Annotated in this window: 102 protein-coding genes, 2 tRNA genes and 3 pseudogenes (1 of these 107 running past the window's edge); 45 read left to right on the top strand and 62 right to left on the bottom strand. The window is 72.3% G+C overall.

The window, feature by feature from the left end:
* Window positions 1-13: 13 nt before the first annotated feature.
* Complete coding sequence (locus tag ACFYUS_RS24350; RefSeq protein WP_388855738.1) at window positions 14-1,819, bottom strand: ABC-F family ATP-binding cassette domain-containing protein; 1,806 nt, start codon at window positions 1,817-1,819, stop codon at window positions 14-16.
* 693 nt (window positions 1,820-2,512) lie between these two features.
* Here ACFYUS_RS24350 and ACFYUS_RS24345 point away from each other — a divergent pair.
* Window positions 2,513-3,484 (top strand): hypothetical protein, encoded by a 972-nt coding sequence (locus ACFYUS_RS24345; protein ID WP_388855735.1) that lies wholly within the window; start codon window positions 2,513-2,515, stop codon window positions 3,482-3,484.
* A gap of 4 nt (window positions 3,485-3,488) precedes the next feature.
* Here ACFYUS_RS24345 and ACFYUS_RS24340 read toward each other — a convergent pair whose 3' ends face one another.
* The 6 genes from ACFYUS_RS24340 to rsmI all read right to left on the bottom strand — a co-directional run bounded on the left by ACFYUS_RS24340 (window position 3,489) and on the right by rsmI (window position 9,094).
* Complete coding sequence (locus tag ACFYUS_RS24340) at window positions 3,489-4,382, bottom strand: 4-(cytidine 5'-diphospho)-2-C-methyl-D-erythritol kinase (RefSeq protein WP_388855732.1); 894 nt, start codon at window positions 4,380-4,382, stop codon at window positions 3,489-3,491.
* Window positions 4,379-5,266 (bottom strand): 16S rRNA (adenine(1518)-N(6)/adenine(1519)-N(6))-dimethyltransferase RsmA, encoded by an 888-nt coding sequence (gene rsmA, locus ACFYUS_RS24335; protein WP_388855729.1) that lies wholly within the window; start codon window positions 5,264-5,266, stop codon window positions 4,379-4,381. Before rsmA ends, ACFYUS_RS24340 begins: the two co-directional genes overlap by 4 nt.
* Window positions 5,267-5,382: 116 nt before the next feature.
* Window positions 5,383-6,666, bottom strand: a complete 1,284-nt coding sequence (locus ACFYUS_RS24330; protein WP_388855726.1) for a ubiquitin-like domain-containing protein — start codon at window positions 6,664-6,666, stop codon at window positions 5,383-5,385.
* A 72-nt stretch (window positions 6,667-6,738) separates the two neighbouring features.
* A complete protein-coding gene (locus tag ACFYUS_RS24325; protein ID WP_388855723.1) occupies window positions 6,739-7,608 on the bottom strand; it encodes a TatD family hydrolase in 870 nt (289 codons plus the stop codon).
* Between the two features lie 40 nt (window positions 7,609-7,648).
* Complete coding sequence (locus tag ACFYUS_RS24320) at window positions 7,649-8,068, bottom strand: hypothetical protein (RefSeq protein ID WP_388855720.1); 420 nt, start codon at window positions 8,066-8,068, stop codon at window positions 7,649-7,651.
* Window positions 8,069-8,206: 138 nt separating this feature from the next.
* The gene (rsmI, locus tag ACFYUS_RS24315; protein WP_388855717.1) at window positions 8,207-9,094 is read right to left on the bottom strand and encodes a 16S rRNA (cytidine(1402)-2'-O)-methyltransferase; all 888 of its coding nucleotides are present in this window, start codon (window positions 9,092-9,094) and stop codon (window positions 8,207-8,209) included.
* A gap of 52 nt (window positions 9,095-9,146) precedes the next feature.
* Here rsmI and ACFYUS_RS24310 point away from each other — a divergent pair, with 52 nt between their 5' ends.
* Complete coding sequence (locus ACFYUS_RS24310; RefSeq protein ID WP_388855714.1) at window positions 9,147-10,895, top strand: dolichyl-phosphate-mannose--protein mannosyltransferase; 1,749 nt, start codon at window positions 9,147-9,149, stop codon at window positions 10,893-10,895.
* 62 nt (window positions 10,896-10,957) lie between these two features.
* Here the strand turns inward: ACFYUS_RS24310 and ACFYUS_RS24305 are convergent, their stop codons facing one another.
* The gene (locus ACFYUS_RS24305) at window positions 10,958-13,168 is read right to left on the bottom strand and encodes an FG-GAP repeat domain-containing protein (protein WP_388855711.1); all 2,211 of its coding nucleotides are present in this window, start codon (window positions 13,166-13,168) and stop codon (window positions 10,958-10,960) included.
* A 929-nt stretch (window positions 13,169-14,097) separates the two neighbouring features.
* On the opposite strand from ACFYUS_RS24305, the gene ACFYUS_RS24300 reads away from it, so the two are divergent.
* From ACFYUS_RS24300 to ACFYUS_RS24290, 3 genes are all read left to right on the top strand, one after another.
* Complete coding sequence (locus ACFYUS_RS24300) at window positions 14,098-15,741, top strand: penicillin-binding transpeptidase domain-containing protein (protein WP_388855708.1); 1,644 nt, start codon at window positions 14,098-14,100, stop codon at window positions 15,739-15,741.
* Window positions 15,742-15,847: 106 nt separating this feature from the next.
* Window positions 15,848-16,345: a YbaK/EbsC family protein gene (locus ACFYUS_RS24295; protein WP_388855705.1), complete on the top strand. Its 498-nt coding sequence runs from the start codon at window positions 15,848-15,850 to the stop codon at window positions 16,343-16,345.
* Window positions 16,342-17,193 (top strand): EamA family transporter, encoded by an 852-nt coding sequence (locus ACFYUS_RS24290; RefSeq protein WP_388855702.1) that lies wholly within the window; start codon window positions 16,342-16,344, stop codon window positions 17,191-17,193. Before ACFYUS_RS24295 ends, ACFYUS_RS24290 begins: the two co-directional genes overlap by 4 nt.
* 10 nt (window positions 17,194-17,203) lie before the next feature.
* Here ACFYUS_RS24290 and ACFYUS_RS24285 read toward each other — a convergent pair.
* From ACFYUS_RS24285 to ACFYUS_RS24275, 3 genes and pseudogenes are all read right to left on the bottom strand, one after another.
* A pseudogene (locus ACFYUS_RS24285) lies at window positions 17,204-18,232 on the bottom strand (S66 peptidase family protein).
* 61 nt (window positions 18,233-18,293) lie between these two features.
* Complete coding sequence (locus ACFYUS_RS24280) at window positions 18,294-19,166, bottom strand: helix-turn-helix domain-containing protein (RefSeq protein WP_388855699.1); 873 nt, start codon at window positions 19,164-19,166, stop codon at window positions 18,294-18,296.
* Window positions 19,167-19,273: 107 nt separating this feature from the next.
* Window positions 19,274-20,056, bottom strand: a complete 783-nt coding sequence (locus ACFYUS_RS24275) for an SDR family NAD(P)-dependent oxidoreductase (RefSeq protein WP_388855888.1) — start codon at window positions 20,054-20,056, stop codon at window positions 19,274-19,276.
* A 131-nt stretch (window positions 20,057-20,187) separates the two neighbouring features.
* On the opposite strand from ACFYUS_RS24275, the gene ACFYUS_RS24270 reads away from it, so the two are divergent.
* Entirely contained in the window at window positions 20,188-20,808 is a 621-nt protein-coding gene (locus ACFYUS_RS24270; protein ID WP_388855696.1) for a LysE family translocator, read from the top strand.
* Window positions 20,809-20,812: 4 nt separating this feature from the next.
* On the opposite strand, the gene ACFYUS_RS24265 is transcribed toward ACFYUS_RS24270, so the two are convergent.
* From ACFYUS_RS24265 to ACFYUS_RS24245, 5 genes are all read right to left on the bottom strand, one after another.
* Entirely contained in the window at window positions 20,813-21,979 is a 1,167-nt protein-coding gene (locus ACFYUS_RS24265) for a serine hydrolase domain-containing protein (protein WP_388855885.1), read from the bottom strand.
* A gap of 92 nt (window positions 21,980-22,071) precedes the next feature.
* On the bottom strand, window positions 22,072-22,575 hold the full coding sequence (locus tag ACFYUS_RS24260) for a hypothetical protein (protein ID WP_388855693.1): 504 nt from the start codon (window positions 22,573-22,575) through the stop codon (window positions 22,072-22,074).
* A gap of 159 nt (window positions 22,576-22,734) precedes the next feature.
* Window positions 22,735-23,484: an energy-coupling factor ABC transporter ATP-binding protein gene (locus ACFYUS_RS24255; protein WP_388855690.1), complete on the bottom strand. Its 750-nt coding sequence runs from the start codon at window positions 23,482-23,484 to the stop codon at window positions 22,735-22,737.
* The gene (gene cbiQ / locus ACFYUS_RS24250) at window positions 23,481-24,242 is read right to left on the bottom strand and encodes a cobalt ECF transporter T component CbiQ (protein WP_388855687.1); all 762 of its coding nucleotides are present in this window, start codon (window positions 24,240-24,242) and stop codon (window positions 23,481-23,483) included. The genes ACFYUS_RS24255 and cbiQ overlap by 4 nt, the downstream gene beginning before the upstream one ends.
* A gap of 1 nt (window position 24,243) precedes the next feature.
* The gene (locus ACFYUS_RS24245) at window positions 24,244-25,263 is read right to left on the bottom strand and encodes an energy-coupling factor ABC transporter permease (RefSeq protein WP_388855684.1); all 1,020 of its coding nucleotides are present in this window, start codon (window positions 25,261-25,263) and stop codon (window positions 24,244-24,246) included.
* 167 nt (window positions 25,264-25,430) lie between these two features.
* On the opposite strand from ACFYUS_RS24245, the gene ACFYUS_RS24240 reads away from it, so the two are divergent.
* The gene (locus tag ACFYUS_RS24240; protein WP_388855682.1) at window positions 25,431-25,790 is read left to right on the top strand and encodes an SsgA family sporulation/cell division regulator; all 360 of its coding nucleotides are present in this window, start codon (window positions 25,431-25,433) and stop codon (window positions 25,788-25,790) included.
* A 25-nt stretch (window positions 25,791-25,815) separates the two neighbouring features.
* Here the strand turns inward: ACFYUS_RS24240 and ACFYUS_RS24235 are convergent, their stop codons facing one another.
* A complete protein-coding gene (locus tag ACFYUS_RS24235) occupies window positions 25,816-27,984 on the bottom strand; it encodes an MMPL family transporter (protein WP_388855679.1) in 2,169 nt (722 codons plus the stop codon).
* A 114-nt stretch (window positions 27,985-28,098) separates the two neighbouring features.
* Complete coding sequence (locus ACFYUS_RS24230) at window positions 28,099-28,671, bottom strand: TetR/AcrR family transcriptional regulator (protein WP_388855676.1); 573 nt, start codon at window positions 28,669-28,671, stop codon at window positions 28,099-28,101.
* A 185-nt stretch (window positions 28,672-28,856) separates the two neighbouring features.
* On the opposite strand from ACFYUS_RS24230, the gene ACFYUS_RS24225 reads away from it, so the two are divergent.
* Window positions 28,857-32,183, top strand: a complete 3,327-nt coding sequence (locus ACFYUS_RS24225) for a S41 family peptidase (RefSeq protein WP_388855673.1) — start codon at window positions 28,857-28,859, stop codon at window positions 32,181-32,183.
* Here ACFYUS_RS24225 and ACFYUS_RS24220 read toward each other — a convergent pair.
* The 5 genes from ACFYUS_RS24220 to ACFYUS_RS24200 all read right to left on the bottom strand — a co-directional run bounded on the left by ACFYUS_RS24220 (window position 32,180) and on the right by ACFYUS_RS24200 (window position 36,401).
* Complete coding sequence (locus ACFYUS_RS24220) at window positions 32,180-32,677, bottom strand: GNAT family N-acetyltransferase (RefSeq protein ID WP_388855670.1); 498 nt, start codon at window positions 32,675-32,677, stop codon at window positions 32,180-32,182. The genes ACFYUS_RS24225 and ACFYUS_RS24220 overlap by 4 nt on opposite strands.
* Window positions 32,678-32,781: 104 nt before the next feature.
* Window positions 32,782-32,967: a hypothetical protein gene (locus ACFYUS_RS24215; protein ID WP_388855667.1), complete on the bottom strand. Its 186-nt coding sequence runs from the start codon at window positions 32,965-32,967 to the stop codon at window positions 32,782-32,784.
* 109 nt (window positions 32,968-33,076) lie between these two features.
* Window positions 33,077-33,967, bottom strand: a complete 891-nt coding sequence (locus ACFYUS_RS24210) for an SDR family oxidoreductase (protein WP_388855664.1) — start codon at window positions 33,965-33,967, stop codon at window positions 33,077-33,079.
* A complete protein-coding gene (locus tag ACFYUS_RS24205) occupies window positions 33,964-34,881 on the bottom strand; it encodes an alpha/beta fold hydrolase (RefSeq protein WP_388855661.1) in 918 nt (305 codons plus the stop codon). The genes ACFYUS_RS24210 and ACFYUS_RS24205 overlap by 4 nt, the downstream gene beginning before the upstream one ends.
* Window positions 34,878-36,401, bottom strand: coding sequence for a flavin-containing monooxygenase (locus ACFYUS_RS24200; RefSeq protein WP_388855658.1), 1,524 nt, complete (start codon window positions 36,399-36,401; stop codon window positions 34,878-34,880). Before ACFYUS_RS24200 ends, ACFYUS_RS24205 begins: the two co-directional genes overlap by 4 nt.
* 197 nt (window positions 36,402-36,598) lie before the next feature.
* Between ACFYUS_RS24200 and ACFYUS_RS24195 the strand changes: the two genes are divergently transcribed.
* On the top strand, window positions 36,599-37,234 hold the full coding sequence (locus ACFYUS_RS24195) for a MerR family transcriptional regulator (RefSeq protein WP_388855882.1): 636 nt from the start codon (window positions 36,599-36,601) through the stop codon (window positions 37,232-37,234).
* Window positions 37,235-37,237: 3 nt separating this feature from the next.
* Here ACFYUS_RS24195 and ACFYUS_RS24190 read toward each other — a convergent pair.
* A pseudogene (locus tag ACFYUS_RS24190) lies at window positions 37,238-37,373 on the bottom strand (exodeoxyribonuclease III); the annotation flags it as partial.
* 43 nt (window positions 37,374-37,416) lie between these two features.
* Here ACFYUS_RS24190 and ACFYUS_RS24185 point away from each other — a divergent pair.
* Entirely contained in the window at window positions 37,417-38,952 is a 1,536-nt protein-coding gene (locus ACFYUS_RS24185) for a recombinase family protein (protein WP_388855656.1), read from the top strand.
* Between the two features lie 252 nt (window positions 38,953-39,204).
* Window positions 39,205-39,441, top strand: a complete 237-nt coding sequence (locus ACFYUS_RS24180; protein WP_388855653.1) for a hypothetical protein — start codon at window positions 39,205-39,207, stop codon at window positions 39,439-39,441.
* Between the two features lie 61 nt (window positions 39,442-39,502).
* Here ACFYUS_RS24180 and ACFYUS_RS24175 read toward each other — a convergent pair whose 3' ends face one another.
* Together ACFYUS_RS24175 and ACFYUS_RS24170 are read right to left on the bottom strand one after the other, a co-directional pair.
* Window positions 39,503-39,973, bottom strand: a complete 471-nt coding sequence (locus ACFYUS_RS24175; protein WP_388855650.1) for an NUDIX hydrolase — start codon at window positions 39,971-39,973, stop codon at window positions 39,503-39,505.
* A gap of 5 nt (window positions 39,974-39,978) precedes the next feature.
* The gene (locus tag ACFYUS_RS24170) at window positions 39,979-40,719 is read right to left on the bottom strand and encodes a helix-turn-helix domain-containing protein (protein ID WP_388855647.1); all 741 of its coding nucleotides are present in this window, start codon (window positions 40,717-40,719) and stop codon (window positions 39,979-39,981) included.
* 118 nt (window positions 40,720-40,837) lie between these two features.
* On the opposite strand from ACFYUS_RS24170, the gene ACFYUS_RS24165 reads away from it, so the two are divergent.
* Both ACFYUS_RS24165 and ACFYUS_RS24160 read left to right on the top strand, forming a co-directional pair.
* Window positions 40,838-41,032 carry a hypothetical protein gene (locus tag ACFYUS_RS24165; RefSeq protein WP_388855644.1) on the top strand — a complete coding sequence of 65 codons (195 nt, stop codon included), beginning with the start codon at window positions 40,838-40,840 and terminating at the stop codon, window positions 41,030-41,032.
* Window positions 41,032-41,229, top strand: a complete 198-nt coding sequence (locus ACFYUS_RS24160; RefSeq protein ID WP_388855641.1) for a hypothetical protein — start codon at window positions 41,032-41,034, stop codon at window positions 41,227-41,229. Before ACFYUS_RS24165 ends, ACFYUS_RS24160 begins: the two co-directional genes overlap by 1 nt.
* Before the next feature lie 69 nt (window positions 41,230-41,298).
* Here ACFYUS_RS24160 and ACFYUS_RS24155 read toward each other — a convergent pair whose 3' ends face one another.
* Entirely contained in the window at window positions 41,299-42,102 is an 804-nt protein-coding gene (locus tag ACFYUS_RS24155; RefSeq protein ID WP_388855639.1) for an exodeoxyribonuclease III, read from the bottom strand.
* A 49-nt stretch (window positions 42,103-42,151) separates the two neighbouring features.
* Here ACFYUS_RS24155 and ACFYUS_RS24150 point away from each other — a divergent pair, with 49 nt between their 5' ends.
* From ACFYUS_RS24150 to ACFYUS_RS24130, 5 genes are all read left to right on the top strand, one after another.
* Window positions 42,152-42,634 carry a GNAT family N-acetyltransferase gene (locus tag ACFYUS_RS24150; RefSeq protein ID WP_388855636.1) on the top strand — a complete coding sequence of 161 codons (483 nt, stop codon included), beginning with the start codon at window positions 42,152-42,154 and terminating at the stop codon, window positions 42,632-42,634.
* 293 nt (window positions 42,635-42,927) lie between these two features.
* The gene (locus tag ACFYUS_RS24145) at window positions 42,928-43,527 is read left to right on the top strand and encodes a hypothetical protein (protein WP_388855633.1); all 600 of its coding nucleotides are present in this window, start codon (window positions 42,928-42,930) and stop codon (window positions 43,525-43,527) included.
* Between the two features lie 2 nt (window positions 43,528-43,529).
* Window positions 43,530-44,810 carry a peptidoglycan-binding protein gene (locus ACFYUS_RS24140; RefSeq protein ID WP_388855630.1) on the top strand — a complete coding sequence of 427 codons (1,281 nt, stop codon included), beginning with the start codon at window positions 43,530-43,532 and terminating at the stop codon, window positions 44,808-44,810.
* Window positions 44,807-45,517, top strand: coding sequence for an ABC transporter ATP-binding protein (locus tag ACFYUS_RS24135; RefSeq protein ID WP_388855628.1), 711 nt, complete (start codon window positions 44,807-44,809; stop codon window positions 45,515-45,517). The genes ACFYUS_RS24140 and ACFYUS_RS24135 overlap by 4 nt, the downstream gene beginning before the upstream one ends.
* 71 nt (window positions 45,518-45,588) lie before the next feature.
* Window positions 45,589-46,827 carry an ABC transporter permease gene (locus ACFYUS_RS24130; protein WP_388855879.1) on the top strand — a complete coding sequence of 413 codons (1,239 nt, stop codon included), beginning with the start codon at window positions 45,589-45,591 and terminating at the stop codon, window positions 46,825-46,827.
* 143 nt (window positions 46,828-46,970) lie between these two features.
* Here the strand turns inward: ACFYUS_RS24130 and ACFYUS_RS24125 are convergent, their stop codons facing one another.
* The gene (locus ACFYUS_RS24125; protein ID WP_388855625.1) at window positions 46,971-47,324 is read right to left on the bottom strand and encodes an SH3 domain-containing protein; all 354 of its coding nucleotides are present in this window, start codon (window positions 47,322-47,324) and stop codon (window positions 46,971-46,973) included.
* A 344-nt stretch (window positions 47,325-47,668) separates the two neighbouring features.
* Here ACFYUS_RS24125 and ACFYUS_RS24120 point away from each other — a divergent pair, with 344 nt between their 5' ends.
* Complete coding sequence (locus ACFYUS_RS24120) at window positions 47,669-49,297, top strand: sensor histidine kinase (protein ID WP_388855622.1); 1,629 nt, start codon at window positions 47,669-47,671, stop codon at window positions 49,295-49,297.
* Between the two features lie 5 nt (window positions 49,298-49,302).
* On the opposite strand, the gene ACFYUS_RS24115 is transcribed toward ACFYUS_RS24120, so the two are convergent.
* Entirely contained in the window at window positions 49,303-49,998 is a 696-nt protein-coding gene (locus ACFYUS_RS24115) for a response regulator transcription factor (RefSeq protein WP_388855876.1), read from the bottom strand.
* Between the two features lie 636 nt (window positions 49,999-50,634).
* Here ACFYUS_RS24115 and ACFYUS_RS24110 point away from each other — a divergent pair.
* Entirely contained in the window at window positions 50,635-51,069 is a 435-nt protein-coding gene (locus ACFYUS_RS24110) for a hypothetical protein (RefSeq protein ID WP_388855618.1), read from the top strand.
* A gap of 359 nt (window positions 51,070-51,428) precedes the next feature.
* Here ACFYUS_RS24110 and ACFYUS_RS24105 read toward each other — a convergent pair.
* From ACFYUS_RS24105 to galU, 7 genes are all read right to left on the bottom strand, one after another.
* Window positions 51,429-51,502, bottom strand: a tRNA-Ala gene (locus ACFYUS_RS24105).
* Window positions 51,503-51,598: 96 nt separating this feature from the next.
* The gene (gene glpR / locus ACFYUS_RS24100) at window positions 51,599-52,624 is read right to left on the bottom strand and encodes a gephyrin-like molybdotransferase receptor GlpR (protein ID WP_388855615.1); all 1,026 of its coding nucleotides are present in this window, start codon (window positions 52,622-52,624) and stop codon (window positions 51,599-51,601) included.
* 137 nt (window positions 52,625-52,761) lie between these two features.
* A complete protein-coding gene (locus ACFYUS_RS24095) occupies window positions 52,762-53,355 on the bottom strand; it encodes a GNAT family N-acetyltransferase (protein WP_388855873.1) in 594 nt (197 codons plus the stop codon).
* A gap of 14 nt (window positions 53,356-53,369) precedes the next feature.
* Window positions 53,370-53,966, bottom strand: coding sequence for a molybdenum cofactor biosynthesis protein B (locus tag ACFYUS_RS24090; protein ID WP_388855613.1), 597 nt, complete (start codon window positions 53,964-53,966; stop codon window positions 53,370-53,372).
* Window positions 53,963-54,448: a cyclic pyranopterin monophosphate synthase MoaC gene (gene moaC / locus ACFYUS_RS24085; protein WP_189806409.1), complete on the bottom strand. Its 486-nt coding sequence runs from the start codon at window positions 54,446-54,448 to the stop codon at window positions 53,963-53,965. Before moaC ends, ACFYUS_RS24090 begins: the two co-directional genes overlap by 4 nt.
* A 59-nt stretch (window positions 54,449-54,507) precedes the next feature.
* Entirely contained in the window at window positions 54,508-55,857 is a 1,350-nt protein-coding gene (gene glp / locus ACFYUS_RS24080; protein WP_388855610.1) for a gephyrin-like molybdotransferase Glp, read from the bottom strand.
* A 4-nt stretch (window positions 55,858-55,861) separates the two neighbouring features.
* Window positions 55,862-56,773 (bottom strand): UTP--glucose-1-phosphate uridylyltransferase GalU, encoded by a 912-nt coding sequence (gene galU / locus ACFYUS_RS24075; RefSeq protein WP_388855607.1) that lies wholly within the window; start codon window positions 56,771-56,773, stop codon window positions 55,862-55,864.
* 104 nt (window positions 56,774-56,877) lie between these two features.
* On the opposite strand from galU, the gene ACFYUS_RS24070 reads away from it, so the two are divergent.
* Entirely contained in the window at window positions 56,878-57,471 is a 594-nt protein-coding gene (locus tag ACFYUS_RS24070; RefSeq protein ID WP_388855604.1) for a 5-formyltetrahydrofolate cyclo-ligase, read from the top strand.
* 24 nt (window positions 57,472-57,495) lie between these two features.
* Here the strand turns inward: ACFYUS_RS24070 and ACFYUS_RS24065 are convergent, their stop codons facing one another.
* Window positions 57,496-60,246, bottom strand: a complete 2,751-nt coding sequence (locus ACFYUS_RS24065) for a penicillin acylase family protein (RefSeq protein WP_388855602.1) — start codon at window positions 60,244-60,246, stop codon at window positions 57,496-57,498.
* Window positions 60,247-60,461: 215 nt separating this feature from the next.
* Between ACFYUS_RS24065 and ACFYUS_RS24060 the strand changes: the two genes are divergently transcribed.
* The 6 genes from ACFYUS_RS24060 (at window position 60,462) to mscL (ending at window position 66,325) form a co-directional block, all read left to right on the top strand.
* Window positions 60,462-62,030 carry a potassium/proton antiporter gene (locus ACFYUS_RS24060; RefSeq protein ID WP_388855870.1) on the top strand — a complete coding sequence of 523 codons (1,569 nt, stop codon included), beginning with the start codon at window positions 60,462-60,464 and terminating at the stop codon, window positions 62,028-62,030.
* A 252-nt stretch (window positions 62,031-62,282) separates the two neighbouring features.
* Window positions 62,283-63,554 (top strand): MFS transporter, encoded by a 1,272-nt coding sequence (locus ACFYUS_RS24055; protein WP_388855599.1) that lies wholly within the window; start codon window positions 62,283-62,285, stop codon window positions 63,552-63,554.
* Window positions 63,555-63,622: 68 nt separating this feature from the next.
* Window positions 63,623-63,958: an FmdB family zinc ribbon protein gene (locus ACFYUS_RS24050; RefSeq protein WP_388855597.1), complete on the top strand. Its 336-nt coding sequence runs from the start codon at window positions 63,623-63,625 to the stop codon at window positions 63,956-63,958.
* 80 nt (window positions 63,959-64,038) lie between these two features.
* The gene (locus tag ACFYUS_RS24045; RefSeq protein ID WP_388855595.1) at window positions 64,039-64,884 is read left to right on the top strand and encodes an S-methyl-5'-thioadenosine phosphorylase; all 846 of its coding nucleotides are present in this window, start codon (window positions 64,039-64,041) and stop codon (window positions 64,882-64,884) included.
* A gap of 247 nt (window positions 64,885-65,131) precedes the next feature.
* Window positions 65,132-65,641 carry a hypothetical protein gene (locus ACFYUS_RS24040; protein WP_388855593.1) on the top strand — a complete coding sequence of 170 codons (510 nt, stop codon included), beginning with the start codon at window positions 65,132-65,134 and terminating at the stop codon, window positions 65,639-65,641.
* A 162-nt stretch (window positions 65,642-65,803) separates the two neighbouring features.
* Window positions 65,804-66,325, top strand: a complete 522-nt coding sequence (mscL, locus tag ACFYUS_RS24035) for a large conductance mechanosensitive channel protein MscL (protein WP_388855590.1) — start codon at window positions 65,804-65,806, stop codon at window positions 66,323-66,325.
* Between the two features lie 19 nt (window positions 66,326-66,344).
* Here mscL and ACFYUS_RS24030 read toward each other — a convergent pair whose 3' ends face one another.
* The 8 genes and pseudogenes from ACFYUS_RS24030 to ACFYUS_RS23995 form a co-directional block, all read right to left on the bottom strand.
* Window positions 66,345-66,566: a hypothetical protein gene (locus tag ACFYUS_RS24030; protein ID WP_388855588.1), complete on the bottom strand. Its 222-nt coding sequence runs from the start codon at window positions 66,564-66,566 to the stop codon at window positions 66,345-66,347.
* Window positions 66,567-66,608: 42 nt separating this feature from the next.
* A pseudogene (locus ACFYUS_RS24025) lies at window positions 66,609-66,950 on the bottom strand (hypothetical protein); the annotation flags it as partial.
* Window positions 66,951-67,195: 245 nt separating this feature from the next.
* Window positions 67,196-67,951 carry a Rieske 2Fe-2S domain-containing protein gene (locus ACFYUS_RS24020; RefSeq protein ID WP_388855586.1) on the bottom strand — a complete coding sequence of 252 codons (756 nt, stop codon included), beginning with the start codon at window positions 67,949-67,951 and terminating at the stop codon, window positions 67,196-67,198.
* The gene (locus tag ACFYUS_RS24015) at window positions 67,948-68,547 is read right to left on the bottom strand and encodes a 4Fe-4S dicluster domain-containing protein (RefSeq protein WP_388855583.1); all 600 of its coding nucleotides are present in this window, start codon (window positions 68,545-68,547) and stop codon (window positions 67,948-67,950) included. Before ACFYUS_RS24015 ends, ACFYUS_RS24020 begins: the two co-directional genes overlap by 4 nt.
* Before the next feature lie 7 nt (window positions 68,548-68,554).
* On the bottom strand, window positions 68,555-70,879 hold the full coding sequence (locus ACFYUS_RS24010; RefSeq protein WP_388855580.1) for a molybdopterin oxidoreductase family protein: 2,325 nt from the start codon (window positions 70,877-70,879) through the stop codon (window positions 68,555-68,557).
* Window positions 70,876-72,021, bottom strand: a complete 1,146-nt coding sequence (locus ACFYUS_RS24005) for an MFS transporter (RefSeq protein WP_388855576.1) — start codon at window positions 72,019-72,021, stop codon at window positions 70,876-70,878. Before ACFYUS_RS24005 ends, ACFYUS_RS24010 begins: the two co-directional genes overlap by 4 nt.
* Before the next feature lie 67 nt (window positions 72,022-72,088).
* The gene (pflA, locus tag ACFYUS_RS24000; protein WP_388855867.1) at window positions 72,089-72,865 is read right to left on the bottom strand and encodes a pyruvate formate-lyase-activating protein; all 777 of its coding nucleotides are present in this window, start codon (window positions 72,863-72,865) and stop codon (window positions 72,089-72,091) included.
* 179 nt (window positions 72,866-73,044) lie between these two features.
* A complete protein-coding gene (locus tag ACFYUS_RS23995) occupies window positions 73,045-74,571 on the bottom strand; it encodes a pyruvate formate lyase family protein (protein WP_388855573.1) in 1,527 nt (508 codons plus the stop codon).
* Between the two features lie 227 nt (window positions 74,572-74,798).
* On the opposite strand from ACFYUS_RS23995, the gene ACFYUS_RS23990 reads away from it, so the two are divergent.
* The 5 genes from ACFYUS_RS23990 (at window position 74,799) to ACFYUS_RS23970 (ending at window position 81,620) form a co-directional block, all read left to right on the top strand.
* Window positions 74,799-75,974: a low temperature requirement protein A gene (locus ACFYUS_RS23990; protein WP_388855570.1), complete on the top strand. Its 1,176-nt coding sequence runs from the start codon at window positions 74,799-74,801 to the stop codon at window positions 75,972-75,974.
* Window positions 75,975-76,140: 166 nt separating this feature from the next.
* Window positions 76,141-78,618, top strand: a complete 2,478-nt coding sequence (locus ACFYUS_RS23985; RefSeq protein ID WP_388855567.1) for an ATP-binding protein — start codon at window positions 76,141-76,143, stop codon at window positions 78,616-78,618.
* 180 nt (window positions 78,619-78,798) lie between these two features.
* Window positions 78,799-79,602: an SDR family oxidoreductase gene (locus tag ACFYUS_RS23980; RefSeq protein WP_388855564.1), complete on the top strand. Its 804-nt coding sequence runs from the start codon at window positions 78,799-78,801 to the stop codon at window positions 79,600-79,602.
* A 26-nt stretch (window positions 79,603-79,628) separates the two neighbouring features.
* Entirely contained in the window at window positions 79,629-80,705 is a 1,077-nt protein-coding gene (locus ACFYUS_RS23975; protein WP_388855562.1) for a P1 family peptidase, read from the top strand.
* A 72-nt stretch (window positions 80,706-80,777) separates the two neighbouring features.
* Window positions 80,778-81,620: a DUF6227 family protein gene (locus ACFYUS_RS23970; protein WP_388855559.1), complete on the top strand. Its 843-nt coding sequence runs from the start codon at window positions 80,778-80,780 to the stop codon at window positions 81,618-81,620.
* Window positions 81,621-81,696: 76 nt separating this feature from the next.
* On the opposite strand, the gene ACFYUS_RS23965 is transcribed toward ACFYUS_RS23970, so the two are convergent.
* A complete protein-coding gene (locus ACFYUS_RS23965) occupies window positions 81,697-83,241 on the bottom strand; it encodes an MFS transporter (protein WP_388855556.1) in 1,545 nt (514 codons plus the stop codon).
* 62 nt (window positions 83,242-83,303) lie between these two features.
* Between ACFYUS_RS23965 and ACFYUS_RS23960 the strand changes: the two genes are divergently transcribed.
* On the top strand, window positions 83,304-84,263 hold the full coding sequence (locus ACFYUS_RS23960) for a helix-turn-helix transcriptional regulator (protein ID WP_388855553.1): 960 nt from the start codon (window positions 83,304-83,306) through the stop codon (window positions 84,261-84,263).
* 40 nt (window positions 84,264-84,303) lie between these two features.
* Here ACFYUS_RS23960 and ACFYUS_RS23955 read toward each other — a convergent pair whose 3' ends face one another.
* Window positions 84,304-85,305 (bottom strand): RNA polymerase sigma factor RpoD/SigA, encoded by a 1,002-nt coding sequence (locus tag ACFYUS_RS23955; RefSeq protein ID WP_388855551.1) that lies wholly within the window; start codon window positions 85,303-85,305, stop codon window positions 84,304-84,306.
* A 514-nt stretch (window positions 85,306-85,819) separates the two neighbouring features.
* Between ACFYUS_RS23955 and ACFYUS_RS23950 the strand changes: the two genes are divergently transcribed.
* A complete protein-coding gene (locus ACFYUS_RS23950; protein ID WP_388855548.1) occupies window positions 85,820-86,827 on the top strand; it encodes a questin oxidase family protein in 1,008 nt (335 codons plus the stop codon).
* A gap of 3 nt (window positions 86,828-86,830) precedes the next feature.
* On the opposite strand, the gene ACFYUS_RS23945 is transcribed toward ACFYUS_RS23950, so the two are convergent.
* Window positions 86,831-87,619 carry a dioxygenase gene (locus tag ACFYUS_RS23945; RefSeq protein ID WP_388855545.1) on the bottom strand — a complete coding sequence of 263 codons (789 nt, stop codon included), beginning with the start codon at window positions 87,617-87,619 and terminating at the stop codon, window positions 86,831-86,833.
* An 88-nt stretch (window positions 87,620-87,707) separates the two neighbouring features.
* Here ACFYUS_RS23945 and ACFYUS_RS23940 point away from each other — a divergent pair, with 88 nt between their 5' ends.
* Window positions 87,708-88,214, top strand: coding sequence for a MarR family winged helix-turn-helix transcriptional regulator (locus ACFYUS_RS23940; RefSeq protein ID WP_388855541.1), 507 nt, complete (start codon window positions 87,708-87,710; stop codon window positions 88,212-88,214).
* 94 nt (window positions 88,215-88,308) lie between these two features.
* On the opposite strand, the gene ACFYUS_RS23935 is transcribed toward ACFYUS_RS23940, so the two are convergent.
* Together ACFYUS_RS23935 and ACFYUS_RS23930 are read right to left on the bottom strand one after the other, a co-directional pair.
* The gene (locus ACFYUS_RS23935) at window positions 88,309-89,853 is read right to left on the bottom strand and encodes an MFS transporter (RefSeq protein WP_388855538.1); all 1,545 of its coding nucleotides are present in this window, start codon (window positions 89,851-89,853) and stop codon (window positions 88,309-88,311) included.
* A 184-nt stretch (window positions 89,854-90,037) separates the two neighbouring features.
* On the bottom strand, window positions 90,038-90,700 hold the full coding sequence (locus ACFYUS_RS23930) for a TetR/AcrR family transcriptional regulator (RefSeq protein ID WP_388855535.1): 663 nt from the start codon (window positions 90,698-90,700) through the stop codon (window positions 90,038-90,040).
* A gap of 260 nt (window positions 90,701-90,960) precedes the next feature.
* Between ACFYUS_RS23930 and ACFYUS_RS23925 the strand changes: the two genes are divergently transcribed.
* Window positions 90,961-92,232, top strand: a complete 1,272-nt coding sequence (locus ACFYUS_RS23925; protein WP_388855532.1) for a M6 family metalloprotease domain-containing protein — start codon at window positions 90,961-90,963, stop codon at window positions 92,230-92,232.
* On the opposite strand, the gene ACFYUS_RS23920 is transcribed toward ACFYUS_RS23925, so the two are convergent.
* On the bottom strand, window positions 92,219-93,841 hold the full coding sequence (locus ACFYUS_RS23920; protein WP_388855865.1) for a class I adenylate-forming enzyme family protein: 1,623 nt from the start codon (window positions 93,839-93,841) through the stop codon (window positions 92,219-92,221). The genes ACFYUS_RS23925 and ACFYUS_RS23920 overlap by 14 nt on opposite strands.
* Before the next feature lie 103 nt (window positions 93,842-93,944).
* Between ACFYUS_RS23920 and ACFYUS_RS23915 the strand changes: the two genes are divergently transcribed.
* A tRNA-Arg gene (locus ACFYUS_RS23915) sits at window positions 93,945-94,017 on the top strand.
* A 75-nt stretch (window positions 94,018-94,092) separates the two neighbouring features.
* On the opposite strand, the gene ACFYUS_RS23910 is transcribed toward ACFYUS_RS23915, so the two are convergent.
* Window positions 94,093-94,386, bottom strand: a complete 294-nt coding sequence (locus ACFYUS_RS23910) for a hypothetical protein (RefSeq protein WP_388855529.1) — start codon at window positions 94,384-94,386, stop codon at window positions 94,093-94,095.
* A 219-nt stretch (window positions 94,387-94,605) separates the two neighbouring features.
* Between ACFYUS_RS23910 and ACFYUS_RS23905 the strand changes: the two genes are divergently transcribed.
* On the top strand, window positions 94,606-94,971 hold the full coding sequence (locus ACFYUS_RS23905; RefSeq protein WP_388855862.1) for a hypothetical protein: 366 nt from the start codon (window positions 94,606-94,608) through the stop codon (window positions 94,969-94,971).
* On the opposite strand, the gene ACFYUS_RS23900 is transcribed toward ACFYUS_RS23905, so the two are convergent.
* Together ACFYUS_RS23900 and ACFYUS_RS23895 are read right to left on the bottom strand one after the other, a co-directional pair.
* A complete protein-coding gene (locus ACFYUS_RS23900; protein ID WP_388855859.1) occupies window positions 94,968-96,656 on the bottom strand; it encodes an MFS transporter in 1,689 nt (562 codons plus the stop codon). The genes ACFYUS_RS23905 and ACFYUS_RS23900 overlap by 4 nt on opposite strands.
* Before the next feature lie 413 nt (window positions 96,657-97,069).
* Window positions 97,070-99,340 (bottom strand): serine hydrolase, encoded by a 2,271-nt coding sequence (locus ACFYUS_RS23895; RefSeq protein WP_388855526.1) that lies wholly within the window; start codon window positions 99,338-99,340, stop codon window positions 97,070-97,072.
* Between the two features lie 183 nt (window positions 99,341-99,523).
* Here ACFYUS_RS23895 and ACFYUS_RS23890 point away from each other — a divergent pair, with 183 nt between their 5' ends.
* The 3 genes from ACFYUS_RS23890 to ACFYUS_RS23880 all read left to right on the top strand — a co-directional run bounded on the left by ACFYUS_RS23890 (window position 99,524) and on the right by ACFYUS_RS23880 (window position 101,652).
* Window positions 99,524-100,222 (top strand): GPP34 family phosphoprotein, encoded by a 699-nt coding sequence (locus tag ACFYUS_RS23890; RefSeq protein WP_388855523.1) that lies wholly within the window; start codon window positions 99,524-99,526, stop codon window positions 100,220-100,222.
* Window positions 100,223-100,411: 189 nt separating this feature from the next.
* Window positions 100,412-101,272, top strand: coding sequence for a helix-turn-helix domain-containing protein (locus ACFYUS_RS23885; protein WP_388855520.1), 861 nt, complete (start codon window positions 100,412-100,414; stop codon window positions 101,270-101,272).
* Window positions 101,273-101,451: 179 nt separating this feature from the next.
* Window positions 101,452-101,652: a DUF397 domain-containing protein gene (locus ACFYUS_RS23880; protein WP_388855517.1), complete on the top strand. Its 201-nt coding sequence runs from the start codon at window positions 101,452-101,454 to the stop codon at window positions 101,650-101,652.
* A gap of 106 nt (window positions 101,653-101,758) precedes the next feature.
* Here ACFYUS_RS23880 and ACFYUS_RS23875 read toward each other — a convergent pair whose 3' ends face one another.
* Window positions 101,759-102,592, bottom strand: a complete 834-nt coding sequence (locus tag ACFYUS_RS23875; RefSeq protein WP_388855515.1) for a hypothetical protein — start codon at window positions 102,590-102,592, stop codon at window positions 101,759-101,761.
* 82 nt (window positions 102,593-102,674) lie between these two features.
* Here ACFYUS_RS23875 and ACFYUS_RS23870 point away from each other — a divergent pair, with 82 nt between their 5' ends.
* Window positions 102,675-103,457: an SDR family oxidoreductase gene (locus ACFYUS_RS23870; protein WP_388855512.1), complete on the top strand. Its 783-nt coding sequence runs from the start codon at window positions 102,675-102,677 to the stop codon at window positions 103,455-103,457.
* Between the two features lie 160 nt (window positions 103,458-103,617).
* Here ACFYUS_RS23870 and ACFYUS_RS23865 read toward each other — a convergent pair whose 3' ends face one another.
* On the bottom strand, window positions 103,618-104,736 hold the full coding sequence (locus ACFYUS_RS23865) for an ADP-ribosylglycohydrolase family protein (protein ID WP_388855509.1): 1,119 nt from the start codon (window positions 104,734-104,736) through the stop codon (window positions 103,618-103,620).
* Window positions 104,737-104,890: 154 nt separating this feature from the next.
* Between ACFYUS_RS23865 and ACFYUS_RS23860 the strand changes: the two genes are divergently transcribed.
* The gene (locus tag ACFYUS_RS23860; protein WP_388855506.1) at window positions 104,891-105,955 is read left to right on the top strand and encodes a tyrosine-protein phosphatase; all 1,065 of its coding nucleotides are present in this window, start codon (window positions 104,891-104,893) and stop codon (window positions 105,953-105,955) included.
* Between the two features lie 3 nt (window positions 105,956-105,958).
* Here the strand turns inward: ACFYUS_RS23860 and ACFYUS_RS23855 are convergent, their stop codons facing one another.
* The 5 genes from ACFYUS_RS23855 to ACFYUS_RS23835 are packed head-to-tail and all read right to left on the bottom strand — an operon-like array spanning window position 105,959 to window position 110,811.
* The gene (locus ACFYUS_RS23855; protein ID WP_388855504.1) at window positions 105,959-108,544 is read right to left on the bottom strand and encodes a bifunctional FO biosynthesis protein CofGH; all 2,586 of its coding nucleotides are present in this window, start codon (window positions 108,542-108,544) and stop codon (window positions 105,959-105,961) included.
* Window positions 108,545-108,567: 23 nt separating this feature from the next.
* The gene (locus tag ACFYUS_RS23850; RefSeq protein ID WP_388855501.1) at window positions 108,568-108,966 is read right to left on the bottom strand and encodes a hypothetical protein; all 399 of its coding nucleotides are present in this window, start codon (window positions 108,964-108,966) and stop codon (window positions 108,568-108,570) included.
* The gene (locus ACFYUS_RS23845; RefSeq protein WP_388855498.1) at window positions 108,963-109,247 is read right to left on the bottom strand and encodes a hypothetical protein; all 285 of its coding nucleotides are present in this window, start codon (window positions 109,245-109,247) and stop codon (window positions 108,963-108,965) included. Before ACFYUS_RS23845 ends, ACFYUS_RS23850 begins: the two co-directional genes overlap by 4 nt.
* A gap of 18 nt (window positions 109,248-109,265) precedes the next feature.
* Complete coding sequence (locus ACFYUS_RS23840; protein WP_388855495.1) at window positions 109,266-110,099, bottom strand: LLM class F420-dependent oxidoreductase; 834 nt, start codon at window positions 110,097-110,099, stop codon at window positions 109,266-109,268.
* 55 nt (window positions 110,100-110,154) lie between these two features.
* Complete coding sequence (locus tag ACFYUS_RS23835) at window positions 110,155-110,811, bottom strand: hypothetical protein (protein ID WP_388855492.1); 657 nt, start codon at window positions 110,809-110,811, stop codon at window positions 110,155-110,157.
* 116 nt (window positions 110,812-110,927) lie between these two features.
* Here ACFYUS_RS23835 and ACFYUS_RS23830 point away from each other — a divergent pair, with 116 nt between their 5' ends.
* Both ACFYUS_RS23830 and ACFYUS_RS23825 read left to right on the top strand, forming a co-directional pair.
* The gene (locus tag ACFYUS_RS23830) at window positions 110,928-111,668 is read left to right on the top strand and encodes a GNAT family N-acetyltransferase (protein ID WP_388855489.1); all 741 of its coding nucleotides are present in this window, start codon (window positions 110,928-110,930) and stop codon (window positions 111,666-111,668) included.
* 132 nt (window positions 111,669-111,800) lie between these two features.
* A complete protein-coding gene (locus tag ACFYUS_RS23825) occupies window positions 111,801-112,271 on the top strand; it encodes a carboxymuconolactone decarboxylase family protein (RefSeq protein WP_388855486.1) in 471 nt (156 codons plus the stop codon).
* Here the strand turns inward: ACFYUS_RS23825 and ACFYUS_RS23820 are convergent.
* Window positions 112,237-112,674 carry the 3' portion of a GNAT family N-acetyltransferase gene (locus ACFYUS_RS23820; protein ID WP_388855483.1) on the bottom strand. It continues 36 nt past the right edge of the window, so the window shows 438 of its 474 coding nt (coding positions 37-474); its start codon lies off the right edge, out of view; the stop codon is at window positions 112,237-112,239. The genes ACFYUS_RS23825 and ACFYUS_RS23820 overlap by 35 nt on opposite strands.

Here is a 112,674-nt window from a genome sequence, read left to right as displayed (position 1 = left end):
GGCCTTTCGCGGCCTAGGCGTCCTCGGCCAGCTCCAGCCAGCGCATCTCCAATTCCTCCCGCTCCGCCGCGAGTTCCCGCAGCTCCGCGTCGAGCTTCGCCACCTTCTCGAAATCGGTGGCGTTGTCGGCGATCTGCGCGTGCAGCTTCGCCTCCTTGTCGGAGAGCTTGTCGAGCTGCCGCTCGACCTTCTGCAGCTCCTTCTTGGCGGCGCGGGCGTCGGCGGCGGAGACGCCGGACTTCGCCTGCGCGGGCGCGGCGGCGGGCGCCGGGACGGACGCCTCGATCATCTTCTGGCGCCGCTCCAGGTACTCGTCGATGCCGCGCGGCAGCATCCGCAGGGTCCGGTCGCCGAGCAGCGCGAACGTCCGGTCCGTGGTGCGCTCGATGAAGAACCGGTCGTGGGAGATGACGATCATGGAGCCCGGCCAGCCGTCGAGGAGGTCCTCCAGCTGGGTCAGGGTCTCGATGTCGAGGTCGTTGGTGGGCTCGTCGAGGAAGAGGACGTTCGGCTCGTCCATCAGCAGACGGAGCAGCTGGAGGCGGCGGCGCTCACCACCGGAGAGGTCGCCGACGGGCGTCCACTGCTTCTCCTTGCTGAACCCGAACTGCTCGCAGAGCTGACCGGCGGTCATCTCGCGGCCCTTGCCGAGGTCCACCCGGTCACGGACCTGCTGCACGGCCTCCAGGACGCGCAGGGTCGCGGGGAGTTCGGTGACGTCCTGCGAGAGGTAGGCGAGCCGGACCGTCTTGCCGACGACGATCTTCCCTGCGGCGGGCTGCTTCTCGCCCTGGCTGACGGCCGCCTCCGCGAGCGCCCGCAGGAGTGAGGTCTTGCCCGCGCCGTTGACGCCGACGAGGCCGATGCGGTCACCGGGCCCGAGCTGCCAGGTCAGGTGCTTCAGCAGCTCCTTGGGCCCGGCGCTGATGCTCACGTCCTCCAGGTCGAAGACCGTCTTGCCGAGGCGCGCGTTGGCGAACTTCATCAGCTCACTGGTGTCGCGCGGCGGCGGCACGTCGGCGATCAGCTCGTTCGCGGCCTCGATGCGGTAGCGCGGCTTGGAGGTACGGGCGGGGGCACCGCGCCGCAGCCACGCCAGCTCCTTCCGCATCAGGTTCTGCCGCTTGGCCTCCTCCGTGGCCGCGATCCGCTCACGCTCGGCACGGGCGAAGACGTAGTCGGAGTAACCGCCCTCGTACTCGTGCACGTCACCCCGCTGCACGTCCCACATCCGGGTGCAGACCTGGTCGAGGAACCACCGGTCGTGCGTCACGCAGACGAGCGCCGACCGCCGGCTCTGCAGGTGCCCCGCGAGCCAGGCGATGCCCTCCACGTCGAGGTGGTTCGTGGGCTCGTCGAGAACGATCAGGTCCTGGTCCTCGATGAGCAGCTTCGCCAGCGCGATGCGCCTCCGCTCACCACCGGACAACGGCCCGATGACCGTGTCCAGCCCCTTCTCGAACCCCGGCAGGTCCAGCCCGCCGAACAGCCCGGTCAGCACGTCCCGGATCTTCGCGCTGCCCGCCCACTCGTGGTCCGCCATGACCCCGATGACCTCGTGCCGGATGGTCGCCTCCGGATCCAGCGAATCGTGCTGCGTGAGCACCCCGAGGCTCAGCCCACCACTGTGGGTCACACGGCCGCTGTCGGCCTCCTCCAGCTTCGCCAGCATCCGGATGAGCGTGGTCTTGCCGTCTCCGTTGCGCCCCACCACCCCGATCCGGTCCCCTTCGGAGACACCGAGCGAGACCCCGTCGAGCAGGGCACGGGTGCCGTACACCTTGCTGACGTTCTCGACATTGACCAGGTTGACGGCCACGTTGACTCCTGTACGGGGTGATCGATCGACGTCCAGGGTACGTCGCCGTACGCATCGCCCCGGAGGGCCACCGGCAGGCCCCCGGCCCCGCTCGACGGGCACCGGCAGGCAGACCTGCCGTTATCCGACACCCCGACCCGGCATGTCTCGCCTTCTGCGATCAAGATGTCGGTTTCGTGCTCGGCATGCAGATTCAGATTCCTGTCCGACCCAAGCGTCCTGGGCGAGGAACGAGATGACCGCACGAACCACGAGGGCCGCCCTCCACCTCCGCCTCAGCCGCGGCAGCGAAGGCAGTACGTCGAATCCTGGTCCTCCCGCTTCGAGCGAATCCGGCCGGCCCCCACCGTCGGTCGGCAACGCGTCCCGACCGACGCATCCGTGCGGGAGGAATGGGAATCCCGGGACACTGGCGGCAGGCGACCGATCCTCCTCGGCCTCGGCGTACAGGTCGCCGTGCGCCCGGCGCACGACCGGAGGCGAGGGGACCCGAGCAGGCTACGCATCTCGGCCGGCTGCTGAGGACGGAGCCTCGCGCGGCGACGAGTACGGCACGGGCCGGGGCGCCAGGCAGTGCCAACCGGCCCCATGCCGTCGGCCACGCGGGCGACCTCCCGGCCACGGCTGCCCGGGTCCCCGGTCGGCGAACCGACAGCCTCTCCTCAGATCACTCACCACCCCGAGGAGAAGCCCATGTCGAGACACCCCCGTCTGGCCGCCGTCGCCGCCGCCACCGCCGCCCTCACCGTGCTCGCCGCAGGGCCCGCATCGGCGGTCGATCCGACCGTGTCCGATCCCCACATCGTCGCCCATTTCAGCGCCCGCGACGGCGAGACGCCGGAGAACATCGCCCTCGAACCCGACGGCTCCGCCGACATCACCCTCGCCTTCGCGCACAAGGTCGTCCGCGTCGCCAAGGACGGCACCAGGACGCCCGTCGCCGAGCTCCCCACGGTGGCGAACCCCCAGACGCCCAACCTCGGCGCCGCCCTCGTCCTCGGCATCGCCCACGCCCACGACGGCACCCTGTACGTCGCCTACGCCACCGGCACCGCCGAGACCGGCATCTGGCGCATCGCCCCCGGCGGCGGCGTGCCGCGGCAGATCGCCCAGCTGCCCACCGACGCGTTCCCCAACGGCATCGCCCTCGACGAGCACTGCGACACCCTCTACGCCGCCGATTCGAACCGCGGCGAGGTGTGGAGCATCCCGCTGGACGGCGGAGAGCCCACCGTCTGGGCCTCGGGGCCGGAGCTCGCGCCGTCCTCGGCCCTCCCCTTCGGCGCCAACGGCCTCAAACTCCACGACGGCGCCGTATGGGTGTCCAACACGGCCCAGAGCACCCTGCTCCGCATCCCGTTCCAGGAGGACCGGAGCGCAGGTCCCGTCGAGACCCGGGCCACCGGGCTCACCGGGATCGACGACTTCACCTTCGCCGGCCATGGCGACACGGTCCTCGCCGCCCTGAACACGGCGAACAAGCTGGAGCTCGTCCGCCCCGACGGCACCCACAAGACCGTGCTCACCGAAGCGGACGGGCTCGACAACCCGACCTCCGCTGCCGTGCGCGCCAAGACCCTCTACGTGAACAGCGCGGCTTTCTTCAACACCGTGGACCCGGACCCGAACCTCCTGCTCGCCCGGATCTCCAGGAACAAGCTCTGACGTACTAGAGGACGGCCGCGCCCGGCGCCGGGGAGGTCGCGACCCGGGCCGTGCGGCAGGTGCCGGAGGCGATGAGGGCGGCGGCGACCGAGGCCGCCGTCTCCGCGTCCTTCACCAGGAACGCCGTCGTCGGCCCCGAGCCCGAGACCAGCGCCGCGAGGGCGCCCGCCTCCGTGCCGGCCGCCAGGGTCGCGGCGAGCGAGGGGCGCAGGGAGAGCGCCGGGGCCTGGAGGTCGTTGGCGAGGGTGGCGGCGAGGGCGGTGGTGTCGCCGGTCGCCAGGGCCTCCAGGAGGGCCGGGGACGCGGCCGGCTCCGGGACGTCCACGCCCTCGGTGAGGCGGTCGAACTCCCCGTACACCGCCGGGGTCGACAGCCCGCCGTCGGCGACGGCGAACACCCAGTGGAAGGCGCCCCCGACCGTCAGCTCCGTCAGCTTCTCGCCGCGCCCGGTGCCGAGCGCGGCCCCGCCGACCAGGCTGAACGGCACGTCGGAGCCGAGTTCGGCGCAGATGTCGAGGAGCGTCTCGCGCGGGGTGTCCAGCCCCCAGAGCGCGTCGCAGGCGAGCAGGGCGCCCGCGCCGTCCGCGCTGCCGCCCGCCATGCCGCCGGCGACCGGGATGTCCTTCGTGATGTGCAGGTGCACGTCCGGCGAGATGCCGTGCCGGGCGGCGAGCAGCTCGGCGGCGCGGGCGGCCAGGTTGCTGCGGTCCAGCGGCACCTTGTCGGCGTCCGGGCCCTCGCAGGTGATCGTCAGCCCGTCGGCGGGGGTGGCGGTGACCTCGTCGTACAGGGAGACGGCGAGGAAGACGTTCGCCAGGTCGTGGAAGCCGTCGGGGCGGGCGGCGCCGACCGCGAGCTGGACGTTGACCTTGGCGGGGACTCGTACGGTCACGCTCACGGCTGCTTCGCCTCCGGCTTGTTCTCCGCGATCCGCGCGAACTCCTCGACCGTCAGCGACTCGCCCCGCGCCTGCGGCGAGATCCCGGCCTTCACGAGGGCCTCCTCCGCGGCGGCCGGGGAGCCGGCCCAGTTCGCGAGGGCGGCCCGCAGGGTCTTGCGGCGCTGCGCGAAGGCGGCGTCGACGACCGCGAAGACCTCCTGCCGGGTGGCGGTGGTCGGCAGCGGTTCGGCGCGGCGGACGAGGGAGACGAGGCCGGAGTCGACGTTCGGCGCGGGCCAGAAGACGTTGCGGCCGATGGCGCCGGCGCGCTTGACCTCGGCGTACCAGTTGGCCTTGACCGAGGGGACCCCGTACACCTTGTTCCCGGGCTTCGCGGCGAGCCGGTCGGCGACCTCGGCCTGGACCATGACGAGGGTCCGCTCGATGCTCGGGAAGCGCTCCAGCATGTGCAGCAGGACGGGCACGGCCACGTTGTACGGCAGGTTCGCGACGAGCGCGGTGGGCGGCGGGCCCGGGAGCTCCTGGACGAGCATCGCGTCGGAGTGGACCAGCGCGAAGCGGTCCTTCTTCTGCGGCATGCGGGCGGCGATCGTCGCCGGCAGCGCGGCGGCGAGGACGTCGTCGATCTCGACGGCCGTCACGCGGTCGGCGGCCTCCAGGAGGGCCAGGGTGAGGGAGCCGAGGCCGGGCCCCACCTCCACGACCACGTCCTCGGGCCGCACCTCGGCCGTGCGGACGATCCGCCGGACGGTGTTGGCGTCGATGACGAAGTTCTGGCCCTTCTGCTTCGTGGGGCGCACGCCGAGGGCGGCGGCCAGCTCACGGATGTCGGCGGGGCCGAGGAGGGCGTCGGGGCTTTCGGGGCCGGTGGTGGTGCTCACCGGTACAGCGTACGGGGCCCGGGTGGGGCCGACCTACGGCTCACCGGTACGACGGGGCCGGTGCGGGGCGCCGCCGGGCGCCCGCTCACCGGTGCGGGCCCCCGCCCCGGCGACGGCTACCCGTGGGTGAGCCGGCGCCCGCAGTGGGGCCACGGGCTCGCGCCCCGCTGCACGTAGAGCTTCTTCGCGCGGAAGGTCTGCTCGGCGGCGGGCGCGTTCTGGGCGGTGCCGGTGCCGCCGAGGGCGTGCCAGGTGCCGGGGTCGAACTGGTAGAGCCCGCCGTACGTCCCCGAGGGGTCGACCGCGTTCGGGCGGCCGCCGGACTCGCAGGCGGCGAGCGCGCCCCAGTCGAGGCCGTCGGCGCCGGTGACGGAGGCGGGCAGCGGCCGGGTGCCGATCCGCACCTTGCGGCTGACGGGCTCGCGGACGAGCTCCTCGCCGGTGCGGCGCGGCCGCTGTTTGACGCCGTTGACCGTGCGCAGGCTGTACGTGACGCGGCGGACGCCCGGGACGCCCTGCCGTTCGACGACCTCGGTGCCGGCGAACAGCCCGGGGTCGCGGACCCGCTCGACGGCGTACGGGACGGACTCCTCCCGCACCTGCCGGGAGCCGGTGATCCGCAGGACGTTCACCGTCTGGCCGTCGCGGGGGAAGGAGCCGGACGGGACGGAGGTGGTGTCCTGCCCGGAGAGGGTGATCCCGGCCTCGGCGAGGGCCTCCCGGACGGTGGCGGCGTTCGTACGGATCGTCCGCTCGCGCCCGTCGGCCAGGAAGGTGACGGCCCGCTCGGTGCGGACGTCGAGGGCGAGGCCCTGGCGGGAGATGGCGGCCCCGCGGGAGGCCGAGAGGTAGGCGCCCTCCGCGCGGACCCCGAGCTGGCGCAGCGCCCCCTCGACGGTCTCGGCGGTCGTCCAGACCTGGCGGCGCTGTCCGTCGAGGGTGAGGGAGACCGGCCGCCCGTAGCGGACGACGATCTGGTCGCCGCTGGCCAGGGCCTCGCCGGGGGCGGGGGCGACGATGTCGTGCTCGCCGACGGTGACGCCCTCGTCGGCGAGGAGCTCCCGCACGTCGTCGGCGAAGGTATGGAGGGTGCGCGGGGTGCCGTCGACGGTGAGCTCGACGGCCTTGTCGTCGGCGACGAAGGCGCTGGTGCCGCCGGCGAGGAAGGCGACGACGAGGGCCTGCGGGACGAGTTTCCGCAGGCCCTCGCCCGTACCGCCGGAGGCCTTGCGGCGGCGGGCGGTGCGGCGGGCCCCGGCGCGGGAGCCCTGCCCGGGCACGGTGCCGGGCAGGGCTGCGGGGACGACGAGGGGCGCGGCCTGCGTCGGCTGCTCGTGCACGGGCAGGGTCGCGGTCGCGCCCCGCCGTCCGGCTCGGTGACTGCCCTGGGAAGTGCTCACGAGGCCGGGACCCTAGCCCCGGTCGCCGTCACTCCGCCGAACGACCCGACTACGACACGTAACCGTTATGCATCAGTAATCGAAGGCGCGGGCCGTGTTCACGGCGATCGCCCCGGCGAGTTCGTTCTCCCCGATCCCGCGCACCTCGGCCATGGCCCGGACGGTGACCGGGATCAGGTAGGGGGCGTTCGGGCGGCCGCGGAAGGGGGCCGGGGTGAGGAAGGGGGCGTCGGTCTCGACGAGGACCAGTTCGAGGGGGGCGACCGCGAGGGCGTCGCGCAGGTACTGGGCGTTCTTGAAGGTGACGTTGCCGGCGAAGGACATGTAGTAGCCCTTGGCGGCGCAGATCTCGGCCATGGCGGCGTCGCCGGAGTAGCAGTGGAAGACGGTCCGCTCGGGGGCGCCCTCCTCGTCCAGGACGCGCAGGACGTCGGCGTGGGCCTCGCGGTCGTGGATGACGAGGGCCTTGCCGTGCCGCTTGGCGATCTCGATGTGGGCGCGGAAGGAACGCTCCTGCGCGGCGATGCCCTCGGGGCCCGTACGGAAGAAGTCGAGGCCGGTCTCGCCGACCCCGCGCACGTGCGGGAGGGCGGCGAGCCGGTCGATCTCGGCGAGGGCGTCGTCGAGGGCGGAGTCGCCTCCGCCCTGGCGGGCGCCCTGCCGCGACCAGCCGTCGGGGTCGCCCAGGACGATCCTGGGGGCCTCGTTGGGGTGCAGGGCGACGGCGGCGTGCACGTTCTCGTGGGCGGCGGCCGTCTCGGCGGCCCACTGCGAGCCCTTCACGTCGCAGCCGACCTGGACGACCGTGGTCACGCCGACGGCGGCGGCCTTGGTCAGGGCCTCCTCGACGGTCCCGGACTGCAGGTCCATGTGGGTGTGCGAGTCCGCGACCTCCACGAGGAGGGGTTCGGGCAGCGGCGGCGGGGCGTCCTTGGCACTCATGGCCCCGATCGTACGAGGGCCATGAGTGCCGGCGCGTGGCCTACTGGTGACGCCGGAACGGGTGGAGGAGGTCCGACAGGTGCCAGTGGTGCGGTACCGGCGGCTTCTCCGGGGCGTCCTCGGTCAGCTCCTGACCGATGGGGCCGGCCGGCGAGACGGGCTTCGTCGCCCGCGCCCCTTGCTGGTGCTTCTCGGTCGCGGCGATCAGGTCGAGCACCGACGACACCTGCCCCGCACGCATGATGCGGACGACGTGGCCGCCGCAGTTCATGCAGGTGGGGCTGGACAGCGGGGACGGTACCCGCTCTCCGGCGGCCTTGTAGACGACGAATTCATGGCCGGCCGCGTCGACGTGGTGCTCGATGTCGTACGCCTGCTCCCAGCCGTATCCACAGCGCATGCAGGCGAAGGCGTACGCCTCATGGGCGACGGATATGCCGGTGCCGGTGATCTCGCTCATGCCAGCTCCTCTCCACTGATCAGTGGACGCCTTTTCGGGCCGGAGCGCATCAGCGGGGGAAGAACCATGGAATGCTCTTTGGCGTTCCCTTGCCAAGCGCCCTGCGAAGAGTCCCGGCGCCGGGTTCGGCTTTGCCTTTCAGGTTAGTCCTTTGCCTTTTCCAGGGCCCGACGCGTCCGCATTCTTTGCCGCGACCACCGCATCGAAGACCTCCCGCTTGGGAAGACCGGCCTCCGCCGCGACGGCGGCGATCGCCTCCTTGCGGCGCTCCCCCGCCTCCTCGCGCACCCGCACCCTGCGCACCAGCTCCTCCGCGTCGAGCTCGGCGGGTCCGGTCTCCGGGGCGCCCTCGACGACGACGGTGATCTCGCCCCGTACGCCGTCCTTCGCCCATTCCGCGAGCTCGCCGAGCGGGCCGCGCCTGACCTCCTCGTACGTCTTGGTCAGCTCGCGGCAGACGGCGGCCCGGCGCTCCGCGCCGAAGACCTCGGCCATCGCGGCGAGGGTGTCGTCGAGCCGGTGCGGGGCCTCGAAGTAGACGAGGGTCCGTCGCTCGTCCGCGACCTCCCTCAGCCGTCCGAGGCGCTCGCCGGCCTTCCTCGGCAGGAAGCCCTCGAAGCAGAAGCGGTCCACGGGCAGGCCCGAGAGGGCGAGCGCGGTGAGCACGGCGGACGGGCCGGGGACGGCCGTCACCTTGATGTCCTGCTCGACGGCGGCGGCGACCAGCCGGTAGCCGGGGTCCGAGACGGACGGCATGCCCGCGTCGGTCACGAGCAGCACGCGCGCGCCGCCGGCCAGCGCTTCGACCAGTTCCGGCGTACGGGCGGACTCGTTGCCCTCGAAGTACGAGACGACACGCCCCGTGGTGTGGATGCCGAGCGCGCGCGTCAGCCCGCGCAGCCGCCGGGTGTCCTCGGCGGCGACGATGTCGGCCCGCTCCAGTTCGGCGGCGAGGCGGGGCGGGGCGTCCGCGATGTCGCCGATGGGGGTCCCTGCGAGTACCAGCGTTCCTGTCACACGGGACATCCTCCCAGCCCGGACAGGCGACGCGCACAGGCGCGTTCCCTACGATGGCGCGGTGACCAGTACCGCACCCGAGGCCCTGGAGGGCCAGCACCCCATGGCGGCGCCCGTGGCAGAGCCCTCTTCCTGGCAGCAGCGGCTGCGGCGCTTCGGCTACACGCCGCCCGCCGGAGACCCGATCGGGCTGCGCGAGCGGCTCGTCCCCCCGTACACCCGGCCCTCCGGGCGGACGTGGTCCCTCCTCGGCATCGGCCCCGGCGGCGCCGAGCGCCTCTGGCGGCTGATGGCCTGGGGCGGTCCGCTCCTGGTCACGGCGGTCGCGGGCCTGCTGCGGTTCTGGAACCTGGGCAAGCCGCACGCGGTGATATTCGACGAGACGTACTACGCGAAGGACTCCTGGGCCCTGATCAACCAGGGGTACGAGGGGGCCTGGCCGAAGGACATCGACAAGGCGATCCTCGCCAACCCGGACTCGGTCCTCGTCCCGACCGACCCGGGCTACGTCGTCCACCCGCCGATGGGCAAATGGGTGATCGGCGTCGGCGAGAAGCTCTTCGGCTTCGAGCCCTTCGGCTGGCGCTTCATGGTCGCGCTCCTCGGCACGCTGTCGGTGCTGATGCTGTGCCGCATCGGCCGCCGCCTCTTCCGCTCGACGTTCCTGGGCTGCCTGGCGGGCCTGCTCCTGGCCGTCGACGGACTGCACTTCGTGATGAGCCGCACCGCGCTGCTCGACCAGGTGCTGATGTTCTTCGTCCTCGCCGCCTTCGGCTGCCTCCTCCTCGACCGGGACCGGACGCGGGCGCGGCTCGCCGCCGCCCTCCCCGAGGACGAGGAAGGGGTGCTCCGTCCGGACGCGGAGGTCGCGGAGACCCTCCGCCTGGGCTGGCGGCCGTGGCGCATCGCGGCCGGCGTGTCCCTCGGCCTCGCGGCGGCGACCAAGTGGAACGGCCTGTACGTGATGGTCGGCTTCGGCCTCCTGACCGTCCTGTGGGACGTCGGCGGCCGCCGCACGGCCGGCGCCGTCCGCCCGCACCTCGCGGTGATCAAGAAGGACCTCGTCCCGGCGTTCGTCTCCGTCGTCCCGGTGGCCATCGGCACGTACCTGGCGACCTGGACCGGCTGGCTGGTCACCGACAAGGGCTACTTCCGCCACTGGGCCGAGGACCACGACAAGGCGGTCGGCGGCGGCACCTGGGGCTGGCTCCCGGACTGGCTGCGCAGCCTCTGGCACTACGAGTCCGAGGTGTACACCTTCCACGTCGGCCTCACCTCGCCGCACACCTACCAGTCCAACCCCTGGTCCTGGATCGTCCTCGGCCGCCCCGTCTCCTACTTCTACGAGTCCCCCGCCCCCGGCACCGCGGGCTGCCCCGCCACCGCCAAGGAGAAGTGCGCCCAGGAGGTCCTGGCCCTCGGGACCCCCCTCCTCTGGTGGGCCGCCTGCTTCGCCATCCTCTACCTCCTCTGGCGCTGGGCCTTCCGCCGCGACTGGCGCGCCGGCGCGATCACCTGCGGCATCGCCGCCGGCTGGCTCCCCTGGTTCCTTTACCAGGAACGCACCATCTTCCTTTTCTACGCCGTCGTCTTCGTGCCTTTCCTGTGCCTCGCGGTGGCCATGATGCTGGGCGCGGTCATCGGTCCCCGCGGCTCCTCGGAAAGACGCCGGACTTTCGGCGCGGTGGCGGCGGGATGTCTGGTCCTGCTCATCGTCTGGAATTTCATCTACTTCTGGCCCCTGTACACCGGAACGCCGATTCCGCTGGACCAGTGGAGAAACCGGATGTGGCTGGACACCTGGGTGTAGCGGGGCGGTTACGGCAGGAGGGCGCGACCGGTGGTCGCGCCCTCCGTGTCGGTGGACGGGGATCAGAACACGAGATCCGAAGAACCGTCCAAGTCCTCCAGGTACATCGTCTCGGCGCTCCGGAACGGGGCCCTCCAGTCGCCGGTGCCCTTGTACAGCTTCGAGGAGCCGCGCGTCGCGCTGATGCCCATGAGGTCGGCGCGTCCGTCGCCGTCGGCGTCGCCGGAGCCGATGAGCTGCCGGAACGCGTTCCAGCCGCCGCCCACCTTCGTACGGGCGGCGAAGGTGCCGTCGCCCTTGCCCAGGTACTCCCACAGGACGCCGGACCTGTCGCGGGCGACCAGGTCGCCGGCGGTGCCACCCGCGATGTTCCCGACAGCGGTGATGTCGTTGTAGACGCCCCAGCCGTTGCCGACCTTCTTGCGGGGGGCGAAGGGCTTCGCGGCGTTGCCGGTGCCGGGGTAGAGCCAGAGGCCGCCGGACTTGTCGACGGCGAGGGCGTCCGTGCGGCCGTCGTTCGTCAGGTCGCCGCCGAACGTGAGCCTGTCGTAGGCCTGCCAGCCGCCGCCGACCTTGATCCGGATGCCGAAGTTGCCGGTGCCGGTGCCCGGGTACAGCCAGAGCACACCGGACTTGTCCCGGGCCAGGAGGTCGCCGACCGCCGAACCGCCCAGGTCGCCGCCGGCCTCGATCCGGTCGTAGATGTTCCATCCCGAACCGAGGATGAACGTGGGCACGGTGCGGTGGATCCCGTGCTGCTCGTCGACCGGACGGTAGAAGAGGTCACTGCGCCAGAGGCGGCCTGCGGAGTCGCGCACGAGCAGGTCGGGGGTGCCGTTGTCGTTGAAGTCGTGGGGCTGTGTCTTGCGGACGACCTTGAAGGTGCCCTTGCGGACGGCGTCCGGACCGATGCCGTTGTACGGGCGGGCGACGATCTCCCAGGTGTAGTCGCCGTTGTAGAGGTCTTCGTTCCCGTCGTTGTCCTGCCAGTCGAACGCCACCGCCTTGGTCCCGTACGAACCGAAGGTCCGGGTCGTCCCGGTGCGTACGTGGCGCACGGTGACCGCCACGTTCGCCGTGGCCCGGGACAGGTTCCACCGGAAGGTGAAGCCGTCGTTCCCGTCGAGGTCGAGGGTCGCCCCGGGGACGGCGCCGTCCGTGACGAGGACCTCGGTGGGCTCACCGGTCGTCGCGACCTTCTCGACCTGCGGGGCCTGGTTCCCCGTGTCCGCGATGCGGTACATGCCCTCGCCCTGCCCGACGAGGCCGCCGCGCGCGTACAGGCTGCCGTCGGGGGCGGGCGCGAGCTCGTAGGCGTGGTCGAGCAGCTTCACCGACGTCTTGGTGGTGAGGTTGTAGGCGGTGAGGGGGAAGTGCACGCTCGGCTGGGAGAAGGACATGCCGCCCTTCTGCCCGTACACGACCCAGTCGCCGACCAGGCCGACGTGGAAGTTGCCCAGCGACGGCACCGCGGCCACCGGGACCTCCTGCTCGGCGCCGGTGGCGAGGTCCTCGACGAAGACCTGCGGCGGCCGGTTCGTCGCGTCGCCCGTGGCCCAGGCCTTGCGGGTCGCGGAGACGGCGTCGAGGTCGGTCGTCCTGTCGCGGAGGTCGCCGACGGCCCCGGTGGCGAGGTCGATCAGACCCCACTTGCCCTTGCCGCCCTGGAGGAAGGTGACCAGGGCGCGGTCGGGAGTGACCGGCTCGACCTTGAGGGAGATCGCGTCCGCGGGGAGGACGGTCACCGTCGCGCCGGCGACCGCCTCGGTGTGCCTGCGGAGCACCGTGCCCGCCTCGGTCGCGAGGGTCGTGAAGACGGCGTCGCCCGCGGCGCCCACGTACTTCGCGTCGCCCGCGGCCGAGCCGACGGGGATCTCCAGGGAACCGCTGGTGCTCAGGTTCCGCTGTGTGATCTTGTACGTCCCCTGGAAGACCAGGTAGTCGGTGGTCCGCGTCGACCGCAGGTAGGTCCCGGCCCCGTACGCCTGCCCGGCCCCGTCCGCGTACCGTCTCCAGGTCGTGGTGCCGTCGGGGGCGGCCGTGAGGAATCCGGTCACCCCGGCCCCGACGAGCCGACCGGCGGCGGGGTACGGGATCGGGTCCGCGGCGGTGGTCGCCGCGTCCGCCGTGTTCGCCGTGTTCGCCACGGGGCCGCCGCCCGCCACCGGAACGGCGCTCGCGGGGACGGTCAGCGCACCCGCGCCGAGGGTGACGGCCATGACGGTGGTGACGGCAGCGGCGAGCCGACGCCGGGTCGTACGGGCCAGAAGCACGTGTGATCCCTCCCGAGCACATCAGGCGCACCATGCGCCTCATCCGTAAGACCCACGGGGAGGCAGAGGGTTGTACGGGACGGAGAAGCCGGACGCGACCCGACTCCCTCTGCCGAACCGGTACGGGGCCCGGTCCCGAAACGCCAGGATTCGCCACCCCTTCGAAGCCACTGCCTGCGGCGTTGTTTTGCGCCACTGCCCAACGCCACGGCGCGCCACGGTCTTTCGCCAACCTCCCACGGCGATATCGGCCCTTGATCGACGGAGGTTGCTTGATGAAGCCGACCAACTGCGGTTATCTCGTCCTGCAGCGGCTTCGTGGCTCGCCCTCGGGGCCGTGGCTCCTCGCACACGAAAGGCCTGGCCTCGGGTTGCCGCCCGAGACCAGGCCCGTGCGCGGGGCGGCGTGGGTCCGGCCGAGCATCCGTCGGCCGGGCCCACAATCCAGCCCGACCAGCCGTCCAGTCCCTGCTGCTGCGTCACATGAAGCGCTCGACGCATCCCGCGATGGCAGTGATCGCCGTCAGAACCAGCGCCGCCAGTTCGACCCAGTCACGCGGCTGGGCCCTGCGGCGCGGCCTCCTCTTCCTCGACCTCTCCATCCGGTCCGGACTCCTCCCTCTCGACCTCCCAACGACGTGTTGGGACCTGCCACTTGGCAGGCGCTCACGGAGAGAAAGCAGTGGACTCTCGCAACCTACCGCCGTGCCGACCCGATCCAGGACAAGATCTGCCGTTCGCCACTGTTCGCCACACCCCGCCCCTCGAAAGCGCCACCTCTGGTGTCTGCGAGGGAGCGGGATCGCACGAAGGGGGCGCGACCGGAACGACCCGAGCGGCGGGAGTGACGGATATGGCGAGAGTTGCTCGACATGCCGACGCCGGGGCTGCTTGACTCGTCGGTCCACCTGGGGAGGGGAACCACAGTCATGCGCAGTGGAGCCAAGGTCGCGATCGTCGGGGGCGTGTTCGCCGTCGTGGCGAGCGGTGTCGGGTACGGGGGCTACAACCTCTACAACGGGATCACGGGTGGCGACTCGGACCTCACTTCCCGGTCCGGTTCCGCGCCGAGGACGGGGCCCGTCACCGCCGAGGAGGTCTCGGGCACGGCGAGGGACTTCCTCACCGCCTGGGCCGCCGGGGAGTCCGACAAGGCGGCGCAGCTGACGAACGACCCGGTCGCGGCGGGGCCCGCGGTCGCGGCGTACCGGGAGGGCGCGCGCGTCTCGAAGGCGGTGATCACGCCGGGGACGGCCGTCGGGCCGACGGTGCCGTTCACCGTGAAGGCGACGATCTCGTACGAGGGCGTGTCCAAGGACCTGTCGTACGCCTCCGAACTGACCGTGGTGCGCGGCCAGACCACCGGCCGCCCGCTCGTGAAGTGGCAGCCGGCCGTCCTCCACCCGAAGCTGACCGCCGCCGCCACCCTGCGGACGGGGGTCGCGAAGACGGCCTCGGTGAAGGCCGTCGACCGCGACGGCGTGGAGCTGACGGCGGAGAAGTACCCCTCGCTCAGGCCGGTCCTGAACGAACTGCGCAGGCGGTACGGGTCGAAGGCGGGCGGCACGGCCGGCGTCGAGACCTGGATCGACTCGGGCAGCGAGGGCGTCGCCGACACCCCCCTCCTCGTCCTGTCGAAGGGGAAGCCGGGCACGCTGAGGACCACCATCGACGCGGACGTGCAGGCGGCGGCCGAGAAGGCGGTCAAGGACTTCGACTCGGCCTCGGTGGCCGCGATCGAGCCGTCGACGGGGGCGATACGGGCGGTCGCCAACAATCCGGCCACCGACTTCGACACCGCGCTCCAGGGGCAGCAGGCCCCCGGCTCGACGATGAAGATCGTCACGGCGGCGATGATGATGGAGCACGGTCTGGCCAAGCCCGGCAGCCCGGTCGAGTGTCCGTCCAGCGTGTCCTGGATGGGCGTCCCCTTCCACAACCTGAAGAACTTCTCCATCGAGAACGGCACCCTCACCGACGCCTTCAGCCGCTCCTGCAACACCGCCTTCATCAAGGCGATCGGCCCCCTCGACCACAAGGACATCGCGGACACCGCCCTCGGCGCGACCGCCCGCCGCTGGTTCGGCATCGGCGAGGAGTGGAACATCGGCGTCGGGGCGTGGGACGGCTCCGTGCCCGAGTCGGCCGGGGCCGAGACGGCCGCCTCGTACATCGGCCAGGGCAAGGTCACGATGAGCGCCCTGAACGTCGCCTCGCTCTCCGCGACCGCGAAGAACGGCGCCTTCCTCCAGCCGTACCTGGTGGCGCGGGACCTCGACGACCGCGAGTTCGCCAAGGCCGAACGGCTTCCCGACGAGGTCGCCAGGGGGCTGCGCCTGATGATGACCGAGGCGGCGACGAGCCGGCTCGGCACCGCCACGAACGCGATGGCCGGGGTCCCCTCCCCCAAGGGCGCCAAGACCGGCTCGGCGGAGGTCGACGGCCAGGGCAGGTCGAACAGCTGGTTCACCGGCTACTCGGGCGACCTCGCGGCGGCGGCCGTCGTCCAGTCGGGCGGCCACGGCGGCGACGCGGCGGGCCCGGTGGTGGCGCGGGTCCTCAAGGCGGGGTGACCGCACGCCGGAACCCGGTCACGTGGCCCGCACCGGAACCCGGTCGCGTGACCGCACGCCGGAACCCGGTCGCGTGGCCCGTACACCGACCGCTAGCGTGCGGGCCATGACGACCGACAAGGACACCGCCTCCGCCGCCCACCCCCAGTTCGCCGCAGCCCTCCGGGAGTTGGGGCTCGACGTCGAGATCCGCCGCTTCCCGGACGAGACCCGCACCGCCCAGCAGGCCGCCGACGCCATCGGCTGCGAGGCCGCCGAGATCGTGAAGTCGCTGATCTTCGCGGCCGACGGGGTGCCGGTCCTCGTCCTGATGGACGGCGCGTCACGGGTGGACGTCGAGCGCGTACGGCAGGAGCTGGGCGCGGAGAAGGTGACCCGGGCGGACGCGAAGGCGGTCCGGGAGACGACCGGGTACGCGATCGGGGGCATCCCGCCGTTCGGCCACCGCACCCGGACCCGGGTCCTCGCCGACCGGGGCATCCTCGACCACGCCGTGGTGTGGGCGGCGGCGGGCAACCCCCACACGGTGTTCGCGCTGGACCCGAAGACGCTCGTCACCCACGCCGGAGGCACGCTCGTGGACGTCCGCGAGCCGTCCGCGTGACCCCGCTCGTCACCCTCGCGGTCCTCCTCGCCGCGGTCACGCACGCGAGCTGGAACGCGATGGCGAAGAGCGTCAAGGACCAACTCCTCTCCTTCACACTGATATCCGGCGGCGGGGCGCTGATCGGCGCGGCCGCGGCCTGCTTCGCACCGCTGCCGGCGGCGGGGGCCCGGCCGTACCTGATCACCTCGGCCCTCCTCCACATCGCCTACTACGCCCTCCTCATGCGCTCGTTCACCCTCGGCGACTTCGGCCAGATGTACCCGATCGCCCGCGGCACGGCCCCGCTGGTCGTGACCGCCCTCGCGGCGGTCTTCGTCCACGAACTGCCGGGCGGCTGGCAGCTCCTCGGCGTCGCGGTGGCCTGCGCGGGCCTGACGGGCCTGGCGCTGTGGGGCATCCGGGGCGGCGAGAGCCGCCCGCACTGGCCGGCCCTCCTCGCCGCGGGCGCGACCGGCCTGTCCATAGCCCTGTACACGGTCGTCGACGGCGTCGGCGTCCGCGCCTCCGGCACCCCCCTGGGCTACATCGGCTGGCTGATGGTCCTGGAAGGCCTCGCGATCCCCGCGTACGCCCTCTGGACCCGCCGCACCGCCCTCCTCCCCCAGCTCCGCCCCCACGCCGCCCGAGGCCTCCTCGGCGCCACCCTCTCCGTCGCCGCCTACGCCCTCGTCCTCTGGGCCCAGACGAAGGCCCCCCTCGCCCCGATCGCCGCCCTCCGCGAATCCTCCATCATCGTGGGCGCCGCCATCGGCGCCGTCTTCTTCAAGGAACGCTTCGGCGCCCCGAGGATCGCGGCGGCGGGGCTGATGGTGGTGGGGATCGGGCTGATGCTGCGGGCGGGGTGAACGGAGTGGATCAGTCCAGGATCTGGGTCAGTTCGCTGCGCGCCGGGGTGTGGACGACGCGGCCGCGTGCTCCGTTGACGAGGGGCGGGTACGGCGGGACGTGTCCGCACTCGACGTCGGCGACGATCGGCACGTTCAACGGCCCGAGCGCGTCGAGCACGGCCTCGTGCTGGGTGAGCGAGTCGGTGCCGGGTGCCGAGGTCCGGCCGACGAGGACGGCGTTCGCCGCGTCGAAGAAGCCGGCGAGCCTCATGCCGTGCAGGTTGCGGCAGACGGCGAAGGCGTCGTCGCCGCCCGCCTCGACGTACACGAGGAGCCCTTCCGGCGACCGGTCCCGCACCAAGCCGGAGACGTCGGGGTAGGGCGTACCGGTGAGGTTGCAGAGGGTCTCGACGCAGCCCCCGATGAGACGCCCCTCGGCGTCGACGTCCCCGTCGCCGTCCAGCCGGGTCCCTCTGCCAGGGGTGTCCAGCGTGAACTCGCGTACGCCGGGGTCGGTGCGGCAGTCGTCCCGGCCGGCCGCCCGGTGCCGGTTCGGCGGGGTCTGCGTGAACCGGTGCCCCTGCGGGGCGGTGACGATGTCCAGCCAGGACAGCAGGCCTTCGGGCACCCGGTACGGGGTGTCCATGAGGTTGTTCCCGTGGACGGTCGCCACCCCGGTGAGCAGGGTCAGCGGTGTCATCGGCGTCGACAGGTCGGAGAACCCGACGAGCCACGTCGGCTCGGCCTCCCGCAGCCGGTCCAGGTCGAGGAGCGGCAGCAGGTCGATCCCGGTCTCCCCGCCTCACGGCGGCACCACGGCCCTGATCCCGGGATCCGTCACCATGGACATCAGCTCGCTCGCCCGGTCGGCGGCCGGGGCACTGACATGACCGGCGCCGTCCATGCAGCGCCCGACGACGACCTCGTACCCCCGCGCCTCCACCTCCCGGATCGCCACGTCGAGCCGCGCGCGCATCTCCTTCGGCACGCCACTCGACGGGGAGGTCACGCCTATACGGTCACCGGGACGCAGGGGACGCGGGTATCGAACCGACATGCGCGGGATTCCGGCACGCGGGCGCGCCAGCCCCCCACCGGGACGGCGCTCGGCCTCGTGCTCAGGCCCTCGTGCGGGTCACCGGGAACCACAGCTGTGCGTCGGAGTGGTTCGGGTCGGCCTGGGAGGGGCGGGTGCGGAGGATCTCGGGGCCGGGGCGGTATTCGTAGGGGTTGGAGGGGATCCACTGGGCGGCGACGTCGCCCCACATCTGCTGGAGGGCCTGGGGGAACGGGCCGGTGTTCTCGAAGACGGCCCAGGTGCCGGCGGGGCAGTCGAGGACGTCGAGGTCGGCGGGGAGGTCGGCGGCGGCGGTCACCACGGCGTGGTAGTAGTCGAGGTCGCTGCCTTCTTCGAAGCCGTCCGAGAGGCGGACGGTCGCCGAGATCACGCCTTCCGGGTCCTGGTCGGAGAGGGCGGCGATGCGGAGCATCGTCTCGGGCGGGATGCTGTGGATGTGGTCGGCGATGTGGGGGTTGACGCCCTGGTAGATGAGGGGGACACGGGCTTTCTTGCCGACGACGCGGAAGGCGTCCTTCTCCACGATGCGGTAGCGCATGGTGCTGTTCCCTTCGACGGTGAGGCGGAAGGAGAGCCGGGGCTGTGCGTTCAGGGCCGCGCCGGTGCGCCGGGCCTCGCCCGGGCCGACGCCGTGGACGGCGCGGAACGCGCGGGCGAAGGCTTCGCCCGAGGTGTAGCCGTAGCGGAGCGCGATCTCCAGCAAGGTGGGCTCCCCGGCGAGGACTTCGGCTGCCGCGACGGTGAGCCGGCGACGGCGGACGTACTCGGACAGCGGCATCCCCGCCAGCGATGAGAACAGCCGCCGGAAGTGGTACTCCGATGTGACCGTGATCCGGGCCAGTTCGGACACGTCGAGGGTCTGGTCGAGACGGCCCTCGATGTGTTCCATGGCCTGGTTGAGGCGATCCAGCAACCCCGGTCTCCTTCCCTTTCGATCACCGACGGTACGGACGAGCATGCCTGTCGGGCCCGACGATCCATGCCCGCTCCGGTCGGGTCGGGTCGGGTCGGAGGGGTCTCTCAGTCGTCCAGCACCTCCGCGAAGTGCGTGTTCACCGCCAGCAGTCCGCCGTCCACGCGGAGGGTCGTGCCCGTGATCCAGGAGGCGTCCGTCGAGGCGAGGAAGGCGACTGCCGAGGCCACGTCCTCCGGGGTGCCGACGCGGCCCAGGGGGTAGACGCGGGTCGCCAGGGCCGCGAGGTCGGCTTCGCGGCCCGCCCAGGCCGTCGTCTCGATCGTGCCCGGGTTGATCTGGTTGACCCGGACCCCGCGCGGGGCCGCGTCGCCCGCCAGGGTGCGGGTGAGGGACGCCAGGCCCGCCTTGGCGGCGCTGTAGGCGTGGTTGCCGAAGTCCGCCTCCGCGTTGACCGAGCCGATCGTGACGATCGCGCCGCGCCCGCCGGCCGCCGCGAGGTGCGGGAGGGCGGCCCGGGAGCAGCGGACGGCGCCCATCAGCGTGACGTCCAGCTGGCCGGTCCAGTTGTCGTCGGGTTCGTCCTCGAAGCGGTCGCGGTCGGCGGCGACGGGGGCGAGGGCGTTGTTGACGAGGACGTCGAGGCGGCCGAAGACGCGGACCGCGTACGCGACGGCCGCGTCGACCGACGCCTGGTCGCCGACGTCGCAGCGGGCCGCCTCCGCCCCGGGGAGCTGCCCGGCCGTGCGGCGGGCCGCCTCCTCGTCGATGTCCGTGACGAGGACCCGCGCGCCCTCCGCCGTGAGCCGCCGGGCGGTGGCCGCGCCGATGCCGCGCGCCGCGCCGGTGATCAGTACCGCGTATCCCTCGAACCGCCGGGTGAGTTCCATGCGTTCCATGCGGTGATCTCAGCATCGAACCGCGGGACGGACCAGTGGGCCGACTCTGTCACCTCGCCCTCGCGCCGGCCGCCTCCGATCGGCTAGCGTCGCCGGACTACGGGCACGGGGGGATCGGGGACATGGGTCAGCTCATCGCCGTGGCGGTCATCACCGTCCTGGCCGTCATCAGCCCCGGCGCGGACTTCGCGATGACCGTCCGGAACAGCTATCTGTACGGGCGGACCGCCGGCGTCCTCGCGGCCGTCGGGATCGCGGCGGGCGTGCTCGTCCACGTCACGTACACGATGCTGGGCGTGGGCCTGCTGGTCTCGCGGACGCCGATGCTGTTCACCGCGATGAAGCTGATCGGCGCCGCGTACCTGGTGTACATCGGGTACAAGACGTTCGTCGCCAAGGCCACCCGGGTGGACATGGACCCGTCGGACGAGGGCGGGCTCTCGAAGGCCGGGGCGCTGCGCACCGGGTTCCTGACGAACGCGCTGAACCCGAAGACCATGCTCTTCGTGCTGAGCACCTACACGCAGGTCGTCAGCGCCGACACGCCCCTCTTCCAGCAGGTCGGCTACGGCCTGTTCATGTCGTTCGCGCACCTGGTGTGGTTCGCCCTCGCCGCGGTGTTCTTCTCCCACCAGGGCCTGCGGGCGCGGCTGTTGCGGAAGCAGGGCGTGCTGAACAAGGTCATCGGGTCGGTGCTCGTCGGGCTCGGGATGGTGCTCGCCCTCACGCCCGCCGTGGCCTGAGGCGTCAGCCGGTCACCGATCGCACCGCGCGGATGAGCGCCTGGGCGCGGGGGTCGGCCGTGACCGTCTTCCGCATGCCGTTGGTGACGTATCCGAGGGCGATCCCCGCGTCCGGGTCGGCGAAGCCGAGCGAGCCGCCGCGCCCGGGGTGGCCGAAGGAGGAGGGGCCGAGGAGCGGGGAGGCCGGGCCGTGCAGCATGTGGCCGAGGCCGAAGCGGGTGCCGACGAGGAGGACCTGGTCGGGGCCCGCCGACTCCTCCGTACGGGCCAGGGTGAGCGTCGCCGGGGCGAAGAGGCGCTCGGCGCCCTCGACGGGGCCGAGGGTGGCGGCGTAGAAGCGGGAGAGCGCGCGGGCGGTGGCGACGCCCGCCGAGCCGGGCAGCTCGGCCGCCTGGTAGACGGGGTCGTTCTCGTCGGGCGCGGGCTCGATGACGGCGAAGGCGCGCCGGGTGAGCGACCGGGGGTCCTTGTACGCCTCGGAGACCGAGCGCTTGGGGCGGAGCCTGAGGGCGCCGCCGCCGGGCGGGTCGATCTCCTCGACGGGGCCGAGCCGGCCGACCCGGTGGGCCTCGGCGTCGGGCAGGCCGATCCACAGGTCGAGGCCGAGGGGCCCGGTGATCTCCTCGGCGGCCCAGCGGCCGAGGGTGCGGCCGGTGACCCGGTGGACCAGGCCGGAGAGCAGCCAGCTGAAGGTGTGGGCGTGGTAGCCGTGGGCGGTGCCGGGCTCCCAGGCGGGGGCCTGGGCGGCTATCGCGGCCGTCGCCGTCGGGAGGTCGACCGCTTCGGCGAGGCTGAGCGGCCGGTCGAGGACGGGGACGCCCGCCCGGTGCGCGAGGAGCTGCCGTACGGTCACCCGGTCCTTGCCGTGGGCCTTGAACTCGGGCCAGTACGAGGCGACGGGGGCGTCCAGGTCGAGCAGCCCGCGCTGGTGCAGGAGCAGGGGGACGGCGGCGGAGACGCCCTTGGTGGCGGAGCGGACGACCTGGGCGGTGTCCGCCGTCCAGGGGTCCGTGCCGTCGACGTCCTTCGTCCCCGCCCACAGGTCGACGACCTTCGCGCCGTCCCGGTGGACGGCGACGGCCGCGCCGCGCTCGCCCCGCTGCTCGAAGTTGCGCAGGAACGCGTCCCTGACCGGCTCCCAGCCCGCCGCCACCGTGCCCTGGACGTCCACCTGACCCACACTTCCTTTCGTACGACCGTCTCCCATGGTGCAACGCGGGGGGAGAAGGCCGGATTCCGGGGTCGGGTGGACGTCGGGGTCCGTCAGACGAGGTGGATCGTGAAGCGCCTCACGAGCGTGGGGGTCGTGGCGATCGTGTCGGAGTGGACCGAGCCGCGGGCCTTGTCGTACGCCCCGGTGCCGCCGGTGATCGCGTTGTCGAAGGGACCCTGGGCGATGTAGTCGTAGTACATCCCCTGCACGGTGAGCTGGCCGTCCGGGAGGGTGTAGGTCGTGACGCACTGCTCCGCTTCCTCGACCGACGCCGGGTCCCCTCCCCGGGTGGTGGTGCAGGTGCCGTTGGTCTCGCCGACCACGTTGCCGTCCTGGTCCTTGAGGACCGACCGGACGACGACCCGGTCGCCCTGCGAGACGGTGCCGGGGGTGACGGGGAAGCGGGTCAGCTGCTGCAGCTCGGCCAGGAGCGTGAGGGTCCGGGCCTTGCCCCCGGCGTGGGGGGAAGCGGCGCCCGCGACGGGGGCGCAGGCGAGGAGGGTGACGAGGGCGGTGGCCGTGCCGAGGCAGGCCGCTCTGATGGGGCGCATCATGCGACTCCTGGGGTGGGTGTTCGGGAATGACCGGATGGCGAACTCTCATCCGATTCCGTTCGATTCCCTTCATAACCCCGGCTCCGGCTCCGCCCGGAGCGCCCCGGCGCGACCCGCTGGCATGTCCAGCCGGTCGGACCAAAACCGGGGCCTCTCGACTCAGGCCACGGAACTCGGCACGAAGCCGAACGGCAGCTCCAGGCGGTGCCGGGCCATGAGTTCCTCGTCGGCGAGGATCCCGGCCGTCGGCCCGTCGGCGGCGATCACGCCCTCGCTGAGGATGACCGAGCGCGGGCAGAGCTCCAGGGCGTACGGCAGGTCGTGGGTGACCATGAGGACGGTGACGTCGAGGCCGCGGAGGATGTCGGCGAGTTCGCGGCGCGAGGCCGGGTCCAGGTTGGAGGACGGCTCGTCGAGGACGAGGATCTCCGGCTCCATGGCGAGGACGGTGGCGACGGCGACCCGGCGGCGCTGCCCGAAGGAGAGGTGGTGCGGGGGCCGGTCGGCGAACTCCGCCATCCCGACCTTCGCGAGCGCCTTCCGCACGACCGCTTCGAGCTCGGCGCCCCGGACCCCGGCGGCGGCCGGGCCGAAGGCCACGTCCTCGCGGACGGTCGGCATGAACAGCTGGTCGTCGGGGTCCTGGAAGACGATGCCGACCTTCCGCCGGATCTCGGCCATGTGCTTCTTGCCGACCGGAAGCCCGGCGACGGTGACGCTGCCCGCGCCGCCGGTGAGGATGCCGTTGAGGTGGAGGACGAGGGTGGTCTTGCCGGCGCCGTTGGGGCCGAGGAGGGCGACCCGCTCGCCGCGTCCGACGGTCAGGTCCACGCCGAAGAGGGCCTGGTGGCCGTCGGGGTAGGCGTACGCGAGGCCCGACACTTCGAGCGAGGGCGAGGGGGCGGTCATAGGGTCCATCCCAGGAGGCAGATCAGGAGTGCGGTGAGCGGCAGGGCGGCGGCGTACGTCCACTGGGCCCGGGTGGCGGTGACCTCGTCGATGACCGGCATCGTGCCGCTGTAGCCGCGGCTGACCATGGCGAGGTGGACGCGTTCGCCGCGCTCGTACGAGCGGATGAAGAGCGCGCCGGCGGACTTGGCGAGGACGCCCCAGTGGCGGACGCCCTTCGCCTCGAAGCCGCGGGAGCGGCGGGCGACGGACATGCGGCGCATCTCGTCGGTGATGACGTCGCCGTACCGGATCATGAAGGAGGCGATCTGGACGAGCAGCGGCGGCAGCTTGAGCCGCTGGAGGCCGAGGACCAGGGCCCGCAGTTCGGTGGTGGAGGCGAGGAGCACGGAGGCGGCGACGCCGAGGGTGCCCTTGGCGAGGACGTTCCAGGCGCCCCACAGGCCGGGGACGCTGAGCGAGATCCCGAGGACCGTCGTCTGCTCGCCGGGGACGACGAAGGGCATGAGCAGCGCGAAGGCGACGAAGGGGATCTCGATGAGGAGCCGTCGCAGCAGGAAGCCGGCCGGGATCCGGGCCTGTGCCGCGACGCCGGCGAGGAGCGCGGCGTAGAGGGCGAAGGCCCAGACGGCCTCGCGGGGCGTCGAGACGACGACCACGACGAAGCCGAGGACGGCGGCGAGCTTGGTGTGCGGGGGCAGTTCGTGGACCGGCGAGTGCCCGTGCCGGTAGAGCTTGTGGGCGTGTCCCGCGCCCATGTCAGGCCTCCCGGGCGGCGGCCTTGCGGCGGCGGACGACCCAGAAGGCGCCGGTGCCGACGGCCAGGGTCGCGCCGACGCCGATGACGCCGGCGAGGCCGCCGGCGAGGCGGGGGGCCTCGACGCCCTTGACGCCGTAGTCGGCGAGCGGGGAGTCGGCGGCGGCGTGCTCCTCGACGTTCTTGTCGATGCCCTGGTCGGCGGCGACCTTCTCCAGGCCGTCGGGGCTGGCGGAGGCGTAGAAGGAGACGAATCCGGCGAGGACGAGGGCGGTGACGAGGCCGCCGAGCCACAGCTTCTTCGGGGAGCCCTTCTCGACGGGGGCCGGGGTGGCGTCGATCAGCTCGCCGTCGACGCGCAGCTTGAGCGGCGCGGTCAGGCCGCGGGCGCCGTACACGAGGTCGGGGCGGACGGCGACGACGGCGCCGACGGTCAGCATGGTGATGACGGCCTCGCCGATGCCGATGAGGACGTGGACGCCGACCATGGCCGTGAGGACCTTGGAGACGGGGACGTCGGTGGTGCCGCCGATGGCGTAGATGAGGGTGAAGGCGGTGGCCGCGGCCGGTACGGAGACGAGCGCGGCGACGAAGGAGGCCACGGTCACCGAGCGGCGGGTGCGCGGCAGGACGAGGACCAGGCCGCGGAAGAGGGCGTAGGACACGACGACGGTGACGACGCCCATGACCGTGATGTTCACACCGAGGGCGGTGAGGCCGCCGTCGGCGAAGAGGATGCCCTGCATGAGCAGGACGACGGCGATGCACAGGACGCCGGTCCAGGGCCCGACGAGGATCGCGGCGAGCGCCCCGCCGAGGAGGTGTCCGCTGGTCCCGGCGGCGACCGGGAAGTTCAGCATCTGGACGGCGAAGATGAAGGCCGCGACGAGGCCGGCGAGCGGCGCGGTGCGCTCGTCCAGTTCGCGCCGGGCTCCGCGCAGGCCCGCGGCGACGGCGCCGGCGGCGACGACACCGGCGGCGGCCGATATGGGGGCGTTGATGAATCCGTCGGGTACATGCACGTCGGAATGATAGAGCGCTCCTGCGAAGAGGTTGCAAGAGCGCATCAGTCACAGAACGGGGCGCGTGACCCCGCGCACACTCCGGGCCGGACGCGCATGCGACGCGCCCCCGCCGGGAAGGAGTGGAACCATTAGTCGATAAGAGGACAAAACGTGAGGAGCCTCCCATGGACGGCGCGCACGACCGCAGAGTCGACGACCACGCCAAGGGGCGGATCATCAGCGACGCCCCGCTCTCCCGCCCCGTCCCGGTGGCCCTCCGCTACGACCCCGGGTCCTCCCCGGCCACGGTCCGCTTCGGCTTCCCCGGTGCCGTCGAGTGGTCCTTCCCGCGCGCCCTCCTGGAGACCGGCCTGCGCGCCCCGACCCGCCGCGGCGACATCGGGGTCTGGCCCTGCGGCCGCGTCCAGACGGTCGTCGAGCGCCACACGGACGACGGGGTCACGGTCGTCCAGTTCGACACCACGGCCCTGCTCCGCTTCCTGAAGCACACGTACGCCGCCAGTACGTCGATGACGACGCACTGACGGCGCACGGGGACCGGCCCGGGGATCAGACCTTCACGAGGTCCGGCTTCGCGGCGCCGGACCCACCGGTCGCCTCCGCGAGGCTCTCGCCCTCCACGTCCACGTTCGGCAGGATCCGGTCGAGCCACTTCGGCAGCCACCAGGCCTTGTGGCCCAGGAGCGCCAGGACGGCCGGGACGATCGCCATGCGGACCACGAAGGCGTCGAAGAGGACGGCGGCGGCCAGGCCGAAGCCGATCATCTTGACCATCTGGTCGTCCATGCCGATGAAGCCGGAGAAGACCGCGATCATGATCACCGCGGCGGCGGTGACCACCCGGGCGCTGTGCCGGAAGCCGGTCACGATCGCCTCGCCGGGCCGCTCGCCGTGCACGTACGCCTCGCGCATCCGGGTCACGAGGAAGACCTCGTAGTCCATCGCGAGGCCGAAGACGACGCCCACCATGAAGATCGGCATCATCGACATGATCGGGCCGGTCTGCTCGACCCCGAAGAGGCTGCCGAGCCAGCCCCACTGGAAGACCGCGACGACCGCGCCGAGGGCCGCGACCACGGAGAGCAGGAAGCCGAGGGCCGCCTTCAGCGGGACGAGGACCGAGCGGAAGACCAGGGTCAGGAGCACGAAGGCGAGGCCGACGACGAGCGCCAGGTACGGCACGAGCGCGTCGTTCATCTTCTGCGAGAAGTCGATGTTCATCGCGGTGGCGCCGGTGACGAGCACGTTGTCGCCCGTGGCGTCGCGGATGTCGTGGACCAGACCCTCGGTGGCGGTCGAGGACGGGCGGTCCTTCGGGACCACCGTGATCATGGCGGCGTCGCCGGCCTTGTTCGGGGTGGCCGGGGTGACCGCGGCCCAGCCGTCGAGGCCCTTGATCGTGGAGACCGTCTTGTCGGCGGTCGCCTTGTCGCCGTCCACGACGACGAGCAGCGGGCCGTTGAAGCCGGGGCCGAAGCCGTCGGACAGCGTGTCGTACGCCCGGCGCTCGGAGGTGGAGGTCGGCTTGACGCCGTCGTCCGGCAGGCCCATCTCCAGCGAGGCGGCGGGCACGGCGATCGCGCCGAGGCCGAGGACGCCGACGATCAGCACCATCAGCGGGCGGCGGATGACGAGGCGGGCCCAGCGGGTGCCGCCGTTGGGCCTGCCGCTCGCCTTGTCCTGCTTCTCGGTGCCCTTGCGCTGCTTGCGGCCGACGACCTTGTTCCCGGCGAAGCCGAGCAGGGCGGGGATGAGGGTGAGCGCGATCAGTACGGCGATCACGACCGTGCCGGCGGCGGCGAAGCCCATCTTCGTCAGCATCGGGATGTTGACGACGGCCAGGCCGACCAGGGCGATGACGACGGTGAGTCCGGCGAAGACGACGGCCGAGCCGGCCGTGCCGACCGCGCGGCCCGCGGCCTCCTCGTGGTCCCGGCCGTCGGCGAGCTCCGCGCGGTAGCGGGAGACGATGAAGAGGGCGTAGTCGATGCCGACGGCGAGGCCGATCATCGACGCGAGCGTGGAGGTGGTGGTGCCGAGGTCCAGGACGTTCGCGAGCGCGGTGATCGACGAGACGCCGATGCCGACGCCGATGACGGCGGTGAGCAGCGGGAGCCCGGCCGCGACGAGCGAGCCGAAGGTGATGACGAGCACGATGCCGGCGAGGACGATGCCGATGGCCTCGCTCGCGCCCTGCTCGGGCATGGTCTGGAGGGCGTCGCCGCCGATCTCGACGGTCAGGCCCTTGCCCTGGGCGCCGTGACCGGCGTCCTTGAGGGCCTCGCGGGTCTCGTCGGTCAGCTCCATCCCGTTGACCTCGTAGGAGACCGAGACGTAGGCGGTGGAGCCGTCCTGCGAGACGGCGTGCGCGGTGTACGGGTCGGTGACCTGGACGATCTGGTCCGAGCCGGACTTGAGCGCGGCGACGGTCTCCTCGACGACGGCCTTGTGCGCCGGGTCGGTCATCTTCTCGCCCTCGGGGGCCTTGAAGACGACGCGGGCGGTGGCCCCGTCGGCCCCGGCGCCCGGGAAGCGCTCTTCGAGCAGGTCGAAGGCGCGCTGGGCCTCGGTGCCGGGGATCGAGAAGGAGCTGGAGGTGGGCGTGGACGCGGTGGCGGCACCGACGCCGGCGAGGGCGAGGAGCGCCACCCAGAGGAGGGCGACGAGCCGTCGGCGCCGGAAGGCGGTGCGGCCCAGCTTGTAGAGGAACGTGGCCACGGGGGCGTACTCCCATTGTGGGGCGGGACAGGACATGGGGAGCCGGCCCGACGGCGTGAGCGGTTCGTCGTCAGGTGGAGAGGTGGAGCTTCAGGTGCTGGTGCTTCTGGTGCTTCAGGCGCCGAGTGAGGGGAGCACCACGGCGTCGAAGTAGGCGCTGAGGAAGGCGCGGTCGACCGGCTGGTCTTCGATCAGCGGGCGGGCGATGAACGCACCGATCAGCATGTGCGGGACGAGCTTCAGCGCCGGGTTGCCGGCGTCGATCTCCCCCCTGCGGACCGCTCGCTGCAGCACGTCGTCGAGGCCGTTCATCTCGGGTTCGATGAGCAGCTCGCGCAGCGCCCGGTGCAGTGCGGGGTTGGTGTGGACGGCATGGGCGAGACCCCGCATCAGCGCGGCGTCCTTGTCCATCTGGCAGTCGTCGGTGTGGGCGAGCATCTCCTGGATGTCGCCCCGCAGCGAGCCGGTGTCGATCTGGGTGATGTCGACCGGCTTGTTGTGGCGCAGCGCCCGGGCGACCAGCTCGGGCTTGCTCCCCCACTGGCGGTAGAGGGTGGCCTTGCTGGAGCGGGTGCGGGCGGCGACGGCGTCCATGGTGAGGGCGTCGTAGCCGACCTCGCGGAGGAGTTCGAGCACGGCCGCGTAGAGCTCGGACTCCCGCTCGGGAGTGAGTCTGCTGCGTGCCATGGCCGGCCTCCGATCCGAACGAAACGGTTTCGTACACCACGACGATATACCCACCCCCTCAGCGAAACGAAACCGTTTCGTACGTGTCCTGCGCCACACGGCCCCGCACGGGAGAGGACACAGGACAGGACGCCCGCATACACGTACGAGTTGCCTCACCCCCTCCGCGCGGAAAGCATGAACAGGTGAGTGACGACGTCGCGTATCTCCGTTTCCCGCACCTCCACGACGACCTGCTGTGCTTCGCCGCCGAGGACGACCTGTGGATCTCCCCGCTCGTCCCCGAGGGCCATCGCCCCGGCCGGGCCTGGCGCCTCACCGTCGACCGGACGCGGGTCGGCCACCCGCGCTTCTCGCCGGACGGGCGGCACATCGCGTACACGAACTGGCGCAGCCTCGACCCCGAGATCCATCTCGTCCCCATCGACGGCGGCTCCGCCCGGCGGCTCACCTACTGGGGCTCCACCGACACCCGGGTCTGCGGCTGGACGCCCCCCGACAAGGACGGCCGCTCCGACATCCTCGCCGTCTCCTCGCACGGGCAGCCCTTCTCGTACTACTCCTGGGCCTACACCGTCCCCACCGACGGCTCCCCCGGCCTCCGCCTGCCCTGGGGCCCGGTCTCGGACATCGCCGTCACCGACGACCCCGCGATCTGCGAGAGCGGCGGCGAGCGCCGCTCCCTCCTCCTGACCGGCAAGCCGCCGCACGAACCGGCCTCCTGGAAGCGGTACCTCGGCGGCGCCACCGGCCGCCTCTGGCTCCACGGGGAACGACTGCTTCCCGACCTCGGCGGCCACCTCGACTCCCCCATGACCGTCGGCGGCCGGATCGCCTTCCTCTCCGACCACGAGGGCGTCGGCAACCTCTACTCCTGCCGGCCCGACGGCAGCGACCTGCGCCGCCACACCGACCACGACGAGTTCTACGCCCGGCACGCCTCCAGCGACGGCCGCCGGGTCGTCTACCAGTGCGCCGGCGAGCTGTGGATCGTCGACGCCCTCACCGCCGACTCCCGCCCCCGCAGGCTGGAGGTGCGGCTCGGCGGGCAGCGCGTCGGCCGGCGCCCCTACCAGGTGCCCGCCGCCCACCACGTCGACGCGGTCTCCGTCGACGAGACCGGCCGGGCCTCCGCCGTCTCCGTGCGCGGCAGCCTGTACTGGCTGACGCACCGCGACGGCCCCGCCCGCACGATCACCGACACCCCCGGCGTCCGCGTCCGGCTCCCCGAGATGCTCGGCAGCAGCGGCCAGGTCGCGTACGTCACCGACGCCGAGGGCGAGGACGCCGTCGAGGTCGCCTCCCTCCCGCGCGCCAGCGGCGACCGGCCGCCCCGCAGGCTCGCCTCCGGCGACCTCGGCCGGGTCGAGGAGATGGTCTCCGACCCGGACGGCGAGCGGCTCGCGATCGCCTCCCACGACGGCCGCCTCCTCCTCCTGACCGTGTCCGAAGAGGCGGCTGCCGCCGCGGGCACCGAGGACTCCGACGGCGAGGTCACCGAACTCATCCGCTCCGTCAACGGGCCCGTCCGCGACCTCGCCTTCTCCCCCGACGGCGACTGGCTGACCTGGTCCCACCCCGGCATCGGCCGCTCCCTGCGCTCCATCAAGATGGCCCGGATCTCAGGACCCGGCGCCCGTACCGTCGTCGACGTCACCAACGGGCGCTTCGAGGACGAGAACCCGGTCTTCACCCGGGACGGCCGCTACCTCGCCTTCCTCTCCTGGCGCGGCTTCGACCCCGTGTACGACGTGCACACCGGCGACCTGTCCTTCCCGCTCGGCTGCCGCCCCTACCTCGTCCCGCTCTCCTCCGCCACGCCCTCCCCCTTCGCGCTGCTCCCCGACGGGCGCCCGGCGGCCGGCGGCCTCGACCCCGCCGACGACGACACCGAGAACGCCGACGGCACCGTCACCGTCGAGATCGAGGGGCTCCCCGACCGGGTCACGCCCTTCCCGGTCGCCGCCTCCAAGTACTCGGCGCTGCACCCGGTCAGCGGCGGCGGCCTGGTCTGGCTGCGCTGGCCCATCTCGGGCGCGCTCGGCGAGACCTTCGCCAACCCGGCCGACACCTCGGGCAAGCCCACCCTGGAGCACTTCACCATCACCAAGGCCCGCAGGACCGAACTCGCCAAGGACCTCGACTGGTTCGCGGTCAGCGGCGACGGCACCCGGCTCGTCGTCGCCGACGACGGCGAACTGCGGGCCGTGCCCGCCACCGAGTCCGGCGACGGCGACTCCACCGTCTACCTGGACCTGCGGCGCATCCTCCACGAGATCGACCCCGGCGCCGAATGGCGGCAGGCCTTCGACGAAGCCGGCCGGATCGTCCGCGCCTACTTCTGGGAGCCGGACATGGGCGGGGTCGACTGGACGGCCGTCCTCGACCAGTACCGGCCGCTCGTCGAACGGATCGCGTCCCCCGACGAGTTCGCCGACCTGCTCCGCGAGGTGATGGGCGAGCTCGGCACCTCCCACGCGTACGTCACGCCCGCCCGCCGCAACGAGGGACCGCCGCACTACCAGCGGCCGATGGGCCTGCTCGGCGCCAACCTCGTGCCCCGGGAAACCGGTTGGACGGTCAAACGCATCCTCCCCGGCGAGTCCTCCGACTCCAAGGCCCGCTCCCCGCTCGCCGGCACCGGCATCCGCGAGGGCGCCGTCCTCACCCACGTGGACGGCCGGCCCGTGGACCCGGTCGCCGGCCCCTACCCGCTGCTCTCCGGCACCGGCGGCACCACCGTCGAGCTCACCTTCACCCCCGCCGAGGGCGAGGGCCGCGCCCGCCGCGTCGCCGTCGTCCCCCTCGTCGACGACCGCCCCCTGCGCTACCAGGACTGGGTCGCCAAACGGCGTGCGGTGGTGCGGGAGATCAGCGGCGGCCGCTGCGGCTACCTCCACATCCCCGACATGGGCGGCTCCGGCTGGGCCCAGTTCAACCGCGACCTGCGCATGGAGGTCTCCCGGCCGGCCCTCATCGTCGACGTCCGGGGCAACGCCGGCGGCAACATCAGCGAGCTCGTCATAGAGAAACTGACCCGCACGATCCTCGGCTGGGACCTCACGCGGAACGCCCAGCCCGTGTCGTACGCCTCCAACGCCCCGCGCGGCCCCGTCGTCGCCCTCGCCGACGAGGCCACCTCCTCCGACGGCGACATGATCACCGCCGCCTTCAAGCTCCTCGGCCTCGGCCCGGTCGTCGGGCAGCGCACCTGGGGCGGGGTCGTCGGCATGACCGGCCGCCACCGGCTCGGCGACGGCACCCAGATCACGGTCCCGATGAACGCGGCCTGGTTCCCCGAGTACGGCTGGTCCCTGGAGAACCACGGCGTCGAACCCGACCTCGCGGTCCTGCGCACCCCCCTCGACTGGGCCGAGGGCCGGCACGCCCAGCTCGACGACGCGGTCCACGTCGCCCTCGCCCTCCTCGACGAGACCCCGGCCGCGAGCCCCCCGGGCTACGACTCCCTCCCGGACCGCTCCCGCCCGAAACTGCCCCCGCGACCGGCCTAGAAGGTCGTCAGGTCCAGCTCGTACGCGGTGCCCGGCTCCCCGTCGTCGAGCCTCGTGCCGCCCACGGCCCCGAACCCGGCCCGGGCGAGCACGGCGCTCGACGCGTCGTTGCCCAGGGACACCACGGCGGTCAGCCGGCTGAGCCCGTACTCCTCGACGGCCAGCCGGCACACCTCCCGCACCCCCCGGGTGGCGAGCCCCCGCCCGGTCGCCTTCTCGGCGAGCCGGTAACCGAGCTCGGCGCTGCCCGCCGCGGCGTCCACGTCGACGAGGTTGATCCGCCCGAGGATCTCCCCGCCCTCGGCGACCAGCACGTGGAAGTGGAGCTCGCCCGCCTCCTGCGCCTCGATCAGCTCCCGGTGCCGGGCGTCGAACTCCTCGAAGTAGGCGTCCCCCCGGTCGGGCACGCGCGCGGCGAAGTACGCCCGGTTCGCCCGCTCGAAGGCGAGCAGGGCGGGCGCGTGGTCGGGTCGGAGTCGCTCAAGTACGGCCATGGTGCTCACCGTACGGAGATCCGGCGCCCGGATGCGCGACTTTTTCCGGCACGCGAAGGCGCACCCGGGGCCCCGGGTGCGCCTTCCTCAAGGACGGACCGACGTCAGGCGTCGTAGTCCTGGTCCATGCGGTCCTGGGCCTCCTGCTGGGCCCGGCGGCTCTCCTCGTCGGCGCGGTCGCGGCCCTGGGACGCACGCGAGGACGCCTCGTCCTTCGCCTTGCCCATGGCCTGCTTGGCCTTGTCCGCGGCCTGCTTGGCCTTGTCCTTGAACTGGTCCTGCATGCCCATGGAAGTTCACTCCTAGAAGGGTGAGAGGGTGCCGGGGCAGTGTGCCTCTCCGGCCTCGACCAGCCTTGCACGAGCGAACATTCCACGCATTTCGATCAGTTACGGACGGCTATCGCACGGAGGGGCCCTCCGCCCGCGCCTGCTCGTCGGCCGCGCCGCCCGCGCCCACCAGGCCCTTGGACACCGCGCCCAGACGCGGCTCGAAGCGCCGCATCTCGCGCTGCCCGACCGTGGCGATCAGGCTCGGCAGATAGCCGCGGACCGCCTGCATCCCGCGCAGCCACCCCTGGGCGTACACATGGGCCGAGCGCCGCTCGATGCCCGCCACGATCCGGTCGACGGCCGGGCCGAGGGGGTACGTGCGGTTCGCGGGCCACGGCAGCCGCTGCCGCAGCTCCTTCATCACGTCGTCCTGGTCCGCGCCCCGCACCATGTCCGTGTCGGTCCAGGACAGATAGCCGACGCCGACCTTCACGCCCTTGTACGCGACCTCGGCGCGCAGGCTGTGCGCGAAGGCCTCGACGCCCGCCTTGGAGGCGCAGTACGCCGTCATCATCGGGGCCGGCGTGAGGGCCGCGAGGGAGGCGATCTGGAGGAAGTACCCCCGGGACTCCATGAGGACCGGCAGGAACGCCCGGCCCGTCACCGCGCCGCCGATCAGGTTGACCTCGACGACCCGCCGCCAGGCGGCCGGGTCGGAGTCGACGAAGGGGCCACCCGCGGCGACACCGGCGTTGGCGACGACGATGTCGACCTTCCCGAACCGCTCCTTCACCTCGGCCGCGACCCGGGCCATCGCCTCGTGGTCGGTGACGTCGGCGTGCCACCAGTCGGCCTCGGTGCGCAGCCGTCCGGCGACCTCCTTCAGCTGCTCCGGCTCCAGGCCGACCAGCGCGATCTTCGCGCCGCGCGCGGAGAGCTTGCGGGCGAGGAGCTCCCCGACCCCCCGGGCCCCGCCGGTGACGACCGCGACCTGTCCTTCCAGGCTCACCCTGCTCATGCCCCTGCCTCCTCGTTCTCCTTCACGCCCAGGTACGTGAGGGTCAGTTCGCGGATCTGCGCGGTGACGGCCTCCGGGGCCTCCACCGGTGTCATGTGGCCCATGCCGGCCAGCTGGACGAGGCCCGTGCAGTGCGGCAGCGCCTCCGCCATCGCACGGGAGAGGACGGGCGGGGTGAGCCGGTCGGCGGTGCCGACGAGCACGGCCACCGGCAGCCGCAGCTCCCGCAGCCCCGCTTCGAGGTCGAGTCCGGCCAGGACCTGCGACCAGCCGTGGCGGGCGCCGCGCGGGCAGGCGTGCACGATCCGGGCGCAGGCCTCGACCCGCCCGGGCGCCGAAGCCGGTCCCATCGTCGCGTACTTGAGGATCTTCTTCGAGAGGGCGTTGACCGGGCCGAGCGGCGCCTTCGCGCCGAGGACGGCCTTGGTCAGCCGGGTGCGCAGGCCGCCGGGCCCGAGCGGTACGACGGTGGCCTCGGCGGTCAGCCGGGAGGGCCCGGTGGAGCAGAGCAGGACGGCGGCGGCGTGCTGCCGGAAGCCGGGCCGCCCGGCGGCGGCCATCATCGTCATGCCGCCCATGGAGTGGCCGGCCAGGACGGCCCGCTCGCCGGGGCCGAGGGTGGCCGCGAGCACCGCCTCCAGGTCGTCGGCGAGCGCCGTCGTGGAGTAGCCGGTGCTGCCGGTCGCGGCGGGTGCCGGGGAGCGGCCGTGGCCGCGCTGGTCGTAGGCGATGACCCGGTGGTCGGCGGCGAGGGAGCGGATCTGCTCGGCCCAGAAGGCGATGGAGCAGGTCCAGCCGTGGGAGAGGACGACGGCGGGCGCGCCCTCGGGGCCGTACACCTCGACGTGGACCGGGGTTCCGTCGGCGGAGACGGCGGTGAGGGAGCGGGGGGCGGGAAGGCTCTGGAGCGTCACCGGGCGGTCTCCTTCTTCCGGTCGGTCCGGGCGGGCTTGGGGGCCGGCTCGGGGGCGCGGATCACCTCGTACTCGGAGAGGTCGACCTGCCGGGTCTCGCGCCGGAACTCGGCCGTGGTGCCCGGCCACAGGGTGGTGTTGCGGCCGCTGGCGTCGAGGTACCAGCTGTTGCAGCCGCCCGACTTCCACACGGTCCGTTCCATCCGGGACTGGACCTTGCGGTTCCAGGCGTTGACGGCGGAGGGGCGGACGGCGAGGGCGGCGCGGCCGCCGAGGACCGTGAGCTGGCGGAGGTAGTCGGCCATGTAGTTCAGCTGGGACTCGATCATGAGGATCATCGAGGAGTTCCCGAGGCCGGTGTTCGGCCCGATGATCATCATGAAGTTGGGGAAGCCGCCCGCGGTGGCCCCGCGCAGCACCTTCACCCCGTCCTTCCAGGACTCGGCGAGCGTGTGCCCCTCGGCGCCGACGACGCGCGAGGCGATCGGGATGTCGGTGACGTGGAAGCCCGTGCCGAAGACGATCGCGTCGACCTCGGTCTCGGTGCCGTCGGCGGCGATCACGGTCGAGCCGCGGACCTCGCGGAGGCCGGAGGCCACGACGTCGACGTTGGGCTGGGCGAGCGCCGGGTAGTACGTGTTGGAGAGCAGGATCCGCTTGCAGCCGATGCGGTACGAGGGCGTCAGCTTGGCCCGCAGCGCGGGGTCCTTGATGGAGCGCGCGATGTTCGCCCTGGCGAGCTTCTCGACCAGGCCCAGTTCGTTCGGGTGCTTGGTGAAGGCGCCGACCTGGAGTTCGCGGATGCCCCAGAGGAGGCCCCGGCGCAGGGTCGCGGTGGCGGGCAGCGCCCGGTGCAGCCGGCGCTCGATGCCGCTGATGGCCCGGTCCATGCGGGGCATGACCCAGGGGGGCGTCCGCTGGAAGAGGGTGAGCCTGCCGACCTCGCGCTGGATCTCGGGCACGATCTGGATGGCGGAGGCGCCGGTGCCGACCATGGCGACGCGCTTGCCGCGCAGGTCGTAGTCGTGGTCCCACCGCGCCGAGTGGAAGACCTTGCCGGGGAAGTCGGCGATCCCCGGGATGTCGGGGGTCTTCGGGTCGGAGAGCGGCCCGGAGGCGGCGATGAGGATCTCGGCGCTGAAGGCGCCGCCGCTGGTCTCGATCTCCCAGCGGAGCGTCTCCGCGTCCCACTCCGCCCGCAGCATCTCGTGGTTCAGGCGCAGGTGCGGGCGGATCCCGAAGGTGTCGGTGACGTGCTCCAGGTAGGCGCGGATGTGGCGCTGGCCGGAGAAGGTCCGGGGCCAGTCCGGGTTGGGCGCGAAGGAGAAGGAGTAGAGGTGCGAGGGGACGTCGCAGGCGCAGCCGGGGTAGCTGTTGTCGCGCCAGGCGCCGCCCACGGAGTCGGCCCGTTCCAGGACGACGAAGTCGGTGATCCCCTCGCGGCGGAGCCGGACGGCGGCCCCGATGCCGCCGAATCCCGACCCGATCACCGCCACCCGTACGTGCTCGTGCTTCGCCATGCCGCCTCCCGCGCGCCCGGCCCATTGCGCCAGCAATCACTGGCACAGTCGGGACTGTAGAGCAGCTCCATACCGAGCGGTAGGGGTACGACGAGGGAAAGTTACCGGCGGTACAACATAGGCTGGCGGACGTGGCAGATGGATCACGTCCCGAGACGGGCGCACAGGACGGCGTACGCGGGCCCCGCGAGTACCGCATGGAGGAACTGGCCTCGGCCGCCGGCATCACCGTGCGCACCCTGCGCTTCTACCGCGAGCGCGGCCTGATCCCGCCGCCCCGCCGCGAGGGCCGCATCGCCTGGTACGACGAGGGCCACCTGGCCCGGCTGCGCACCATCGCCGCCCTCCTGGAGCGCGGCCACACCCTCAACGGCATCGCCGACCTCACCGCCGCCTTCGAGAGCGGGCGGGGCGTCCGCGAGGTCCTCGCCCTCCCCGCCCCCTCCGAGGAGGAGCCGGTCCGCCTCACCCCCGAGGAGCTGGCCGACCACTTCGCCGGCGAGGTCACCGCGGAGAACCTCGCCGCCGCCCTCGACCTCGGCTACCTCGTCACCGACGGCGAGGAGATCATCCACATCAGCCGCCGGCTGCTCGACGTCTCCGCCGCCCTGGTCAAGGAGGGCGTCCCGCTCGCCGAGGTCCTCAAGGCGGGCGCCCGCGTCCGCGAACACGCCGACGCCCTCGCCGAGCTCTTCACCGACCTCCTGCGCACCCACGCGAGCGGGGACGACCTCTGGCGGCTGCGCCCGCTCGCCAAGAGCGTGGTGGAGGCGGAGCTGTCGATGGCGCTCGACAGACGGCTCGGCGAGGCCCCCGACGGCCCCAGGCCCTAGCCCCTAGACCTCGTAGACGGCGGTCACGGGAGCGTGATCGCTCCACCGCTCCTCATGGGTCGCGGCCCGCTCGACATGGGCCTTGACGGCCTTGGCGGCGAGTCCGGGGGGTGGCGATCTGGTAGTCGATCCGCCAGCCCATTGAAATGAAGATACAGTTTGATCCGGGAGGGGGGACTCGCATGACCCTTACGGATAACGATCACCCACACCTGCGGGCACTCGTCGCGGTACGACTGAGCGTCAGGGCCGACGAATCGACATCACCTAAGCGCCAGCGGGAAGCCGGCGTGGCGGAGGCCAGACGCCTCGGGGCTGAGGTCGTCGGCTACGCGGAGGATCTGGACGTCTCTGCCACCAGAACGACTCCGTTCGAACGGCCGGAACTGGGCGACTGGTTGGCCAGGCCCGACGACTTCGACGTGATCATCTGGTGGCGGCTGGACCGCGCCGTCCGTTCCATGGGAGACATGGCCGAGCTGACGCGCTGGGCGAAGCGCCACGGCAAGCGGCTGGTCTTCGCGGAGGGCCCGGGGGGCAGCTCACTGGAGCTGGACATGACCTCGATCATGTCCGAATTGATCATCATGCTGCTGGCCTTCGCCGCGCAGATGGAGAGCCAGGCCATCAAGGAGCGCGTCACGAGCGCCAATGCGGCACTGCGGGCGATGGGACGGTACTCCGGAGGGCTTCCTCCGTACGGATACATGCCCGTGCAGCGTCCAGCCGGCGAGGGGTGGACCTTGGCCCAGGACCCGCAGCGCGTCGAAGCCATCGAGACGATGATCCGGATGCTGCTGGACGGCAGCGCCCCGAACGCCATCGCGTTCCATCTGAACAGCGAAGGCATCCTGACGCCTCGCGACTGGAACGACGTTCGGCAAGGGCGGAACCCGAAGGGGCGCAAGTGGGTCGGCCAGACCGTCAAGCGCGTACTCCTGTCTCCGTCACTCCTCGGTCACCAGACCTACGCGGGTTCCGTCGTCCGGGACGGCAACGGCCTGCCGGTGACCATCACCTCCGACCCGATCCTGACGCGAGACCAGTTCGAGCAGATCAAGTCAGCGCTCGGTGAACGCCCCAAGGGGGCCATCGGGAGCCGCAAGGACACCGGCGCACTCCTCCTCGGCGTCCTGCACTGCGCCTCCTGCAAGGGCCGCATGTACCGGGTCCCCGCACACAACTACTCGGTCTACGTCTGCCGGGCCCGCACCAAGGGACTTCCCTGCGAGGCTCCCGCAGCCATCAAGACCGACTGGGTGGAGGAGTACGCGGAACGGGAGTTCCTGAAGGAGTGGGGGGGCTTCCCCGCGCTGGAACGGGTGACGTACCCCGGTTACGACCCCCGTCCCGAACTGGAGGAGATCACCACCGAACTCCGCGAGCTGTATGCCGTTCGCGATTCCAGGCGATCACGTGTCGGCCTCGCCGTCTGGCAGGAGCAGGTGGACGCGCTGGAGGGCCGCGCCGAGGTCCTGGAAGCGACTCCGGTACAGAAGGAACGCACGGAGCTGGTCCCCACGGGCAAGACCTACGCCGACTACTGGAGGATCGCCGACGCCCGGGAACGGCGCTTCATGCTGCTCGACACCGGAACTCGCCTGGAGTGCGCGAAGGGCCAGCGAGGGGGGCGCCCGGCGGACATGAAGCGCCGCGCACTGGAGCGCCTGTCGATCGACCTTCCCCGGCCGAGGGAACAGCGGCGGCAGACAGCCTGAGCACCGCTCACAGCGGCAGAGCGATGGCGGAGTGACGGTTCTCCCTACTTTTTTGATTGCGCATAGAAAAATAAGAGAAAAACAGATCAGGGGCTCTATCTGTCACTCCGTCATCGCGGCCCCCGTGCCGCCGTACCGCCAGGCGCACCCCAGGGGGCGCCCCCCTCTACGCCTGCCAGAGCGCCTGGGAGCGGCAACTCTCGCGTGGCTGATCAGGGGGTTTCTGTGGGGATTTGTCCTGTTCCCCGAAGCTTGGCCATCCACGCCGGGCAGGGTCACGGCATCATGGAGCATCTGCCCGAGAGTCTGGACCGCGACATCCTGGAGCAGCGGATCACCCCTGCGCTCATGACGATCCGCGAAGCATTGGACTGCACGCTTCATGAGGCGATCGATATCTTCGCGCAGCGATACGAGGAGCTTCGTCGTGATCGTCCGGACGACTTCACGCTGGGGCGGGAGGACTACGGCCAGGGCTTCTACTCCTGATGCACCGCTGGCCGGTGCAGGTAGTCGGCTGGGGCGGTGACGCCACCGCGACCGGTAGCGCCTATCCCAGGTACGGGGCGGCGCGGTGTTCCAGAAAGTGCCGGATGCGCAGCCGTTGTGTGTGGTGCATGGGGAGCGAGTCGAGTTCTTCGGGCGCCACGAAGCGGAGCTCCGTGCTCTCATCCGAGATGGCCAGGGCGCCGCCGACGACCCGGGCGGTGAAGCAGACGTTGAACTGTCGGCGCACCTCTCCGTCGCTGTACGCGATGACATGACGGGGGTCGGTGTACGTGCCGACGAGGCCCGTGATCTCGACGTCCAGGCCGGTCTCCTCCTCGACCTCTCGCACGGCCGTGCCGGGCAGGGAGTCGTCCATGTCCATGGCTCCGCCCGGTAGTGCCCACAGATCGTTGTCCCGGCGCCGCTGGAGAAGTACGCGGCCGTCCCCATCGGTGACGACGGCAGAGGCTGCCACGACCAGACTGTTCGGCCGGGGGGCGTTCGGATCGTCGTAGTACTCGGTTCGGGCCACGGTGCTCAGCCTTCCACGGGGTGGGCCGTTTCCCATACGGCGTCGAAGCTCCCCGCGTAGGTGTCGAAGATGCCCCCGTCGCCGTGGCGCCGGAGGTGCCACACGGGCGCGCCGTAAGCGTTGACGCCCCACACGTGGGCGTTGACCAGCATCTGATCGTCGGCGCGGTACAGGCTGTTGTAGAGGGTCGTTCCATGGGTGCGCAGCTCGATTCCCGGTACGTCCGCCAGGGGCCGGTAATGCAGGAGCGCGAGTCGGCAGCGGGATTCGATGCCATGGCCGAACTTCTCCTCCCGTCCGCGCTGCTGGACGTTGGGGTCGTCGGCGTCACCCACCGCGATGCGGACCGCGCATCCGTCGTCGGCCCGCTCGCGCAGGAGGTCGTTGAGGCGGGGGTACGCCTCGTGCAGGAAGACGGCCGCGTACACCAGCACGTCGATCCGCTGCCGCGCCCGGGAGAGGAGATCGACGAAGACCGACACGGGAAGATCCGCCCGCTGTCCGTACAAGGCGACGAGTTCGGGGCTGACAGCGCGTGCGGCACGCGCCTGCCGGAGCGCCGGCCACAGGGCATGCACGTCCTCCCCGAGCGCTTCCGCTGCCGCCAATGCCGTTGCCCGGCGCGGAGTACGCCCGAGATTGACCCACCGTTCCACGGACTTGGGGTCGATGCCCGTGATGTCGGCCAGAGCGGCGTGTGTCCAGCCGCCCGCCTCCATGACGGCTCGAAGTCGCTCGTTCTGCATACTTACGCCCCCCTCGGCTTCCGGACATCCCGAGGGACGTTCTACACGCGACGGGACGTCCCGAAGTGGGAAACGTACGAGGTTCCTCCGTCCTGATGGCCGGCGCGACCATCGCGCCATGAGTGAGCCCACGCGCTACAGCGCCCCGCCGATCGAACTGCCGCTGGACCTGGAACGGGAGCCGGACCCTGTCCACGGGTGCGCGGGTTGCGCTGAGCTCGCCGCCGTACGGGGCCGCGCCCGGATCGTGGGGGACTGGACGACCGTGAGCGACTGCAACGTCTACCTGCGGCGCCACCCCGAGGGCCACTGATGGTCACGCGAGCGGACATCGGCAAGCCGGTCAGGGACGCCGCCGGACGGGTCGGCATCCTGCGTGACGTGATCCGGGACTACGAGGACCCCGCCGAGCTGCCGGGCGCGCGCCGGAAGAGCCCTATGGCGGTCTTGTGGCCCGAGGGCGGGGGTCGAGAGTGGCTGGTCCCGCCCAGCGGCGTACAGCGCGTGTGACGTCCACCAAGCGACCCCGTCCGGCGACGGCGAGCAACACAGCCGGACGGGGTTTTCCGCCGACGCTCCCTACAGGTCGAAGACGGCGGTCACGGGCGCATGATCACTCCACCGTTCCGCATGGCTCGCAGCCCTCTCCACGTACGCCTTCGCGCAGCGCTCCGCCAAGCGAGGCGAACTGACAATGAGGTCGATCCGCCAGCCGCTGTCATTGTCGAAGGCGCGCCCGCGGTAGGACCACCAGGAGTAGGGCCCCTCCTGCTCGGGATGCAGCGCCCGCACGACGTCGACGTACCCCCCGTCGCCCTCGTCGAGCACCCGGCCCAGCCACTCCCGCTCCTCGGGCAGGAAGCCGGCGTTCTTCTTGTTGGCCTTCCAGTTCTTGAGGTCGGCCTCGCGGTGGGCGATGTTCCAGTCGCCGCAGACGACGACCTCGCGCCCCTCGGCGGCGGCCCGGATCCTGAGCTCCTTGAGGTACGGCAGGAACTCGCCCATGAACCGGTACTTCTCGTCCTGGCGCTCGGTGCCGACCTCGCCGGAGGGCAGGTAGAGGCTGGCGACGGTCACGCCGGGCAGGTCGGCCTCGACGTACCGTCCGCTGGAGTCGAACTCGGCGGACCCGAAGCCGATCCGCACGGCGTCGGGCTCGCGCCGCGTGTAGAGCGACACACCCGCACGCCCCTTGGCGGCGGCGGGGGCGTGGACGGTGAACCAGCCCTCGGGGCTGCGCACCTCCTCGGGCAGCTGCGCCTCCTCGGCGCGGACCTCCTGGAGGCAGACGGCATCGGCGGAGGTGCCGGCCAGCCACTCGACGAAGCCCTTCTTGGCGGCGGCACGGAGTCCGTTGACATTCGCGGTCGTGACAGTGAGCATCCCGGGAGAATACCGACACTCGGCTTCGCATACATGTACGATCAATCGTATGAACATCCAGCCCACGCCCTACGACCACCCCGACGCCGTCACGCTCAACGACGCGGTCCAGGCGGAGTACGCCGTCCGCTACGGCGACGAGGAGGGCGACGCCACACCCCTGGACCCCGGAATGTTCGTCCCGCCCCGCGGCCTCTACCTCCTCGCGTACGACTCCGAGGGCCGGCCGGTCGCCACGGGCGGCTGGCGCACCCAGGACGCCAACGACGAGGGCTACGCGGACGGCGACGCCGAGCTCAAGCGCATGTACGTCATCCCCGAGGCCCGCGGCCTCGGCCTCGCCCGCCGCGTCCTCGCCGTCCTCGAAGCCGACGCCCGCGCCGCCGGCCGCACCCGCATGGTCCTGGAGACCGGCACCGCCCAGCCCGAGGCCATAGCCCTCTACCTCTCCAGCGGCTACGCCCCCTGCCCCAAGTTCGGCTTCTACCGCGACTACCCCAACAGCCGCTGCTTCGCGAAGCCCCTGACCTGACGCCCCGCCGACGACCGGCACCGCCCACCGCCAGACCCGGGGGCCGGGAGGGGCGGCATGACGGCGTGGGCACCTGGACGCCGCCGATCGAGCCCGACGGGCACCTCGGGGTCACCGAAGACCAAGCACTGCCGGCCTCCGCCGGAACAAGCCGGATCGCCCGTCGGCCCCAGGTGCTCAGGGGTCGCATGATCGCGTGACAGGTTCTTCAAAAGTTCTTCATGGTTCCCGGCCTACCGTCACTCTGCCTGCCGCATCTGCGGCCGGGCGGGGCAGGAGGAGTGGGAGAGCCAATGAAGGCGAACCGGGTGTTACTGGCCGCGACGGCATCGGTCCTGGCCTTCGCGCTGACCGGCTGCGGCAGTGATGACGGCGGCGCGAAGGTCCCTTCGGCGGGCGGTGCCGACACGTCCGCCTCGGAGAGGGCGAACGCGGGCGGCGGGGGTGGCGCAGAGGACGAACTGGCCGGGTACGTGAAGGGCCAGCGCGAGTGGGTGAAGTGCATGCGCGACAACGGCATCGACGTCCCCGACCCGGACGAGTCCGGGCAGGTCGACCTCTCCGGGCAGGGTCTCGCCCTCAAGAAGAACCCCAAGTTCATCGACGCCTCGAAGAATTGCTCCGCGAAGAAGCCCGCCGTCCCCGAGAGCGTCGAGGCGGCCAACCGGCCCAAGCTCACCCCCGAGCAGATCAAGACCAAGCGCGAATACGCCGAGTGCATGCAGAAGAACGGCGCCCAGGACTTCCCCGACCCGGGCCCCGACGGCTACGGCGGCGACAACAACTCCGGTGCGCCGGAGTGGGATCAGAGCTCGGCCGGTGCGCAGCGGGCGACGCGCCTCTGCGCCCCCATCATCGGCGATCCGGTCAACCCGCCGGTGGGCAAGGGCTGACGATGGCCGAGACGGTGACGCACATCGATGACGAGCCCCGAAGGGCGCCCACGCCGCCGCGCGGCAGGCGGGGTCGGCGTACGGCACTGATCGCCTCCGCCGTCGTCGTGGTGGCGGCGGTCGCTGTGGTCGGCGCGCTCGGACTGGGCGGCGGGGACGACGGAAATCCGAGCGCCCCGCCCCGGTCCGGCTCCGTCGTATCGGTGACCCGGGCGACGCTGACCGAACGCACATCGCTGGAAGGCCAGTTGGGATACGGAGCGGAGCTTCCGCTGCCCGTCAAGGCGCAGGGGACCGTGACCTGGCTGCCCGAGACGGGCGCCACGGTCGAGCGCGGCGACGAGCTGCTCCGGGTCGACGACCGGCCGGTGATCCTGATGTACGGAAGCCTGCCCATGTATCGGTCCCTGGGGCTGACGGCCCAGGAGAACGAGCAGGGCTCCGACGGCCAGAACCCGGACGAGGGGCGGCAGGACGGCGGAGGAGGGGCCGGCAAGGCCCCGAACCCCTCCGGATCGGCGGCGCCGGGAAGCGCCGAAACCGACAGGAACCCCGGCTCCTCCCCGGCGCCCCGCGAGCTCAAGGGCATGGACGTCATGCAGTTCGAGACGAACCTCGCCGCCCTGGGCTACACCGGCTTCACCGTGGACGAGAAGTTCACGAACCTCACGGCCGCCGCCGTCAAGCGTTGGCAGAAGTCGCTCGGTGTGGCCCAGACCGGCACGGTCGACGTGGGCGACGTCATCTACTCCGCGAGCAAGGTACGGATCGGTCAGCCCGGCGCCCGGCTCGGCTCCGCCGTCGGGGAGAACACCCTCACGTACACCGGAACGACTCGCAAGGTGACGGTCAATGCCTCTGCCGCCGAGGCCGCTTGGGCCGTCCGTGGCGCGCGCGTCACGGTCAAGCTGCCCAACGGCGACTCCGTGCAGGGCGCGGTGGCGGCGATCGGCACGCAGGCGACGGCGCCCGAGGGAGGCGGAGGCGAGGGGGGCGGGCCGGAGCGGCCCGCCACGATCCCCGTGACCGTCACCATCGAGGACCAGAGGGCCGTCGGCCGGTTGGAGAGCGGCCCCGTCACGGTCGAGTACGTGGGCAAGGAGGTCAAGGACGCGCTGACCGTCCCCGTCTCCGCGCTCGTCGCCCTCGCCGAGGGCGGACACGGCCTGGAGACCGCGGACGGCCGGTTCGTCGCTGTGAAGACCGGGCTGTTCGCCGACGGCAACGTCGAGGTCAGCGGCGCCGCGGTCCGCGAGGGCATGAAGGTGAGGATTCCCGAGTGAGCGGCGCCGCGACGACGGTTGTGGAATTCGACGCGGTCTCCAAGACCTATCCGGGCGGCGTGGCCGCCGTACGGGACGTGAGCCTGCGCATCGGAAGGGGCGAACTGGTCGCGATCGTCGGCCCGTCGGGCTCAGGCAAGTCGAGCGTGCTCAACCTCATGGGCAGCCTCGACCGCCCGTCCGCGGGCCGGGTCTTCGTCGACGGCCACGACGTCGCGAGCCTGTCGGACCGGGAGGTCTCCGCCCTGCGGGCCACCCGGATCGGCTTCGTCTTCCAGCAGTTCCACCTGGCCGTGGGCGTCCCCGTACTGGATTCGGTCGCGGACGGACTGCTCTACACGGGCATGCCCATGCGCCGGCGCCGTTCCAAGGCGTCGGCCGCCCTGGAACGGGTCGGGCTCAGCCACCGCGTCCACCACCTCCCGCATCAGCTCTCCGGCGGCGAGCGCCAGCGCGTCGCCGTGGCCCGCGCCGTGGTCGGCGGACCGTCGGTGCTGCTGGCGGACGAGCCGACCGGCAACCTCGACTCGGCGGCGGGCACGGCGGTGCTGACCCTGCTGCGCGAGCTGAACGCCGCAGGCACCACCGTCGTCGTGATCACCCACGACCGTGAGATCGCCGCCGAGCTGCCACGCCGCATCGAGATGCGTGACGGCCGCCTGGTCGCCGACATCGCGCAGAGCACGACGATCGGGGCGCCACGGTGACGGACCACACGACCGACCCCTCCCCGCAGGGCGGCCGGGAGGCGGAACCCGAGACCGTCCGGATCCGGGCGCTGCCGCCCGGCCCCCCGGCCGACGGGGCCCGGAACCCGTCACGGCCGCGGGCCGGTCTGCGCGCCGCCCGGCTCGGCCCCGCAGACGTCATCCGGCTCGGCGGGACCGGCCTGCGGACCCGACCGCTGCGGGTCTTCCTGTCCGCCCTCGGCATCGCCATCGGCGTCGCCGCCATGATCGCGGTGGTCGGCATCTCCGGCTCCGGACAGGCGGAGGTGGACCGTCGGCTGGACGCACTCGGCACGAACCTGCTGCGGGTCGCCCCGGGAGAGACCCTCGACGGAGCCGAGGCCGAGCTCCCCGTGGAGTCCGTGGCGATGATCGGGCGGATCCCACCCGTGCAGCAGGTCGCCGCCACCGGGTCGACGGGGGCGCACGTCTACCGCAATGACCGCATCGCCATCGGCCGCACCGGCTCCCTCGACGTCCTGGCGGTGGGCTCCGGCCTGCTCCCCGCTGTCGGCGGGCACGTCGGCAAGGGCCGTTGGCTGGACTCCGCGACGGAGGAGTACCCGGCCGTCGTGCTCGGCGCGACCGCCGCCCAGCGGCTCGACGTGTACACCCCGGGCACCCGGGTCTGGCTGGGCGGCCGCTGGTTCTCGCTGGTGGGCGTCCTCGATCGGGTGCAGCTCGCGCCGGAACTCGACAGCGCCGCGCTGGTCGGCTGGCCTGCGGCCCGGGCGTATCTCCGCTTCGACGGGCATCCGTCGACGATCTACGTCCGGGCGGAGGACAGCCAGGTCACGTCGGTTCGGGCGGTGCTCCCTGCCACGGCCCATCCCGCGAAGCCCGGCGAGGTGCAGATCTCCCGGCCCTCCGACGCGCTCGCGGCCCGCGAGGCGACCCGGTCCGCGCTCACCGGGCTGCTGCTCGGCCTCGGCGGCGTCGCGCTCCTGGTCGGCGGGGTCGGCGTCGGCAACACCATGGTCATCTCGGTCCTGGAACGCCGGCCGGAGATCGGTCTGCGCCGGGCCCTGGGGGCGACGAAGGGCCAGATCCGCACCCAGTTCGTGACGGAGTCCCTGCTGCTGTCACTCATCGGCGGCCTCGGCGGAACCGTGCTCGGAACGCTGATCACCGCCGGGTACGCCTTCAGCCGGGACTGGCCGACGGTCGTTCCCGTCTGGGCGAGCGCGGCCGGCGTCGGCTCGACGCTGCTCATCGGCGTGATCGCCGGCCTGTACCCGGCGGTCCGGGCGAGCAGACTGTCACCGACAGAGGCGCTGTCCGGCACATGACCCGGGCAGCGTTCGGGTCGGGGTCCGGAACCCGCGGTGCGCGTACGAGACGTCGCCGAGCATTCCGTACGAGGCAGGGGCGGCCTCCCAGGAGACCGCCCCTGCCGTGCTCTCATCGCAACGTGCTCAGCGCTCGCGCACCATCAGCACGGGGTGAAGCTGCCACCGTTGCTCAGCAGGTCGTCACGGACCCAGCCGTAGACGCCGGTCGCGTCGTTGCGCAGGTAGGTCCAGCTGTAGCCGTCGTTGCCCACCGTGTAGCAGTGGTAGTCCAGCGTCTGGGTGGAGTAGGCCACACCGTTGATGCCACAACCGGTGCTGGAGCCGCTGCGCTCGTTGGCGCCGTCGGCCCACTTGCCCCACGAACTGCCGTCCTTGTCCGAGGCGCCGGTACCGCAGTTGGCGTGCGCAGCGGCCGGGGTGGCGGTGACCATCGGGACAGCCAGGACGGCCATGGCGACGGCGGGAAGAATGGCCGCGAGTCGACGCTTCATCATGAAACCCCCACTTAGTCGTGTCATTCGTCGGCGCTGCACCCAGGAGCCTCGCGGCACCCAGGAGAAATGCAGCGGCCTTCACACCAACCGGGTGCGACGGCGTAATGACCTTTGCCTGTCCATGACCCTGAAGAAATGATTCCGCTACGGACTGGCCAGTTCCCTTTGGCGATTGACCTGGAGTGATTGAAGTGAAAATCCGCCACTTCTGAGATTCGTTGACCGATTCCACACCCGTGTGGAACCCTCCCCGCAGCCCGACGGCTGTCCCGTGATTCGGGAAACCCCACCGAAGGAGTCCTGGTGAGCGCACATGTCCCGAAGTCCGTGACGGGAGGCGCGCGATGAGCTTCCGGCTTCGGGTGCTCGGTGTGCTGATGCTGATCGCCGTGACTGCCACGGCCGCCACCGCCTGGCTCACCCTGCGGCAGGCCAACCGGCAGGTGCAGGAGGCCGTCGCGGCGGGTCAGATGGACGTCTCCCGGGTCATCGGCGAGCTGCGCGCGTACGGCTTCGCGCACGGCACCTGGAAGGATTTCGCACCGGTGGTCGGCGCGCTGTCGAAGGACACCGGGCAGCGCGTCCGGGTCGCCACGGAGACCGGCGTCCTGCTCGCCGACTCCGACACCCTCGCGGGCCGCGAGGCGCGCCCCCTGGGCAGTCAGCCCCCCGTTCTCGTCGACCCGCGCCCGGTGCTGCGATTCGACCAGGGTCTGGTGCCGAGCGCGGTCGAGAAGCTGACCGCGGTGGCGATCGTCGAATACCGTGCGGCGGCAGCCGACGCGGCATGCCTGACCCGGGCGGGGGCGGAGATGACGGTCCGGACCAACCGCACGGGCATCCCCGTGGTCACCGTCGAGAGCCGGCCGACCCCATGCGTGGAGCCGCAGCCCGGCCGCGATCCCCAGCGAGCCCTGGACCTGGCCGCGGTCAAGGGGTGCGAGGCCGTCCAGCCGCTCGTCCCCTGCCTCCAACGCGTCTTCAACGAGCGCACCGCCCCGGTCGCCCCGGCCCGCCTCGAAGTGCGCCTCGGATACCAGGACGAGTCCCCGCCCACGATCGCCGCCGCCCCCACCATCGCCGTGGCCATCGGGGTCGCGCTCGCCGCGATCCTCGGGGCGCTGCTACTGAGCCGGGCCGTGCTGCGGCCCGTCCGGGCCATGACGCTCGCCGCCGAGGGACTCGGCGAGGGGGATCTGGAGCGGCGCGTTCCGGTCACCGGGCGGGACGAGATCGCCCACCTCGGCAGAGCGTTCAACCGCATGGCGGACTCCATCCAGGCCGGCGAGGATCGCCAGCGCCGTCTCACCGGCGACATCGCGCACGAGCTGCGCACTCCGCTCGCCAACCTGCGGGGCTACCTGGAGGCCCTGCGGGACGGGGTCGTCGAGCCGACGCCCGAACTGCTCGACTCGCTCCACGAGGAGGCGCTGCTCCAGCAGCGGATCGTGGACGACCTCCAAGACCTCGCGCTCGCCGAGGTCGGCGCGCTCACGTACCACCGCTCCGAGGTCAACCTGCGGGATCTCCTCGAATCCACCCGCACCGCATACCGCGCCCACGCCGGGACGGCGGGCGTGACGTTGGAGGTGGAGGCACCGCACCCGGTGTACGTGACCGCCGACGCGGACCGGCTCCGCCAGGTCGTCGGCAACCTCGTCGGCAACGCGCTGCGCGCCACACCGTCCGGCGGGCGCGTGACACTGGCTCTCGTCCCGCACGGCGAGCTGGCCGTCGTCGAGGTGCGGGACACCGGCAAGGGGATACCGGCGGAGCACCTGCCGCACCTCTTCGACCGCTTCTGGCGGGCGGACGCGTCACGGGGGCGGACGACCGGCGGCAGCGGCCTCGGCCTGTCGATCGCCCGGCAGATCGTGACCGACCACAGGGGCACCATCGACGTGGCCAGCACGGTCGGGGTGGGCACGACGTTCACCATCACCCTGGGCGCGCGCCCGGTCCCGCCCCTCTGAACCGCTCAGGCTCCGTCCGCCAGCCGGTAGCCCCGTCCGTACACCGTCTCCAGCAGCCTCGGGCCTCCCGGTACCTCCAGCTTCCGCCGCAGGTTCATCACGTGCGCGTCGACCGTCCGCTCCAGCACGTCCTGGTCGAAGCCGAAGACCCGCTCGATGATCTGGGCCCGGGTGAAGACCCGCCCGGGCTCGCGGGCCAGCGACTCCAGGATGGAGAACTCCTTCGCCGTCAGCGTCACCGGCCGGCCCGCGACCCGGGCCTCGAACCGCGCGGTGTCCAGCTCCACCTCGCCGACCCGCAGCAGCGTCGTCCCGCCCGACGCCGACTTCCTGGCCCGCCGGAGCAGCGCCCTTACCCGCGCGGTCAGTTCGCGCGGGCTGTAGGGCTTGGTGAGGTAGTCGTCCGCGCCGAGGTCGAGCCCGAGGAGCATGTCCTCCTCGGTCGTGCGGGCAGTGAGCAGCAGGATGGGAACGTCCGCGGTCCCCGGCTCGGCTCTCAGGATGCGGCACACGTCGAGTCCGTCGACGTACGGCAGCATCACGTCGAGCACGATCAGATCGGGCCGGATCGACCGCGCCTTCTCCAATGCGGCGCGCCCGTCGGCCACGACCTGCACCGCATTGCCCTCCCGTTCCAGATAAATCCGGATCAGCCGAGACTGTTTCTCGTCATCCTCGGCAACCAAAATCCGAGCGCTCAACGCTTCACCCCCAACGAGTCCTGTGAGTTTCAGCACCGTAATACAGAACGTGCCGAGCATTTCGGCCACCGGCCGTTCTTCGCCCTTTCCCCTTCACCCGTCAGGTTTCCGAAGAACGCCACCGTGAGCTGTTTCCAACCCGACGGGAGGTCGGGCCGGCCCCCCGGCAGCGGGTACGAAGAAGGCTCTGTCGACTGCCGACGCCTTCATCCTTCCGGGCTGCATTGCGGCGAAGGACTCGGCGGTACTGACCTACCGGACCTGTCCACGGCGGGCGCGGGAGGCCCGCCGGCCGGATCCGCCTCGGCGGTCGTTCGCCGGCTGATCGCGGCTGGTGCGGTGTGGATGACGGCGTGGTGACGAGCCTCGGGGTCGACCAGGTGAAGGCCCCCTTCCGCCTGGCGGCAGACAAGGACGGTCGGCCGCCGGCGAGCGTGGAGAATCTGTCACCGCACCCCGATTCCCGGCGTCTCGCCGGTGGCTGCGGACCCGCCGCCCAGGACGGCTCCGACCTCGTGTGCAGCGGCTGCGGTGTCGAGGCCGGGACCACGGAGTCTGCCTGCTGGACCACCGGCCTCGTGCCGTTGATCGCTTCCGCCGTCAGCGAGCGCGGCGAGACGCCCCCGGCCCGGATGCATGCCGAGGCCGGGCCCACACCAGCCCTACACCGCGGCGGAGTCGGCCGGCCTGCGGCACCGGGCGACTCATCTGCGCCGTCCGAGCGTCGACGGACCACTGCCGCACGAGGGCGTCGAGCGGCTGGTCCCGCTCGTCGCCCGGGCCGCCCGGGACACGGCTCTCGGTGAACTGCCGGAAAGCGCGGGCGGCGGGTACTCGTTCCGGCCGAGGCGGACCGTCGAGTACTCCAAGAACCTGACCGGCTCCTGGCCCCCGCTCCACCGGCCTCCGCGGGATCTGCCTGCGGTGCAGGTAGGCAGGCTGCGGGCGACGTGGATCGTCGGGTTGACGCGCGCGCACATCGCTCACCGTCTGATCGCGCAGGCGGCCGCCTGGCTCGCCTCGACCGCGTCCCTGGCGCGCTGGCAGCACTCGGTGCCGCCCGTCCGATGACGCCACTGCCGCACGGCTCCTGCGCGGGCCGGACCGGTGACCATGCCCCGGGCCTGGCGGAGTCCGAAGAAGATCAGGAAGCGCCGGCCGCGGCCGGTCACCGACGCGCCGTCCGAGATCCCGGATTCGGAGGTCGGGCACCTCGACGCCCTCTTGCACGGTTCGGGTGTGCTGGAGCTGGTCGACGCCGAGCCGGCGGGGCGTCCCGGGCCGGTCCTCCGCCGGGCAACCGCCCACGGCCCAGGCCGCGTTCGGACATCACCACGAACACACCCCGCAAACGCCGAGATCCCGCCCAGCCTCTCGGCTGAACGGGATCTCGTGACGATTCTCGAGAGCTACTCGAGAACTGTCGTCTGTGGACCTGTGGGGATTTGAACCCCAGACCCCCTCGATGCGAACGAGGTGCGCTACCAGACTGCGCCACAGGCCCTTGCGACGTGTGAAACATTAGCATCCCGATCGGGAAGAACAAAAATCGGTTCCTCCGCAGGTCAGCCGGGGACCGTCGCGGGCCCCCGGCCGGGGGTCATTCGTTGGCCGCCCGGGGGCGGTCGTCGTCGGCGTACTGGTCGAAGAGCGGGGTGCGGCCGTGGTCGCGGCCGCGGCGGGGCGGGGTGGTGCGCTGGCGGGGGGCCGGGGACGGGGCGGGGGTCGGGTCGGCCGCCGTGGAGGAGCGGGCGGCGCTCCAGGTCTCCGGGTCCGTGATGTCGATGCCGTTCGAGGCGCGCGGGGCGACCGGGGCGGTGACGTACGTGGGGAGCGGCACCGGGACCGGGTCCCAGCTGTCGCCGAGGGCCGGGCCGCGCTCGCGCTGCTGGTCCACCCACTCCGCGTGGTCGGTCTGCTCGACCAGGGCGCGCCGGTCCGCCTCCTGGGGAGTGACCGCGGGGGCCGGGTCGGCCTCCGGCTCCGGCGTCGGGGTCGGGCGGCGGCTCTCGCGCAGCCGGGCGGCGGCCGCTTCGGCGCGGCGCCGGTCCATCACGTACACGAAGCGGCGCCGCTCCTGGATCCGCAGGTGCACGATGTACGCGCTGAGGAGCAGGGCGGGGAGCGCCGGGGCCCACAGGAAGGCGACGCCGCCGACGGCCGCGACGACCGCCCCGAGGGTGAAGGCGGCGAAGAGGAGCGTGGTGACCCGGCGGCGGCGCGCGAGGACCTTGCCCCGGCGGGCACGCTCGGCGGCGCCCGGGGCGGGGCGGGCCGGCGCGGGGTCCGGCACCGGTTCCGGACCGGGTTCCGGGAGTTCCAGGCGCGCTTCCGTCCTGGCCGCGGGCGCGGAGAAGGCCCGGACGTCGACCGAGCTCAGATGCTCGGTCTCCGCGTCCGGGTCCACGTCGGGCGTCGGTCCCTCCGCCGTACGGTCCCGCTCCCTCAGCTCCTTGGCGTACCGGCGCTCCATGCCCGCCCGTCCGGAAAGCAGCCGGATGGCGGTGCTGAAGCGTTCCGTCGGACGGGCTTCGTTCAGCTCGTCCTGCCTGCGGAGCCACATCGGCACCAAGTAGGCGGCCCAGGCCCCGACGATGACTGCGTAGATGAGGCCGCTGCTGCTCACGCCTCACACGGTAGAGGGGTTCTGTAACACGCATCGGCCAATTGGCCCGGTGTGTCGCACGATCTGGCTGATATCACTGAACTTTTTTGTGATTGTTCAGATCGATTGACTGCCAACTGGCGATTTAATTCGAACACTTATCGCATTCGGGCGTGATGCCAGCGCCGCAGCAGCCCCTCCGGCACCTCCTCGGCCGTCAGCGCGAACACCAGATGGTCCCGCCACGCCCCGTCGATGTGGAGATAGCGCGGCCGCAGCCCCTCCTCGCGGAAACCGAGCTTCTCCACCACCCGGCGCGACGGCTTGTTCTCCGGGCGGATGCACACCTCCATGCGGTGCAGCCCCACCACCCGGAAGCAGTGGTCGACGGCGAGCGCGACCGCCGTCGGCATCACCCCGCGCCCGGCCACCTCGCTGTCCACCCAGTACCCCACGTGCCCCGAGCACATCGAGCCCCAGGTGATCCCGGCCACCGTCAACTGGCCGACGAGCCGCCCCCGGTACTCGATCACGAACGGCAGCATCCGGCCGGCGTTCGCCTCCGACCGCAGATGGCGCACCATCTGACGGTACGTCGGCCGCTGCGCGACCGGACCGCCCGGAGGCGCCGGCGGAACCGTCGCCTCCCAGGGCCGCAGCCACTCGCGGTTGCGCCGGTTCACCTCGCGCCAGGCCGCCTGGTCACGCATCCTTATCGGTCGGAGCAGTACGTCGCCGTCGACGAGCACCACCGGCCAGGACGGGATCACGACGCTCTCGGGTGGTCGCCGCCGCGGATCTGGTCGACGGCATGGCGCAGCAGCGGCTCCAGGACGGCGAGCCCGTCGCGCACACCGCCCGGGGACCCCGGCAGGTTCACGATCAGCGTGGAGCCCGCGACCCCGGCCAGCCCGCGCGAGAGCGCCGCCGTCGGGACCTTCTCGCGGCCGTACGCCCGGATCGCCTCAGGGATGCCCGGGATCTCCCGCTCCAGGACCCGGCGGGTCGCCTCGGGCGTCTCGTCGGTGGGCGAGATGCCCGTACCGCCGGTGGTGACGATCACGTCGTACCCGGCGGCGACCCCGGCCCGCAGCGCCGCCTCGACGGGAGCCCCGTCGGGGACGACCTGCGGGCCGTCCACGGCGAAGCCCAGGGCGGACAGGCCCTCGGCGATCAGCGGCCCGCCCCTGTCCTCGTACACCCCGGCCGAAGCCCGGTTGGAGGCGGTGACGACGAGAGCGGCGTACGGGCCCACCAGCGCCCCGCCGGTCGCGTCGCCGAGCGCCGCGGCCGGGACTTCCCCGGGCCCGCCGGACGGCTCCTCGTGCTCGTGGGCCCCCGACACCCGGCCCGCGCGCGTCACGCCTCGGCCCTCGTCCAGTGGCCCGACTTGCCGCCCGTCTTCTCCTCGACCCGCACGTCGGAGATGACCGCGCCCTTGTCGACCGCCTTGATCATGTCGACGACCGTCAGGGCCGCCACCGAGACCGCCGTGAGGGCCTCCATCTCGACGCCCGTGCGGTCCGTGGTCCTCACCGTCGCCAGGATCTCCACGGCCTCGTCCGTGACCGCCAGGTCCAGCGTGACGCCCGAGACCGCCAGCGGGTGGCAGAGCGGGATGAGGTCCGGGGTCTTCTTCGCGCCCATGATCCCGGCGATCCGGGCGGTGGCCAGCGCGTCGCCCTTCGGGACGCCCTCGCCGCGCAGCAGCTCGATCACGCGCGGCGAGACGAGGACCCGCCCGCTGGCGCGGGCGGTGCGGGACGTGACGTCCTTCGCCGATACGTCGACCATCCGGGCCGCGCCCGCCTCGTCGATGTGGGTGAGACCTTGCTGCGTGCTCATGGCCGTGACACTCCCGGTCGCTGTGTGAAGGACGACACCGTACCCCCAGCGTCGCCCTCTCAGCCGAGGAGGACCACTTCCAGCTCGGCGCCCGGCTCCACGGTCTCCGTGTCCTCCGGGACCACGAGCAGGCAGTCCGCGTGGGCGAGGGCCGCGATCAGGTGGGACCCGGCGCCGCCCACGGGGGTGACGGCGCCCGTGTCCCGGTCGTAGACGCCGCGCAGGAACTGACGGCGGCCCGCCGGGGACGACAGGGCCTCGTCCGCGTCGAGCACCGCCCGCACCCGGGGCCGGTGCAGGTCCTCGACGCCCATCAGGGCGCGGATCGCGGGGCGCACGAACAGCTCGAAGGAGACGTAGGAGGAGACCGGGTTCCCCGGGAGGGCGAGCAGCGGGATCTGCTCGGCGCCGACCGCGCCGAAGCCCTGCGGCTTGCCCGGCTGCATGGCGAGCTTGCGGAAGTCGACCTGGCCGTCGGCGGTCAGCGCCTCCTTCACCACGTCGTACGCGCCGACGCTCACCCCGCCGGTGGTCACGATCAGGTCGGCCCGGATGAGCTGGTCCTCGATGGTGGCGCGCAGCGACTCGGCGTCGTCGGCGACGGCCCCCACCCGGTAGGCGAGGGCGCCGGCGTCCCGCGCGGCGGCGGCGAGGGCGAAGCTGTTGGAGTCGTGGATCTGGCCCTCGCCCAGCGGCTCGCCGGGCTGGACGAGCTCGCTGCCGGTGGAGAGGACGACCACGCGGGGGCGGGGGCGGACCTTCACGGTGCCCCGGCCGATCGCGGCGAGCAGGCCGATCTGCGGCGGCCCGAGGACCGTGCCCGCCGCGAGGGCGAGCTCCCCGGCCCGTACGTCGCTGCCCGCCCTGCGGACGTGGGCGCCGGCCTCGGCGGCCCGGTGGACCCGGACCTCGCCGGCGGCGCCCTCGGGGGCGGTGCTGGCGGCGGTCATGCCGGTGGCCGCGCCCCCGCCCGTACCGCCGTCGGTCCATTCGACGGGGACGACGGCCTCGGCGCCGGGGGGCATCGGGGCGCCGGTCATGATCCGGGCGGCCTGGCCGGGGCCGACCTCGGGGAGCCCGCCGGCGCCCGCGGCGACGTCGCCGACGACGGTGAGGACGGCGGGGAACTCCTCGGTGGCTCCGGCGACATCGGCGACCCGGACCGCGTACCCGTCCATGGAGCTGTTGTCGAAGGGGGGCAGCGCGGCCGGCACCGTCACGTCCTCGACGAGGACACAGCCCTGGGCGTCGAGGAGTTGCAGCTCGATCGGTTCGAGCGGGGAGACCGTCGCGAGGATGTCGGCGAGGTGCTCGTCGACCGACCACAGGCCGCGGGCCGGGCCCGCGCAGGGGTCCGCCGCGCCTGCCGCGTGGTCATGCTCGTGGTCGTGTGCCGCGCTGCTGCTCAAGGTCCTACATCTCCTCGCTGACGTATCTCCGGAGCCAGGCCCGGAAGTCCGGTCCCAGATCTTCACGTTCGCACGCGAGTCTGACAATGGCACGCAGATAGTCGCCGCGGTCGCCGGTGTCATAGCGGCGGCCCTTGAACACGACGCCGTGCACCGGACCGCCGATCTTCTCGTCGGAGGCGAGTTTCTGCAGGGCGTCGGTCAGCTGGATCTCGCCGCCGCGGCCCGGCTCGGTGTCCCGCAGGGTGTCGAAGACGGCCGGGTCCAGGACGTAACGGCCGATGATCGCGTAGTTGCTGGGCGCCTCGCCGGTGTCCGGCTTCTCGACCAGGTCCGTCACCTTGACGACGTCCGAGTCGGCGGTCGGCTCGACGGCCGCGCAGCCGTAGAGGTGGACCTGCGCGGGCTCGACCTCCATGAGGGCGATCACGCTGCCGCCCTCCCGCTCCTGGATCTCCACCATCCGCGCGAGCAGCGGGTCGCGCGGGTCGATCAGGTCGTCGCCGAGGAGCACGGCGAAGGGCTGGTCGCCGACGTGCGGGGCGGCGCAGAGCACGGCGTGGCCGAGGCCGCGCGGGGTGCCCTGGCGGACGTAGTGCATGGTGGCCAGGTCGCTGGACTCCTGGACCTTGGAGAGGCGTTCGGCGTCGCCCTTCCGGCTCAGGGCCTCCTCCAGCTCGTAGTTCCGGTCGAAGTGGTCCTCCAGGGGCCGCTTGTTCCGGCCGGTGATCATCAGGACGTCGGTGAGACCGGCCGCGACGGCCTCCTCGACGACGTACTGGATCGCCGGCTTGTCGACGACCGGCAGCATCTCCTTCGGGGTCGCCTTGGTCGCCGGGAGGAAGCGGGTGCCGAGACCGGCGGCGGGGATGACAGCCTTGCTGATCCGACCGAGCCTGGGGAGCGACTGATTCATGCGGTGCACCTTAGCCGTTCGTAATGAGAGGAAGATGTGACTTCGGTTAACTTCCTCCACATAAAGACAGTTACGAGACGTTCGCGAAAGCACAAAGGGCCGACATGACACCGGAGATGTCCGAAAAGACCGCGCTGCGCAGCCGACTTCTGGCCGCCCGCGCCGCACTGACCCCCGAATCCCTCACGGACACGGCCGAATCCCTCGCCCGGCGGGGAATGGAGCTCGCCGAACTCGCCGGGGCGGACACCGTCGCCGCGTACGTCTCGGTGGGCCGCGAACCGGGCACGCGCGCGCTGCTCGACGCCCTCCACGCGCGCGGGGTGCGGGTCCTGCTCCCCGTCCTGCTGCCCGACAACGATCTGGACTGGGCGGCGTACGAGGGGGCCGAGCGGCTCGCGAAGGCCGGGCGCGGCCTGCTCGAACCGGTCGGGCCCCGGCTCGGCCCCGAGGCCGTCTGCGCCGCCGACGCCGTCCTGCTGCCGGGCCTGGCCGTCGACGGGCGCGGGATGCGGCTCGGGCGGGGCGGCGGCTCGTACGACCGGGTCCTCGCCCGGCTCGCACGCGCGGGCGTGGATCCGGCCCTGGTGGTGCTCCTCTACGCGGACGAGGTGGTCGCCCGGGTCCCGGAGGAACCGCACGACCACCCCGTGCACGCGGTGGTGACCCCGGAGGGGGTCACCCGGTTCGCGCCCTGATCAAGGCATCAGGGCATCGAGGGATCAGGGCTTCAGCGTGAGCGTGTCCTTCGCCGTCGCGTCGACCGCCGCCTTGCCGTAGGCCCAGTCGTACAGCTCGCCCTTCGCCCAGGTGTCCGTCTGGTCGGTGTAGTTCGAGTGGAAGGCGTGGCCGGAGGCGCCGGTCAGGTTGACCCAGCGGGACTTGTCCCAGTCGCCGACGTTGACGACCATCCGCATCGACGGCACCCAGATGACCTCGTAGCCGCCGGCAGCGTTCCAGCCGGTGGCGTCGACGGCCGCCTCGCCGCCGCCCAGGTCCCACGGGCCGCGGTTGAGGAGCCGCTGCACGACGCCGGGGCCCGCGGTGCCGAGGGTCTGGTTCTTCAGGGTCAGCTGGTGCAGCCGGCCCCAGCTCCAGGTGGAGACGTCCTTGCCGAGCTTGGCGGTCAGCTCCCAGCGGGCGTCCTTCATGGCGCGGGCGAGCAGCTGGTCACGGGTCTCGGTGGCCGGGTCCAGACGGTCGCCGGGGGTCTTCCACCACTCGTTCTTCTCCTGCTTGAGGAGCGGGCGGACCACCTCGTACCAGCGGTCGCCGCCGTCCGGCTGCGCCGAGTCGGGGTCGCGCTGGCCGCACTCGCGGACGAGCCGGTTCTGCTCGTCGACCGGGCCGGTGGCGTCGGCCGGGCGGACGTTGATGCAGTCGCCCTCGGCGCGCAGCTCCTTGGGCAGCTTGTTCCCGAAGGCGAGCTTGAGGACGTTGCGCCAGACCGCGTTGAAGTAGGCGGCGGCGGCCGAGTCGGGCTCCTGGGTGTAGTCCCAGCCTTCGAGGAGCTTCTGCGCCTCGCGGACCTGCGGGTCGGCGATGTCGATCTTCAGCAGGAGCGGGTTGAGCAGGGTCGCGATCTCGCTGCGGTTGTCGGTCTGCATGGTCCGCATGTCGTCCGGCGAGATCTTGCCGCCGTCCTTGATCTTCGACTCGATGAGGTCGTTGATCCGCTGGCTGCGCGAGCCGTAGCCCCAGTCCTTGGTGAGCAGGTCGGGGTAGGCCTTCTCGTCGATCACGGCCTGGTTGGCGGTGACGATGTAGCCGCGCTCCGGGTTCTTCTCGTACGGCAGCTGCTCGAAGGGGATGTACCCCTTCCACTTGTAGGAGGAGTCCCAGCCGGGCGCGGGCAGGGTGCCGTCGCCCTTGGAGCGCTGCGGGATCTTGCCGGGCGACTGGTAGCCGATGTTGCCCTCGGTGTCGGCGTAGATCAGGTTCTGGGACGGGACCTCGAAGTTCTTCGCGGCGGCCCGGAAGCCGGCGAAGTCCTTGGCGCGGTCGAGCGCGAAGATCGCGTCCATCGACTTGCCCGGCTGGAGCGCGGTCCACTGGAGGGAGACGCCGTAGCCGGTGCCGCGGTCGGGGGCGGCGTTGCCGACGGGGGCCTTCTGGCCGACCTTCTCCAGCTCGGAGGAGCGGTCGGAGACGAGCGGTCCGTGCCCGGTGGAGCGGACGGTGATCTTGCGGTCGCTTCCGCCGGCGACCTTGATGGTCTCCTCGCGGCTGACGAAGGGCTTGACCTTGCCGTCGACGAGGTAGCCGTCGGGGCCGATCTTCTCCAGGTAGAGGTCGGTCACGTCGGCGCCGAGGTTGGTGAGGCCCCAGGCGACCTTGTCGTTGTGGCCGATGATCACGCCGGGCATGCCGGAGAAGGTGTAGCCGGCGACGTCGTAGCGGCAGGTCGCCGAGACCGAGCGGCAGTGCAGGCCCATCTGGTACCAGAGGGACGGCAGCTGGGGCGCGAGGTGCGGGTCGTTGGCGAGCAGCGGCTTGCCGGAGGTCGTGTACTTCCCGGCGACGACCCAGGAGTTCGAGCCGATGCCGTTGCCGTTCGGGCCGAGCAGGGCGGGGACGGCGTCGAGGACCTCGGAGAGCGCGCCGAGCTGGGAGGCCACACCGCCGCTCGCACCGCCCGGACCCGCGCCCGGGGTGTCCCCGGTGGTCGTCCCGTCGCCCTCGGCCGCGTCGGCCTTCGGGTCGAACTTCCCGGTGGACTCGTCGACCGTGCCCTTGTCCACGATCGGCTGGTGGAGCGCGTACGGGTACTCCGGGTACAGCTGCTTGATCTGCTTCGCGCTCAGCCGGCTCGTCATCAGCGAGCGGTCGATCTCGTCCTGCATGTTGCCGCGCAGGTCCCAGGCCATGGCCTTGAGCCAGGCCACGGAGTCGACCGGGGTCCACGGCTCGATCGCGTAGTCGTTGGTGAGGGCGAGCGCCGCGTACTCGACGGAGACGTCCTTCGGGGCGCGGTCCTTCAGATAGGCGTTGACGCCCTCCGCGTACGCCTGGAGGTACTTCTTCGTCTCCGGCGACAGGACCTTGTCGTACTCCTCCTGCGCGACCCGGCGCCAGCCGAGGGTGCGCAGGAAGGCGTCGGTGTCGACCTGGCTCTCGCCGAACATCTCGGAGAGGCGGCCGGCGGTCACGTGCCGGCGGACGTCCATCTCGTAGAACCGGTCCTGCGCCTGGACGTAGCCCTGGGCCCGGAAGAGGTCCGCCTCGTTGTCGGCGTAGATCTGCGGGACGCCGTTCGCGTCGCGCTTCACCTCCACGTCGGCGGAGAGCTTGTCGAGGCGGATCTCGCCGGTCGTCTGCGGGAACGAGGCCCGGACGGTGCTGACGCCCCAGTAGCCGCCGAAGCCGATGCCCGCGACCAGTGCGAGGACCAGGAGGACGAGGATCAGGCGGGCACGCCGCCCTTTCTTCTTGGCGGTCTTCTTGCCGGGGGGCGCGGACGTGTTGGAGGGCATCGCTGTCCTTCGAGGGGCAGGGTGGTCCTGGAGTACGGGAGCAACCTTAGGCGCAGCGTCCGGACGGCCCGGACGCGGTGTCAGGAAGAGAACCGTACTGATGAGCGAGGAGAGGCAAAGATCGCGTCAAGAAAGCGTTAAAGATTAGGTAAGGTAACGAAGTACCTTGCCGCTGGAGGAACGATCCAGCCGCGCGTGAGGGGAAGGAACGGCCACTGACTGTCCACCAGCTCAACGAACTCCTGCTCGTCTGCTCCCTCGTCCTGCTCGTGGCCGTCGCCGCGGTACGGATCTCCTCCCGGAGCGGGCTTCCCAGCCTGCTGCTCTACCTCGGCATCGGCGTCGCCATCGGCCAGGACGGCATCGGCAACGTCGCCTTCGACAACGCGGAACTGACGCAGGTCATCGGCTACGCCGCCCTCGTCGTGATCCTCGCCGAAGGCGGTCTCGGCACGAAGTGGAAGGAGATCAAGCCGGCGCTGCCCGCCGCGATCGTCCTCTCCACCGTCGGCGTCGCCGTCAGCGTCGGCATCACCGCCGCCGGCGCCCACTACCTCGTCGGCCTCGACTGGCGGCAGGCCCTGATCATCGGCGCCGTCGTCTCCTCCACCGACGCCGCCGCCGTCTTCTCCGTCCTGCGCAAGGTGCCCCTGCCCTCGCGGGTCACCGGCGTCCTGGAGGCCGAATCCGGCTTCAACGACGCCCCCGTCGTCATCCTCGTCGTCGCCTTCTCCACGGCCGGACCGGTCGAGCACTGGTACCTGCTCGTCGCCGAGATAGCCCTCGAACTCGCCATCGGCGTCGCCGTCGGCCTCGCCGTCGGCTTCGTCGGCGCCTACGGCCTCAAGCGCATCGCGCTGCCCGCCTCCGGCCTGTACCCGATCGCCGTCATGGCCATCGCCGTCGTCGCGTACGCCGCGGGCGCCATGGCCCACGGCTCCGGCTTCCTCGCCGTCTACCTGGCCTCGATGATCCTCGGCAACGCCAAGCTGCCCCACGCGCCCGCGAACCGCGGCTTCGCCGAGGGACTCGGCTGGATCGCCCAGATCGGCATGTTCGTCCTGCTCGGCCTGCTCGTCACCCCGCACGAGCTCGGCAACGACTTCTGGCCCGCCGTCGTCATCGGCCTCGTCCTGACCGTCGTCGCCCGGCCCATGGAGGTCCTGGTCAGCCTGCTGCCCTTCCGGATCCCCTGGCAGGAGAAGGCCCTGTTGTCCTGGGCCGGCCTGCGCGGAGCCGTGCCCATCATCCTCGCCACCATCCCGATGGTCTCGAAGATCGAGGGCAGCGAACGGATCTTCAACATCGTCTTCGTCCTCGTCGTCGTCTACACCCTCGTCCAGGGCCCGACCCTGCCCTGGCTCGCCAAGGCCCTCAAGCTCGGCGACACCACCGAGGCCGCCGACCTCGGCGTCGAATCCGCGCCCCTGGAGCGGCTGCGCGGACACCTGCTCTCCGTCGCCATCCCGGAGCACTCCCGGATGCACGGCGTCGAGGTCGCCGAGCTGCGCCTCCCGGCCGGAGCCGCGGTCACCCTCGTCGTACGGGAGGACACCAGCTTCGTCCCGGGCCCCGCGACCGTCCTGCGGCACGGCGACGAACTCCTCGTCGTCGCCACCGATCCCGTACGGGACGCCACCGAGCGGCGCCTCCGGGCCGTCGGCCAGGGCGGCAAGCTCGCCGGCTGGCTCGGGACCGGGGGCGCGACGGCGGTCTCGGCGCCGGCCGCCACGGGGCGCTTCCACCTGCCGGGGACGGGGAGACAGAGGAAAACTCCCGGTTAATCGCAGGCATTAATTCAGGTGCGGGAGCGTTTTCCCAGGCGGGAAGACGCTCTTCCCTGTACCATGAAGGCACACTTGATCGAACCAACTCTGCCTGACGCAGAGCTGGCGCGACCGTATGGCGGCCGCGGCGCCCCCTCTCAGCGGGGCCGGCCCGGTATCTACCGCAGTAACGCGCATGAGGACAGCTCTCGGCGACAACCCGCACCACCGTGCGGGAGCGCGCTACCAGGCGGCAGAAAGGCAAGGACCGTGGCGTCCACGGTCACGACGGACAAGCGGCCCGGCTACGGGCAGCTGCTGCGCACACCCGGCGCGCTGTCCTTCCTTCTCCCCGGCTTCGCCGCCCGGCAGCCCTTCGCGATGCTGACCATCGGCATCGTCCTGCTCGTACAGCACACCACCGGCTCCTTCGGCAGCGCCGGCGCGGTCGCCGCCGCCACCGGCGTCTCCATGGCGCTCTTCGCGCCGCAGAGCGGCAAGCTCGCCGACCGCTTCGGCCAGCGCGCCGTCCTGGTCCCCGGCGTCCTGGTCCACGCCGCGTCCGTCTCCCTGCTCGTCGCCCTCGCCCTGGCCGGCGCCCCGCTCTGGGCGCTGTTCCTGGCCGCCGTGCCCGCCGGCGCCTCCGTGCCCCAGGTCGGGCCGATGGTCCGCGCCCGCTGGGCCGCCAAGCTCGACGGCACCCCGCTGATGCCGACGGCCGCCGCCTTCGAATCCGTCACGGACGAGTTCACCTTCGTCGTCGGCCCCGTCCTCGCGACCGCCCTGTGCACCGGCGTCCACCCGGCCGCGGGCCTGATCGCCGAGGCGGCCCTCACCCTCGTCGGCGGCCTGTTCTTCGCCGCCCAGCGCGCCACCCAGCCCGCGTACGGCATCTCCACGGCCACCTCCGCCGAACCCCACCGCTCGGCCCTCTCCGTCCCCGGCGTCCGGGTCCTGATCGTGGCCTTCCTCGGCATCGGTTCCGTCTTCGGCGGCATGCAGGTCTCCCTCACCGCCTTCACCGAGGAGATCGGCAACCCCGGCGCCAACGGCCTGCTGTACGGGATCTTCGCCGCCGGCAACATGCTCGCGGGCATCGCCATGGGCGCCGTCGCCTGGAAGACCGGCCCCCGCCGCCGCCTGATCCTGGGCTACGCGGGCCTCACCGCCGCCGCCTCCCTGCTGTGGACCGCCCACTCGATGCTGCTCCTCGGCGCCCTGGGCCTGGTCGTCGGCCTGTGCATCGCCCCCGCCCTGATCACCGGCTACACCATCGTCGAGACCCTGATCCCGGCCTCGGCCCGTACCGAGGCCTTCACCTGGCTCACCGGCGCCGTCGCGCTCGGCCAGGCCGCGGCCGTCACGGTCGCCGGCCGCCTCGCCGACGCCCACGGCGCGAGCACCGGATTCCTGGTGCCGATGGCGGGCACGGCCCTCGCCCTGACCACGCTCCTCGCGCTGCGGTCGCGGCTGAAGCCGCGCGAGGCGAGCCGGGTCGCGGCACGTGGCATCGGTCACCGAGTGCCGGTGACGGTGGACTGAACCCACGGAATACGTCACTATGGATCGTCGTTAGCACTCGATGAGTGTGAGTGCCAGGAGGAAGTCAAGTGCCGACCTACCAGTACCAGTGCACCGAGTGCGGCGAAGGCCTCGAGGCGGTGCAGAAGTTCACCGATGACGCCCTGACCGAGTGCCCCAGCTGCCACGGACGCCTGAAGAAGGTGTTCTCGGCCGTCGGCATCGTCTTCAAGGGCTCCGGCTTCTACCGGAACGACAGCCGCGGCTCGTCGTCCAGCAGCTCGCCGGCCTCGTCGAAGTCCTCGGCGTCCTCGTCGTCGACCTCTTCGTCCTCGTCTTCGTCCTCCTCGGACTCGAAGCCGGCCGCGTCCTCGTCCGCTTCCTCCTCGACGTCCTCGTCGAGCACCGGAAGCTCGGCCGCCTGATCCGTCCGCCTTCCCGGGCCCCGTCGCCGCGCGCGACGGGGCCCTCGGCGTTTCCGGGGAGCGCGCCTAGGGTGACCCGCATGGCGAACCATGACGCGTACGCGGACATCGGCGTGATCGGCGGCTCCGGCTTCTACTCGTTCCTGGAGGACGTCACGGAGGTGTCCGTCGACACCCCCTACGGCAGCCCCAGCGACTCCCTCCTCCTCGGCTCGGTCGCCGGCCGGCAGGTCGCCTTCCTGCCCCGGCACGGCCGCGGCCACACCGTCCCGCCGCACCGGATCAACTACCGCGCCAACCTCTGGGCGCTGCGCTCCGTGGGCGTACGGCAGGTCCTCGGGCCCTGCGCCGTCGGCGGACTGCGCGAGGAGTACGGGCCCGGCACGCTCGTCGTGCCCGACCAGCTCGTCGACCGGACCAAGAGCCGGGCGCAGACCTACTTCGACGGGGAACGGCGGGCCGACGGCGCCCTGCCGAACGTCGTCCACGTGACCTTCGCCGACCCCTACTGCCCCGACGGGCGGCGGGCCGCGGTCAAGGCCGCCCGGGGACGGGACTGGGAGCCGGTCGACGGCGGCACGATGGTCGTCGTCGAAGGCCCCCGCTTCTCCACCCGCGCCGAGTCCCGGTGGCACGCCGCCGCCGGCTGGTCCGTCGTCGGCATGACCGGGCACCCCGAGGCCGTCCTCGCCCGCGAGCTGGGCCTCTGCTACACCTCGCTCGCCCTCGTCACCGACCTGGACGCCGGCGCCGAGACCGGCGAGGGCGTCTCCCACACCGAGGTGCTGCGGGTCTTCGGCGAGAACGTGGGACGGCTGCGGGACGTGCTGTTCGACGCGGTGGGCGCCCTGCCGGCGACGGCGGACCGGGACTGCCTGTGCACACGGGCGCACGAGGGCTGGGACCTGGGGATCGAGCTGCCGTAGAGCGCCCTGGGGAGGCTGCGGCAAACCGTCCTGGGAAAGCTGCCGTAGACCGTCCTGGGGAAGCTGCCGTAGACCGTCCTGGGAAAGCTGCCGTAGCCCCCGGGGAAGGCTGCCGTAAACCACCCCGGGGAGTCGGCGAGTTGTCCACAGGCGCGGGGTGGTCCCCAGGCGGGAGCGGGGTGGTGGCGGAGTCGGGAGAGTGGGTGCGTCGTTCGCACACTCCCGACCGGAACAGGCGGTACTCCGCATGCTGACCACCCCTTCCTCCGTCCCCGCCCCTTGTACGGTTCCGGCCTTCGAGCCGCTACGGGTGCGGGGCGCCCGGCACCGGCTGCGCAGGGCGCTCCGTCGAGGGCGGCGCGCACCGGCGCTGCTGCTGGCCCTGACGGCGGGCGCGCTGGCCGTCGCGGACATGGGCGCCGCTCCGGCCGCGCCTCCGCCGTCGGCGCCCGCCCGCGCGCGGCCGCCCGCCGCCGTACCCCTGGTGTCCGCGCCGGTACGGATCGCCGACGCGGCGACCGTACGGCTGCTGCGGCCCGGCGACCGCGTCGACGTGATCGCCGCGCCCAACTCGCCGCTGGGCGGGGAGGGTGAGGCGCGGGTGGTGGCGACGGGCGCCCGAGTGGCCGAAGTCCCACGGCCGGGCGAGACTCGTCCGGACGGAGGGGCGCTCGTCGTCCTGTCCGTGCCGCGGCCGACGGCGGCGGCGCTGGCAGGTGCCGGTGTCACGTCCCAACTGGCGGTGACGATGTGCTGATTCGCACTGACTCGCTGTCAAGTCACCGTCCCGTGTGTACGGATTGGACGGCTCTGCGCCGTTCACGGCCTAATGGCTCCGCACACAGCGGTACGCGTGACATCCCACGCGACTTCGCACGCCGCATCTCACGCGACATCTCACGCGACGAAAGGCACCTCGGTGGCCGAGAAGAAGGAAAGTCTGCTGGGAGGCTTCAAGGCCTTCCTGATGCGTGGCAACGTGATCGACCTGGCGGTGGCCGTCGTCATCGGTGCGGCCTTCACGAACATCGTGAACTCGGTGGTCAAGGGCATCATCAACCCGATCGTCGGCGCCTTCGGCACCAAGGACCTGGAGGGCTACGCGTCCTGCATCAAGGGCACCTGTGTGGTGGTCAACGGAGAGATGCAGGGCGTCCGGCTCCAGTGGGGTCTGGTCCTCAGCGCGGTGCTGAGCTTCCTGATCACCGCGGCCGTCGTCTACTTCCTCATGGTCCTGCCGATGGCGAAGATCCTCGCCAAGCGCGCCCAGCAGGAGAAGGCCAAGGAAGGCGTCCAGGAGACCCTGGAGGTCAGCGAGCTGGAGGTCCTCAAGGAGATCCGCGACCACCTGGTCTCCCAGCGCGTCCCGTCCGTGAACAACACGCACCCGGGCCCCGGGGTCGTCGGCGGTGGCAGCGCGGGGGCGCACTCCACCTCCTGACCGGCGGAGCGCGCCGGTTTCAGAGGTGGTGCGGCGGCTTCTCGTCGAGGAAGCGCGCGAGGTCGGCGGCGCTGTCGCCGCCGGCCGGAGGCCGCTCGCCCCACCCGCGGTCCGTGTCGTCCGCGGATTGCTGGTCCAGCGGATCGTCGAAGACGAGTGCCGGCTTCGGACTGTTCTCGGGGCTGGATGACTTGCCGGGCCGCTTCGCGTCTCGCGGGCCGTGGGCGGGGGCGGTGCTCATCTCTCCAGACTACGCCCGCTCACCCGGCCCGTACCCCCCTGATCAGCGGTCCTTCGGGTCGATCAGCCAGAGGCCGAGGACCACGAGGAACGACAGGACGAGGAAGCCCGCACCCCACCATGCGGTGCCGGTGTCCCCCGCCATCCACTCGTCCACCACGATCGTCAGCCCCCACAGCTGCCCGATGACCACCGTGAGCGCCAGCGCCAGGCGCGCGCTCAGCTTCGACGACCTCTCCGGCTCCTGCTCCGTACCGGCCCCGGGGCCTGGCCCGGTGTGCCGGATCCGAGGATCCCCGTATCCGCTGGTGGGACGGATCTGGGGGTAGCGCTCGTGCACGGGCCGGTTCAGGCGCGGCTGGGCACTGCCGGGGGTGTAGGTGGGGGTGTAGGTGGGGCGCGGGGGTGTGGTGGTCGCGGACTCCGCGGGTGCCCCGGGTGCGGCAGGCGTGGCAGGTGCGGCGGGCTCTGCGGGGGCCCCGGGTGCGGCAGGTGCTGTGGGCGCCCCGGACTCCGTGGGTGCCCCGGGCTCTGCGGGGGCGGCGGGGGCTGCGGATGTGGCGGGGGCTCCGGGCTCCGTGGGCTCTGTGGGCTTCGGGGCCTCGGGGTCTCTCGGGAACGGGCCCTCGCTCATGGCCGCTCACTCCTCGCGGCGGGCTTCGGGTCGGTGCCCGCCGGGGTCCGGTCGCTCTGGGCCTGCTTCGGGCCGGGCCCGGTCGGCTTCGGGCCGGCGGCCGCAGGGGGCCGGTCGCTCCCGGCGGGCTTCCGGGGCGGGGCACCCGCGCTGAAGCCGGGGCAGCCCGGGTGGTCGTCGCCCTGCTGGCGGCAGAAGCCCTCGACGGGGGTCTCGCCCGAGCGGGCGGTGCCGACGGCCCAGACGCTGCCGTCGAGCTGCTCGACGAGGAGCACCTTGGGCAGGCCGCGCGGGGGCGGGCCCGCGGTGACCTCTCCGGTACGGGCGTCGAAGACGCCCTCGTGGCAGGGGCAGTACAGCTCGCCCTCGCTCCCCCGTTCCTTGCGCCAGAGCACGGCGCAGGCGAGGTGGGTGCAGACGGCGGAGTAGCCGGCGAGGGTGCCGTCCTCCATGCGGACGGCGATGGCCCGGTCCTCCCCGCCGGGGTAGCGGAAGGCGAGCGACTCCCCCCGTTCGATCCGGTCGGCGATCTTCCTCACGCCGGGGGCGCCCTCGCTGTCGCCGTGCCGGTGCAGGATGCCGGAGGCGACGCCGATGCCGCCGACGGCGAGGCCGCCGGAGACGGTGGTGACGATCCGCAGGTAGTCGCGGCGGGTGGTGAGGGAGTCCGCGGCGATCCGGTCGTGGAGCGCTTCCCGCGCCGCGTCGGCGCGGGCCTCCGACGCGGGCGGCTGGGGCTCGGTGAAGCTCACCGGACGTCCCTTCCGTTGATCTCGACGACGGGGAGGCCGCCGGGGACCGGCCACTGGACCTTGTCGGCGGGGACGACCATCGCCACTCCGGTGGAGACGGTGGTGCTGCCGAAGGTGAAGGAGTCGGCGACCTGGACGCCGGGGCGTTCGGCGCGGAGTTCGTCGAGGGTTCCGTAGAAGAGGGCGCCGGTGGGGCAGACGGTGGCGCACATGGGGGCGAGGCCGTAGGCGGTGCGGTCGTAGCAGAGGTTGCACTTCATCTGGAGCTTCGCCCGGAGGTCGATCTTGGGAACGCCGAAGGGGCAGGCGTTGACGCAGTTGGCGCAGCCGATGCAGCGGGTGGTGTCGGCCTGCTGCACGACGCCGTCGGCGGTGACGAGGATCGCGTCGGCGGGGCAGACCTCGGCGCAGGGGGCGACGGGGTCCTCGCAGTGCATGCAGACGGTGGGGAGGGAGGCGACGGAGTGGCCCTCGTCGGGGTAGTCGAGGTGGATCATCGACTTGCCGCGGTGCGAGTCGCATTCGCGGCAGGCGGAGACGCAGGCCTGGCAGCCGATGCAGCGGCCCGGGTCGATGAAGATCGTGCGGCCCATCATGTGCGGGTCAGCTCCTCTCCGCGGTGCCGCGGCCCTGGGGGGAGGTGGGGGGCAGCGGGTCGGTGCGGGAGACCTGGGTCTCCGGATAGGCCTGGTGTCCGGGGGCGGTGGGCGGGGCGGGGACCTCGTCGACGCGGTCGGCGGCCTCGATGCGGGCGGCGCACACCTTGTACTCGGGGATCTTGGAGCGGGGGTCGAGGGCGTCGACGGTGAGGGCGTTCGCCGCCGTGGGGACGGGCCAGTGGTAGGGCACGAAGACGGTGTCGGGGCGGATGGCCTCGGTGACGAGGGCGGGGAAGACCTCGCTGCCGCGGCGGGTGACGACGCGGACGGGGTCGCCGTTGCGGAAGCCGTGCGAGGGATGGACCTCGACCCAGGGGCGGGGGGTCTGTTCGACGAGGGCGCCGAGGCGGCGGGTCTGGTTGCCGGAGAGGAAGTGGGCGACGGTGCGGCCGGTGGTGAGCGAGAGGGGGTACTCCTCGCTGTACGGGTCCATGGGCGGGTGCCACTCGACGACCTGCAGGTGGATCCTGCCGTCGGGGTGGTAGGTGCGGCCGTCCTCGAAGAGGCGGGGTGTGCCGGGGTGCTCGGTGTCCGGGCAGGGCCAGGCGATGCCGCCGGTCTCCTCCAGGCGCTCGTAGGTGATGCCGTAGTAGTCGTTGACGGTTCCGGCGGAGGCGATGCGGAGTTCCTCGAAGACGGAGCGGGAGTCGGGGAAGGCGAACTTGTCGCCGGCGCCGAGCCGTTTGGCGAGCTCGCAGAGGACCCAGGTGTCGGTGCGGACGCCGGCCGGGGGTTCCTGGGCCTTGTTGTGCTTGACGACCCGGGCCTCGGCGTTGGCCATGACGCCCTCGTCCTCGGCCCACACGGTGACGGGGAAGACCACGTGCGCGTTGGCGGCGGTCTCGGAGAGGAAGAAGTCGAACTGGGCGTGGAATTCGAGGGTGTCGTAGCCGTCCTTGACGGTGGCGTAGTTCGGGAGGGAGACGAAGGGGTTGTTGCAGATGCCGATGAGGCCGCGGATCTCCCTGCGCTGCATCTGCCAGACCATCTCCATCATGGAGGTTCCGGCGGGCGGGAGTTCGGCCTCGTCGACGCCCCAGATCTCGCAGATCTGGCGGCGGTGCTCGGGGTTGGTGATGGAGCGGCCGCCGGGGAGGAGGTCGGACTTCTGGCCGTGTTCGCGGCCGCCCTGGCCGTTGCCCTGGCCGGTGATGGTGCCGTAGCCGGCGCCGGGCCTGCCGATGTTTCCGGTGGCGACGCAGAGGTTGATGATCGAGAGGCAGTTCTCGACGCCCTGGGAGTGGTGCTCGACGCCGCGGGCGTGCCAGGCCATGGCCTTGTCCGCGCCGGCGAACATGCGGGCGACCTGGACGATCTGCTCCTCGGGGACGCCGCAGATCTCGGCGGACCGGGCGGGCGGGTAGGCGGCGACGGTCCGTCTGACCTCGTCCCAGCCGGTGGCGTGAGCGGAGAGGTAGGCCTCGTCGGTGAGGCCTTCGGCGACGACGACGTGCAGGACGGCGTTGAAGAAGGCCGAGTCGGTGCCGGGCTTGAGGGCGACGTGGACGTCGGCGGTGCGGGCGATCGCGGTCTCGCGGGGGTCGACGACGATGAGGGTGGCGCCCCGGTCGCGGGCTCCCCACAGGTACTGGGTCATGACGGGGAAGCATTCGCCGACGTTGGAGCCGGCGATGAGGAGGCAGTCGGTGAGGAGGATGTCGGAGAAGGGGTTGCCGGCGCGGTCGATGCCGAAGGCGAGCTTGTTGGCTCCGGCGGCGGAGACCATGCAGAGGCGGCCGTTGTAGTCGACGTGCCGGGACTTGAGGGCGAGGCGGGCGAACTTGCCGACGAGGTAGGTCTTCTCGGAGAAGAGGCTGGCGCCGCCGAGGAGCCCGAAGGAGTCGTTGCCGTGCGCGCCCTGGATGCGGCGGATCTCGGCGACGGTGTGGTCGAGGGCCTCTTCCCAGCCGACCTCGCGGAACTCCTCGTCGCGGTTGCTCCGCATGAGGGGGGCGGTGAGCCGGTCGGGGTGGTTGACCTGCTGGTAGGCGTTGATGCCCTTGGGGCAGAGCCGCATGCGGTTGATGTCGTGGTTGCGGGGTTCGACGCCGAAGACCTTGCCGTGGTGGTCGACGCGGAGGTACATGCCGCACTGGACGCCGCAGAAGCAGCAGTGGGTGGGGACGAGGGTCTCGTCGTTCTGGTCGGCGTGCCAGCGGTCGGCGGGGACGCCTCCGGCGTCGCGGAAGTTCCGGGTGCCGGGCGGGGCGAGGGAGGGGTCGAGCGGCAGCGGCCGGCCGGGGGTGGTCGCGGGGTCGGTCGCGGTCACTTGAAGCCCTTCTTGACGTGGTCGAGGTAGGCGGTGCCGCGCAGGACGCGTTTGCAGCGGGGGCAGTACTCGGCCCACTCGTCGAAGCCGAGGTCGAGGTCGCGCATGGTGCCCCGGAGGTTCGCCACGTACGGGGCGGTGTCGATGGGCTCGTGGCAGCGGCGGCAGGCGAGGACCTCGTTCCCGTCCTCGCCCTTGCGGCGGGAGGTGTACTTGAAGAGCTGCATGCCGACGGCGGCGGGCCGCTGGACGATGTGGAAGAACTTCCCGAAGGGGAGGTAGACGAGGGTGAAGACGACGGACACCATGTGGAGGACGGCGAGGAACTCGTATCCGCCGCCGTGCAGGAAGATCGACGAGAAGGTCAGCAGCAGCCCGGTCACGGAGATGACGACGAGGGCGATCAGCGGCACGAGGTCGTAGGCGAAGCGCTGGCCGGTGATCGCGCCCCGGTCCTTCATGCGGCGCCACAGGAAGTAGGAGGCGCCGGCGATGACGAGGACGGCGGCGATGTCCAGGCCGTGGAACATGAGCCAGCCGAGGACGCCGAGGGAGTCGAAGCCGATGACCTTGAAGCCCCAGATCCGCATCTCGTAGCCGGGGCCCGAGCCGGTGGACGAGGTGAAGGTGAACCAGCCCCAGGTGAGGGGGAAGGTGATCGCGGCGGCGAGCAGACAGCCCCAGAAGATGAGCTGGTGGGCGGCCCAGCGGGCGTGCGAGCGGGCGCCGAGGAACTTCTGGAGACCGAGGTAGGTGGCGATCATCCTCGGCAGGGCGGTGGGCGCCTTGCGGAAGTTCCCGGCGGAGAAGAAGGAGCCCCAGCCCTGGCGGAAGAGGCGGCGGGCGCCGGGCGCGGAGATCCAGACCGTGTAGCGGTGGGCGACGCCGAAGGCGAGGAAGACGGTGGCCACGGCGTACGGCAGGAGGGCCGAGTCGAAGTCGCGGAGCAGACGGCTGCCGAGGACGATCGCGAGGATCAGCAGGGCGGAGACGGCGGCCCCGGCGAGCGCGGCGCGGCGGCGCACGGCTGCGGGGGTCCGGGACGGCGGTGCCGGGCTCCGCGACGGGCCTCCGGCGGGCTCGCCCGGCGGGAGGGTCTGCTCGGCGCCCTGCGGCGGCTCGGTCTGGGGCGGCTCGGTCACGCCGCCACGGTAAGACCTGATGCCCCGTTTCGGCCTATTTTGCGAGGTAACGGGGTGAGGGCGTCGCTCAGACCGCGAACAGGCCGTGCGAGCGGAAGACCCCACGGGCCGCGGCGACCTGTTCCGGGGTCGGCGACGGCGTGTCGTGCAGGGTGAACGGCTTGGCGAGTGCCCGCCACTTCGCTTCGCCGAGCTTGTGGAAGGGCAGGATGTCCACGCGGGCCACATTGCCGAGACCGGCGGCGAAGGCGGCGACGCCCTCGACATGGGCGGGGTCGTCGGTGAGTCCCGGGACGAGCACGAAGCGGACGTGGACCTCCTGGCCGAGGTCGGCGAGGCGCCGCGCGAAGTCCAGGGTCGGCTTCAGCGACCGCCCGGTGACCTTCTCGTACGTGTCCGGGTCCCAGGACTTGATGTCGAGAAGCACCAGGTCGGTGTCGCGCAGCAGGGCGTCGGTGGCGCGGACGCCGAGGAAGCCCGAGGTGTCGAGGGCCGTGTGGAAGCCGAGCTCGTGCTTCATCCGGTGCAGGAGCTCGCCGGTGAAGACGGGCTGGACGAGGGGTTCGCCGCCGGAGACGGTGGCGCCTCCGCCGGAGGCGGAGATGAAGCGGACGTACTTGGAGGCCTCGACGATCACGGCGTCGGCGGAGGTGCGGCTGCCGTCGCGCATCCGCCAGGTGTCGGGGTTGTGGCAGTAGAGGCAGGTGAGGGGGCAACCGGAGAGGAAGGTGACGAAGCGCGTGCCGGGGCCGTCGACGCCGGTGGACAGGTCCCAGGAGTGCACGGAGCCCTCGGAGGGCCGCCGGGTGGCCGCGGCGGCCGGGGTCACGGCGGCCGGAGTCATGACGGCCGGAGTCACGGCAGCCGGAGTCACGGCGGCCGGAGTCGCAGCAGCCCGGGGCGCGGCGGCCGGGGTCACGGGTCCGAGGACGGGGCTGGTCATGACGGGCTCCTCCTTCGTGGAAGCGGGGGCTCGGTCCGGGGCCGGCACGAGGGCCGCCGGGCCCGGGGCGAGGAGAGGGCCTAGAGCGACCCGTGGAAGGTGCGGTTCAGGACGTCCGGCTGCTGTTCGCGGGTGAGCCGTACGAAGTTGACCGCGCAACCGGAGACCCGGATGGTCAGCTGCGGATGGTTCTCCGGGTGCTCCACGGCGTCCTCCAGGACCTCGCGGTCGAGGACGTTGACGTTCGTGTGGAAGCCGTCGCCGGCCATGTAGCCGTCGAGGACGCCCGCGAGGTTCCGGATCCGCTCCCCGGGGGTGCGGCCCAGGCCGTCGGGGGTGACGGTGTCGGTCAGCGAGATGCCGTCCTCGGCGTCCTCGTACGGAAGCTCGGCGGCCGACAGGGCCGAGGCCACGTAGCCGTGGGTGTCGCGGCCGTTCATCGGGTTGGCGCCCGGCGAGAAGGGCTCGCCGGCGCGGCGGCCGTCGGGGGTGTCGCCGGTCTTCTTGCCGTAGACGACGTCGGAGGTGATGGTCAGGACGGACCGGGTGTGCTCGGCGTTCCGGTAGGTGGGGTGCTTGCGGACCTTCCGCAGGAACTCCTCGACCAGCCACACCGCGATCTCGTCGGCGCGCTCGTCGTTGTCGCCGTACGCGGGGTGGTCGCCCTCGACGACGTGGTCGGTGGCGAGACCGGTCTCGTCACGGACCGGGGTGACCTTGGCGTACGTGACGGCGGCGAGGGAGTCGGCGGCGACGGAGAGGCCGGCGATGCCGCAGGCCATGGTGCGGCGCACGTCGCGGTCGTGGAGCGCCCTCTCGACGCGCTCGTACGCGTACGTGTCGTGCATGTGGTGGAGGACGTTCAGGGCGTGGACGTAGACGCCCGCGAGCCGCTCCATCTGCTCGTCGAACCTGGCCATGACCTCGTCGTGGCCGAGGACCCCGGAGGCCCCCGTCTCCATCGAACGCAGCGCGCCGGTGGCCGGGCCGACCTGGGCGCCGGACTTCTCGTCGCGGCCGCCGTCGATCGCGTACAGGAGGGTCTTGGCGAGGTTCACGCGGGCGCCGAAGAACTGCATCCGCCTGCCGACGGGCATCGCGGAGACGCGGCAGGCGATGGCGGTGTCGTCGCCGAAGCGGGGGCGCATCGGCTCGTCCGACTCGTACTGCACGGAGGAGGTGTCGACGGAGACCTTCTCCAGCTCCTCGGAGACCGGGCAGCCGTAGGTCTCCAGGGCGCCGGCGACCATGCGCCGGCCGCCGTACGGCATGATCGCGCGCTTCAGCGGGGCGTCGGTCCGGAGGCCGACGATCAGGTCCTTGTCCCGGTCGATCCAGCCCGGGGCGTGGGCGGTGATGGTGGAGGGGATGTCGTACGCGACGTCGTACACGCCCTTGGCGCGCTCCTCGGGGAACCGGTCCGTGACGGCCTTCCACACGGCGGTGGTCCGCTCGGTGGGCCCGGCGAGGAAGGAGCCGTCGCCCTCGTACGGCGTGTAGTTCTGCCGGCCGAAGTCGCGGACGTCGACGGCGTCGCGCCAGAGCCCGCCCTCGAAGCCCTTCCAGGCCCGCTCGTTCACCGTTGCTTCGGCAGGGGTCGCGGTCACAGCCCACACCGCCTCTTTCGATCGGCTCTTCGCTCACCTCCATTGCACGCCTCTTGATCGATCGTTCCGATCGGCATTGGTCCCCGTCCGAGGGCCGTTGGTCCCTGTCCGGGAACGCGAAAGGGCCCGCCGGTCACGGGCCGTGGGCACCGGCGGCGCGGCCCCTCGGCCTCGGCGGGGCGCGCCATGTGGCCGGGCCCGGCGCTCGCTCTGCTGTGCTAGTGCGCATGACACAACCGTTTCTGCCCCTCACCGCCCGCTCCCGCGAGGAGTCGCACCGGGTCGCCACGTCCCTGGAGCTCTTCTTCGACCTGTGTTTCGTCGTGGCCGTCGCCCAGGCCGGCGCCGAGCTCGTGCACGCGATCACCGAAGGCCACGCGGGCCAGGGCATCGTCAACTACGCGATGGTCTTCTTCGCGATCTGGTGGGCCTGGATGAACTTCTCCTGGTTCGCCTCCGCCTACGACAACGACGACGTCCTCTACCGCGTCGTCACCCTCATCCAGATCGCCGGCGTGCTCATCCTCGCCGCCGGGGTCTCGCGCGCCTTCGAGGAGCACGACTTCCTCGTCGTGTACCTCGGTTACGTCGTGATGCGGCTCGCGATGGCCTCGCAGTGGCTGCGCGCCGCCCACCACGCCACCGCCCCGGCCGAGCGGAGGATGTGCCGCCGGTACGCGGGCGGGGTCCTCGTCGTCCAGGTCGGCTGGCTCGCGCTGGTCCTCGCGCCCGAGCCGGCCCGCCCGTGGGTCTTCCTGGTCATGGCGCTCGCCGAGATGGCCGTGCCGGTGTACGCGGAGAAGGACGCCCCCAGCGCCTGGCACCCGCACCACATCGCCGAGCGGTACGGCCTGTTCACGATCATCGTGCTCGGCGAGACCGTCGCCGCCGCGACCGTCGCCGTGAAGACGGGCATCATCGAGAACGACGCCCTCGGCGAGGTCCTCCCGATCGCCGCCGGCGGTCTGCTGCTCGTCTTCTCCGCCTGGTGGATCTACTTCGTCGTGCCCGCCCACGACCGGCTGACCTCCAGCCGCCAGGGCTTCCTGTGGGGCTACGGCCACTACGTGATCTTCACGTCGGCCGCCGCCGTCGGCGCGGGCCTGGAGATCGCCGTCGAGCAGGCCGTGGGCAAGGCCCACATCTCCACGCTCGCCGCCTCCGCCTCCGTGACGATCCCGTCGGCCGTGTTCCTGCTGTCGGTGTGGCTGCTGCACGCCCGCTACTTCAAGGTCGGCATCGCTCAGCAAATGGTCCTTCCGGTCTCGTCGTTCGCGATCCTGATGTGCTCGTTCGCGGGCCACTGGGCGGTCCTGGCGGCCGGGATCGTCGCGGCGGTCACGGTCGCCGTCGGCGTCACCCTGACGGCCCGCAACCCGGCCACGCGCGCGCATACGGCCTGACGGCCCGCACCACTGCCACGCACGCGTACGGCCTGACGGCCCGCACCACTGCCACGCGCGCGTACGGCCTGACGGCCCGCAACCTCGCCACGCGCACGCGCACGCGTACGGCCTGACGGCCCCGGGGACTGGAGGACCCGCCGCCCGCCGGGACACAATCCGGCGCATGATCTTCCGCCTCCTCGGGCCGCTCACCCTGGCCGGCGCCACCGGAACCGTCGGTGGCCCCAAGGTCCGCGCCCTGCTCGCCCGGCTCCTCCTCGACGCGGGCCGGACCGTCCCGGTGGAGCGGCTCGTCGACGGGCTGTACGGGGACGAGCCCCCGGCCGGCGTCCAGGCCGCGCTCCAGGCCCAGGTCTCGCGGCTGCGCCGGGCCCTTCCGCCGGGCGTGACGGTGGAGTTCACGCCCGCCGGGTACCGGCTGGCCGTCGGGGACCCCGTCACGGACGTGGACGTCCTGCGGTTCGAGGCGCTCGCCCGGGACGGCGCGCGGGCCGCCGGGGCGGGCGATCCCGGCCGCGCGGCCGGTCTGCTGCGGGAGGCGCTCGGGCTCTGGCGGGGGCCGGCGCTCGCCGACGTGCGGGAGGCGCCGTTCGCGGCGGGGCAGGCGGCCCGGCTCGACGCGCTGCGGCTGGACGCGGTGGAGGAGTGGGCGGCCGCCGAGTTGACGGTCGGCGGTGACCCGGCGCCGCTCGTGCGGGAGTTGGCGTGGGCGGTCCGGGAGCATCCGCTGCGGGAGCGGCTGCGGGGGCTCCAGATGCGGGCGCTCGGCGCGGCGGGACGACAGGCGGAGGCGCTCGCCGCCTACGAGGAGGTCCGGGCGGCCCTCGCCGAGGAGCTGGGGGCCGATCCGTCGCCGGAGCTGTCCGCCGTCCACCTGGAACTGCTGCGGGGCCCGGCGTCGGAGGACCGGCCGTTCCCGCCGCTGCCCGCGCCGCTGACGGACTTCGTGGGCCGTGAGCGGGAACGGGAGCGGCTGGCGGACCTGGTGGCCGCCGCACGCCTGGTGACCCTGGTGGGCCCGGGCGGCGCGGGCAAGACGCGGCTCGCCCTGGAGGTGGGCGCGGGGCTGCCGGGGGAGGTGTGTTTCGTGGACCTGGGGGCGGTGGCGGGCACGGGCTCCATCGCCGACAAGGACGGACGTACGGGCTCCGCTTCCGGCGAGGTCGTGGAGGCGTTCGCGGCGGCGCTCGGGGTGCGGGGTGCGGAGCGGCTCGAAACGGCGCTGGCAGGGCGGCCGGTGCTGCTGATCGTGGACAACTGCGAGCACGTCGTCGGGGAGACGGCGGTCCTCGTACGGCGTCTGCTCGCCGCCTGTCCGGGGCTGCGGGTCCTGACGACGAGCCGGGAGGCGCTCGGGATCACCGGGGAGTCGCTGCTGCCGCTGGGCGCGCTGGCGCCGGGGGCGGCGGAGGAGCTGTTCGTACGGCGGGCGGCGGCGGTCCGGCCCGGATTCACGGGCCACGCGCGCGTGGCGGAGCTCTGCGCGGGGCTCGACGGGCTGCCGCTCGCCGTCGAACTGGCGGCGGCACGGCTGCGGACCCTGTCCGTGGAGGAGCTGGCGGACGGGCTCGGCGAGCGGTTCGCGCTGCTTTCGCGCGGGGACCGCACGGCGCCGGAGCGGCACCGCACGCTGCGGGCGGTGGTGGAGTGGAGCTGGTCGCTGCTCGAACCCGGCGAGCGGGAACTGGCCGCGCGGCTCTCGGTGTTCCGGGGCGGGGCGACGGCGGATGCGGCGGCCCGGGTGTGCGGGGCGGACGCGGACCGGCTGGCGTCGCTCGTGGAGAAGTCGCTGGTGGAGGTGCGGGACGACGGCCGGTACCGGATGCTGGAGACGATCCGCGCGTACGCCGCCGAACGGCTCCCGGACGGGGACCCCGCGGTCGCCGCCCACCCCGCGTACTACCGGGATCTCGCCGAGACGGCCGACCCCGAACTGCGGGGCCCCGACCAGCTGGAGTGGCTGGCCCGCCTCGACGCCGAGGACGCGAACCTGCGGGCGGCCCTGCGGCGCGGCACGCCGCGGGACGGCCTGCGCCTGGTCGCCGCGCTCACCCCGTACTGGTGGCTGCGCGGCCTCCGGGGCCGGGTGGCGGCGCCGGTCGCGGAGCTCCTGGACCGGGTGGAGCCGACGGGGGAACTGGGTGAGGAGTACGCGCTGTGCGTGCTCGCGGCGGGCCTCCGGGAGGGCGAACACGTCGACCGGGCCCGGCGGTTCCTCGTCGCGCGCACGACTCCGCTCCGGCAGCCGTACACGGCCTTCCTCTGGTCGACGTCCATGGGCCCCCTGGAGGGCCTGCTGCTCGGCGACGACCTCTGGTCCCGGTCCCTGGTGCTCGTGGGCCACGCCCATCTGACCTCCTCGGAGACCCTCTTCGCGCAGGCCCTCACGGGCTTCCGGACGCTCGGGGAACGCTGGGGGACGGCGACGGCCCTGGAAGGCCTGGCGGGCCTCTCGGCCGACCCGCTGCCCCTCCTCGCGGAGGCCCTGGCCCTCTTCGAGGAACTGGGCGTCGCCGAGGACGTCGTGGACCTCCTCCGCCGCCGCGCGGCCGTCCACGAGGCGGCCGGCGACCATGACGCGGCGGCGGCCGACCGCGCCCGCGCGACGGAGACGGCCCACCGGGCGGGCCTGCCCGCGTGAGCGACGGCGCCTTCGCGGCCGTCTCCGGCCCGCCCGCGAGCGGGGAGGACCCCCCGGGCCCGTCGGCGCCCGTCGGCGCCCGTCAGCCCGCTGTCAGCGGTTCGTCAGCGCCCGGCGCGAGTGTTCTCCCGTGCCCCGGGGAGACGCCCCGGGCCGCAGGGGAAGCCCGAGGAGACCGCCATGCAGCAGCACGCCACCACCGCCACGGCCGGCACCACCCGTACCGCCCTCGTCACCGGGGCGTCGCGAGGCATCGGGCGGGCGATCGCGCGGCGGCTCGCCGCCGACGGGATGCTCGTCGCCGTGCACTACGGGCAGGACGCCGCCGCCGCGCGGGAGACCGTGGACCTGATCGTCGGGGACGGCGGGCGGGCGTTCTCCGTCGGGGCCGATCTGGCGGAGCACGACGGGGTGCTCGGGCTGGTCGAGGGGGTGCGGGCCGGGCTCGTCGCCCACACCGGGGAGGCGGCGCTGGACGTGCTGGTCAACAACGCCGCCGCGACCGCCTCGGGCGGGCACCTGGCGGACGAGACACCGGAGCGGTTCGACCGTGTCTTCGCGGTCAACGTGCGGGCGCCGTACTTCCTCGTGCAGGGGCTGCTGCCGGTGCTGCGGGACGGCGGCCGGATCGTCAACATCGGGTCGGCCGTCACCCGGATCGCCCTCGCCGACGAGCTGGCGTACGCGATGACGAAGGGGGCGATGGAGACCTTCACGCGCACGCTCGCCAATGTGGTCGGGGAGCGCCGGATCACCGTCAACACGGTCGCCCCCGGGCCGACGCAGACCGCCGGGCTCACCGCCGCCATGGCGGCGATGCCCGAGCTGGAGGGGATGCTGATCGGCGGTCAGGCGCTGCCGTGGGTCGGGCAGCCGGAGGACATCGCCGACCCGGTCGCGTTCCTGGCCTCGGAGGACGGCCGCTGGATCACCGGCACCGTGATCGACGCCTCGGGCGGCACCTACCTCGGCCCCAAGCGCTGAGCCAAGCGGCATGGTAGGCAGGGGACATGACACTCCCCGAGGAGACGGACGGCCGGGACGGGATCACCGACGTGAGCGGGCTGCGCGTGGGGCACGCGCGCGTGGCCGGGCCCGGCGCGCTGAGCGGCACCACGGTGGTCCTGGCCCCGGAGGGCGGGGTCGTCGCCGCCGTGGACGTGCGGGGCGGAGGGCCGGGCACGCGGGAGACGGACGCCCTGGACCCGCGGAACGTGGTCCAGCGGATCGACGCGGTCGTCCTGACCGGCGGCAGCGCGTACGGCCTGGACTCCGCCGCCGGGGTGATGGCCTGGCTGGCGGAGCGGCACCGGGGCGTGCGGGTGGGCCCCGACCCGTCCCACGTGGTGCCGGTGGTGCCCGCCGCGTGCGTCTTCGACCTGGGCCGGGGCGGCGACTTCACGGCCCGCCCGGACGCGGCGACGGGCCGGGCGGCGGCGGAGGCGGCCGCCGCGAGCGGGGACCACGCGCGCGTGGGGACGGGCGCGGTCGGCGCGGGCACCGGGGCCGTGGCCGGCGGCCTGCGGGGCGGCGTGGGGACGGCGAGCACCGTCCTGGAGTCGGGGATCACGGTCGGCGCGCTGGTCGTGGTGAACGCGGCGGGCTCGGCCGTCGACCCGACGACCGGCGTCCCGTACGGAAGCCTCTTCGAGGCCGGCCGTCCCGCCTTCCCCGACGACGCGGTGCACGAGGCGGCCCTGCGGCGGCTCGCGGAGGCGCGGAAGGCGGCCGCCCCGCCCCCGATGAACACCACGCTCGCGGTCGTCGCGACGGACGCGGTGCTGACCCGGGCCCAGGCGCAGAAGGTCGCCGGCACCGCGCACGACGGCATCGCGCGCGCGGTGCGCCCGGTGCACCTGATGAACGACGGGGACACGGTCTTCGCCCTCGCCACCGGGGCACGGGAACTTCCGGAGGGGCCGGGTCCGCTCGCCCTGAACGAGATCCTGGCCGCGGGCGCGGACCTGGTGACCCGGGCGATCGTCCGGGCGGTCCTCGCGGCCCCGGGCGGTCTGCGCGGCCCGGGCGGCGACTTCCCCTCGTACCGCGAGCTGTACGGACCGGCGGCGGACGCGTACTCCCGGTAAGACCAGGGGAGTTGAAGAAAAAGGGCGGGAACTTCCCGGGCGGGCCCTTCGTTTTCCCGAACCCCGGACCAGATGTCAGACCCAGGGACTACGTTAAGCAAGCACCAAGTGACATGCGGCGACGGCCTGGAGACCCTCTTGAACGATCCGCAGGATCCTCACGATCCGTACGAGACGACCGAGAAGCACCTTGAGCGGCTCCTCGGCCGGGCACTCAACTCCTTCGACCTGCCCGACTCGACCGTCGAGCGCCTCGGCACGGCGCTCGCCCACTCCAGCGCGCTGCACTCCTCGCACCACAGCGCGTCGCTGCACCGCACCACCCACCGCCATACGTATCTGCTCGCCGACGGCAGCGCGCTCAGCCTGTGGGAGCTCGCGCACAACGCCGGCCGGGACGGCACCGAGCAGCACGAGCTGTACGCGGAGGAGTCGGAGGCGCGGCTCGCCGCCTCCCGGCTCCCGACGGGACCACTGCCGGGCTGGACGGCCGAGCACTCCGACGGCCGCGTCCTCGACGAGGACGACGACCTGGAGCTGCTGAGCGCCCTGCTCGCCCGCCCGATACCGGCCCAGCCCCGGATGTACGTGCCGGACAACTCCGCCGACCACGCGCGCCGCGTCCTGCGCCGCGCGGAGAACGCGGACCGGCCGGGCGAGCGGACGGCCCGCCGCCTCCGGCTGGCCTTCGCGCACCACATCACGCAGGCCTTCGGCCGCCACTGCCCGGTGGAGGGCGGCCGGGACGCCGGCTTCACCCTCTACGAGCACCAGTTCCTGCTGCTCGACGGCAGCGAGGTCAGCCTCTGGGAGGTCGAGCACACGGCGACGCCGGACGGCCGGCACATGTGCGAGGTGTACGAGGACGAGGACGCGGCCCGCGGGGCGATGGAGGCCCGTTCCCGGGTCCGCTGACACGACGGGGCCGCCGCCCCCGTCCCCTTCTCGGGGGCGGGGGCGGCGGCCGCCTCGATCAGCCGGAGGACCGGACTCAGTGCGTGAGCACCGGCTCCTTCGAGGTCTCGCCGGTGACGGCCTCGTCGTCACCGGCGGCGTCCGCGTCACCGCCCTCCAGGTGCTGCTTCGGCTTCGCCGGCAGGGCGAACATCACCAGGAAGATCACGGCGAGCACGCCCGCCGCCCAGCCCAGCGAGTTCTGGAAGGCGTTCGTGAACGCCGGGCCCACCTCGGCCGGGGCCTTGGCGAGCTTCTCGTCGTCGATCGTCCCGAAGAAGACCACCGACACCAGGCCGAGTCCGAGCGCGTTGCCCATCTGCCCGGTCGTGTTGATCAGGCCCGAGGCCGAACCGGCGTGCTCCTTCGGCACCTCCGAGAGCACCGCGTCCGTCAGCGGCGCCACGATCAGGCCCATGCCGAGGCCCATGACCACCAGCGGCGGGATCATCTGCCAGGAGTGGATCCCGGTCCCGTACCGGCCCGCCTCGAAGAGGTAGAGGAGGATGCCCGCGATCATCGTCAGCGCGCCCGCCTGGAGCACCTTCCGGCCGAAGCGCGGCACCAGCTTCTGCACGGACATGCCGGCCGCCACCGAGACGGAGATCGAGAACGGCACCCCGGTCAGGCCCGCCTTCAGCGGGCTCCAACCGAGCCCGATCTGCATGTACAGCGTCCAGACCAGGAAGAAGATGCCGAGCACGACACCGAAGGTCAGCTGGACCGCGATGCCGGCCGCGAAGCTCTTCACCCTGAACAGCGACAGCTCGACGAGCGGCGAACCGTCCTTCTTCGTCTTGTACGTCTCGTACGCCACGAGCGCGCCGAAGACGAGCAGGCTGCCGGCCATCATCAGATAGCCCCACAGCGGCCAGTCCAGCTCACGGCCGCGCGTCAGCGGGTAGATCAGCATGAGGAGCGCGGCCGTCACCAGGAGCACGCCGACCAGGTCGAGCTTGAGCGCCTTCGGCGCCTTCGACTCGGTGATGAACTTCCGGCCCAGGATCGCGGCGGCGATGCCGACCGGCAGGTTGATCAGGAAGATCGGGCGCCATTCGAGGCCCGCGATGTTCCACTGGGTCAGCAGCGCGCCGAGCAGCGGGCCCGAGACCGCGCCGAGGCCGATGATCGCGCCGAACATCCCGAAGACCTTGCCGCGCTCGTGCGCCGGGAAGGTGACGTGGATGATCGACAGGACCTGCGGGACCATCATCGCGGCCGCCGCGCCCTGGAGCAGCCGGGAGCCGACCAGCATCTCCTGGTTGGCGGCGAAGCCGCAGAGCGCGGAGGCGAGGGTGAAGCCGGCGGTGCCGAGGAGGAAGAGGCGCTTGCGGCCGTAGATGTCGCCGAGCCGCCCGCCGGTGATCAGAGCGGCGGCGAACGCGAGCGCGTAACCGGCGGTGATCCACTGGATCGCGCCGAACGAGGCGCCGAGGTCCTTCTCGATGCTGGGAATCGCGATGTTGACGATCGTGGCGTCGACCAGGTCCATGAAGGCGGCGGTCATGACGATGGCGAGGGCGATCCAGCGCCTCTTGTCGGCGGCCGCTGCCGCTTCGGTGGCGGCGTCGTGTGAACTCATACGAAGAAGATAGAAGTCATGTAGGTCAGACCATGTCCTAGATCAGGCGCATCCTGGAAACCATGACGGACACCCCGGCACGACTCCTGAATCTGCTCTCGCTCCTCCAGACCCCGCGCGAGTGGCCCGGAAGCGAGCTCGCCGAACGGCTCTCGGTCTCCCCGCGCACCATCCGCCGTGACATCGACCGGCTCCGCGACCTCGGCTATCCGGTCGAGGCGACCATGGGCGCGGTCGGCGGCTACCGCCTCGTCGCCGGTACGGCCATGCCTCCGCTGCTCCTCGACGACGAGGAGGCCGTCGCGATCGCCGTCGGACTGCGCGCCGGGGCCGGGCACGCCATCGAGGGCGTCGAGGAGGCGTCCGTACGGGCCCTGGCGAAGCTGGAGCAGGTGCTGCCGGCGCGGCTCCGGCACCGGGTCTCCACCCTCCAGAACGCGACGATCCCGCTGACCCGGGGCGACGGCGCCACCGTCACCCCCGCGACGCTGACGGCGCTCGCGGGCGCGGTGACCGGACGGGAGAAGCTGCGCTTCGGCTACCGGGCCGGGGACGGCACGGAGACGAAACGGCTGGTGGAGCCGTACCGGCTGGTGTCGACCGGGCGGCGCTGGTACCTCGTCGCGTACGACCTGGGGCGCGAGGACTGGCGGACCTTCCGGGTGGACCGGGTGAGCGAGCCGTTCCCGACGGGCGCGCGCTTCGCTCCGCGCGAGCTCCCCTCGGGCGATGCCGCCACGTACATGGCCCGCTCGATGGCCCGGGCCCAGGGCGAGGTCGACCTCGACGTCTCCTTCGCGGCACCGGCCGAGTTCGTCGTCGCCCGCCTCCCCTCCCACCTGGTCCCCGTCGCCGAGGGCCCGGACCGCTGCCGCCTCCGCGCCCGCGTCGCGGACTCCGTGGAATGGCTGGCCCTCCGCCTCGCCCTGATGGACGTCGACTTCACGGTCCACGGCCCGGAGCCGCTGATCACGTACATGCGGGACCTGTCGGGGCGGCTGGCGAACGCGACACGCGCTTGAGCCGCCCGTCGCGGGCTGCTCCCCGGGTCCGCCGGCCGCCCTAGGCCACCGCGTCGAAGCCCGTGTCGTGGGCCATCTTCTTCAGTTCGAGGAGCGCGTGCTTCTCGATCTGGCGGATGCGCTCGCGGGTCAGGCCGTGCTCCTTGCCGACCTCCGTCAGGGTGCGCTCGCGGCCGTCCTCGATGCCGTACCGCATGCGGATGATGGAGGCCGTGCGGTGGTCGAGCTGGCCGATGAGGTCGTCGAGCTCCTCGCTGCGCAGCAGGGTGAGGACGGACTGCTCGGGGGAGATCGCCGAGGTGTCTTCGAGGAGGTCGCCGAACTGGGTCTCGCCCTCGTCGTCCACCGACATGTTCAGCGAGACGGGGTCCCGCGCCCAGTCCAGGACGTCGGTGACGCGCTCGGGCGTGGAGCCGAGCTCGGCCGCGATCTCGGCGGGCTCGGGCTCCCGGCCGTTCTCCCGGTTGAACTCGCGCTGCACGCGCCGGATGCGGCCGAGCTCCTCCACCAGGTGGACGGGGAGTCGGATGGTCCGGGACTGGTCGGCGATGGACCGGGTGATGGCCTGACGGATCCACCACGTGGCGTACGTGGAGAACTTGAAGCCCTTCGCGTAGTCGAACTTCTCGACCGCGCGGACCAGGCCCGCGTTCCCCTCCTGGATCAGGTCGAGCAGCGGCAGCCCGCTGCGCGGATAGCGCCGGGCGACGGCCACCACGAGCCGCAGGTTGGACTTGATGAAGAGGTCCTTGGCACGCTCGCCCTCGGCGACCAGCGCTTCGAGCTCCTCACGGGTCGCTCCGCCCGCCTCGCTCTCCACCTCTTCGTCGAGTATCTGCCGGGCGTAGACGCCCGCCTCGATCGTCTGGGAGAGCTCGACCTCCTTGGCGGCGTCGAGCAGGGGTGTGCGCGCGATCTCGTCGAGGTACATGCCGACCAGGTCGCGGTCGGCGATCTCCCCGCCCACGGCGCGAACGCTGCTCGCCCGCGCGGCCCCGCTCTTGGCGGAGGTCTGACGACGGGCGACGGCACGGGTTGCCATGCGTGCTCCCTTGCTGAGTAGGTCGCGACACCCTTCCGGGTGCCCTGCATCCGACGGAAACAACGACTGGAATCAGGACAGAATTCCCACCCGGCGCATGGATTTTCGCGATCATGCAGTATCCTGCGCGGCCACCGCCCCCGCAGGCATGCCGCGGACACCCGTGGATGCGCAGGTCAGACCGGGCACGGAGGGTGAGACGGCGCCCCTCGCGGGGTACCCGACCACGCTGTCGGTGAGACCGCGATCACATGCGGCGCCACCCCCTCAGACGCCCCGCCGCCACCCACGGTTGCCTCCGCCCCGGAGACCCGGGATCCACCCCGGAGACCCGGGATCCACCCCGGAACCCCGGGATCCACCCCGGAACCCCGGGATCCACCCCGGAACCCCGGGATCCGTCCCGGAGACCCCGGATCCGCCCCGGGACCCCGGATCCGTCCCGGGGACCTAAGACGGGTCCTAGGTCCCCAGCCCGTTCCGCCCCGGCACCGTCCCGGCCTAGCGTCGCCCCATGACCGACACCACCGGCACCCTCGACGAGGCCCTCGAACGGCTCCACACCACGGGACCCGAGCGGGGCGGCTGGCTCACCAACCACGCCCCCATGGCGGTCGAGGCCCTGGTCCACCACGGCCAGGCCCCGGCCGTGCACCGCTGGCTCGACCACTACGCGCCCAAGCTGGAGGAGCTGCCGCCCCCGCACACCCCGGTCACGGCGGGCACCTGGCGGGAGGCGCTCGGCGACCCGGCCCGGATCACCGACTGGACCCGTTTCTTCTCCCGCGAGCTGGCGGACCGGCCCTGGCGGTCGGTCCTCGCCGAGTGGTGGCCCCGGCTGCTTCCGGGCATCGCGGGCGGGGCGACGCACCCGGTGATCCGCACCGGCCACGCCGTACGGACCCTGCTCACGACCGGGGAGACGGCGCCGCGCCGCGCCGAGCTGGCGCACGCCCTCGGCTACTGGGCGGCCCGCCACCAGCCGCTGCCGCCGCTCACCCCGCTGGGCACCGCGCCGACGGCGGCGGCCGCGCTGGACTCCGTACCGCCGGTTCCGGAGCAGGAGGGCGGGATCAGGGCCCGGCTCGCGCAGCTGACGGCGTTCCCGGTGTGGGGCGAGGCGCCGGACCCGGACCGGGCGAAGGAGCTGCTCACCGAGCTGGTGACGGCGGCGACGCACCGGTACGCGTCCCACGGCCACGGCGAGCCGATCATGCTGGTGCACGCGGCGACCGCGCCGAACGCGGTCCTGCGGGCCCTGCCCGCGCTCCCCCGCGAGCTGTGGGCGCCGAGCGTGGCGGCGGCCTGGGCGGCGGCGGCCGCGGTGACGGCGGCCTACACGCCGCGCGAGGCCGCCCCGTACGCCGGGACCGGGCTGAGCCCCGAGGAGGTCTTCGAGCGGGCCGCCGCCCACGGCGACGACCACACGATCAAGTTCACGGACACGGCGCTCGACGTGGGCGGCCCGCTCGCGCTGGCCGCCGCCGTCCGCTCGATCGACCTCAATCCGCCCGCGCTCTGAGCCCTATCCGAACTGGACCGACCGCTTGGCGAGGCCCATCCAGAAGCCGTCGATCACCGACTTCTCCGCGTCGAGGTCACCGGCCGCGTCCGCCGCGCCCATCGTGACGAAGAGCGGGGCGAAGTGCTCCGTACGGGGGTGGGCGAGGCGGCCGGCCGGCGACTTGTGCTCGAAGTCGAGGAGGGCGTCGACGTCGTGCGCGGCGAGCGCCTCGTGCCCCCAGGCGTCGAACTCGGCGGACCAGCCGGGGACGCCGGGTCCGGTGTGCCGGAGGGCGGCGAGGTTGTGGGTGAAGAAGCCGCTGCCGACGATCAGGACGCCCTCGTCGCGCAGCGGGGCGAGCTTGCGCCCGATGTCCATGAGCCGGCGCGGGTCGAGGGTGGGCATGGAGATCTGGAGCACGGGGATGTCGGCGCCCGGGTACATCTCGACGAGCGGCACGTACGCACCGTGGTCGAGGCCCCGGTCGGGGATGTCCTGCACGGGCGTGCCGGGCGCGCGGAGCAGCTTGCGGACGGCCTCGGCGAGCTGCGGGGCGCCGGGGGCGGCGTACTGGACGCGGTAGTAGTGCTCGGGGAAGCCCCAGAAGTCGTAGACGAGGGGGACGGTCTCGGTGGCGCCGAGCGCGAGCGGGGCCTCCTCCCAGTGGGCGGAGACCATGAGGATCGCCTTGGGGCGCGGCAGTCCGGCGGACCAGGCGGCGAGCTCGCCGGGCCAGACGGGGTCGTCGGCGAGCGGCGGGGCGCCGTGGGACAGGTAGAGGGCCGGCATCCGTTCGAGGGTGGCGTCCATGACGACCTTCCTCCTCATCCTTGAAACTTCAAGCCCACTACTCACACCTTAGCTTTGAGTAGTTCAACTTTCAAGAATGGGTCGTACGATGGGGAGCATGGGAGACACGACCGAACCCCGCTGGCTGTCCGACGAGGAGCAGCGCGTCTGGCGCGCGTACCTGCACGCCACCACCCTCCTGGAGGACCACCTCGACCGCCAGTTGCAGCGCGACGCCGGGATGCCGCACGTCTACTACGGGCTCCTCGTCCAGCTCTCCCAGGCCCCCCGCCGCCGGCTGCGGATGACCGAACTGGCCAAGAGCGCCAAGATCACCCGCTCCCGTCTCTCCCACGCGATCGCCCGCCTGGAGAAGAGCGGCTGGGTACGGCGCGAGGACTGCCCCTCCGACAAGCGCGGCCAGTTCGCCCAGCTGACGGACGAGGGCATGGACGTCCTCCGGAAGAACGCCCCCGGCCATGTGGCGGCCGTCCGCCAGGCCATGTTCGACCGGCTCTCCCCCGAGCAGGTGGAGCAGCTCGGCACGATCATGCGCGTGATGGCCGAGGGCCTCGAACCCGTGGACGCGAACGCGGACCTGCCCTGGCTCCGCTGAGCGAGCGGAACCAGGGCAGGTCGTACGTCGTACGGATCGTCCGTCGCACGGGGCGAACGGTCGGCGGCCGGGACGGGCCGCGTACGGACGGGGGTCAGTGGGCGATGACCGGCACCTTCACCTCGTCGTCCGCCTCCGCGCCCGCGCCCGAGCCGGATCCGGCGACCTGGCCGCCGCCCGGCTTCCCGGTGGTGACGAACGTGAAGGCGATCGTGGCCGAGACGGCCAGGATGCCGACCGCCCACCAGATGGCCGCCGTGTAGCCCTCGACCATGCTCTGGAACTGGAGCAGCTTCTGCGCGGCCGGGGTGGTCGCGCCGGCGACGTGGTCGGCCACGTAGGCGGCGGTCGCCGAGGCGGCGATCGTGTTCAGCAGGGCCGTGCCGATGGCGCCGCCGACCTGCTGCGAGGTGTTGACCATCGCGGAGGCCACACCGGCGTCCCGCGGGTCCACGCCGAGCGTCGCGAGCGACATCGCCGGCATGAACGCCGTACCCATGCCCAGGCCGAGGAGCAGCTGCGCGGGCAGGATCAGCCCGGCGTACGAGGTGCCGATCTCCAGCTGGGTGAGGAGCAGCATGCCGACGGCGGCGGTCAGGAAGCCCGGGGCCATCAGGAACCGCGGCGGGACGCGGGTCATCAGACGCGCGCCGATCTGGGTCGAGCCCGTGATCATGCCCGCGATCATCGGCAGGAACGCGAAGCCCGTCTTGACCGGCGAGTACCCCTTCACGACCTGGAGGTAGTACGTCAGGAAGAGGAACAGGCCGAACATCGCGATGACGGCGAGACCCAGCGACAGGTACACGCCGCCGCGGTTGCGGTCGGCGACGACGCGCAGCGGCAGCAGCGGGTGCTTGACCCGCGACTCGGTGAGCACGAAGGCGAGGAGCAGCACGCCGGAGGCGACGAAGAGGCCGATCGCGCCCGGGTCGGTCCAGCTGGTGGACTCGACGCGCGTGAAGCCGTAGACGAGCGAGACCAGGCCGAGGGTGGAGAGGATCACCCCGGGGATGTCGAGCGGCGAGCGGTTGCGGCCGCCGGCGGGCTCACGGACGACGAGGTACGCGCCGACGGCGGCGACCACGGCGAACGGGATGTTGACGAAGAAGGTCCAGCGCCAGTTCAGGTACTCGGTGAGGAAACCGCCGAGGATCAGGCCCACGGCGCCGCCGCCACCGGCGATCGCGCCGTAGATGCCGAAGGCCTTCGCCCGCTCCTTGGCGTCGGTGAAGGTCACGGCGAGCAGCGAGAGCGCGGCGGGCGCCAGGAGCGCGCCGAACGCGCCCTGGAGCGCACGGGCGCCGAGCATCATGGCCTCGCCGGTCGCGGCCCCGCCGAGGGCGGAGGCGGCGGCGAAGCCGATGAGGCCGGTGATGAAGGTCCGCTTGCGGCCCCACAGGTCGGCGATGCGGCCGCCGAAGAGGAGCAGTCCGCCGAAGGCCAGGGCGTAGGCGGTGATGACCCACTGCCGGTTGCCGTCCGAGATCCCGAGGTCCTGCTGGGCGGAGGGCAGGGCGATGTTCACGATCGTCGCGTCGAGCACGACCATCAGCTGGGCGAGGGCGATGAATATCAGGGCTTTCCAGCGACCGGGGTCGGCCGCCTGGATCGCGGGCTTCTCGGGGATTTTCGGCATGGGGGTAGCCACCTCTTGGCGCGTACTGGTGAAAAAAGGACGTAAGGAAGGGCGGGTTGCGTAAGCAAGGGGTCCTGGAGGGCGGGGAGGCCCCGCAGTCCCAGGGGACTCGGGAGTCGCCAGGGGCTCAGGAGCCTCGGAGGGACTCAGGGAGTCACCAGGGGCCCAGGAGCCTCAGCGGGGCTCAGGAGCCGCAGGTGTCGCGTCTCAGGTCCTCCAAGGTGGCGGCCTTGCCCGGCAGCTCGGAGCGGGCGGGCGCCTCCAGGCCGTCGAGGAACAGCTGCAGGTGGCGGTGGACGAACTGGTCGAAGGCCCCGCAGCCCGAGCCGGGCAGCGGGCGGGTCAGCTGGGAGATCGCCACCATCAGGTCGCCGACGCCCACGTCGGCGCGGAGGCGGCCGGCCTTCTGCGCCCGCTCGACGAGGCCCTGGACGACCCCCTCCAGACGGTCGCGCTCGGCGATCAGGTCGGGGTGGTCCCTGTCGAAGGCGCCGTCGAGCATCGGACAGAGGGCCCCGACGCGCTCGTCGGCGGCGCCGTGGGTGAAGCGGCACAGCGCGGCGAAGGTGTCGCCCTCCTCCTCGGCGGCCCGCTCGGCGACCTCGGTGACGCGGGCCATGAGCGAGAGGACGACCTCGTGGACGAGGTCGGCGCGCTCGGGGAAGTTCCGGTAGAGCGTGGCGTTCCCGACGCCGGCCCGGCGCGCGATCTCGTCGTACGGCACCTGGGCGCCGAACTCGACGAACATCTCGCGGGCCGCCGTCACGATCCGCTCGCGGTTGCGCAGGGCGTCGGCCCGCGGGCGGGGTACTCGGCGGGCGGGCGCGGTACCGGCGGTGCTGCTCACGCCACGGCCTCCTCACGGTCATCGGGGATTCATCCGGGGAAGGACTCCCCACTTCGCTGAACACAGTCATAAACGGGGACCGGCTCCCCGCTTATTTCCCGACGCGAATGTGACCTGTGTCACACTTCGCCGATTCCGCGGAATCCCACGATCGGGCCACCCGACGCGCGCACCCGGACCACGCGCCACAGGCTGATCGCACAGCGCGGACCCCCGGAAGGGGTCGCGGCGCCGACCTGCCCCCACCGGAGAGGCGACGTATGCAGCACCCCCGCCGACGGATACGCAGACCCGTCGCCCTGGCGGCGATCACGACCCTCTCCCTCACCCTGCTCGCCTCGGCGAGCAGCACCCTCCCCGGGCCCGCCCCCGCCTCTGCGGGCCCGGTCGCCGCCGCGCCGAGGGGTGCCCAGCTGGGGCCGTGCCGCATCGCCACCACGATGGGCGTGCAGATGTCGGAGGGGCTGCCCACGGCCCCCGGATACGTGCGCTCCACGGGCCTCGTCAGGGCCCTCAACCTGATGATCGACTTCCCGGACGCCCCCGGGGACGGCACGGCGATGAGCCGCTTCCGCGAGTTCTTCCCGCAGACCGCCGACTGGTTCCGCACCAGCTCGTACGGGCGCCTGCACTACCAGGCCGAGGCGCCGATACCCGACTGGCTGCGGATGCCCCGGCCGTTCTCCTCGTACGGCATCGAGCGCGGCTCACCGTACGAACCGGGCTACCGCGCCCTCGTCGAGGACATCGTGAAGGCCGCCGACCCGAAGGTGGACTTCAGCGCGTACGACCTGGTCAACATCCTCGTCACGCCGAACGCCGGGCCCTCCGCCCTCGACACCGTCCTGTCCGTGACCTTCTCCGGCAACGACGACGCCCCCTACGCCGACGGCGTGCCGCTCGCCAACACGTCCTTCGTCTACAGCCGCCAGGACGACGGCTCCGGCAGCTTCGCCGAGACCGGCTACCGCGTCCTGCCGCACGAGAACGGCCACGTCTTCGGCCTGCCCGACCTCTACACCTCGGACGGCGGAGGCACCGTCGGCCACTGGGACATCATGTCCGAGGACTGGGGCGCCAACAACGACCTCCTCGGCTGGCACAAATGGAAGCTGGGCTGGCTCGACAACGACCAGGTCAGCTGCGCCTCCACCCCCGGCACCGGCGACTACAGCCTCACCCCGCTCGCGGTCCCCGGCGGCCCCAAGCTCGTGTTCGTCCCCCTCTCCGGCACCTCCGGATACGCCGTCGAGGTCCGCAGCAAGGACGGCAACGACGAAGCCGTCTGCGAACAGGGCGTCCTCGTCTACCGCGTGGAGTCCGACGTCGACACCGGCCACGGCCCCGTCACCGTCTCCGACAGCAACCGCGCCAGCGGCGGCTGCACCCGCCGCGCCAACGTCCAGGCAGAGCTCTCGGACGCCCCCTACGGCCCGGGCGAGACGTTCACCGACCGCGACAACGGCATCCGGATCACCGTCCTGGACGAGGACGGGACGGGAACGTACCGCGTACGGATCACCCGCCGCTGACGAGCTCCCTGAGCTGCCGCTTGAGCACCTTCCCGGTCGGATTCCGCGGCAACTCGTCCTCCCGCACGAGAACCCGCGCGGGCACCTTGAAGGCGGCGAGGCGCTCCCCCACGTGCGCCCGAAGCCCCTCGACGTCGAGGTCGGCCCCCTCCCGCAACCGCACGACGGCCACGACCTCCTCCCCGAGCAACGGATGCGGAACCCCGAACACGGCGGCATCGACGACCTCAGGATGCTGGTGGAGGACGGCCTCGACCTCCACGCAGTACACGTTCTCCCCGCCCCGGATCACCATGTCGGTCAACCGGTCGACGACGCTGACCCGCCCGTCGCCGTCGAGGCGAGCGAGGTCCCCGGTCCGGAACCACCCCTCCTCGGTGAAAGCGGCACGGGTCGCGGCCTCATCCCCCCAATACCCCCGGACGAGACACTGCCCCCGCAGCCACAACTCCCCCACCCCGTCCGCGTCGGGCCGCTCGATCCGCACCTCGGTGACGGGCGAGGGCCGCCCGACACTCCCGGGATGAGCCCGGTACTCCGCCCCGACATGGGAAAGGACACCCCCGCAGGTCTCGGTCAGCCCGTACCCGTTCCGGGGCTCGATCCGCTCCCCGTACCCCTCGGCGATCCCTGCGACGATCCCGGGCGGGGCGGCGGCCCCTCCCGTACTGAGCAGGGTGAGGCTGGCGAGCGGATCCCCCTTCCGCCGCGCGAGGTCGAGAAGCTGAAGGGCCGTGGTGGGAACCCCGGCGTAGTGGGTGACGCCATGCTCGTGAATGAGCTCAAGCGCCTTCCCGGCGTCCCACTTCCGCATCATCACCAGCGTCCCGCCGGCCGCCATGACCGCATAGAACGACGTGAACGCGGCGACATGGAAGAACGGAAACGTGGTCAGGGAAACCATCGCGGGCCCCACCCCGGGCACGTCCCCGCGCGCGAGGGCCGCCGCGGCGGCGAAGTACCGCGGGTTCATCGCCGCCCCGACCTGCGCGAGATGCGTGGCGACGGCCCCCTTGGGCCGCCCGGTGGTCCCGGACGTGTAGATGATGGTGGCGTCATGCTCGGGCAGCACATCGACGGCCGGCGGCCCGAGCACCGGATCGTCATCGACGACGAAGTCATCGAACCCGTGCCCCTCGCCCTCCCCCCGAAAGACGACCCCCGGCACCCCGTTCCGCACGGCCCACTCCCGGACCCGCCCCGCCCTCTCCCCGTCCACGAGCAGCACCTTGGGCGAACAGTCGTCAAGCGCGTACGCGAACTCCCCCTCGGTCCACCACGCGTTGAGCGGCACGGCGACGAGCCCCGCAAGCTGCGCGGCCCAGAACGCGACATGCCACTCGGGCAGGTTCCGCATCGCCACCACGGCCCGGTCCCCCGGCCCCAGCCCGTACTCCCCCACAAGCCGCCGCGCCAGCCCACAAGCGGCGTCGAAGAACTCCCGATAGGTCCACCGCGCGTCCTCGGCCACGAGAAACACCCGGTCCCCGTACCCCCAGGTCACCTCGACGAACTCCCTCAGAGTCCGCGGCCCCCCGACATACACCCCGCCCTCGACCTCGAAAAGCCCCCCAGGCGCACCGAGCCGCTCGACCCCACCACCCACCACACCCTCCTCCTCAGCCCCGACGACGCTATGCACACCCCCGAAGCCGGTCAACTACCCCGACCGCCGACCACACCACCCGCTACACTGACAGCGCTCCGCCTTCGCCTTCGTAGCTCAGGGGATAGAGCACCGCTCTCCTAAAGCGGGTGTCGCAGGTTCGAATCCTGCCGGGGGCACAAGCCGAAAGGGCACCTGGTGACATCACCAGGTGCCCTTCGTCGTCCGCGCCCGGCACCGGCGGGCGATCGGGGCTAGCTGACGACGACGTTGTGCGCGGGGATGATCGTGGGCTGGAGGTCGGCGAAGCCGAGGTCGGCGAGGACGGGGCCGAAGGTCTTGGCGTGGGCTTCGAGGGCTTCGGGGCTTTGCCAGATCTCGGTCACGCGGAAGCCGCCTTCGACGGGGCCGGCGGCGTGGGAGAGGAGGCCGGGGTCGGAGACGTCGGCGAAGCGGGTGAAGCCGCGGCCGTCGGTGATGCGGTGGATGACGGTGTCGTAGAGGTCCTGTCCGGCGCCGGGGAGGTCGAAGGTGACGATGATGGCCATGGGGTGCCCCTCTTTCGGTGGGCCGCGTGGGTGTGGCGGCGCCCGTGACCCTAGCTGTCAGTGACCGGGCTGATGCTCGGAGTCACGGAATGCTCACGGCAGGTTCGAATCCGGGGGGTGACGGCGGGGAGGGGGAGGAGTGGGGGCGCGACCCCTCTGCGGTGGGGGGAGTCCGGCCTATTCTGGGCATCGGTTGCCGGGGGAAACGGGGGAATGACGGTGGAATGGTTCTGGTGGGTGCTCATCCTGTTCTGGACCGGGGGCTTCGCGTGGGCGGCGGACAACGTCCGTACGGCGCTGCGGCATCGGCATGAGCGGAAGATGGAGGTGCTGGAGGCGGCGAAGCAGGAGCGGCTCGCGGTCGAGGCGGCGAGCAGGGCGCCCGAGCCGGTGTGCGGGTGTACGCATCATCTGGCGAAGCATGACAAGCAGGGGCGGTGCCATGAGCGGGTCGAGGTGCCGACGGCGTGGGACGAGAACAAGAAGCCGGTGCGGTACGAGGCCGGGGTCTGCAATTGCCAGCAGTACGTGGGGCCGCAGCCTTTGTCGCAGGTGTACGCGGACGAGCTGACGGATCTGGCCTAGCGCCGTAGTTCCTCCGGGCAGGCCGTGCCGCGGGAGAGCTTGTAGGGGGCGGCCAGGCGGTAGACGCCGGCCTTCGGGGCGACGAGTTCGGTCCATTCGTCGCCTTCGGCGTCCGCCTCGGTCTTGAAGAGGCAGCCCTGCTTGTTGGCGAAGACCTTGGGGAGTTCGGTCTCCGAGTCCTCGCGGGCCTGCTTGGAGGCCTCCGTCTCCTGCGGGGGTTCGATCTTGCCGCCGTGCTCGTCGACGAGGGCGAGCCAGGGCGAGTACGGGACGCGGATGAGGACCCGGCCGGGGCGGTCGACGCGGATCACGACCTCGTTCTCCTCCGCGCTCTGCACCTCGGCCGGCGGGTCGGCGAGGGGGGTCGGGTTCTCGACCTCGTACAGCCGCCAGTTCTCGTCGGACCAGACCTGGTTCAGGTACGGCAGTCCCTCGCGGACGAGCTCCGCCTCCTGTTCGGCGCCCGAGTCGGGGGCGCCGGTGGGGAGGACGACGTAGTGGACGGCCCAGCGGTCGAGCCAGTCCTCGTAGTTGGCCGCGTTGAGCGTGTCGTCGTAGAAGAGCGGGTTGCGCTCCATGTCCGCCTGGCGGTTCCAGCCGCGCGCCAGGTTGATGTACGGGCTGAGCGCGGAGGACTCGCGGTGGCTGGACGCCGGCACGACCTCGACCCGCGCCTTGCCCGCGTCCCGCACCTGGAGCTGGTTGACGAGCGGGGCGAGCTCGCGCGCCCAGGAGGCGTCCGGGGCGGTGCGGATGACGTCGTCGACGCCCTTGAAGCCGATCCAGATGTTCAGGCCGGCGAAGGCGAGCAGCAGCGCGTACCAGCGGCGGGAACGCGGCGCCGTGTACGGCAGGGCCGCGAGCAGCACGACGCCCGCGAAGAGCATCGGGAGCCGGGAGATGTTCGAGCCGATCTGGGAGTCGATCAGCCAGGTCAGGAGCGTGCCGACCGAGTAGACGGCCGCGGCCGTGCGGACCGTCCGCCAGTCCTTCGGGACGAGGACGAAGGTCAGGATCCCGAAGAGGAGGGGGAGCGCCGTCGAGCCGAAGGCCATCGGCTGCGTGCCCGAGAAGGGGAAGAGCCAGGAGGAGAGGGCGACCACCGCGACCGGGGCCAGGCCCAGGGCGTACGCGCCCGGGCGGCGCTTGTTCAGGAACAGGGCCGCCGCCGCGATCCCGAGGAACAGGCCCGCGACCGGGCTGCACGCCGTCGCCAGGCCGGCCAGCGGGGCGGCGACCGCCGCCTTCGCCCAGCGTTTGTAGCGCCAGCGGTACGGCCAGCAGAAGACGGCGGCGACCGCGCCGAGCGCGAACATCATGCCGAGGCCGAAGGTCACCCGGCCCGAGAGCGCGTTGCACAGGAACGCGAAGACGGCCGCGATCGAGCAGACCATCGGGTTGCGGACGGCTCGCACCCGCACCAGGATCAGCGCCGTCAGACCGGCCGACAGCGTCCCGGCGACCATCATCGTGCTGCGGACGCCGAGCACCGACATCAGGTACGGCGAGACCACGCTGTACGAGACGGGGTGCATCCCGCCGTACCAGGCCAGGTTGTACGCGGAGTCCGGGTGCCGTCCGACGAACTCGGCCCACGCGTCCTGCGCGGCCAGGTCCCCGCCGCTGTTCGCGAAGAAGAAGAACCACAGGAGGTGGGTGAGGGCGGCGAGCCCGGTGGCCGCCAGGACCGTGTAGCGGCGCTTGCGCCGCGGGGCGGGGGTCCGGACGGAGACGTCGGCGGGCTGTGCCCGGGTGGGCGCCGGGGCGGGCCGCTGGATGGGGAGCACTATTCGCGGGAGCGAAGCGGGGTCGGTATCCGTGGGCGGGTCGCCGTCGGCGTCACGGGTATCGCGGGTATCGCCGACATCGCGGGCGTCACGAGCGTCATGGACATCACGGTAGACGTCGGGGTCGGACTCCGCGCGGTCGGCGCGTGTCGGCTCGGCGGTGGTCACTGCGGCCCTTTCCCGTGCTGCCCGTCTCGCTTCTCGCGTGGGTCACGCGTGCTTCTCGTCCCCGTCCCGGAAACGCTAACAGCCGGGTGCCCCGGAGAACCGGGGCTCCCGGCCGTCAGCGGCCGGCCTCTCGGCCCGTGCCGTCAGCCCACTCGGGTGATCTTCTTGTCGAAGCCGGGCTCCACCAGGTCCGTCTGGAGGGCGACCGGGGAACTGACCTTGCCGGAGCCCGTACCGATCGACACCTGGCCGACGACGTCGCCCGCCTTGCCCGTGTGCGGGACGGCCTTGCCGCCGTCCGTGAGCTCCAGGGTCACCTGGAGGCCCGGCCAGCCCACCGCCTTGAGCTCCTTGGTGGCCACGACCGGGGTCCGGCCGCCGAGCCCGTCGTCGACGTAGCCCAGGACCTGCCCCTTCTTGACCACGGCGGCCGAGGTGACGTCCTTCTGGGCCTGCTGGATCAGCTTGAGGCTGTTGTCGATGGCGAGCTGGAGCTTGTCGTTGAGGATCTTGGCGTCCTTCGCCCCCATGACGATGCCGAGGATCCGGCGGTTCTGGCCGTCGACGACGGTGTTCGCCGACCAGAGCAGGTTGCCGCCGGCCGGGGTGGAGGAGCCGGTCTTGATGCCGTTCACACCCGGCTGGAGCAGGATGTTGTTGTTGTTCTCGATGCGGCCGGGGATGCCGTCGACCGTCACGTTCGGCATGTTCACGACCTCGCGGAACACGTCGTACTGCATGACCGCCTTCGCCAGCTTCAGCTGGTCCTGCGGGGTCGACATGGTGGTGTCGAGGAGACCGGACGGGTCCGTGTACGTGGTCTGGGTCATGCCCAGGTCCTTCGCGGCGGCGTTCATCTTCTCGACGAACGCGGCCTCCGAACCGGCGTCCCAGCGCGCGAGCAGCCGGGCCACGTTGTTCGCGGAGGGGATCATCAGGAGCTCCAGGAGCTCCTTCTCCGTGTACGTCTGGCCCTCCTGGACCGGCGCCGTCGACTCGGACGTCTCCTTGCCCTGATCGGCGGCCTTCTTGTCGATCGTGATCTCCGGACCCTGCTGCTTCCCCTTGATCGGGTGGTCGCGGAGGATCACGTACGCCGTCATCGTCTTCGTCACGGACGCGATCGGGGCCGGCTTCTGCGCCCCGTACGTGCCCATGGAGCCGACGCCCTCGACCTCGACGGCGCCCTGTCCCTCGCCGGGCCACGGCATCTTCAGCTCGCCGCCCTCGAACGTGAACGTCGGCTCGGCCGACAGCTTCAGCGCGGGCGCGGGCAGCGGGCGGACCATCTGAACGATCGCAAAGACGATCAGGAGCAGCAGGACCAGCGGGGTCCAGATCCGCACCCGGCGCATGGTCGTCCGCATCGCGGTCGGCGGCGGGGGCGGCGTGTTCGTCAGCTCCGCGAGCAGGTCGAGCGGAGGCAGCGGCGGCAGCGGCTGCTGCCGGGTCCGCTCCGGCTCCGCGAGCCCGGCCGGCGAGGGTACGGGGGCGGCGGCGGGGGCGGGCGTCTCCTTGGAGGCGGGCGCCTTGGGCGCGACCGCCGCCTTGGACGCCCCGCTCTTGGGCGCCGCCTCCTGCGCCGCCTTCTCGGCCTTCTGCTCGGCGGGGATGTCCGGGCGCAGGGCGCGGAAGACGCTGGTGCGCTCGCTGTCGGAGTCCGCGGTCAGGTCGGCCGGGAGCTTGAGGGCGGTCGTCGGCTGGTCGACGACCGGCGGCCGGACCATCTTGAACATGGCCGTCGGCTGGTCGACGGGCTCGTCCACCGAGTCCGCCGAGTCCGATGCATCCGACGAGTCCGATGCATCCGACGCGTCCGACGTGTCCGGCGTGTCGGATTCCTTCGGTTCCTCCGAGGAGTCCTCGGGCTCGGCGGGCGTCTCGGGCTCCGCCGGCTTCTTGTCGGCGGCGGGCTTCCGCGCGGCGAACCAGGAGTCGGAGGGCGCCTTGTCCTCGACGGGCGCCTTGTCCTCGCCCGGCGCGGCGTCTTCGGCGTCCGTGGCGCCCGCAGCGTCCTCGACGGGCTCCTCGTCCGTCTCGTCGTCGGACTCCGCGTCCTCGGGCTCGTCCTCGGGCTCGTCGCCCTGCTCGTCGTCCTGCGGCTCGTCCTCGGAGTCGTCGGCCTCGGTCTCGTCGGCCTCGGTCTCGTCCTCCGGCTCCGGCTCCGGCTCCGGCTCCCCGTCGGTCTCCGGGCCCTTCGGCTCGTCGTCCTCCGGCGTGCGCGGGGCCAGGGTCTTGAACACGGCCGTCGCCTGGTCGACCTGGACCGCCGAAGACGCCGCCGGAGACGCCGAGGACGCCGAGGACTCTGACTCACGGAGCACGGAAAGCCGAGGATCCCGGCCGCCGCCCGAGGCCGCCGTCTCCTGAGACGACCTCTGCTGCTCCGCCTTGTCGGGGGACTCGCCCGCCACCGTGCCTCCTCCATGCGTCATACGTACGTCCGAACCGTCTACCAGTGTCCTGTGTGAACCCCTTGGCTCCCGTGCTAGACGAGAACGACATACCTACTGGTTCCCGGATGAACCACCCAGGCACTCTCGACAGATGAATGTGAGAGGGGTCACCCTGTCATTCATCCACGCGGGGAGGCATGGATGGGCAGGAGCCGCAGAACTATTCCGGAAGAGCTTCTGCTGCTCGCTCTGGACCCGACCACGGGTACCACAGCGCAGCCGCAGTCGCTCGACCTCGGTCTGGCCGGAGCACAGCTAGTGGAGCTGGCTCTGGCAGGCCGGATAGCCCCTGACGGGGATCGTATCGCCGTGGTGATGCCACGGCCGACCGGAGATCCGACCTTGGACTCCGCACTGGAGCTGCTGCGCAGGCGCGGCAGCCCGGTTCGGGCCGTCCACTGGATCGGCGGACCCCGACTGGGGCTCCGTCAGACGTATCTCTCGCATCTGGAGCGATGCGGCATGGTGCATGCCGTGGAGGGCCAGATGTGCGGGGTGTTGCCGACGACTCGCTACCAGGCGACGGACACGGCGATCAGTCGGGAGATCCGTTCCCGGCTGGACAGTGCGATCCGCACCGGCGTACCGCCGGACCCGCGGACCGCGGCGCTTGCCGCGCTGGCCCACGCGGTCGGGCTCGGGAAGCACCTCTACCCCGGCAACGAAGGACGGTCGTCGCGGTCCCGGCTGCGCGACCTGATCCGGCACGACCCCATGGGCGGACTCGTGGCGCACGCCGTGATGGACGTCCAGAACGGTGCGGCGGCCGCACCGCGGCGGAGCGCCGCGGGCGTCCCGGCGCAGCCTCGCGGCAGCATGGCCCGCGCGGCCGCGCACTGACGCGCGCGACACGAAGCACTCCGGCACCAAGAACCATCTCGGGAGCCGCACATGTGCGGGGCGGTCTGGACGGCCGCCCCGCACATGTGCGTTGTCCGGTTTTCCCAGCGCGCACCCGGCCATTGGTGGCAGTCTGCCAAGCGGTAGATACTCACAGCTACGCAGCAGACAGCCGGAGGTGCAGTTTCCGTGGCGTCCAACGTCAACCCCACCGTCAGGCGACGCCGATTGGGCCAGGAGCTGCGCAAGCTCCGCGAGGCGAAGAACATGACGGCCGAGCAGGTCGCCGAGCGTCTCCTCGTCTCCCAGTCCAAGATCAGCCGGCTGGAGAACGGCCGTCGCTCCATCAGCCAGCGTGACGTGCGGGACCTGTGCGGGGTGTACGAGGTCGAGGACGAGCGCATGGTCGACTCCCTCATGCAGATGGCCAAGGACTCGCGCCAGCAGGGCTGGTGGCACGCCTTCGGCGACATCCCGTACAGCGTGTACATCGGCCTGGAGACCGACGCGGAGAGCCTGCGCATGTACGAGTCCCAGATCATCCCCGGGCTGCTCCAGACCCCCGCGTACGCGGAGGCCGTGATCTCCGGGGCGATGCCGGAGTCGTCGGCCGCGGACATCGAGAAGCGGGTCACGGTGCGGACCCGTCGCCAGGACCGGATCCGGGACGAGGAGCGTCCGCTGCGCCTGTGGGCGGTCATCGACGAGGGCGCGTTGCACCGGATCGTCGGCGGCCGGCAGGTGATGGTCGAGCAGCTGGAGCACCTGATGGAGCAGTCGCACCTGCCGCACGTGACCGTGCAGGTGATCCCGTTCGAGATGGGCGCGCATCCGGGGATCAGCGGGCAGTACTCGATCCTGGAGTTCCCGGACACCTCGGACTCCAGCGTCGTCTACATCGAGGGCGTGACGAGCGATCTGTACCTGGAGAAGGCGCAGGACGTCAGCAAGTACTCCGTCATGTACGAGCACCTCAGGGCGCAGGCGCTGAACGTCGAGCAGACGCGGGAGTTCATCTCGAAGATGGCGAAGAAGCACGCCCAGGGATGATCACCCGCGGCGGGGCGGGCACCGTACACGTGGCGGCCGCCTCCACGGAAGCGCATCCGGAATATGCCACTCGGACGTGTGAACGCCGGTCCCGCCCGACGGGACCGGCGAGTAGCGTCGATCACGCCAGCGAGAACGTTGGCGCGACACCCTACTCGGAAGAAACCGGAGTGAGCGGCATGGCGATTATTCAGGGCGGTACGGACACGTGGACGAAGTCCTCGTACTCGGGCGGGAACGGGGCCTGCGTCGAGGTGAAGTCCCCCGTCGTGGCCGCGATCGCGGTGCGTGACTCGAAGGCTCCCGAGGGCCCGTCCCTCTCTTTCGGTCCGGGATCGTGGAACACGTTCGTCGGCGAGGTGAGCAACGGGGCCCTCTGAGCCCCGGTGCGCGCACGTCGTCACCAGCAGTACGTATGAGCCCTCTCGTCCGGTCCGCCGTCCTGGCCGAGGGGGCTCGGCCTTTTCCCCGACGCGCAGGGGGAGTTCAGCGCAGCTCGTCCACGTAGCGGTCCGTCCCCGGCACGGTCGGGACGAACGGCGCCACCAGCTCCACCCTCCCCGCTCCCCCGCCGAGGGTCTCCAGGTCCGCGAAGTGCTCCGTCCAGCACGTGCGGGGGTCCTCCTCCAGGAACCACAGCAGGGTCAGCCGGGTGTCGACGCCCTCGACCTGCTTCACGTACGTCATGCGGTCGCCGGGGAGCGGGGTCGGCCGGAAGGCCGTCACCATCGCCGCCGGTGAGCCGGCGAGGCGGCGGGGCAGCTCGCGGGTGCGGAGGCGGTCGAGGAGGTCCGCCCGGGCCTCCGGGCCCTCCGCGTCGATCACCTGGAGGATCAGGCCCGCGTAGGGGTGGTCCAGGGCGTGGAAGTCGCGCGGGCCGGCGGCCCCGTCGCGGTAGACGGTCGCCTCGTGGTCCTGGAACGAGGTGAAGACGTGGGTGCGGTCGTGGTGGACCCGCGCGTCCTGGTTGAGGCGCTTGTTGATGCCGACGGTCCACTTCATGTGGTCGTCGTAGCGGCCCTCGGTGATCCAGTACGTGGAGAGGTAGCAGCCGGCGGTGACCGGCCGGGCGACGGCGGACTTCTCGGGGACGCGGAGCTCCTGGAGCCCGCGGGTGGCGACCCAGCGGCGGCCGGCGTACATCCAGGGCATGGCCATGGCGCCCGCGTAGTAGTGGTCGTCCTCGTACCAGCGGTTGTACGCGTACTCGTGGCCCGGATGCGGCTCCACCATGGTGATCAGCGCGTGGCCGGGACGCACGCCGTACGGCCCGACGGCGGCCAGCTCCGCGTACGTCTCGCTGCGGGTCTCCTCGCTCACTTCCGTACCCCTTCCCATGTCGTCGGCACGGTCCTACTCTGACGGACCGTCAGATGCTTGGCCAGGGTCGAGGAGGGTCCGGATGCTGCTCCAGGGGAAGACGGTCGTCGTGTCGGGGGTCGGCGCCGGGCTCGGGCACCGGATCGCGGAGACGGTCGTGCGGGACGGGGGCAACGCGGTGCTCGGGGCCCGGACCGGGGCCAACCTCGCGAAGTCGGCGGCGGAGATCGACCCGGAGGGACGCCGGACCGCGTACCGGGTCACGGACATCACCGACGAGGAGCAGTGCGAGGCCCTCGCCGCGCTCGCCGTCGAGCGGTTCGGCGGGATCGACGCGGTCGTCCACGTCGCCGCCTGGGACTCCTACTTCGGGGGCCTGGAGGACGCGGACTTCGCGACCTGGCAGGGGGTGCTCGACGTCAATCTGCTCGGGACGCTGCGGATGACCCGGGCCTGTCTGCCGGCGCTCAAGGAGCGGGGCGGTTCCGTCGTCCTGATCGGGACGCAGTCGGCGGTCGCCGCGCCCTCGCAGGTGCGGCAGGCGGCGTACGCGGCTTCGAAGGGGGCGCTGACCTCGGCGATGTACTCGCTCGCGCACGAGCTGGGGCCGCACCGGATCCGGGTCAACACCGTGCTGCCCGGCTGGATGTGGGGGCCGCCGGTCCAGGCGTACGTCCAGTTCGCCGCGCACACCGAGGGGGTGCCGGAGGCCGAGGTGCTCGCCCGGCTCACCGAGCGGATGGCGCTGCCGGAGCTCGCGACGGACGGGGACGTCGCGGAGGCGGCGGCCTTCCTCGCCTCGGACCGGGCGCGGGCGATCACGGGGCAGTCGCTGCTGGTCAACGCCGGGGAGCTGATGCGCTGAGCGCCGGGGCCCGTCCGGCGGGTCAGGGCCGGGCCCACGGCACCCGGGCACATGGGGCCTCCCCAGGCCCGCAGGGCCTAGGGGAAGCCTCGCCGCGGCCCGTCCGGCCCTGATCCGCTGAGCACCAGGGCCCGTCCGGCCCTGATGCGCCGGACGGGCCCTAGCCCCTCGGGTAGCGGGCCAGCCAGCCCGGCGAGGCGTCCGTGGGGTTGTGCAGGGCCGCGCCCTGGGTCATCTCCATCGCGAAGTCGTCCGCGAGCTCCAGGACCGTCGCGCGGCCCTCCAGCTCGGCCAGCCAGGCCGGCGGGAGGGCCGTCTCGCCGTGCAGGGCGCCGAGCAGCGCGCCGGTGAGCGCGCCCGTCACCGCCGAGGGACCGTCGTGGTTCACCGCGAGGCGCAGCCCGTGCCGTACGTCCTCGCCGACCAGGGCGCAGTAGACGGCCGCCGCCAGCTGCCCCTCGGCCCGGTCCTCGCCCGCCCCGAGGGCCGTCACCCGGTCCGCGTCCGGCACCCCCTCCCGTACGGCTCCGAGGGCCCGGCCGAGCGCCTCGGTGACGGGCTCGTGGCCGGGGCGCACCGCGAGCTGCTCCAGGGCGCGGGCCACCGCCGCCTCGACGGAGCCGCCGCGCGCGAGGCCGTGGACGGTGACCGCGAGGGCGCCCGCGGCGAGGCCGGCGGCCGGGGCGCCGTGCGTCTGCGCGGCGCACTCCACGGCGAGCTGGCAGACGAGCTGCGGCTCCCAGCCGACGAGCAGTCCGAAGGGGGCCGAGCGGGCGAGGGCACCGGAGTCGGCGGCGTCCGGGTTCTTGGGCTTGTCGAGGGTGCCGAGGCGGTCGTCGCCGAGGCCGGTGAGGCAGGCGCGGGGCGGGTTGCGGCGGGCGTAGAGCCACTCCTCGCGGGCGAGCCAGCCGTTGTCCTCGCGGCGCTCGTCGGGGCCCCAGTCGCTCTGGGTGGCGGCCCAGCGCCGATGGGCCCGGTGGACGTCGGTCGGCGGGTGCCAGGCGCCGGTGTCGCGGCGGACCTGGGCGCGGATGAGGCCGTCGACGGTGAAGAGGGACATCTGGGTCGCGGCGGTGACGGCGCCGCGGCGGCCGAACGCGGGGACGGGGTCGGTGAGTCCGTCAGGTCCGTGGGCCGCGCGGAGCTCCGCGAGCGTGCTTCCGTCCGCTCCCGCGCCCAGGGCGTCGCCGAGGGCCCCGCCGAGCAGACAGCCCCGCACACGGGCCCGGAAGTCCTGTTGTTCGGCACGGCCCCACACGGCCGCGGCTGTCGTGGCCACGTCGTGCCCTCCCCCCGTAGACCGGTCTGCTCAGCACTGTAATAGACCGGGTATGGCGGTTCGGGGCGCAGAACGTTATGTGATCGGACGCCCGTCAGTCCACTTTTGACCACAGTTCATCCGAGGTTCGGCAACGACTTGAACGATCCGCGTCATGAACCCCGTGACACGAGTCAAGACCGTCTCCACCGCGGCCCTCGCCGCGGCCCTGCTCCTCGGCCTCACCGCCCCCGCCGCCTCCGCGCACCAGCACACCGGGCAGCGGATCCCCTTCACCGCCGCGACCGTCACGGAGAACGCCGGCGGCACGTACACCGTCACGTGGTCCGCCCCCGGCACCGACGGCGTCACGATCCGCACCGAGGGCCGCACCGTCGCGCGCGGCGGCGCCACCGGTTCGGTCACCGTCTCCGGCCTCGCCGCCGCCGACCGGCGCTGGTTCGACCTCGTCCCCGACCGGGGCGCCCCGCTGCACCTCGCCGACCGGCTGATACGGCTCCAGGGCACCGTCAACTTCCGCGACGCGGGCGGCTACCGCACCCGCGACGGCCACTGGGTGAAGATGGGCGAGGTCTACCGCTCCGACGCGCTCGACAGGCTCACCGACGCCGACCTCGCCAAGCTGGCCCGCCTCGGCGTCCGGACCGTCTTCGACCTGCGCATGGAGTCGGAGCGGGCCAGCGCCCCCGACCGCGTCCCGGCCGGCGCCGCGCACGTCGTCGCCGACGTCCTCGCCGGCTCCGGCACCTTCACCACGATGCCGAAGAGCCCCGCCGAGGCCGAGGCGATGATGGTCGAGGGGAACCGCTTCATGGTGAGCGGCGCCACCGCCCGCACCGCGTACACCGCCGTCCTCGGCGGGATCGCCGAGGACGGCCGGCGCGGGGTCCTCTTCCACTGCACCGCGGGCAAGGACCGCACCGGCTGGGCGGACGCGGCCCTCCTGACCGCCCTCGGGGTCCCCGAGGAGACGGTCATGGCCGACTACCTGGCCAGCAACACCTACCGGGCGGCGACCGACGAGGCCGTCCTCTCCCGGCTCCCCGCCCAGCAGGCCGCCGTCTACAAGCCGCTGCTCGACGTCCGCCCCGCGTACCTCAACGCGAGCTTCGACGAGGTGGAGGAGGAGTACGGCTCCTTCCGCGGCTATCTGCGGAAGGGCCTCGGCATCGACGCCCAGGAGCTGAAGGAGCTGAAGAGGGACCTGCTGGTCGGCTGACCCCTACTCGCTCGGCAGGACCGGCAGCAGCTCCGGGAGGTGGCCGTCCGAGGCCGCCGCCGTGCGCCGCCGCTCCTCCGGGACCTCGCCGTACAGGGTCGTCCGGGGCTTCGCCGGGCGGCCCGCGGCCTCCGCGATCGCCTCCAGGTCGCGGATCGAGCGGTACGAGCCGTAACTCGACCCGGCCATGCGGGAGATGGTCTCCTCCATCAGCGTGCCCCCCAGGTCGTTGGCACCCGAGCGGAGCATCTCGGCGGCGCCCTCCGTGCCCAGCTTCACCCAGCTGGTCTGGATGTTCGGGATGTGCGGGTGGAGGAGGAGCCGGGCCATCGCGATGACCGCGCGGTTGTCGCGGGTGGTCGGGCCGGGGCGGGCGATGCCCGCGAGGTAGACGGGCGCGTTCGTGTGGACGAAGGGGAGCGTCACGAACTCGGTGAAGCCGCCCGTCTCCTGCTGGATGCGGGAGAGGGTGCGGAAGTGGCCGAGCCAGTGCCGGGGCTGGTCCACATGCCCGTACATCATCGTGGAGGAGGACCGGATGCCCAGTTCGTGGGCCGTCCTGATGACCTCGATCCACGTCGCCGTGGGCAGCTTGCCCTTCGTCAGCACCCAGCGGACCTCGTCGTCGAGGATCTCGGCGGCCGTGCCGGGGATCGAGTCGAGGCCCGCCTCCTTCGCCGCCGTCAGCCACTCGCGGATCGAAAGGCCCGTGCGGGAGGCGCCGTTGACGACCTCCATCGGGGAGAAGGCGTGGACGTGCATGCCGGGGACCCGTTCCTTCACCGCCCGCGCGATGTCGAAGTAGGCGGTGCCGGGCAGGTCGGGGTGGATGCCGCCCTGCATGCAGACCTCGACGGCGCCGACCTCCCAGGCCTGCTGGGCGCGGTCGGCGACCTGGTCCAGGGAGAGGGTGTACGCGTCGGCGTCGGTGCGGCGCTGCGCGAAGGCGCAGAAACGGCAGCCGGTGTAGCAGACATTGGTGAAGTTGATGTTCCGCGTGACGATGTACGTGACGTCGTCGCCGACGGCGGACTCGCGGACGTCGTCCGCGATCCGGGTGAGGGCGTCGAGCGCCGGGCCGTCGGCGTGCAGCAGGGCCAGCGCCTGGGCGTCGGTGAGCTTCGTCGGGTCGTCGGCGGCGACGGAGAGCGCCTCGCGGACGTCGGCGTCGACCCGCTCGGGCACCATGCCGGGCGCGGCGGCCTCGCGGAGCGACTCCCAGTCCCCGTACACCTCGTCGAAGTCCTCGCGCCGGTCGTGGGTGCGGCCGGTGGTGTCGATGGTGGCGTGCAGGTCGGTGCGGCCGGCCGCGGTGAAGGCCTCGTCGGGCTCCTGCCAGGGCAGGCCGCGCACGGGCGCGTCGGGGTTCGCGAGGCCGGTCTCGGGGTCGGCGAGGGCGCGGACGTGCGGGAGGAGCCGGGGGTCGAGCCAGGGTTCGCCCCGGGTGACGAACTCGGGATAGACGCAGAGCCGTTCGCGCAGCTCGAAGCCGGCGGCGCGGGACCTCTCCGCGAGCTCCTCGATCTGCGGCCAGGGCCGCTCGGGGTTGACGTGGTCGATGGTGAGCGGGGAGACCCCGCCCCAGTCGTCGATGCCGGCGGCGATCAGCCGCTCGTACTCCGCGTCGACCAGGTTCGGCGGGGCCTGGAGGCAGGCGGAGGGGCCCATGATGAGCCGGGCGACGGCGACGGTGGCGACGAGGTCGTCGAGCTCGGCGTCCGGCATCCCGCGCATGGCCGTGTCCGGCTTGGCGCGGAAGTTCTGGATGATCAGCTCCTGGACGGAGTGGTACGCGCGCGCCACCCGCCGCAGCGCGAAGAGGGACTCGGCGCGCTCCTCCAGGGTCTCCCCGATGCCGAGCAGCAGACCGCTCGTGAACGGCACCGAGGACCGCCCGGCGTCCTCCAGGACCCTGAGCCGCACGGCCGGTTCCTTGTCGGGGGACCCGTAGTGGGGGCCGCCGGGCTCGGACCACAGCCGGGTCGCGGTCGTCTCCAGCATCATGCCCATGGAGGGCGCGACGGGCTTGAGGCGCTGGAAGTCCGTCCAGGACAGCACGCCGGGGTTGAGGTGCGGGAGGAGCCCCGTCTCCTCCAGGATGCGGATCGCCATGGCCCGTACGTACGCGATCGTGTCGTCGTAACCGTGCGCGTCGAGCCACTCGCGGGCCTCCGGCCAGCGGTCCTCGGGCTTGTCGCCGAGCGTGATCAGGGCTTCCTTGCAGCCCAGTTCGGCGCCGCGGCGGGCGACGTCGAGGACCTCGTCCGGCGACATGAACATCCCGTGCCCGTCCCGGCGCAGCTTGCCGGGGACGGTGACGAACGTGCAGTAGTGGCACTTGTCCCGGCACAGCCGGGTGAGCGGTATGAACACGCTCTTCGAGTACGTGACGACCCCCGGCCGTCCGGCCGCCTCCAACCCGGCGTCCCGCACCCGCCCCGCGGACGCCACCAGGTCCGCCAGATCCTCCCCCCGCGCCCGCAACAGCACGGCGGCCTCGGCGACATCGAGCGCGACCCCGTCCCTGGCCCGCCGGAGGGCGCGGCGCATGGCGTTCTCGGTGGGGCGTCCTGCCTGGTGATCCGTCATGGACCGAGCATACGAGCGGGCGGTCAGTGGTAGCCGAGCATCCCGGGGGAATCGATGTCCACGGTGACGATGCCGGGCGGGTAGCGGTCCTCGTGGGCGGTGAGCAGGATCGACATGCCGGTGAACTGCGGCCGGGGGGAGGCACAGTAGAGCGCGTGGCAGGTGTCGAGGCCGCCGAAGCCGTCCCGCACGAGGGTGCCGACGGTCACGGCCGCGACGGTGTCGAGGTTGTCGACGACGACGGCGGACAGGCTCAGGACGGCACGGCTGACCTCCGCGTCGGCCGCCACCGCCTCTGCCAGGCAGAGAGCCGGGAGCCACATGACGTCACCCGGGGTGTTCGCCATGTTGGCCGCCAACTGGTTGAGGGCCTTGCGGCCCTCGGCGATGGCAAGGGCCGCACTGGTGTCGAGAATGATCACGCGGCTTCGCCCCGGGCGGCCCGGACCTTCTCCGCGGCGATCCTGTAGATGTTGCCCAGGATGTCGGGAGCCTGGTCGAACTCCTCGTCGCTCATGTCCACGCCCATGTTCCGGCGGGCCACGTCCCGGTCGGCCTTCAGCCGCTCCGCGATCTGCTCGCGGGTGGGCTCCTTCTCCGCCAGCTGCTGGACGAGCTGTCCCAGGGTGAGGCCACGCTCGGCGGCGAGCGTGGCCAGGTGGTCGCGGGTCTCCTTGGAGACCTGGATCGTCGTCGTCGCCATGGCCCGACTATAGCGCCGTCACGGCAGGTACCGGGCGAATTCGTCCAGAACCCCCAGCACCTCCCCCTCACCCCCCGGCGGCAACTGGAGGACGACCTCCTCGCAGCCCAGCTCCGCGTAGTGCGCGAGCTTGCCCGGGCTGGGCAGGACGGCGTACGGGACGACCTGGAGCGCCTTCGGGTCGCGGCCCGCCCGCTCCCAGGCCTCGCGCAGGACCGGGAGGGACTCCGTGAGGCCCCGGCCGCCGATCGGCAGCCAGCCGTCGGTCTGCGCGGCGATCTGCGCGAAGAGCTTCGGGCCCGCCGCCCCGCCCAGCAGGACCCGGGGGGCGCCGCCGGCCGGCTTCGGCCAGGCCTCCGAGGCGCGGACGGAGTCGCCGTGCTCCCCTTCGTACGCCGTCGGTTCCGGCGCCCACAGCGCCCGCATCAGGTCGAGCCGGTCGCGGCCGAGGTCCCTCCGGGTCGACCAGTCGACGCCGTGGTCGGCGGCCTCCTCCCGGTTCCAGCCGAAGCCCACGCCCAGCGTGAACCGGCCCCCGGAGAGGTGGTCGAGCGTGGCGACCTGCTTGGCCAGCACGATCGGATCGTGCTGGGCGACCAGCGTGATGCCGGTGCCCAGGCCGAGGCGCTCGGTCACCGCCGCCGCCTGCCCCAGCGCCACCAGCGGGTCGAGCGTCCGCGCGTACTCCCGGGGCAGCTCCCCGCCCGCCGGATAGGGCGTCTCGCGGGAGACGGGGATGTGGGTGTGCTCGGGGAGGTAGAGCCCCGCGAAGCCGCGCTGCTCCAGCTCGCGCGCGAGCCGCACCGGGCTGATGGTCTCGTCGGTCAGGAAGATCGTGGTCGAGATCCGCATAGCCGCACGGTAGGGGGTGCGGCGCGGAATTCCGAGGGGTGCGGCGGGCCCGTCGTCAGGAACGGGCCGGGTCCACCGCCCGCTGCTCCGCCGCCAGGTCGCCGTACCCTCCGTGCTCCCAGACCCTCTCCCGGAAGCGCTGCAGGGTCAGCGGGGTGCGGTCCTCGCCGGGCACTCCCTCGAAGTGGACCGTGCCGCAGCGGTGGCAGTACCAGCCGTGCGACCAGAGCTCCTCGGCGCGGTGACGTCCGCGCGTGAGGCGCGCGAAGGCGGCCTTGCGCCGCCACAGCACGGTGAACACCAGGGCCGCGGCGAGCAGCGCGAACGCCGATATCCAGCCGAGGAAGGCGAGGCCCGGTCCGGGGTCGGCGGCCGGGACCGGAACGGGACCCCAGCCCGACGGATCCGGATCCACCGGGGCCGGATCGTCCCGGAACCAGTGCCCGCCGAGCGATCCGCCCAGGAAGGTGCCGACGGAGACGGCCGCGGCGAGGACGCCGAGGCAGCCGATCGCGTACGACGGCGGCTGCGGCACCGGCGCCAGCGCGTCGGACAGCCCGGTCGTCACCGTCCGCGTCACGGTCCTCATGTCGCCGTCCCGGTCCCGCTCCCGGCTGGTGACGGCGTCCCGGCCCGCGACGTACACGGCGGGCACGGCCTGCACCCGGTCGTCACGGTCGCAGCCCGGACAGGTGTACGTCGTACGGCTCATGGCTCCCCCCTGTTTCCATGGTTGCGCTGTGGGACGGGATCGCCCCACGGCCCGGTTCCCTCCGGCCCGCCCGAAAACCGCCTGCGTCTCCCGGGCCCGCCCCCTACCGTGGCCGCGTGCTGAACCGAATCGAGACGTACTACGACGCCGTCCCCCGTTCCGCCGCCCGCGCCGAGGCGTACGGGCCGCTGACCCTCTTCGTACGGGAGGGGCAGGGCTGGCCCTACTACGCCCGCCCGGCGCTCGGCCACGAGGGCGAGGTCCCCGTGGCGGCCGTGGAGAAGGTGCGGGCCCGGCAGCGGGAGCTGGGGGCGCCCGAGGCCTTCGAGTGGGTCGCCGAGACGACCCCGGGGCTGCGGACCGCCGTGGAGGCGACCGGGCTCACCGTGCACGAGCACCCGCTGATGGTCCTGGAGGGCGAGCCGCTCGCCGTACCGGAGCCCGAGGGCGTCACCGTACGGCTCGTGGGCGCGGACGACTCCGCCCTGGAGACCGCCGTCGCCGCCCCGTACGCCGCCTTCGGCGCGGAACCCCAGCCCGGCAGCACCGCCGCGGTCGCCGAGCGCCTCTCGGCCGGCCTGACCCGGCTCGCGGCCGCCCTGGACCCCGAGGGTCGCGCCCTCTCCGCCGGCCAGCACCAGCCCGTCGGGGCCGTCTCCGAGGTCGTCGGCGTCGGCACCGTCCCGGCGGCCCGCCGCCGGGGCCTCGGGCTGGCGGTCACGGCCGCCCTGGTCGCGGACGCCCGCGCCCACGGGACGGAGCTCGTGTTCCTCACGGCCTCGGACGCGGACGTGGCCCGCCTCTACGGCCGGCTCGGCTTCCGCACGGTCGCGACCGCCCTCATCGCGGAGGCCTGATCACGGAGGCCTGATCACGGAGGCCTGAAAGAAAATCTCGAAAAACTTCTCCGGTCCTGTCACATCCTCGGCGCGCGTTCCGTCAGTGCAGTGAAAGCGACACACGAAGACGGAAAACGAGGAGCAGTCACCATGGCGACGCACACGCCCCAGGCCCGCATGACGAACCCCGCCTACCTCCTGGCCGACGCCGGTCCGGCGATCCAGAACCTCATCAAGGCCACCCGTCAGGGCGGGGTCGACGAAGGGATCCTGGAGCTGGTGCACCTGCGGGCCAGCCAGATCAACAACTGCGGCTTCTGCGTCGACTACGGCGCCAAGAGCGCCAAGAAGAACGGGGTCAGCGACGAGAAGCTGTTCGCCGTCGCGGCCTGGCGCGAGGCGCCCTACTTCTCCGACGAGGAGCGGGCGGCGCTCGCCCTGGCCGAGGCGGCGACCCGGCTCGCCGACGTCTCGGACGCGGTGCCGGACGAGGTGTGGGACGCGGCCGCCGACCACTTCGACGAGAAGCAGCTCGCCGCGATCGTCCTGATGGTCGGCGTCACGAACCTGTTCAACCGGCTCAACGTCACCGTCCGCCAGCCGGCGGGCGTGGGCTTCTGACCATCAGCACGTCCACCGGGTCCTCGGACTCGAACGTGAACCCCTCCCGCTCGTAGAGGCGGCGGGCCGCGCTGCCCTGGAGGACCACCAGCCGGACGGGTACCCCCTCCGCGTCGGCCCGGTCGAGCAGCCGGCGCAGCACCGCCGTCCCGAGGCCCCGGCCCTGGGCCTCGGGGGCCAGGTAGAAGTGCTCCAGGTAGAGCCCTTCACCGTCCTCGTACGGGCGCACCGTCACGCATCCGGCGAAGGCGCCCTCCCGTTCGATCACCGAGGTGTGCGCCGGCGAGAACCCGTCCCGCAGCCGCTGGCGCACCCGGTGCTCGTCGTAGCGGCCGAGTCGGACCAGGTCCTCGCGCATGACCTCGGCCCGCAGCTCGGCGATCGCCTCGACGTCCTCCGCGCG

It is taken from the genome of Streptomyces sp. NPDC004284 (assembly GCF_042874035.1).
Taxonomy (GTDB): Bacteria; Actinomycetota; Actinomycetes; order Streptomycetales; family Streptomycetaceae; genus Streptomyces.
Note: the sequence above shows the minus strand (reverse complement) of the source record. Positions and strands in the feature narration are given on the sequence as shown.

Bases quoted from the DNA above. Each gene is read 5' to 3' on its own strand.
- ACFYUS_RS24345 (WP_388855735.1), top strand. From the start codon at position 2,513: ATGTCGAGACACCCCCGTCTGGCCGCCGTCGCCGCCGCCACCGCCGCC.
- ACFYUS_RS24325 (WP_388855723.1), bottom strand. From the start codon at position 7,608: ATGAGTGCCAAGGACGCCCCGCCGCCGCTGCCCGAACCCCTCCTCGTG.
- ACFYUS_RS24320 (WP_388855720.1), bottom strand. From the start codon at position 8,068: ATGAGCGAGATCACCGGCACCGGCATATCCGTCGCCCATGAGGCGTAC.
- rsmI (WP_388855717.1), bottom strand. From the start codon at position 9,094: ATGTCCCGTGTGACAGGAACGCTGGTACTCGCAGGGACCCCCATCGGC.
- ACFYUS_RS24300 (WP_388855708.1), top strand. From the start codon at position 14,098: ATGCGCAGTGGAGCCAAGGTCGCGATCGTCGGGGGCGTGTTCGCCGTC.
- ACFYUS_RS24295 (WP_388855705.1), top strand. From the start codon at position 15,848: ATGACGACCGACAAGGACACCGCCTCCGCCGCCCACCCCCAGTTCGCC.
- ACFYUS_RS24275 (WP_388855888.1), bottom strand. From the start codon at position 20,056: ATGGAACTCACCCGGCGGTTCGAGGGATACGCGGTACTGATCACCGGC.
- ACFYUS_RS24270 (WP_388855696.1), top strand. From the start codon at position 20,188: ATGGGTCAGCTCATCGCCGTGGCGGTCATCACCGTCCTGGCCGTCATC.
- ACFYUS_RS24260 (WP_388855693.1), bottom strand. From the start codon at position 22,575: ATGATGCGCCCCATCAGAGCGGCCTGCCTCGGCACGGCCACCGCCCTC.
- ACFYUS_RS24255 (WP_388855690.1), bottom strand. From the start codon at position 23,484: ATGACCGCCCCCTCGCCCTCGCTCGAAGTGTCGGGCCTCGCGTACGCC.
- cbiQ (WP_388855687.1), bottom strand. From the start codon at position 24,242: ATGGGCGCGGGACACGCCCACAAGCTCTACCGGCACGGGCACTCGCCG.
- ACFYUS_RS24240 (WP_388855682.1), top strand. From the start codon at position 25,431: ATGGACGGCGCGCACGACCGCAGAGTCGACGACCACGCCAAGGGGCGG.
- ACFYUS_RS24230 (WP_388855676.1), bottom strand. From the start codon at position 28,671: ATGGCACGCAGCAGACTCACTCCCGAGCGGGAGTCCGAGCTCTACGCG.
- ACFYUS_RS24220 (WP_388855670.1), bottom strand. From the start codon at position 32,677: ATGGCCGTACTTGAGCGACTCCGACCCGACCACGCGCCCGCCCTGCTC.
- ACFYUS_RS24215 (WP_388855667.1), bottom strand. From the start codon at position 32,967: ATGGGCATGCAGGACCAGTTCAAGGACAAGGCCAAGCAGGCCGCGGAC.
- ACFYUS_RS24210 (WP_388855664.1), bottom strand. From the start codon at position 33,967: ATGAGCAGGGTGAGCCTGGAAGGACAGGTCGCGGTCGTCACCGGCGGG.
- ACFYUS_RS24200 (WP_388855658.1), bottom strand. From the start codon at position 36,401: ATGGCGAAGCACGAGCACGTACGGGTGGCGGTGATCGGGTCGGGATTC.
- ACFYUS_RS24195 (WP_388855882.1), top strand. From the start codon at position 36,599: ATGGAGGAACTGGCCTCGGCCGCCGGCATCACCGTGCGCACCCTGCGC.
- ACFYUS_RS24185 (WP_388855656.1), top strand. From the start codon at position 37,417: ATGACCCTTACGGATAACGATCACCCACACCTGCGGGCACTCGTCGCG.
- ACFYUS_RS24170 (WP_388855647.1), bottom strand. From the start codon at position 40,719: ATGCAGAACGAGCGACTTCGAGCCGTCATGGAGGCGGGCGGCTGGACA.
- ACFYUS_RS24165 (WP_388855644.1), top strand. From the start codon at position 40,838: ATGAGTGAGCCCACGCGCTACAGCGCCCCGCCGATCGAACTGCCGCTG.
- ACFYUS_RS24160 (WP_388855641.1), top strand. From the start codon at position 41,032: ATGGTCACGCGAGCGGACATCGGCAAGCCGGTCAGGGACGCCGCCGGA.
- ACFYUS_RS24155 (WP_388855639.1), bottom strand. From the start codon at position 42,102: ATGCTCACTGTCACGACCGCGAATGTCAACGGACTCCGTGCCGCCGCC.
- ACFYUS_RS24150 (WP_388855636.1), top strand. From the start codon at position 42,152: ATGAACATCCAGCCCACGCCCTACGACCACCCCGACGCCGTCACGCTC.
- ACFYUS_RS24145 (WP_388855633.1), top strand. From the start codon at position 42,928: ATGAAGGCGAACCGGGTGTTACTGGCCGCGACGGCATCGGTCCTGGCC.
- ACFYUS_RS24140 (WP_388855630.1), top strand. From the start codon at position 43,530: ATGGCCGAGACGGTGACGCACATCGATGACGAGCCCCGAAGGGCGCCC.
- ACFYUS_RS24125 (WP_388855625.1), bottom strand. From the start codon at position 47,324: ATGATGAAGCGTCGACTCGCGGCCATTCTTCCCGCCGTCGCCATGGCC.
- ACFYUS_RS24120 (WP_388855622.1), top strand. From the start codon at position 47,669: ATGAGCTTCCGGCTTCGGGTGCTCGGTGTGCTGATGCTGATCGCCGTG.
- ACFYUS_RS24110 (WP_388855618.1), top strand. From the start codon at position 50,635: ATGCCGAGGCCGGGCCCACACCAGCCCTACACCGCGGCGGAGTCGGCC.
- moaC (WP_189806409.1), bottom strand. From the start codon at position 54,448: ATGAGCACGCAGCAAGGTCTCACCCACATCGACGAGGCGGGCGCGGCC.
- galU (WP_388855607.1), bottom strand. From the start codon at position 56,773: ATGAATCAGTCGCTCCCCAGGCTCGGTCGGATCAGCAAGGCTGTCATC.
- ACFYUS_RS24070 (WP_388855604.1), top strand. From the start codon at position 56,878: ATGACACCGGAGATGTCCGAAAAGACCGCGCTGCGCAGCCGACTTCTG.
- ACFYUS_RS24065 (WP_388855602.1), bottom strand. From the start codon at position 60,246: ATGCCCTCCAACACGTCCGCGCCCCCCGGCAAGAAGACCGCCAAGAAG.
- ACFYUS_RS24045 (WP_388855595.1), top strand. From the start codon at position 64,039: ATGGCGAACCATGACGCGTACGCGGACATCGGCGTGATCGGCGGCTCC.
- ACFYUS_RS24040 (WP_388855593.1), top strand. From the start codon at position 65,132: ATGCTGACCACCCCTTCCTCCGTCCCCGCCCCTTGTACGGTTCCGGCC.
- ACFYUS_RS24030 (WP_388855588.1), bottom strand. From the start codon at position 66,566: ATGAGCACCGCCCCCGCCCACGGCCCGCGAGACGCGAAGCGGCCCGGC.
- ACFYUS_RS24015 (WP_388855583.1), bottom strand. From the start codon at position 68,547: ATGATGGGCCGCACGATCTTCATCGACCCGGGCCGCTGCATCGGCTGC.
- pflA (WP_388855867.1), bottom strand. From the start codon at position 72,865: ATGACTCCGGCCGCCGTGACCCCGGCCGCCGCGGCCACCCGGCGGCCC.
- ACFYUS_RS23990 (WP_388855570.1), top strand. From the start codon at position 74,799: ATGACACAACCGTTTCTGCCCCTCACCGCCCGCTCCCGCGAGGAGTCG.
- ACFYUS_RS23985 (WP_388855567.1), top strand. From the start codon at position 76,141: ATGATCTTCCGCCTCCTCGGGCCGCTCACCCTGGCCGGCGCCACCGGA.
- ACFYUS_RS23980 (WP_388855564.1), top strand. From the start codon at position 78,799: ATGCAGCAGCACGCCACCACCGCCACGGCCGGCACCACCCGTACCGCC.
- ACFYUS_RS23975 (WP_388855562.1), top strand. From the start codon at position 79,629: ATGACACTCCCCGAGGAGACGGACGGCCGGGACGGGATCACCGACGTG.
- ACFYUS_RS23970 (WP_388855559.1), top strand. From the start codon at position 80,778: ATGTCAGACCCAGGGACTACGTTAAGCAAGCACCAAGTGACATGCGGC.
- ACFYUS_RS23965 (WP_388855556.1), bottom strand. From the start codon at position 83,241: ATGAGTTCACACGACGCCGCCACCGAAGCGGCAGCGGCCGCCGACAAG.
- ACFYUS_RS23960 (WP_388855553.1), top strand. From the start codon at position 83,304: ATGACGGACACCCCGGCACGACTCCTGAATCTGCTCTCGCTCCTCCAG.
- ACFYUS_RS23955 (WP_388855551.1), bottom strand. From the start codon at position 85,305: ATGGCAACCCGTGCCGTCGCCCGTCGTCAGACCTCCGCCAAGAGCGGG.
- ACFYUS_RS23950 (WP_388855548.1), top strand. From the start codon at position 85,820: ATGACCGACACCACCGGCACCCTCGACGAGGCCCTCGAACGGCTCCAC.
- ACFYUS_RS23945 (WP_388855545.1), bottom strand. From the start codon at position 87,619: ATGGACGCCACCCTCGAACGGATGCCGGCCCTCTACCTGTCCCACGGC.
- ACFYUS_RS23940 (WP_388855541.1), top strand. From the start codon at position 87,708: ATGGGGAGCATGGGAGACACGACCGAACCCCGCTGGCTGTCCGACGAG.
- ACFYUS_RS23935 (WP_388855538.1), bottom strand. From the start codon at position 89,853: ATGCCGAAAATCCCCGAGAAGCCCGCGATCCAGGCGGCCGACCCCGGT.
- ACFYUS_RS23925 (WP_388855532.1), top strand. From the start codon at position 90,961: ATGCAGCACCCCCGCCGACGGATACGCAGACCCGTCGCCCTGGCGGCG.
- ACFYUS_RS23910 (WP_388855529.1), bottom strand. From the start codon at position 94,386: ATGGCCATCATCGTCACCTTCGACCTCCCCGGCGCCGGACAGGACCTC.
- ACFYUS_RS23890 (WP_388855523.1), top strand. From the start codon at position 99,524: ATGGGCAGGAGCCGCAGAACTATTCCGGAAGAGCTTCTGCTGCTCGCT.
- ACFYUS_RS23880 (WP_388855517.1), top strand. From the start codon at position 101,452: ATGGCGATTATTCAGGGCGGTACGGACACGTGGACGAAGTCCTCGTAC.
- ACFYUS_RS23870 (WP_388855512.1), top strand. From the start codon at position 102,675: ATGCTGCTCCAGGGGAAGACGGTCGTCGTGTCGGGGGTCGGCGCCGGG.
- ACFYUS_RS23860 (WP_388855506.1), top strand. From the start codon at position 104,891: ATGAACCCCGTGACACGAGTCAAGACCGTCTCCACCGCGGCCCTCGCC.
- ACFYUS_RS23855 (WP_388855504.1), bottom strand. From the start codon at position 108,544: ATGACGGATCACCAGGCAGGACGCCCCACCGAGAACGCCATGCGCCGC.
- ACFYUS_RS23845 (WP_388855498.1), bottom strand. From the start codon at position 109,247: ATGGCGACGACGACGATCCAGGTCTCCAAGGAGACCCGCGACCACCTG.
- ACFYUS_RS23840 (WP_388855495.1), bottom strand. From the start codon at position 110,099: ATGCGGATCTCGACCACGATCTTCCTGACCGACGAGACCATCAGCCCG.
- ACFYUS_RS23835 (WP_388855492.1), bottom strand. From the start codon at position 110,811: ATGAGCCGTACGACGTACACCTGTCCGGGCTGCGACCGTGACGACCGG.
- ACFYUS_RS23825 (WP_388855486.1), top strand. From the start codon at position 111,801: ATGGCGACGCACACGCCCCAGGCCCGCATGACGAACCCCGCCTACCTC.